General features: G+C 55.1%; 103 protein-coding genes, 1 tRNA gene, 6 pseudogenes and 1 other annotated feature (1 of these 111 cut by a window edge). Of the genes and pseudogenes, 75 read left to right on the forward strand and 35 right to left on the reverse strand.

The window, feature by feature from the left end:
* The 12 genes from dnaA to AC07P6_RS00060 all read left to right on the forward strand — a co-directional run bounded on the left by dnaA (position 1) and on the right by AC07P6_RS00060 (position 14,352).
* On the forward strand, positions 1-1,401 hold the full coding sequence (gene dnaA / locus AC07P6_RS00005) for a chromosomal replication initiator protein DnaA (protein WP_110276012.1): 1,401 nt from the start codon (positions 1-3) through the stop codon (positions 1,399-1,401).
* Between the two features lie 4 nt (positions 1,402-1,405).
* Positions 1,406-2,506 carry a DNA polymerase III subunit beta gene (gene dnaN, locus AC07P6_RS00010; RefSeq protein ID WP_181484326.1) on the forward strand — a complete coding sequence of 367 codons (1,101 nt, stop codon included), beginning with the start codon at positions 1,406-1,408 and terminating at the stop codon, positions 2,504-2,506.
* A gap of 138 nt (positions 2,507-2,644) precedes the next feature.
* On the forward strand, positions 2,645-3,718 hold the full coding sequence (recF, locus tag AC07P6_RS00015; protein WP_478315377.1) for a DNA replication/repair protein RecF: 1,074 nt from the start codon (positions 2,645-2,647) through the stop codon (positions 3,716-3,718).
* 28 nt (positions 3,719-3,746) lie between these two features.
* Positions 3,747-6,161 carry a DNA topoisomerase (ATP-hydrolyzing) subunit B gene (gene gyrB / locus AC07P6_RS00020; RefSeq protein WP_110276009.1) on the forward strand — a complete coding sequence of 805 codons (2,415 nt, stop codon included), beginning with the start codon at positions 3,747-3,749 and terminating at the stop codon, positions 6,159-6,161.
* Positions 6,162-6,333: 172 nt separating this feature from the next.
* Complete coding sequence (gene yidA, locus AC07P6_RS00025; RefSeq protein ID WP_434661021.1) at positions 6,334-7,146, forward strand: sugar-phosphatase; 813 nt, start codon at positions 6,334-6,336, stop codon at positions 7,144-7,146.
* A gap of 245 nt (positions 7,147-7,391) precedes the next feature.
* Positions 7,392-8,081, forward strand: coding sequence for a D-galactonate utilization transcriptional regulator DgoR (gene dgoR, locus AC07P6_RS00030; RefSeq protein WP_182235411.1), 690 nt, complete (start codon positions 7,392-7,394; stop codon positions 8,079-8,081).
* Positions 8,078-8,956 carry a 2-dehydro-3-deoxygalactonokinase gene (locus AC07P6_RS00035; protein ID WP_478315378.1) on the forward strand — a complete coding sequence of 293 codons (879 nt, stop codon included), beginning with the start codon at positions 8,078-8,080 and terminating at the stop codon, positions 8,954-8,956. The genes dgoR and AC07P6_RS00035 overlap by 4 nt, the downstream gene beginning before the upstream one ends.
* Positions 8,940-9,557 (forward strand): 2-dehydro-3-deoxy-6-phosphogalactonate aldolase, encoded by a 618-nt coding sequence (locus AC07P6_RS00040; RefSeq protein ID WP_478315379.1) that lies wholly within the window; start codon positions 8,940-8,942, stop codon positions 9,555-9,557. The genes AC07P6_RS00035 and AC07P6_RS00040 overlap by 17 nt, the downstream gene beginning before the upstream one ends.
* The gene (gene dgoD / locus AC07P6_RS00045) at positions 9,554-10,702 is read left to right on the forward strand and encodes a galactonate dehydratase (protein WP_434661025.1); all 1,149 of its coding nucleotides are present in this window, start codon (positions 9,554-9,556) and stop codon (positions 10,700-10,702) included. Before AC07P6_RS00040 ends, dgoD begins: the two co-directional genes overlap by 4 nt.
* Before the next feature lie 93 nt (positions 10,703-10,795).
* On the forward strand, positions 10,796-12,106 hold the full coding sequence (locus AC07P6_RS00050; protein WP_434661026.1) for an MFS transporter: 1,311 nt from the start codon (positions 10,796-10,798) through the stop codon (positions 12,104-12,106).
* A 14-nt stretch (positions 12,107-12,120) separates the two neighbouring features.
* Positions 12,121-13,065: a 2-hydroxyacid dehydrogenase gene (locus tag AC07P6_RS00055; RefSeq protein ID WP_478315380.1), complete on the forward strand. Its 945-nt coding sequence runs from the start codon at positions 12,121-12,123 to the stop codon at positions 13,063-13,065.
* 60 nt (positions 13,066-13,125) lie between these two features.
* Positions 13,126-14,352, forward strand: coding sequence for a YidR family protein (locus AC07P6_RS00060; RefSeq protein ID WP_478315381.1), 1,227 nt, complete (start codon positions 13,126-13,128; stop codon positions 14,350-14,352).
* A gap of 1 nt (position 14,353) precedes the next feature.
* Here AC07P6_RS00060 and AC07P6_RS00065 read toward each other — a convergent pair whose 3' ends face one another.
* The gene (locus AC07P6_RS00065) at positions 14,354-14,686 is read right to left on the reverse strand and encodes a YceK/YidQ family lipoprotein (protein ID WP_110275999.1); all 333 of its coding nucleotides are present in this window, start codon (positions 14,684-14,686) and stop codon (positions 14,354-14,356) included.
* A 240-nt stretch (positions 14,687-14,926) separates the two neighbouring features.
* Positions 14,927-15,002: a sequence feature (ROSE (Repression Of Heat Shock gene Expression) occurs in the 5'-region of heat shock genes and acts as an RNA thermometer to modulate expression.), on the forward strand.
* On the opposite strand from AC07P6_RS00065, the gene ibpA reads away from it, so the two are divergent.
* The 4 genes and pseudogenes from ibpA (at position 14,996) to AC07P6_RS00085 (ending at position 18,287) form a co-directional block, all read left to right on the forward strand.
* Positions 14,996-15,409, forward strand: coding sequence for a small heat shock chaperone IbpA (gene ibpA / locus AC07P6_RS00070; protein ID WP_181484335.1), 414 nt, complete (start codon positions 14,996-14,998; stop codon positions 15,407-15,409). Its footprint overlaps the feature before it by 7 nt.
* Positions 15,410-15,528: 119 nt before the next feature.
* Positions 15,529-15,957, forward strand: a complete 429-nt coding sequence (ibpB, locus tag AC07P6_RS00075) for a small heat shock chaperone IbpB (protein ID WP_182235406.1) — start codon at positions 15,529-15,531, stop codon at positions 15,955-15,957.
* Positions 15,958-16,094: 137 nt separating this feature from the next.
* Positions 16,095-16,524: pseudogene (locus AC07P6_RS00080) on the forward strand (BRO family protein).
* A gap of 101 nt (positions 16,525-16,625) precedes the next feature.
* Positions 16,626-18,287, forward strand: coding sequence for a putative transporter (locus tag AC07P6_RS00085; RefSeq protein WP_478315382.1), 1,662 nt, complete (start codon positions 16,626-16,628; stop codon positions 18,285-18,287).
* Here the strand turns inward: AC07P6_RS00085 and AC07P6_RS00090 are convergent.
* Entirely contained in the window at positions 18,255-19,001 is a 747-nt protein-coding gene (locus AC07P6_RS00090) for a GntR family transcriptional regulator (protein WP_304254432.1), read from the reverse strand. The genes AC07P6_RS00085 and AC07P6_RS00090 overlap by 33 nt on opposite strands.
* Positions 19,002-19,342: 341 nt before the next feature.
* Between AC07P6_RS00090 and AC07P6_RS00095 the strand changes: the two genes are divergently transcribed.
* Together AC07P6_RS00095 and AC07P6_RS00100 are read left to right on the forward strand one after the other, a co-directional pair.
* A complete protein-coding gene (locus AC07P6_RS00095; RefSeq protein WP_182235402.1) occupies positions 19,343-20,965 on the forward strand; it encodes an alpha-glucoside-specific PTS transporter subunit IIBC in 1,623 nt (540 codons plus the stop codon).
* Positions 20,962-22,284 (forward strand): 6-phospho-alpha-glucosidase, encoded by a 1,323-nt coding sequence (locus tag AC07P6_RS00100; RefSeq protein ID WP_182235401.1) that lies wholly within the window; start codon positions 20,962-20,964, stop codon positions 22,282-22,284. Before AC07P6_RS00095 ends, AC07P6_RS00100 begins: the two co-directional genes overlap by 4 nt.
* On the opposite strand, the gene AC07P6_RS00105 is transcribed toward AC07P6_RS00100, so the two are convergent.
* Entirely contained in the window at positions 22,281-23,174 is an 894-nt protein-coding gene (locus AC07P6_RS00105) for an AraC family transcriptional regulator (protein ID WP_434661029.1), read from the reverse strand. The genes AC07P6_RS00100 and AC07P6_RS00105 overlap by 4 nt on opposite strands.
* A gap of 167 nt (positions 23,175-23,341) precedes the next feature.
* Between AC07P6_RS00105 and AC07P6_RS00110 the strand changes: the two genes are divergently transcribed.
* The 5 genes from AC07P6_RS00110 to AC07P6_RS00130 all read left to right on the forward strand — a co-directional run bounded on the left by AC07P6_RS00110 (position 23,342) and on the right by AC07P6_RS00130 (position 27,935).
* Positions 23,342-25,057 carry a solute:sodium symporter family transporter gene (locus tag AC07P6_RS00110; RefSeq protein WP_182235399.1) on the forward strand — a complete coding sequence of 572 codons (1,716 nt, stop codon included), beginning with the start codon at positions 23,342-23,344 and terminating at the stop codon, positions 25,055-25,057.
* The gene (locus AC07P6_RS00115; protein ID WP_434661030.1) at positions 25,054-26,547 is read left to right on the forward strand and encodes a sulfatase-like hydrolase/transferase; all 1,494 of its coding nucleotides are present in this window, start codon (positions 25,054-25,056) and stop codon (positions 26,545-26,547) included. Before AC07P6_RS00110 ends, AC07P6_RS00115 begins: the two co-directional genes overlap by 4 nt.
* A gap of 161 nt (positions 26,548-26,708) precedes the next feature.
* Positions 26,709-27,056, forward strand: coding sequence for a YidH family protein (locus AC07P6_RS00120; RefSeq protein WP_004107145.1), 348 nt, complete (start codon positions 26,709-26,711; stop codon positions 27,054-27,056).
* Positions 27,046-27,408 carry a DUF202 domain-containing protein gene (locus AC07P6_RS00125; protein WP_478315383.1) on the forward strand — a complete coding sequence of 121 codons (363 nt, stop codon included), beginning with the start codon at positions 27,046-27,048 and terminating at the stop codon, positions 27,406-27,408. The genes AC07P6_RS00120 and AC07P6_RS00125 overlap by 11 nt, the downstream gene beginning before the upstream one ends.
* On the forward strand, positions 27,405-27,935 hold the full coding sequence (locus AC07P6_RS00130; RefSeq protein ID WP_182235396.1) for a radical SAM protein: 531 nt from the start codon (positions 27,405-27,407) through the stop codon (positions 27,933-27,935). The genes AC07P6_RS00125 and AC07P6_RS00130 overlap by 4 nt, the downstream gene beginning before the upstream one ends.
* Positions 27,936-27,990: 55 nt before the next feature.
* Here AC07P6_RS00130 and dsdA read toward each other — a convergent pair whose 3' ends face one another.
* Positions 27,991-29,319: a D-serine ammonia-lyase gene (gene dsdA, locus AC07P6_RS00135; protein ID WP_478315384.1), complete on the reverse strand. Its 1,329-nt coding sequence runs from the start codon at positions 29,317-29,319 to the stop codon at positions 27,991-27,993.
* A gap of 16 nt (positions 29,320-29,335) precedes the next feature.
* Complete coding sequence (gene dsdX / locus AC07P6_RS00140) at positions 29,336-30,673, reverse strand: D-serine transporter DsdX (protein ID WP_478315385.1); 1,338 nt, start codon at positions 30,671-30,673, stop codon at positions 29,336-29,338.
* 223 nt (positions 30,674-30,896) lie between these two features.
* On the opposite strand from dsdX, the gene dsdC reads away from it, so the two are divergent.
* Positions 30,897-31,826: a DNA-binding transcriptional regulator DsdC gene (gene dsdC / locus AC07P6_RS00145; RefSeq protein WP_434661034.1), complete on the forward strand. Its 930-nt coding sequence runs from the start codon at positions 30,897-30,899 to the stop codon at positions 31,824-31,826.
* A gap of 113 nt (positions 31,827-31,939) precedes the next feature.
* Here dsdC and AC07P6_RS00150 read toward each other — a convergent pair whose 3' ends face one another.
* The gene (locus tag AC07P6_RS00150; RefSeq protein ID WP_478315386.1) at positions 31,940-32,356 is read right to left on the reverse strand and encodes a GNAT family N-acetyltransferase; all 417 of its coding nucleotides are present in this window, start codon (positions 32,354-32,356) and stop codon (positions 31,940-31,942) included.
* Between the two features lie 453 nt (positions 32,357-32,809).
* On the opposite strand from AC07P6_RS00150, the gene AC07P6_RS00155 reads away from it, so the two are divergent.
* The 9 genes from AC07P6_RS00155 to AC07P6_RS00195 all read left to right on the forward strand — a co-directional run bounded on the left by AC07P6_RS00155 (position 32,810) and on the right by AC07P6_RS00195 (position 43,866).
* Entirely contained in the window at positions 32,810-33,937 is a 1,128-nt protein-coding gene (locus AC07P6_RS00155; protein WP_478315387.1) for an efflux RND transporter periplasmic adaptor subunit, read from the forward strand.
* A complete protein-coding gene (gene eefB, locus AC07P6_RS00160; protein ID WP_478315388.1) occupies positions 33,937-37,044 on the forward strand; it encodes a multidrug efflux RND transporter permease subunit EefB in 3,108 nt (1,035 codons plus the stop codon). The genes AC07P6_RS00155 and eefB overlap by 1 nt, the downstream gene beginning before the upstream one ends.
* A 3-nt stretch (positions 37,045-37,047) precedes the next feature.
* Positions 37,048-38,412, forward strand: a complete 1,365-nt coding sequence (locus AC07P6_RS00165) for an efflux transporter outer membrane subunit (RefSeq protein WP_478315389.1) — start codon at positions 37,048-37,050, stop codon at positions 38,410-38,412.
* Between the two features lie 50 nt (positions 38,413-38,462).
* On the forward strand, positions 38,463-39,629 hold the full coding sequence (locus AC07P6_RS00170) for a multidrug effflux MFS transporter (protein WP_478315390.1): 1,167 nt from the start codon (positions 38,463-38,465) through the stop codon (positions 39,627-39,629).
* 161 nt (positions 39,630-39,790) lie between these two features.
* Complete coding sequence (murQ, locus tag AC07P6_RS00175; RefSeq protein ID WP_478315391.1) at positions 39,791-40,693, forward strand: N-acetylmuramic acid 6-phosphate etherase; 903 nt, start codon at positions 39,791-39,793, stop codon at positions 40,691-40,693.
* 24 nt (positions 40,694-40,717) lie between these two features.
* Positions 40,718-42,151 carry a PTS N-acetylmuramic acid transporter subunit IIBC gene (murP, locus tag AC07P6_RS00180; RefSeq protein ID WP_182235386.1) on the forward strand — a complete coding sequence of 478 codons (1,434 nt, stop codon included), beginning with the start codon at positions 40,718-40,720 and terminating at the stop codon, positions 42,149-42,151.
* 104 nt (positions 42,152-42,255) lie between these two features.
* Positions 42,256-42,492, forward strand: a complete 237-nt coding sequence (locus AC07P6_RS00185; RefSeq protein WP_139538429.1) for a type II toxin-antitoxin system CcdA family antitoxin — start codon at positions 42,256-42,258, stop codon at positions 42,490-42,492.
* Positions 42,493-42,494: 2 nt separating this feature from the next.
* Entirely contained in the window at positions 42,495-42,803 is a 309-nt protein-coding gene (locus AC07P6_RS00190) for a CcdB family protein (RefSeq protein WP_139538430.1), read from the forward strand.
* Between the two features lie 160 nt (positions 42,804-42,963).
* Complete coding sequence (locus AC07P6_RS00195) at positions 42,964-43,866, forward strand: carboxylate/amino acid/amine transporter (protein WP_181484352.1); 903 nt, start codon at positions 42,964-42,966, stop codon at positions 43,864-43,866.
* A gap of 3 nt (positions 43,867-43,869) precedes the next feature.
* Here AC07P6_RS00195 and AC07P6_RS00200 read toward each other — a convergent pair whose 3' ends face one another.
* The gene (locus tag AC07P6_RS00200) at positions 43,870-44,127 is read right to left on the reverse strand and encodes a hypothetical protein (protein WP_478315392.1); all 258 of its coding nucleotides are present in this window, start codon (positions 44,125-44,127) and stop codon (positions 43,870-43,872) included.
* Complete coding sequence (locus AC07P6_RS00205) at positions 44,127-45,077, reverse strand: Rpn family recombination-promoting nuclease/putative transposase (RefSeq protein WP_478317116.1); 951 nt, start codon at positions 45,075-45,077, stop codon at positions 44,127-44,129. The genes AC07P6_RS00200 and AC07P6_RS00205 overlap by 1 nt, the downstream gene beginning before the upstream one ends.
* A gap of 213 nt (positions 45,078-45,290) precedes the next feature.
* Between AC07P6_RS00205 and AC07P6_RS00210 the strand changes: the two genes are divergently transcribed.
* Positions 45,291-45,584, forward strand: coding sequence for a YicS family protein (locus tag AC07P6_RS00210; RefSeq protein ID WP_478315393.1), 294 nt, complete (start codon positions 45,291-45,293; stop codon positions 45,582-45,584).
* 22 nt (positions 45,585-45,606) lie between these two features.
* Here AC07P6_RS00210 and AC07P6_RS00215 read toward each other — a convergent pair whose 3' ends face one another.
* Positions 45,607-46,548 carry a LacI family DNA-binding transcriptional regulator gene (locus tag AC07P6_RS00215; RefSeq protein ID WP_182240580.1) on the reverse strand — a complete coding sequence of 314 codons (942 nt, stop codon included), beginning with the start codon at positions 46,546-46,548 and terminating at the stop codon, positions 45,607-45,609.
* Positions 46,549-46,842: 294 nt separating this feature from the next.
* On the opposite strand from AC07P6_RS00215, the gene AC07P6_RS00220 reads away from it, so the two are divergent.
* From AC07P6_RS00220 to AC07P6_RS00235, 4 genes are all read left to right on the forward strand, one after another.
* Positions 46,843-47,157, forward strand: coding sequence for a PTS sugar transporter subunit IIB (locus tag AC07P6_RS00220; RefSeq protein ID WP_085045337.1), 315 nt, complete (start codon positions 46,843-46,845; stop codon positions 47,155-47,157).
* 11 nt (positions 47,158-47,168) lie between these two features.
* Positions 47,169-48,491, forward strand: a complete 1,323-nt coding sequence (locus tag AC07P6_RS00225; protein ID WP_110275974.1) for a PTS sugar transporter subunit IIC — start codon at positions 47,169-47,171, stop codon at positions 48,489-48,491.
* A 102-nt stretch (positions 48,492-48,593) separates the two neighbouring features.
* On the forward strand, positions 48,594-48,896 hold the full coding sequence (locus AC07P6_RS00230; RefSeq protein WP_478315394.1) for a PTS lactose/cellobiose transporter subunit IIA: 303 nt from the start codon (positions 48,594-48,596) through the stop codon (positions 48,894-48,896).
* A 231-nt stretch (positions 48,897-49,127) separates the two neighbouring features.
* The gene (locus tag AC07P6_RS00235; RefSeq protein ID WP_478315395.1) at positions 49,128-50,513 is read left to right on the forward strand and encodes a carbohydrate porin; all 1,386 of its coding nucleotides are present in this window, start codon (positions 49,128-49,130) and stop codon (positions 50,511-50,513) included.
* A 284-nt stretch (positions 50,514-50,797) separates the two neighbouring features.
* Here the strand turns inward: AC07P6_RS00235 and AC07P6_RS00240 are convergent, their stop codons facing one another.
* Positions 50,798-51,160 carry a YibL family ribosome-associated protein gene (locus AC07P6_RS00240; RefSeq protein ID WP_181484356.1) on the reverse strand — a complete coding sequence of 121 codons (363 nt, stop codon included), beginning with the start codon at positions 51,158-51,160 and terminating at the stop codon, positions 50,798-50,800.
* 275 nt (positions 51,161-51,435) lie between these two features.
* Here AC07P6_RS00240 and AC07P6_RS00245 point away from each other — a divergent pair, with 275 nt between their 5' ends.
* The gene (locus AC07P6_RS00245; RefSeq protein WP_478315396.1) at positions 51,436-51,660 is read left to right on the forward strand and encodes a hypothetical protein; all 225 of its coding nucleotides are present in this window, start codon (positions 51,436-51,438) and stop codon (positions 51,658-51,660) included.
* Here the strand turns inward: AC07P6_RS00245 and mtlR are convergent.
* From mtlR to AC07P6_RS00260, 3 genes are all read right to left on the reverse strand, one after another.
* Complete coding sequence (gene mtlR, locus AC07P6_RS00250) at positions 51,649-52,248, reverse strand: mannitol operon repressor MtlR (protein ID WP_181484358.1); 600 nt, start codon at positions 52,246-52,248, stop codon at positions 51,649-51,651. The genes AC07P6_RS00245 and mtlR overlap by 12 nt on opposite strands.
* Positions 52,245-53,393, reverse strand: a complete 1,149-nt coding sequence (gene mtlD / locus AC07P6_RS00255; protein WP_182235378.1) for a mannitol-1-phosphate 5-dehydrogenase — start codon at positions 53,391-53,393, stop codon at positions 52,245-52,247. The genes mtlR and mtlD overlap by 4 nt, the downstream gene beginning before the upstream one ends.
* A gap of 140 nt (positions 53,394-53,533) precedes the next feature.
* Complete coding sequence (locus tag AC07P6_RS00260) at positions 53,534-55,444, reverse strand: PTS mannitol transporter subunit IICBA (RefSeq protein WP_434661047.1); 1,911 nt, start codon at positions 55,442-55,444, stop codon at positions 53,534-53,536.
* Between the two features lie 534 nt (positions 55,445-55,978).
* On the opposite strand from AC07P6_RS00260, the gene AC07P6_RS00265 reads away from it, so the two are divergent.
* The 10 genes from AC07P6_RS00265 to selB all read left to right on the forward strand — a co-directional run bounded on the left by AC07P6_RS00265 (position 55,979) and on the right by selB (position 69,812).
* Entirely contained in the window at positions 55,979-56,350 is a 372-nt protein-coding gene (locus tag AC07P6_RS00265) for a DUF3302 domain-containing protein (protein ID WP_182235376.1), read from the forward strand.
* A gap of 3 nt (positions 56,351-56,353) precedes the next feature.
* Positions 56,354-57,490: an HlyD family secretion protein gene (locus AC07P6_RS00270; RefSeq protein WP_478315397.1), complete on the forward strand. Its 1,137-nt coding sequence runs from the start codon at positions 56,354-56,356 to the stop codon at positions 57,488-57,490.
* A 398-nt stretch (positions 57,491-57,888) separates the two neighbouring features.
* On the forward strand, positions 57,889-59,427 hold the full coding sequence (locus AC07P6_RS00275; protein ID WP_304254369.1) for a PTS transporter subunit EIIC: 1,539 nt from the start codon (positions 57,889-57,891) through the stop codon (positions 59,425-59,427).
* 13 nt (positions 59,428-59,440) lie between these two features.
* Positions 59,441-61,168 (forward strand): sulfatase, encoded by a 1,728-nt coding sequence (locus AC07P6_RS00280; RefSeq protein ID WP_478315398.1) that lies wholly within the window; start codon positions 59,441-59,443, stop codon positions 61,166-61,168.
* A 9-nt stretch (positions 61,169-61,177) separates the two neighbouring features.
* Positions 61,178-62,050, forward strand: a complete 873-nt coding sequence (locus tag AC07P6_RS00285; protein WP_478315399.1) for an aldose epimerase family protein — start codon at positions 61,178-61,180, stop codon at positions 62,048-62,050.
* 36 nt (positions 62,051-62,086) lie between these two features.
* Positions 62,087-62,968 (forward strand): MurR/RpiR family transcriptional regulator, encoded by an 882-nt coding sequence (locus AC07P6_RS00290; protein WP_110275961.1) that lies wholly within the window; start codon positions 62,087-62,089, stop codon positions 62,966-62,968.
* 261 nt (positions 62,969-63,229) lie between these two features.
* Positions 63,230-65,317 (forward strand): TonB-dependent receptor domain-containing protein, encoded by a 2,088-nt coding sequence (locus AC07P6_RS00295; RefSeq protein WP_478315400.1) that lies wholly within the window; start codon positions 63,230-63,232, stop codon positions 65,315-65,317.
* Between the two features lie 553 nt (positions 65,318-65,870).
* Complete coding sequence (locus AC07P6_RS00300; RefSeq protein WP_304254356.1) at positions 65,871-66,479, forward strand: glutathione S-transferase; 609 nt, start codon at positions 65,871-65,873, stop codon at positions 66,477-66,479.
* Positions 66,480-66,585: 106 nt separating this feature from the next.
* On the forward strand, positions 66,586-67,974 hold the full coding sequence (gene selA / locus AC07P6_RS00305; protein WP_478315401.1) for an L-seryl-tRNA(Sec) selenium transferase: 1,389 nt from the start codon (positions 66,586-66,588) through the stop codon (positions 67,972-67,974).
* A complete protein-coding gene (gene selB / locus AC07P6_RS00310) occupies positions 67,971-69,812 on the forward strand; it encodes a selenocysteine-specific translation elongation factor (RefSeq protein WP_478315402.1) in 1,842 nt (613 codons plus the stop codon). Before selA ends, selB begins: the two co-directional genes overlap by 4 nt.
* A gap of 110 nt (positions 69,813-69,922) precedes the next feature.
* Here selB and phnV read toward each other — a convergent pair whose 3' ends face one another.
* From phnV to phnR, 5 genes and pseudogenes are all read right to left on the reverse strand, one after another.
* A complete protein-coding gene (gene phnV / locus AC07P6_RS00315; RefSeq protein ID WP_478315403.1) occupies positions 69,923-70,720 on the reverse strand; it encodes a 2-aminoethylphosphonate ABC transport system, membrane component PhnV in 798 nt (265 codons plus the stop codon).
* A 2-nt stretch (positions 70,721-70,722) separates the two neighbouring features.
* Complete coding sequence (gene phnU / locus AC07P6_RS00320; protein ID WP_475700937.1) at positions 70,723-71,583, reverse strand: 2-aminoethylphosphonate ABC transporter permease subunit; 861 nt, start codon at positions 71,581-71,583, stop codon at positions 70,723-70,725.
* Between the two features lie 2 nt (positions 71,584-71,585).
* Positions 71,586-72,694, reverse strand: a pseudogene (gene phnT / locus AC07P6_RS00325) (2-aminoethylphosphonate ABC transport system ATP-binding subunit PhnT).
* A gap of 5 nt (positions 72,695-72,699) precedes the next feature.
* Positions 72,700-73,713: a 2-aminoethylphosphonate ABC transporter substrate-binding protein gene (phnS, locus tag AC07P6_RS00330; RefSeq protein ID WP_478315404.1), complete on the reverse strand. Its 1,014-nt coding sequence runs from the start codon at positions 73,711-73,713 to the stop codon at positions 72,700-72,702.
* A 496-nt stretch (positions 73,714-74,209) separates the two neighbouring features.
* The gene (gene phnR, locus AC07P6_RS00335) at positions 74,210-74,929 is read right to left on the reverse strand and encodes a phosphonate utilization transcriptional regulator PhnR (protein WP_478315405.1); all 720 of its coding nucleotides are present in this window, start codon (positions 74,927-74,929) and stop codon (positions 74,210-74,212) included.
* A 139-nt stretch (positions 74,930-75,068) separates the two neighbouring features.
* Here phnR and phnW point away from each other — a divergent pair.
* The 4 genes and pseudogenes from phnW to araC all read left to right on the forward strand — a co-directional run bounded on the left by phnW (position 75,069) and on the right by araC (position 79,984).
* Positions 75,069-76,172, forward strand: a pseudogene (phnW, locus tag AC07P6_RS00340) (2-aminoethylphosphonate--pyruvate transaminase).
* A gap of 9 nt (positions 76,173-76,181) precedes the next feature.
* The gene (gene phnX / locus AC07P6_RS00345; protein ID WP_478315406.1) at positions 76,182-76,991 is read left to right on the forward strand and encodes a phosphonoacetaldehyde hydrolase; all 810 of its coding nucleotides are present in this window, start codon (positions 76,182-76,184) and stop codon (positions 76,989-76,991) included.
* A gap of 270 nt (positions 76,992-77,261) precedes the next feature.
* The gene (locus tag AC07P6_RS00350) at positions 77,262-79,301 is read left to right on the forward strand and encodes a beta-galactosidase (RefSeq protein ID WP_478315407.1); all 2,040 of its coding nucleotides are present in this window, start codon (positions 77,262-77,264) and stop codon (positions 79,299-79,301) included.
* A gap of 17 nt (positions 79,302-79,318) precedes the next feature.
* Positions 79,319-79,984 carry an arabinose operon transcriptional regulator AraC gene (gene araC / locus AC07P6_RS00355; protein ID WP_478315408.1) on the forward strand — a complete coding sequence of 222 codons (666 nt, stop codon included), beginning with the start codon at positions 79,319-79,321 and terminating at the stop codon, positions 79,982-79,984.
* On the opposite strand, the gene AC07P6_RS00360 is transcribed toward araC, so the two are convergent.
* A protein-coding gene (locus AC07P6_RS00360) for an IS1-like element IS1N family transposase (RefSeq protein ID WP_087786203.1) occupies positions 79,959-80,653 on the reverse strand; the annotation gives its coding sequence in 2 pieces (ribosomal slippage) (positions 79,959-80,407 and positions 80,407-80,653; 696 coding nt in all). The two genes, araC and AC07P6_RS00360, sit on opposite strands and share 26 nt — an antisense overlap.
* On the opposite strand from AC07P6_RS00360, the gene AC07P6_RS00365 reads away from it, so the two are divergent.
* Both AC07P6_RS00365 and AC07P6_RS00370 read left to right on the forward strand, forming a co-directional pair.
* Positions 80,633-80,950, forward strand: a complete 318-nt coding sequence (locus AC07P6_RS00365) for a helix-turn-helix domain-containing protein (RefSeq protein WP_478315410.1) — start codon at positions 80,633-80,635, stop codon at positions 80,948-80,950. The genes AC07P6_RS00360 and AC07P6_RS00365 overlap by 21 nt on opposite strands.
* 42 nt (positions 80,951-80,992) lie before the next feature.
* Positions 80,993-82,309, forward strand: a complete 1,317-nt coding sequence (locus AC07P6_RS00370; protein WP_478315411.1) for an MFS transporter — start codon at positions 80,993-80,995, stop codon at positions 82,307-82,309.
* A 43-nt stretch (positions 82,310-82,352) separates the two neighbouring features.
* Here the strand turns inward: AC07P6_RS00370 and nepI are convergent, their stop codons facing one another.
* Positions 82,353-83,540, reverse strand: a complete 1,188-nt coding sequence (gene nepI / locus AC07P6_RS00375; RefSeq protein WP_478315412.1) for a purine ribonucleoside efflux pump NepI — start codon at positions 83,538-83,540, stop codon at positions 82,353-82,355.
* Between the two features lie 213 nt (positions 83,541-83,753).
* On the opposite strand from nepI, the gene AC07P6_RS00380 reads away from it, so the two are divergent.
* Entirely contained in the window at positions 83,754-84,113 is a 360-nt protein-coding gene (locus AC07P6_RS00380) for a type II toxin-antitoxin system RelE/ParE family toxin (protein WP_181484380.1), read from the forward strand.
* Positions 84,097-84,420, forward strand: coding sequence for a helix-turn-helix domain-containing protein (locus AC07P6_RS00385; RefSeq protein ID WP_478315413.1), 324 nt, complete (start codon positions 84,097-84,099; stop codon positions 84,418-84,420). The genes AC07P6_RS00380 and AC07P6_RS00385 overlap by 17 nt, the downstream gene beginning before the upstream one ends.
* Before the next feature lie 24 nt (positions 84,421-84,444).
* Here the strand turns inward: AC07P6_RS00385 and AC07P6_RS00390 are convergent, their stop codons facing one another.
* Together AC07P6_RS00390 and AC07P6_RS00395 are read right to left on the reverse strand one after the other, a co-directional pair.
* Positions 84,445-84,972 carry an SRPBCC family protein gene (locus tag AC07P6_RS00390; protein WP_304254323.1) on the reverse strand — a complete coding sequence of 176 codons (528 nt, stop codon included), beginning with the start codon at positions 84,970-84,972 and terminating at the stop codon, positions 84,445-84,447.
* 102 nt (positions 84,973-85,074) lie between these two features.
* Positions 85,075-85,527 (reverse strand): DUF1198 domain-containing protein, encoded by a 453-nt coding sequence (locus AC07P6_RS00395; protein WP_112216093.1) that lies wholly within the window; start codon positions 85,525-85,527, stop codon positions 85,075-85,077.
* Between the two features lie 105 nt (positions 85,528-85,632).
* Here AC07P6_RS00395 and AC07P6_RS00400 point away from each other — a divergent pair, with 105 nt between their 5' ends.
* The gene (locus AC07P6_RS00400) at positions 85,633-86,538 is read left to right on the forward strand and encodes a LysR family transcriptional regulator (protein ID WP_434661067.1); all 906 of its coding nucleotides are present in this window, start codon (positions 85,633-85,635) and stop codon (positions 86,536-86,538) included.
* 46 nt (positions 86,539-86,584) lie between these two features.
* Here the strand turns inward: AC07P6_RS00400 and uhpT are convergent, their stop codons facing one another.
* From uhpT to ivbL, 7 genes are all read right to left on the reverse strand, one after another.
* Positions 86,585-87,976, reverse strand: coding sequence for a hexose-6-phosphate:phosphate antiporter (uhpT, locus tag AC07P6_RS00405; RefSeq protein ID WP_110275942.1), 1,392 nt, complete (start codon positions 87,974-87,976; stop codon positions 86,585-86,587).
* Positions 87,977-88,118: 142 nt separating this feature from the next.
* On the reverse strand, positions 88,119-89,438 hold the full coding sequence (gene uhpC, locus AC07P6_RS00410; protein WP_434661068.1) for an MFS transporter: 1,320 nt from the start codon (positions 89,436-89,438) through the stop codon (positions 88,119-88,121).
* A 9-nt stretch (positions 89,439-89,447) separates the two neighbouring features.
* On the reverse strand, positions 89,448-90,929 hold the full coding sequence (gene uhpB, locus AC07P6_RS00415; protein WP_304261159.1) for a signal transduction histidine-protein kinase/phosphatase UhpB: 1,482 nt from the start codon (positions 90,927-90,929) through the stop codon (positions 89,448-89,450).
* A 17-nt stretch (positions 90,930-90,946) separates the two neighbouring features.
* Positions 90,947-91,540 carry a response regulator transcription factor UhpA gene (gene uhpA, locus AC07P6_RS00420; protein ID WP_478315414.1) on the reverse strand — a complete coding sequence of 198 codons (594 nt, stop codon included), beginning with the start codon at positions 91,538-91,540 and terminating at the stop codon, positions 90,947-90,949.
* A 71-nt stretch (positions 91,541-91,611) separates the two neighbouring features.
* Positions 91,612-91,902 carry an acetolactate synthase small subunit gene (gene ilvN, locus AC07P6_RS00425; RefSeq protein WP_110275937.1) on the reverse strand — a complete coding sequence of 97 codons (291 nt, stop codon included), beginning with the start codon at positions 91,900-91,902 and terminating at the stop codon, positions 91,612-91,614.
* Between the two features lie 3 nt (positions 91,903-91,905).
* A complete protein-coding gene (gene ilvB / locus AC07P6_RS00430) occupies positions 91,906-93,594 on the reverse strand; it encodes an acetolactate synthase large subunit (protein WP_478315415.1) in 1,689 nt (562 codons plus the stop codon).
* Positions 93,595-93,822: 228 nt separating this feature from the next.
* Positions 93,823-93,918 (reverse strand): ilvB operon leader peptide IvbL, encoded by a 96-nt coding sequence (gene ivbL, locus AC07P6_RS00435; protein WP_112216085.1) that lies wholly within the window; start codon positions 93,916-93,918, stop codon positions 93,823-93,825.
* A gap of 583 nt (positions 93,919-94,501) precedes the next feature.
* On the opposite strand from ivbL, the gene tisB reads away from it, so the two are divergent.
* The 4 genes and pseudogenes from tisB to emrD all read left to right on the forward strand — a co-directional run bounded on the left by tisB (position 94,502) and on the right by emrD (position 97,373).
* On the forward strand, positions 94,502-94,591 hold the full coding sequence (tisB, locus tag AC07P6_RS00440; RefSeq protein ID WP_004107126.1) for a type I toxin-antitoxin system toxin TisB: 90 nt from the start codon (positions 94,502-94,504) through the stop codon (positions 94,589-94,591).
* A 70-nt stretch (positions 94,592-94,661) separates the two neighbouring features.
* Positions 94,662-95,107: pseudogene (locus AC07P6_RS00445) on the forward strand (GNAT family N-acetyltransferase).
* Between the two features lie 70 nt (positions 95,108-95,177).
* Positions 95,178-96,011: an EamA family transporter gene (locus AC07P6_RS00450; RefSeq protein WP_478315416.1), complete on the forward strand. Its 834-nt coding sequence runs from the start codon at positions 95,178-95,180 to the stop codon at positions 96,009-96,011.
* A 177-nt stretch (positions 96,012-96,188) separates the two neighbouring features.
* Positions 96,189-97,373 carry a multidrug efflux MFS transporter EmrD gene (emrD, locus tag AC07P6_RS00455; RefSeq protein WP_182235355.1) on the forward strand — a complete coding sequence of 395 codons (1,185 nt, stop codon included), beginning with the start codon at positions 96,189-96,191 and terminating at the stop codon, positions 97,371-97,373.
* 62 nt (positions 97,374-97,435) lie between these two features.
* Here the strand turns inward: emrD and AC07P6_RS00460 are convergent, their stop codons facing one another.
* The gene (locus AC07P6_RS00460) at positions 97,436-98,083 is read right to left on the reverse strand and encodes a TetR/AcrR family transcriptional regulator (protein ID WP_182235354.1); all 648 of its coding nucleotides are present in this window, start codon (positions 98,081-98,083) and stop codon (positions 97,436-97,438) included.
* A gap of 80 nt (positions 98,084-98,163) precedes the next feature.
* Between AC07P6_RS00460 and AC07P6_RS00465 the strand changes: the two genes are divergently transcribed.
* Complete coding sequence (locus tag AC07P6_RS00465; RefSeq protein ID WP_182235353.1) at positions 98,164-99,660, forward strand: MDR family MFS transporter; 1,497 nt, start codon at positions 98,164-98,166, stop codon at positions 99,658-99,660.
* Here AC07P6_RS00465 and AC07P6_RS00470 read toward each other — a convergent pair.
* Positions 99,657-100,571, reverse strand: coding sequence for a LysR family transcriptional regulator (locus AC07P6_RS00470; protein WP_434661079.1), 915 nt, complete (start codon positions 100,569-100,571; stop codon positions 99,657-99,659). The genes AC07P6_RS00465 and AC07P6_RS00470 overlap by 4 nt on opposite strands.
* Before the next feature lie 102 nt (positions 100,572-100,673).
* On the opposite strand from AC07P6_RS00470, the gene AC07P6_RS00475 reads away from it, so the two are divergent.
* The 4 genes from AC07P6_RS00475 to AC07P6_RS00490 all read left to right on the forward strand — a co-directional run bounded on the left by AC07P6_RS00475 (position 100,674) and on the right by AC07P6_RS00490 (position 103,705).
* Positions 100,674-101,300 carry a pyridoxamine 5'-phosphate oxidase family protein gene (locus AC07P6_RS00475; RefSeq protein WP_434661081.1) on the forward strand — a complete coding sequence of 209 codons (627 nt, stop codon included), beginning with the start codon at positions 100,674-100,676 and terminating at the stop codon, positions 101,298-101,300.
* Entirely contained in the window at positions 101,300-101,770 is a 471-nt protein-coding gene (locus AC07P6_RS00480; RefSeq protein WP_110275929.1) for a nuclear transport factor 2 family protein, read from the forward strand. The genes AC07P6_RS00475 and AC07P6_RS00480 overlap by 1 nt, the downstream gene beginning before the upstream one ends.
* A gap of 240 nt (positions 101,771-102,010) precedes the next feature.
* Positions 102,011-102,820, forward strand: a complete 810-nt coding sequence (gene nlpA / locus AC07P6_RS00485) for a lipoprotein NlpA (RefSeq protein ID WP_478315417.1) — start codon at positions 102,011-102,013, stop codon at positions 102,818-102,820.
* Between the two features lie 24 nt (positions 102,821-102,844).
* On the forward strand, positions 102,845-103,705 hold the full coding sequence (locus AC07P6_RS00490) for a DMT family transporter (RefSeq protein ID WP_478315418.1): 861 nt from the start codon (positions 102,845-102,847) through the stop codon (positions 103,703-103,705).
* Here AC07P6_RS00490 and AC07P6_RS00495 read toward each other — a convergent pair.
* Positions 103,697-104,251 (reverse strand): annotated as a pseudogene (locus AC07P6_RS00495) (NUDIX hydrolase). The gene AC07P6_RS00490 and the pseudogene AC07P6_RS00495 sit on opposite strands and share 9 nt — an antisense overlap.
* A 169-nt stretch (positions 104,252-104,420) precedes the next feature.
* On the opposite strand from AC07P6_RS00495, the gene AC07P6_RS00500 reads away from it, so the two are divergent.
* Together AC07P6_RS00500 and AC07P6_RS00505 are read left to right on the forward strand one after the other, a co-directional pair.
* Positions 104,421-105,200: an MBL fold metallo-hydrolase gene (locus AC07P6_RS00500; protein WP_478315419.1), complete on the forward strand. Its 780-nt coding sequence runs from the start codon at positions 104,421-104,423 to the stop codon at positions 105,198-105,200.
* A gap of 14 nt (positions 105,201-105,214) precedes the next feature.
* Positions 105,215-106,168, forward strand: coding sequence for a GlxA family transcriptional regulator (locus tag AC07P6_RS00505; RefSeq protein ID WP_181484398.1), 954 nt, complete (start codon positions 105,215-105,217; stop codon positions 106,166-106,168).
* Here AC07P6_RS00505 and AC07P6_RS00510 read toward each other — a convergent pair.
* Entirely contained in the window at positions 106,165-107,214 is a 1,050-nt protein-coding gene (locus AC07P6_RS00510; RefSeq protein WP_478315420.1) for an NAD(P)-dependent alcohol dehydrogenase, read from the reverse strand. The two genes, AC07P6_RS00505 and AC07P6_RS00510, sit on opposite strands and share 4 nt — an antisense overlap.
* Positions 107,215-107,989: 775 nt before the next feature.
* On the opposite strand from AC07P6_RS00510, the gene AC07P6_RS00515 reads away from it, so the two are divergent.
* From AC07P6_RS00515 to AC07P6_RS00525, 3 genes are all read left to right on the forward strand, one after another.
* Complete coding sequence (locus tag AC07P6_RS00515; protein WP_478315421.1) at positions 107,990-108,895, forward strand: glycosyltransferase family 2 protein; 906 nt, start codon at positions 107,990-107,992, stop codon at positions 108,893-108,895.
* A complete protein-coding gene (locus AC07P6_RS00520) occupies positions 108,883-110,124 on the forward strand; it encodes an O-antigen ligase family protein (RefSeq protein WP_478315422.1) in 1,242 nt (413 codons plus the stop codon). The genes AC07P6_RS00515 and AC07P6_RS00520 overlap by 13 nt, the downstream gene beginning before the upstream one ends.
* A gap of 83 nt (positions 110,125-110,207) precedes the next feature.
* Positions 110,208-110,789: a shikimate kinase gene (locus AC07P6_RS00525; protein WP_478315423.1), complete on the forward strand. Its 582-nt coding sequence runs from the start codon at positions 110,208-110,210 to the stop codon at positions 110,787-110,789.
* 45 nt (positions 110,790-110,834) lie between these two features.
* On the opposite strand, the pseudogene AC07P6_RS00530 reads toward AC07P6_RS00525, so the two are convergent.
* Positions 110,835-111,305: pseudogene (locus AC07P6_RS00530) on the reverse strand (virulence RhuM family protein); the annotation flags it as partial.
* Positions 111,306-111,554: 249 nt separating this feature from the next.
* Between AC07P6_RS00530 and AC07P6_RS00535 the strand changes: the two are divergent.
* Entirely contained in the window at positions 111,555-111,686 is a 132-nt protein-coding gene (locus AC07P6_RS00535) for a hypothetical protein (RefSeq protein ID WP_478315424.1), read from the forward strand.
* A 37-nt stretch (positions 111,687-111,723) separates the two neighbouring features.
* On the opposite strand, the gene AC07P6_RS00540 is transcribed toward AC07P6_RS00535, so the two are convergent.
* A tRNA-Sec gene (locus tag AC07P6_RS00540) sits at positions 111,724-111,818 on the reverse strand.
* 294 nt (positions 111,819-112,112) lie between these two features.
* Here AC07P6_RS00540 and AC07P6_RS00545 point away from each other — a divergent pair.
* Positions 112,113-113,507 (forward strand): glycoside-pentoside-hexuronide family transporter, encoded by a 1,395-nt coding sequence (locus tag AC07P6_RS00545; protein WP_434661096.1) that lies wholly within the window; start codon positions 112,113-112,115, stop codon positions 113,505-113,507.
* 13 nt (positions 113,508-113,520) lie between these two features.
* Positions 113,521-114,667, forward strand: the start of a protein-coding gene (gene yicI, locus AC07P6_RS00550; protein ID WP_478315425.1) for an alpha-xylosidase. Its footprint extends 1,172 nt past the window's final position; only the first 1,147 of its 2,319 coding nucleotides appear in the window; it begins with the start codon at positions 113,521-113,523; its stop codon lies off the right edge, out of view.

The raw sequence follows: 114,667 nt of genomic DNA on the forward strand, positions 1-114,667 counted from the left end.
GTGTCACTTTCGCTTTGGCAGCAGTGTCTTGCCCGATTGCAGGATGAGTTACCAGCCACAGAATTCAGTATGTGGATACGCCCTTTGCAGGCGGAATTGAGCGATAACACGCTGGCACTGTATGCGCCAAACCGTTTTGTGCTCGATTGGGTAAGGGATAAATACCTTAATAATATCAATGGCCTCCTCAATGAGTTTTGCGGTGTTGATGCCCCACAGCTGCGTTTTGAAGTTGGCACTAAGCCTGCGGTTCAGCCGCACAGAAGCACAGTAAGCGTTGCGGCCACCGCGCCTGCGGCTCAGGTTCAGACGGCGCGCGTTGCGCCGACAATTGTGCGTCCGGGCTGGGACAACGTCCCGGCACCCGCAGAGCCGACTTATCGCTCCAACGTTAACATTAAGCACACGTTTGATAACTTCGTTGAAGGTAAATCTAACCAGCTGGCTCGCGCGGCGGCGCGCCAGGTTGCTGATAACCCTGGCGGAGCCTACAACCCACTATTCCTTTATGGCGGCACCGGTCTGGGTAAAACCCACCTTTTGCATGCGGTTGGTAACGGCATTGTAGCGCGCAAACCGAACGCGAAAGTGGTTTACATGCACTCCGAACGTTTTGTGCAGGACATGGTAAAAGCCCTGCAAAACAACGCCATTGAAGAGTTTAAACGTTACTACCGTTCCGTTGATGCCCTGCTGATCGATGATATCCAGTTCTTTGCGAATAAAGAGCGCTCGCAGGAGGAGTTTTTCCACACCTTCAATGCCCTGCTGGAAGGCAATCAGCAGATCATCCTGACGTCGGATCGCTATCCGAAAGAGATCAACGGGGTTGAGGATCGTCTGAAATCACGCTTCGGTTGGGGACTGACGGTAGCGATCGAGCCGCCAGAGCTGGAAACTCGCGTGGCGATCCTGATGAAAAAAGCCGATGAAAATGATATTCGCCTGCCGGGTGAAGTGGCGTTCTTTATCGCTAAGCGTCTGCGTTCCAACGTACGTGAGCTGGAAGGCGCACTGAATCGCGTTATCGCCAACGCCAACTTTACTGGCCGAGCGATCACTATCGATTTCGTGCGCGAAGCGCTGCGCGATCTGCTCGCGCTACAGGAAAAACTGGTCACCATCGACAACATTCAGAAGACGGTGGCGGAGTATTACAAGATTAAGGTAGCGGACCTGCTGTCTAAACGCCGCTCCCGTTCGGTGGCGCGTCCTCGTCAAATGGCGATGGCGCTGGCAAAAGAGCTGACCAACCACAGTCTGCCGGAAATCGGCGATGCGTTTGGCGGTCGTGACCATACCACTGTCCTGCACGCCTGCCGTAAAATTGAGCAACTGCGTGAAGAAAGCCACGACATCAAAGAAGATTTTTCCAATTTAATCAGAACATTATCCTCGTGACGCTATGAAATTTACCGTAGAACGTGAACATTTATTAAAACCGCTGCAACAGGTGAGCGGTCCGTTAGGTGGTCGTCCGACGCTGCCGATTCTCGGCAACCTGCTCCTGCAGGTTACCGATGGCGCGCTGTCGCTGACCGGTACCGATCTGGAAATGGAAATGGTCGCGCGCGTGGCGCTGATTCAACCGCACGAAGCGGGAGCAACGACCGTTCCAGCGCGTAAATTTTTTGATATCTGCCGCGGCCTGCCTGAAGGTGCGGAGATCGTGGTACAGCTGGAAGGCGACCGCATGCTGGTACGCTCCGGGCGCAGCCGTTTCTCGCTGTCGACCTTGCCCGCCGCAGATTTCCCGAACCTTGACGACTGGCAGAGTGAAGTCGAATTCACCCTGCCGCAGGCGACGATGAAGCGCCTGATCGAAGCCACTCAGTTTTCGATGGCTCACCAGGATGTTCGCTACTACTTAAACGGCATGCTGTTTGAAACCGAAGGTAGCGAACTGCGTACAGTAGCGACCGATGGCCACCGCCTGGCAGTTTGCTCTATGCCGCTGGAAGAATCGTTGCCGAACCATTCGGTGATCGTGCCGCGTAAAGGGGTGATTGAGCTGATGCGTATGCTCGACGGCGGCGAGACGCCGCTGCGCGTGCAGATTGGCAGCAACAACATCCGAGCCCACGTTGGTGACTTTATCTTCACATCGAAGCTTGTTGATGGCCGTTTCCCTGATTATCGCCGCGTATTGCCGAAAAATCCGGATAAACACCTGGATGCCGGCTGCGATATTCTCAAGCAGGCATTTGCCCGCGCGGCGATTCTCTCGAACGAGAAATTCCGCGGCGTGCGCCTGTACGTCAGTGAAAATCAGCTGAAAATCACCGCTAATAACCCGGAGCAGGAAGAAGCAGAAGAAATTCTGGATGTCACCTATGCCGGGACAGAGATGGAAATCGGTTTTAACGTTAGCTACGTGCTGGATGTGCTTAATGCGCTGAAGTGCGAGAACGTGCGTATTTTGCTGACCGATTCCGTATCGAGCGTGCAGATTGAGGATGCGGCTTCTCAATCCGCAGCCTATGTTGTTATGCCAATGCGGTTGTAGAAAATATCGGGCTATCTTGCTTGTTATTCTGGCTCCGGGCAGTGCTCGCAATCCTCACGTACTTTAGTACGCTCCGGTTGCTGCGCGCTGGCCGAAACCAGACTAACTGCGCCGATAACGCCCTGGCTATGAGCTGATATGTCGCTATCCCGACTTCTAATCAAAGACTTCCGCAATATTGAAAATGCGGATCTCGCTTTATCCCCCGGCTTTAACTTCCTGGTTGGCGCCAACGGCAGCGGTAAAACCAGCGTGCTGGAAGCTATTTATACGCTCGGTCACGGTCGGGCGTTTCGCAGTTTGCAGATTGGTCGCGTGATCCGTCACGAGCAGGAATCGTTTGTTCTGCACGGGCGCCTGCAAGGTGAAGAGCGCGAAATTTCTATCGGCCTGACCAAAGATAAGCAGGGCGACAGCAAGGTTCGTATCGACGGCACCGACGGCCATAAAGTGGCTGAGTTGGCGCATCTGATACCGATGCAGTTGATCACACCCGAGGGCTTTACTTTACTCAACGGCGGCCCCAAATACAGAAGAGCCTTCCTTGACTGGGGATGCTTTCACAACGAAGCCGGATTCTTTACCGCCTGGAGCAACCTGAAGCGCCTGGTGAAGCAGCGCAACGCCGCGCTGCGTCAGGTCAGCCGCTATGCCCAACTGCGACCATGGGATCTGGAATTGATCCCGCTGGCGGAACAAATCAGCCGCTGGCGTGCCGAATACAGCGCCGCTATCGTCGAAGATATGGCGGATACCTGTCGGCAGTTTTTACCGGAATTCGCTCTCACCTTTTCTTTCCAGCGCGGCTGGGAGAAAGAAACGGATTATGCCGAGGTGTTGGAGAGAAGTTTCGAGCGCGATCGCATGTTGACCTACACTGCCCACGGCCCGCACAAGGCGGATTTCCGCATTCGTGCCGACGGTGCGCCGGTGGAGGACACCTTATCGCGCGGGCAGCTTAAGCTGCTGATGTGCGCCCTACGACTGGCGCAAGGCGAGTTTCTGACCCGCGAGAGCGGTCGGCGCTGCCTTTACTTGATAGATGATTTTGCCTCGGAACTTGATGACGCGCGGCGCGGGCTGCTTGCCAGCCGTTTAAAAGCGACGCAGTCGCAGGTTTTCGTCAGCGCCATCAGCGCTGAACACGTTATAGACATGTCGGACGAAAATTCGAAGATGTTTACCGTGGAAAAGGGTAAAATAGCGGATTAACCTAAGATTAAATGAGCGAGAAACGTTGATGTCGAATTCTTATGACTCCTCCAGTATCAAAGTCCTGAAAGGGCTGGATGCGGTGCGTAAGCGCCCTGGTATGTATATCGGCGACACGGATGACGGCACCGGTCTGCACCACATGGTATTCGAGGTTGTGGATAACGCTATCGACGAAGCGCTCGCAGGTTACTGTAAAGACATCGTTGTCACCATCCACAGCGACAACTCCGTCTCCGTACAGGATGATGGCCGTGGTATTCCGACCGGGATCCACCCGGAAGAGGGCGTATCGGCGGCAGAAGTTATCATGACCGTGCTGCACGCAGGCGGCAAATTTGATGATAACTCCTATAAAGTTTCCGGCGGCCTGCACGGCGTAGGCGTTTCCGTGGTTAACGCCCTGTCGCAGAAACTGGAGCTGGTGATTCAGCGCGACAATAAAATTCACCGTCAGATTTACGCGCACGGCGTGCCGCAGGCCCCGCTGGCCGTAACCGGCGATACCGAAAAAACCGGTACTATGGTGCGTTTCTGGCCGAGCTATGAAACCTTCACCAACGTTATTGAATTTGAATATGAAATCCTGGCAAAACGCCTGCGTGAGCTGTCGTTCCTGAACTCCGGGGTTTCTATTCGCCTGCGCGATAAGCGCGATGGCAAAGAAGACCATTTCCACTACGAAGGCGGCATCAAGGCGTTTGTTGAGTATCTCAACAAAAACAAAACGCCGATCCACCCGAATATCTTCTATTTCTCCACCGAAAAAGACGGTATCGGCGTTGAAGTGGCGCTGCAATGGAACGATGGCTTCCAGGAAAACATCTACTGCTTTACCAACAACATTCCGCAGCGTGATGGCGGTACTCACCTTGCAGGCTTCCGTGCGGCGATGACCCGTACCCTGAACGCCTACATGGATAAAGAAGGCTACAGCAAAAAAGCGAAGGTCAGCGCCACCGGTGACGATGCCCGTGAAGGCCTGATTGCGGTTGTTTCGGTCAAGGTACCGGATCCGAAATTCTCCTCGCAGACCAAAGATAAGCTGGTTTCTTCCGAGGTGAAAACGGCAGTAGAACAGCAGATGAACGAACTGCTGAACGAATACCTTCTGGAAAATCCGTCTGATGCTAAAATCGTGGTCGGCAAAATTATCGATGCTGCGCGCGCGCGCGAAGCAGCTCGTCGCGCACGTGAAATGACTCGCCGTAAAGGCGCGCTGGATCTGGCTGGTCTGCCGGGCAAACTGGCGGATTGTCAGGAACGCGACCCGGCCCACTCTGAACTGTACCTGGTGGAAGGGGACTCAGCGGGCGGCTCTGCAAAACAGGGGCGTAACCGTAAGAACCAGGCGATCCTGCCGCTGAAAGGTAAAATCCTCAACGTTGAAAAAGCGCGCTTTGACAAAATGCTCGCCTCTCAGGAAGTGGCAACGCTGATTACCGCGCTGGGCTGCGGCATTGGTCGTGACGAGTACAACCCGGACAAACTGCGCTATCACAGCATTATTATCATGACCGATGCGGACGTCGATGGCTCGCACATCCGTACGCTGCTGCTGACCTTCTTCTATCGTCAGATGCCGGAAATCGTTGAGCGCGGCCACGTCTACATTGCGCAGCCACCGCTGTATAAAGTGAAGAAAGGCAAGCAGGAACAGTACATCAAAGATGATGAGGCGATGGATCAGTATCAGCTCACCATTGCTCTGGATGGCGCGACTCTGCATACCACTGAAGGTGCGCCGGCCCTGTCGGGCGAAGCGCTGGAAAAACTGGTGTCTGAGTACAACGCTACGCAGAAAATGATTGGCCGCATGGAGCGTCGCTTCCCGAAATCGCTGCTGAAAGAGCTTATCTATCAGCCAACGCTCGCAGAGGCCGATCTGGGCAACGAGCAGGCGGTAACTCGCTGGATTAACACCCTGGTGAGCGAGCTGAATGAGAAAGAGCAGCACGGTAGCCAGTGGAAATTCGATATTCGTGAGAACGCCGAGCTGCAGCAGTTTGAACCGATTGTTCGTGTGCGTACCCACGGCGTGGATACCGATTATCCGCTGGACCACGAGTTTGTGACCGGGCCGGAATATAATCGCATCTGCACCCTCGGCGAGAAGCTGCGTGGCCTGATCGAAGACGATGCATTCATCGAACGTGGTGAGCGCCGCCAGCCGGTTGCCAGCTTCGAACAGGCGCTGGAATGGCTGGTGAAAGAGTCCCGCCGTGGCCTTTCTATCCAGCGTTATAAAGGTCTGGGCGAGATGAACCCGGATCAGCTGTGGGAAACCACCATGGATCCGGACAGCCGCCGTATGCTGCGCGTGACCGTGAAGGATGCAATTGCCGCCGATCAGCTGTTTACTACTCTGATGGGCGACGCCGTTGAACCGCGCCGCGCCTTTATCGAAGAGAACGCCCTGAAAGCGGCGAACATCGATATCTAATCGTAGTTGCGTAAAATCAGCCCGGTAGTGTCTTGCGCAACCGGGCGTTTTTTTGTCCGCAAAAGAGGAATCCCTCCTCTCAATTCTATCCTCCTTTATCCCGATTTCTATTGCTGTTTTTTGAGCGGAATCGCGTTAGCATGAGTAAGGACTCATCTTACCCGGGGATTTCATGGCTATTAAACTGATTGCAATTGATATGGACGGCACGCTGCTGCTGCCAGACCATACCATTTCACCTGCGGTGAAAACCGCGATTGCCGCAGCCCGCGAACGCGGCGTCAATGTGGTGCTGACCACCGGTCGCCCTTATGCTGGCGTGCACAGTTATCTGAAAGAACTGCATATGGAGCAGCCGGGAGATTACTGCATCACCTATAACGGTGCCCTGGTACAGAAGGCGAGCGACGGCAGTACCGTTGCGCAAACCGCGCTGAGCTACGATGACTATCGCTATCTGGAACAGCTTTCCCGCGAAGTCGGTTCCCATTTCCATGCGCTCGATCGTAATACCCTGTACACCGCTAACCGCGATGTGAGCTATTACACGGTGCATGAATCCTACGTGGCGACGATCCCGCTGGTGTTCTGCGAAGCGGAAAATATGGATCCGAACATCCAGCTGTTGAAAGTGATGATGATCGACGAACCGGCGATTCTGGACCAGGCCATTGCCCGCATCCCGGCGGAAGTGAAAGAGAAATATACCGTGCTGAAAAGCGCGCCGTACTTCCTTGAAATTCTTGATAAACGCGTGACTAAAGGCACCGGTGTGAAATCGCTGGCCGATACGCTGGGCATCAAACCGGAAGAAGTGATGGCGATTGGCGATCAGGAAAATGACATTGCGATGATTGAATACGCTGGCGTCGGCGTGGCGATGGATAACGCCATTCCGGCGGTGAAGGAAGCGGCAAACTTTATCACCAAATCTAACCTGGAAGATGGTGTCGCGTATGCCATTGAAAAATACGTACTAAATTAAATCATCTCGCATATGAACAACCCGCGTCGATCGCGGGTTTTTTTATGCCCCCAGTTTACCACTCAAGAAAATCCTTACACTCAATTGTCGTTTTTGTGATCTAAATTGTAGTACAACATGATTGTGTTGTACTACATTAGGCTCGTAGCGAGAAAGAATGCTATTACGGTAGTACTACAAAGTTGCGGTGAAATGCGCCGATCGCGGTAAAGTAGGGAAGTACATACAGAGCACAAGGACTCTCCATGACTCTCAACAAAACCGATCGCATCGTCATTACGCTGGGCAAGCAGATTGTTAGCGGTAAATACGTTCCCGGCTCTGCGCTGCCAGCGGAAGCCGACCTGTGTGAGGAGTTTGAAACCTCGCGCAATATCATTCGCGAAGTCTTCCGCTCGTTGATGGCCAAGCGACTGATTGAAATGAAGCGTTATCGCGGCGCGTTTGTCGCCTCGCGTAACCAGTGGAATTATCTCGATACAGACGTCTTACAGTGGGTGCTGGAGAACGATTATGACCCACGGTTGATTGGTGCGATGAGCGAAGTGCGTAACCTGGTGGAACCGGCAATCGCCCGCTGGGCGGCAGAACGCGCGACATCGAGCGATCTGGCGCAAATCGAAGAGGCGCTCAACGACATGATCGCCAATAACCAGGACAGAGACGCGTTTAACGAAGCGGATATTCGCTATCACGAGGCGGTGCTGCAATCGGTACATAACCCGGTTTTGCAACAGCTCAGCGTTGCGATCAGCTCGCTACAGCGAGCCGTATTTGAAAGGACCTGGATGGGCGATGAGGCCAACATGCCGAAAACGCTCCAGGAACATAAGGCACTGTTTGACGCCATCCGGCATCAGGACAGCGAAGCGGCTGAGCAGGCGGCGCTCACCATGATTGCCAGCTCGACACGAAGGTTAAAGGAAATCACATGACATCTCGCTACATCGCAATTGACTGGGGATCGACCAATCTGCGCGCCTGGCTTTATCAGGGCGACCAGTGCCTGGAGAGCAGGCAATCAGAAGCAGGCGTCACGCGCCTGAACGGAAAATCTCCCGCAGCGGTGTTTAGCGAGATAACCCAAAACTGGCGCGACAGCGCTACCCCGGTAGTGATGGCGGGAATGGTTGGCAGCAACGTGGGCTGGAAGATTGCGCCCTACCTGCCGGTTCCCGTTCATTTCTCTGCTATTGGTCAACAGTTGACGTCCGTTAGCGACAACGTCTGGATTATTCCCGGGCTCTGCGTTTCTCGTGACGATAACCATAATGTGATGCGCGGCGAAGAGACTCAGCTCCTTGGCGCGCAGGCGATTGCCCCTTCTTCTGTCTATGTGATGCCCGGCACCCACTGCAAATGGGTGCAGGCTGACCGCCAACAAATCCATGATTTTCGTACGGTGATGACCGGCGAATTGCATCACCTGCTGTTGCGTTACTCGCTGGTGGGCGCGGGTCTGCCAGAGCAGGAATCCTCAATGGAAGCTTTCAGCGCCGGACTCGAACGTGGTCTTAATTCGCCAGCCGTACTGCCGCAGCTTTTTGAGGTTCGCGCTTCGCATGTGCTGGGCTCGCTGCCGCGCGAGCAGGTTAGCGAGTTTTTATCAGGCCTGTTGATTGGCGCGGAAGTTGCCACCCTGAGTGAACAGTTCTCCGGGCAGCAGTCCATCACGCTTGTTGCGGGGTCATCACTCACGTCGCGCTACTTTCAGGCTTTTCACGCTATCGGGCGTGAAGTCTGTGCGGTGGATGGCGATACGGCATTTCAGACAGGAATAAGGAGCATCGCTCATGCAGTGGCAAACTAATCTACCCCTTATCGCTATCTTGCGCGGCATTACGCCGGAAGATGCGCTGGCGCACGTGGGCGCCGTGATTGAGGCCGGGTTCGACGCAGTCGAAATCCCGCTTAACTCACCGCAGTGGGAAAAAAGCATTCCCGCCGTGGTGGATGCTTACGGCGATAAAGCGCTGATTGGCGCAGGCACCGTTCTTAAGGCTGAGCAGGTTGACCAGCTTGCCGAAATGGGCTGCAAGCTTATCGTCACGCCAAATATTCAGCCTGAGGTGATTCGCCGTGCGGTGAGCTACGGCATGACGGTTTGCCCTGGATGTGCGACGGCAACCGAGGCTTTCACAGCGCTGGCTGCCGGTGCTCAGGCGCTGAAAGTGTTCCCTTCCTCGGCGTTTGGCCCTGACTATATCAAGGCGCTGAAAGCCGTTTTACCGTCGGATGTTCCCGTTTTCGCCGTGGGCGGCGTCACGCCGGAAAATCTGGTCCAGTGGATAAAAGCGGGCTGTATTGGTGCCGGATTAGGCAGCGATCTCTATCGCGCCGGGCAGTCCGTAGAACGTACCGCACAGCAGGCGGCAGCATTTGTTAAAGCGTATCGAGAGGCAGTGCAATGAAAATAACCAAAATCACCACGTATCGTTTACCCCCTCGCTGGATGTTTTTGAAGATTGAAACCGACGAAGGCGTGGTCGGCTGGGGCGAACCCGTTATCGAAGGGCGTGCGCGAACCGTAGAAGCGGCAGTGCATGAACTTGGTGACTATCTGATAGGTCAGGACCCGGCGCGTATCAACGACCTGTGGCAGGTGATGTACCGCGCGGGCTTTTATCGCGGCGGCCCGATCCTAATGAGCGCCATCGCCGGTATCGACCAGGCTTTGTGGGATATTAAAGGCAAAGTGCTGAATGCGCCGGTCTGGCAGCTGATGGGCGGCCTGGTACGAGACAAAATCAAAGCCTACAGCTGGGTCGGCGGCGATCGTCCGGCAGAAGTGATTGATGGTATCAAGAAACTGCGCGGGATCGGTTTTGATACCTTTAAATTAAATGGCTGTGAAGAGCTGGGGCTTATCGATAACTCACGTGCGGTAGATGCGGCGGTGAACACCGTAGCGCAAATTCGCGAGGCTTTTGGCACTGAAATTGAATTCGGTCTCGATTTCCACGGTCGCGTTAGCGCGCCAATGGCAAAAGTATTAATTAAAGAACTGGAACAGTATCGCCCATTATTTATTGAAGAACCGGTTCTGGCGGAACAAGCGGAATATTACCCACGGCTGGCAGCACAAACCTCAATTCCTATTGCCGCAGGCGAACGCATGTTCTCGCGTTTTGAATTTAAACGCGTGCTGGAAGCGGGCGGTCTGGCCATTTTGCAGCCTGATCTGTCCCATGCCGGTGGTATCACCGAATGCTACAAAATCGCTGGTATGGCAGAGGCTTATGATGTGGCATTGGCACCGCACTGCCCGCTGGGGCCTATCGCGCTGGCCGCCTGCCTGCACATTGACTTTGTTTCCTATAACGCCGTATTCCAGGAGCAAAGCATGGGCATTCACTATAACAAAGGCGCGGAATTACTCGACTTTGTGAAGAATAAAGAAGATTTCAATATGGAAGGCGGCTTCTTTAAACCGCTAATGAAGCCGGGGCTTGGCGTAGAAATCGATGAAGCAAGGGTTATAGAGTTAAGTAAAAATGCGCCGGACTGGCGTAATCCGTTGTGGCGCCTGGAAGATGGTGTTGTTGCTGAGTGGTAATATTCTAATCAGTTTATTAGTTTCTCTATATCAAACTTTGCCTTCTGACGATAGTTTTTTATTCTTGAAGGCAAGGTGGTGAGGTAATAATACATGAGCATTGAACTCTATACATCTACATTAAAAAAACTTAACATCAAAATAATACCTTTTGTCATTATTTGTTATTTTGTCGCGAACTTAGATAAAACTAATATATCTATCGCGGCCTTACAAATGAATGCCGATTTAGGGTTGACAGCCAGTATGTATGGGCTTGGTGTGGGGATGTTCTATATCTCCTATATCATTTTTGAAATTCCCAGCAATATTATTATGACCCGAGTAGGTGCTCGTATCTGGATTGCGAGGATAATGATTACCTGGGGAGTTGTAAGCGCCGGGATGTCACTGGTACATACGCCAACGCAGCTCTACGTGATGCGCTTTCTATTGGGAATGGCTGAGGCTGGATTTACTCCAGGTATTATTTACTATATTTCCTGCTGGTTTCCTAAAAGTAATAGAGCTCGGGCTATGTCCTTTTTTTATATGGGGTCAGTTCTTGCATCGATAATTGGGTTGCCGGTCTCAGGATTTATTTTAAATATGCATGGTATTGCAGATATCGCGGGTTGGCGCTGGTTATTTGCGATTGAGGGGATACCGGCAATTATTCTTGGTATTATGGTTTTATGGCTGCTGCCATCGAGTCCTGAAAAGGCTCATTGGCTATCGGGTTCAGAAAAAGAATGGTTGGTATCACAGTTAGCTGAAGATAACCGAAGTGTCATGGTTAACAAAAACCACTCATGGCTAAGTGCATTGAAAAATAAAGTTGTCTTATTGTTAAGCTTAGTATGGTTTTTGCAGGCTTTCGGGTCTATCGGTATTACTTTGTTCTTACCTTTGATTATAAAAAGTATTGCCAGCGAGCAGAGTAATTTTGTTATTAGTTTACTAGCTGCTGTGCCATTCATTTTCGCATGTTTATTTATGTATCTTAATGGGCGTCATTCTGATCTGACGAAAGAACGATCATTACATATGGGATTGCCATTGATTTTGGCCGGGATATCTCTAGGGATTGCTATTTATTCAGGTAATCTGCTGGTCTCCTATATTCTTCTGGTACTTACGGTTGGATTTAACTTTGCCTTGACTCCAGTTTTTTGGGCTGTCACCACTGAAAAGCTTGCCGGTGTTGCTGCTGCTGCATCTATTGCTTTTATTAATACTATCGCAAATTTTGTTGGGTTGGGTCTGCCTCCAATTTTAGGCAAGATTAAAGATCTGACAAATAGCTATCACTACGGTCTGCTTATTGTTGCCATCGCTCTGATATTAGGAGGGATTGTCGGCATAGCTGTTTCCCGACCCGGTAAAAGCACGTCAATAAAGCAGTCAGTCCATTCTTCATTATAAGTGAATAAATAAGCATGAAATTGAAAATATTAAAACAAGCATCATTACCTGAACAACTGACAGCAGAACTAGAACGATTGTACGAAGTTTATGAATATGAGTCACTTACAGTCGACGAGTTAGATATTTTGGCGGAACAATTCACTATTATGATTACGAATGGTGAGGCTATCGTAACACGTCAACTTATTTCCAGCCTACCGTCTCTGGAACTGATCGCTGTTTTTGGCGTGGGTTACGATGGCGTAGATGTTCGTGCCGCAGCCGATCATCATGTTGCCGTCAGCCATACGCCAGGGGTATTAACTGATGATGTTGCTGATTTAGCCATGGGGTTGATGTTGGCGACGTCGCGGCAAATCGTTGCTGCACAGAAGTTTATTGAAGAAGGGGGCTGGCGTCAGGGTGGTTTTCCATGGACACACAAGGTTTCGGGTTCGCGAGTTGGGATTGTTGGAATGGGGAGAATTGGGCAGGCAATCGCGCGACGGTGCGAAGGGTTTGCGATGCAGGTTTCCTATAGCGACCGTAAAGCAATACCCGGGTTGGATTATACTTGGGTTGAGGATATTTCTATTCTGGCGTCACACAGCGACTTTTTGATGGTATGTACACCAGGTTGCGCAGAAAACCTGGCACTTATTGATGACCGGGTGCTAACAGCTCTGGGAGCGAGCGGTATTTTAATTAACATTTCTCGCGGTAGTGTAGTGGATGAACCTGCACTGGTTAAAGCCCTGGAAGTAGGAATCATTGCTGGAGCAGGGCTGGATGTTTTTAGTCACGAACCTGAAGTTCCGCAGGGACTGTTGCACCGTGCGAATGTTGTGGTGACTCCGCATATGGCAAGCGCGACCTGGAGTACCCGGGAGGCTATGTCTCGATTAGTCCTTGATAATGTGTCGGGTTGGGTAAGAGATAAGACTTTAGTTACTCCTGTTCCTGCGCTTGAACCATAGTCATCTTTTGGCAGATCAACTACTCTGAAGCGCTAATTAGGCTTCAGAGTTTATCCGTCTATGAAACAAGTCACCTTTGCTCCACGTAATCATCAGCTTACCAATACACGCACTTGGACGGCGGATAGCCAGTGGCTGGTTTTTGACGTCCGTCCGTCCGGGTCGTCGTTTACCGGCGAAACCATTGAACGCGTCAATATTGAAAGCGGCGATGTTGAAGTGATCTATCGTGCGACAAACAATGCGCACGTTGGCGTGGTGACCGTTCATCCTTCGGCAGACCAGTACGTTTTTATCCACGGCCCGGAAAACCCGGATGAGTACTGGCATTACGATTTCCACCATCGTCGCGGCGTGGTGACATATCGGGGGGAAACGCACAATCTTGATGCGATGGATATCACCGCCCCGTATACGCCAGGGGCGCTGCGCGGTGGCAGCCATGTGCATGTCTTCAGCCCAAACGGTGAATTTGTCAGCTTTACCTATAACGACCATGTGCTGCACGAGCGCGATCCATTACTCGATCTGCGCAACGTTGGCGTGGCGGTGCCCTATGGCCCGGTCACGCCGCGTGGGCAGCATCCGCGAGAATATGGCGGCAGCCACTGGTGCGTACTGGTCAGTCGGACAACGCCGACACCCACCCCGGGTAGCGACGACATCAACCGGGCCTACGAAGAGGGCTGGGTTGGCAGCCATGCGCTGGCGTTTATCGGCGATACGCAGTCGATGAATGGCGATAAAGTACCGGAGCTTTTTATTGTCGAGTTGCCGAAGACTGAAAAGGGTTGGAAACTGCCGGGCGATGCGCCTCTGGCAGGTACAGAAACAACGATGCCCACACCTCCGGCTGGCGTTGTTCAGCGTCGCTTAACGTTTACTCATGAACGTCGTTACCCTGGGCTTGCGAATACGCCGCGCCACTGGGTGCGGACCAACCCGCAGGCCACGGAGATTGCTTTTCTGATGCGTGATGATACCGGCGTCGTTCAGCTATGGCTTATTTCGCCACAAGGCGGCGAACCGCGGCAGCTAACCCACAATAGCGCAGATATTCAATCGGCGTTTAACTGGCATCCATCAGGAAAATGGCTGGGCTTCGTACTGGAGAGTCGAATCGCACTCTGCGATGCGCAGAGTGGGGAGATCACCTTTTTAACTGCCGGACACGAAAATCCGCCTTCAGCCGATGCGATCGTCTTTTCGCCAGACGGCAAACAGGTTGCCTGGATGGAAGAGGTGGACGGTTATCGCCAGCTTTGGATAACCGCAACGGCACGCTAAATTACGGGTTAGGCATTGGCGCTGGCGGGATCACGGAGTTGGTGGCCAGCGTCTCTTTCTCGCTCTTTTCCACGCGCGATTTGACCGAGCTATCGGTACGGAACATATCCCACGGCAGCAGCAGTGTGTCCATCACGGCGGTGAGCGGCATATCCAGAGCGACCAGAGATTTGACTCCCCAGTTAGTATCGTCATCACCCAGCGTTTGCGCGCTGGAGCGGGTCCCCGGGTAGGTTCCTTCTTTGCCGCCGGTATGTGACATGACGCTGGAGCACCCGCTTGAAATTATTATCCCGCTGAACAGGATTAGCTTTAACAGACCGCTTTTCATCATTCTTCCGTCATTGTTACGGGCGTTGATAGAACCTTCTATCGGTTATATCGAGCCATTCCATGGATGCATAGTGTTATTGCGCTGCACTGTGGCAGGCGTCGCACTTTGCCTTTTGTGCTGTGACTCCAGTCTAAGCAATAGACAACAAACTGCAAAAAAAATTGCCCTTTTCATCTTGAAAATAACGTTATTAAACCCATTTTAGGAATGTGTCCCGCTGAGAATACGCCGAATGGGTATTCTGGGTAATAACGGCCTGTCCATGATGGAAGGTCAGATAATTCTCGCTGATTTCAGGAGCTATTTATTATGCGTAATTTCGATCTCTCCCCGCTGTATCGTTCTGCTATTGGTTTCGACCGCCTTTTCAATCTGTTAGAAAATAATCAAAGCCAGAGTAATGGCGGCTACCCTCCGTACAACGTTGAGTTAGTAGACGAGAACAACTACCGCATCGCGATTGCGGTTGCGGGTTTTGCAGAGAGTGAACTGGAGATTACCACTCAGGACAACCTGTTGATTGTTAAAGGTTCCCATACGGCCGAGCAGAAAGAGCGTACCTATCTGTACCAGGGTATCGCCGAGCGTAACTTTGAGCGTAAATTCCAGCTCGCGGAAAATATTCATATCCGCGGTGCTAACCTGGTCAACGGTTTGCTGTATATCGACCTGGAGCGAGTTATTCCTGAAGCGAATAAACCGCGCCGCATCGAAATCAACTAATTACGTGGGTCGCGAATGCGGCCCGATATAAAACTAAAAATCTGCCTGCCGTCAGGAGGCAAATGTAAATCCACAGGATTTGCAGATATCAACTCGCTTCTTAGAAGGAGAAACATACTATGCGTAACTACGATTTATCCCCACTGCTGCGTCAATGGATCGGTTTTGACAAACTGGCCAATGCCCTGCAAACCGCCGGTGAAAGTCAGACCTTCCCACCCTATAACATCGAAAAAAGCGACGATAACCACTATCGCATAACTCTTGCGCTGGCCGGTTTCCGTCAGGAAGATTTGGATGTCCAGTTGGAAGGTACGCGCCTGACGGTAAAAGGTACGCCGCAGCAGCCGGAAAAAGAGACCAAATGGCTGCATCAGGGGTTGGTGAGCCAGGCATTTAGCCTGAGCTTTACGCTCGCCGAAAATATGGAAGTCTCCGGGGCAACCTTTACCAATGGCCTGCTGCATATCGATTTGACTCGTAACGAGCCGGAACAGATAGCTCCGCAGCGTATCGCCATCAGCGATCGTCCCGCCTTGAATAGCTAATTAAGTGAACACCTATAAAGCCCCGATTTTCGGGGCTTTTTTGTGCGCTGGTGCTCATAAAATGCCCTTGCTGCAACAGATGTTTCAGTTTAAAAAATAATCAGATTTTATAGGCTTACTGAAACAAAGGATATGTGATGAACGAACAGCAGCCATTTGAAGCGATTAAAAATAGAGATGAGGCGGGAAGAGAGTATTGGTCTGCCCGAAACCTTGGATCTTTACTGGACTATAGAGTGGAGAAATTTTCAAAAGGTTATTTCTAAAGCGATAATTTCATGTGAAGCGAGCGGTCAGCAATCCGGCGACCATTTTGTTGAGTCCAACAAAATGGTTGAATTGGGTTCCGGTGCTAGCAGGAATCTTGAAGATGTTCATCTATCCCGCTACGCCTGCTATCTGGTTGTGCAAAATGGCGATCCGTCAACAAACCCATTATGAAGTGGGGCAAAAGTGCGTCAGACGATTAAAGATCTTGGCGGCACGATGCCGGAAGCGCTGCCTTCTCCAGATAAAAGCATTCAGCAGCTGAAAATTGCGGTGAAAAGTAAAGACGCGCCGGAATAGCGAACCTGATGCCGTGATTATTGTGCGCCAGGCGGCATACAGTCTATTGAGCGCCAGTCATAATCCTCTTTGTTGATAATGTTATTCACAGGGAAGAGACGATGAGTGATATAGCATTGACCGTTAGCGTATTGGCGCTGGTTGCGGTAGTTGGATTGTGGATCGGCAATGTAAAAGTGCGCGGTGTCGGCTTTGGTATTGGAGGCGTGCTGTTTGGCGGAATCATCGTCGGCCACTTCGTGGACCAGGCGGGCATTACGCTCAGCAGCCCAATGCTGCACTTTATTCAGGAATTTGGCCTGATTCTCTTCGTGTATACCATCGGTATCCAGGTGGGACCGGGCTTCTTCGCCTCGCTGCGCGTCTCCGGCCTGCGGCTTAATCTCTTCGCGATTCTTATCGTGATCCTCGGCGGTCTGGTCACCGCAGTCCTGCATAAACTGTTCGATATCCCTCTTCCTGTGGTGCTTGGCATCTTCTCCGGGGCCGTTACTAACACGCCAGCACTGGGGGCCGGGCAGCAGATCCTGCGCGACCTTGGCGTGCCGTTTGATACCGTCGACCAGATGGGGATGAGCTATGCCATGGCCTATCCGTTCGGTATTTGCGGCATTCTGCTGACGATGTGGCTGGTTCGGCTGTTTTTCCGCATTAATGTCGAAAAAGAGGCCCAGCAGTTTGATGAGAACAGCGGCAACGGTCATTCTCATCTGCAAACCATCAACGTTCGCGTGGAAAACCCCAACCTGAATAATATGGCGATTCAGGATGTGCCAATGCTTAACAGCGATAAGCTGATTTGCTCGCGTCTCAAGCGTGAGGAGATGCTGATGGTGCCTGCGCCGAATACCCTGATTCAGCTTGGCGACCTGCTGCATCTGGTTGGGCGGCCAGAGGATTTACATAACGCTCAACTGGTGATTGGCAAAGAAGTCTCTACCTCACTTTCCACTCGCGGTACCGACCTGAAAGTTGAACGCGTGGTGGTCACCAACGAGAAGGTATTGGGTAAAAGAATTCGCGATCTGCACTTTAAACAGCGCTATGACGTGGTTATCTCACGCCTCAATCGTGCCGGGGTTGAGCTGGTCGCCAGCAGCCATGCCAGCCTGCAGTTCGGCGATATCCTGAATCTGGTGGGCCGCCCGGAAGCGATTGACGCGGTTGCCGCCGAGCTTGGCAACGCGCAGCAAAAACTCCAGCAGGTGCAGATGCTGCCGGTGTTTATCGGCATTGGTCTGGGCGTTCTACTGGGCTCTATACCGCTGTTTATTCCTGGATTCCCGGCGGCGCTGAAGCTGGGTCTGGCCGGCGGGCCGCTGATTATGGCGCTAATCCTCGGGCGTATCGGCAGTATCGGTAAGCTGTACTGGTTTATGCCGCCCAGCGCCAACCTCGCGCTGCGCGAGTTGGGTATTGTGCTGTTCCTGGCGGTAGTCGGGCTAAAATCCGGCGGCGACTTTGTGGCGACGCTGATTGAAGGCGACGGTATGAGCTGGATTGTCTACGGCATCTTTATCACCGGTATACCGCTACTGACAGTCGGGATTCTGGCGCGTATGTTTACGAAGATGAACTACCTGACCCTATGCGGCATGCTGGCCGGTTCAATGACCGACCCCCCGGCACTGGCTTTTGCCAACAACCTGCACGCCACCAGCGGCGCGGCGGCGCTCTCTTACGCCACCGTTTATCCGCTGGTCATGTTCCTACGTATCATCACTCCGCAGCTACTGGCGGTGCTGTTCTGGGGAATGGGTTAACGGATTTTCCGCGTGGACGCGCCGCAGATGGTAGTCCACCTGATACACGCTGGCGTTACGGAACATCACCGAGTAGTTAAGAAACTCGCCGCTGTCGCTGTAGGAAAGGGAGGTAATGCGCAGCAGCGGCGTTTGTTCTGGTACGTTCATCGACTGCGCCAGCTGCTTGTCCGCCAGCACTGGCGACAGCGTTTCATAGTTACCGCTGATGGTTATTCCGCACTCCTTCTCGATATAATCGAACTTCGACCCCTCCAGATGCACCAACGATAGATTACGAAACAACTTCACCGGCATATAGCTGTCTTCCAGCATTAGCGGCTTGCCATCGACATAGCGCACCCGGCGCGAGAAGTAGATACGTTCATCAATTTGTATCCGCAGCAGGCTGGCGATAGCCGGAGGCGCGGGCATCACCTCGAAAACCAGTACCCGGCTCATCACCTCTTTGCCATGCTTGCGTAGTACCTCGGCCAGCCCGGTCAGATTGGTGGTTTCATGATGTAAGTCTTTGCGGGCGACATAGGTACCGGAACCGTGCCGACGCACCACCAGTCCCCACGCGACTAACAGATCGATGGCTTTACGGATGGTCATGCGCGCGACGCCGAACTCTTCCGCCAGCTTTTTTTCGCCTGGAAGCGGGCTGCCGATATCGAAATCGGAGGAATTCAGCCGCAGACGCAATCTGTCGGCGATGGATTTGTAGATCACCAGTAGACCTCTATTCACTATGTTGAAAACGATGATGAATGGACGATTATCTATAAAAATTAAATGAATACATAAAGATAAAAACTATTCGTCATGGTGATTTCATAAGCCGAATTCATCATGTCTATTTTTTTATAAAAAAGTAGACAACATTGACGTAATTAAAACCATGAAAGCGATCACGAATCGCAACGGCGCCGCATGTTGCCGCTCGGGCAAATTTCTATCCTCGTTTCAGGCCAGTACAAATAGTTACCCTGAATAATTCACCGCTGTACGTGGAGTATGACGGGTATGAATAAGGCCACTCACCCTACGAGTTGTTACATGAGGATTTTCAAATGCTCAGTCAAATACAACGCTTTGGCGGCGCCATGTTTACCCCGGTTTTACTCTTTCCTTTCGCCGGGATCGTGGTGGGTATCGCCATTATGCTGCGTAACCCGATGTTCGTCGGCGAAGCGCTCACAGCACCCGATAGTTTATTTGCTCAGATCGTTCACATCATTGAAGAGGGCGGCTGGACCGTCTTTCGTAATATGCCGCTGATTTTCGCCGTCGGTCTGCCGATCGGCCTGGCGAAACAGGCTCAGGGCCGGGCCTGTCTGGCGGTACTGGTGAGTTTTCTCACCTGGAACTATTTTATCAACGCCATGGGGATGACCTGGGGCCATTTCTTCGGCGTCGACTTTTCCGTTGAACCGACCGCAGGCAGCGGCCTGACGATGATGGCCGGGATTAAAACGCTCGATACCAGCATTATCGGCGCGATCGTTATTTCCGGGCTGGTGACCGCCCTGCATAACCGCTATTTCGATAAACCGCTGCCGGTATTCCTCGGCATCTTTCAGGGCTCCTCGTTTGTGGTGATTGTCGCTTTCCTGGCGATGATCCCCTGCGCCTGGCTCACCCTGCTCGGCTGGCCAAAAGTGCAGATGGGCATTGAGTCGCTACAGGCCTTTTTACGCTCCGCCGGGGCGCTGGGCGTCTGGGTATACATCTTCCTCGAACGCATTCTGATCCCGACCGGTCTGCACCACTTCGTCTACGGCCCATTTATCTTCGGTCCTGCGGTGGTAGAAGGCGGCATTCAGGTCTACTGGGCGCAGCATTTACAGGAGTTCAGCCAAAGCACCGAAGCGCTGAAAACCCTGTTCCCGGAAGGCGGATTTGCGCTGCACGGTAACTCGAAGGTCTTTGGTTCGGTAGGCATTGCGCTGGCGCTTTACTTCACCGCCGCGCCGGAAAACCGCGTCAAGGTTGCCGGGTTGCTGATTCCTGCCACTTTGACCGCCATGCTGGTGGGGATAACCGAACCCCTGGAATTCACCTTCCTGTTCATCTCGCCGCTGCTGTTTGCCGTCCATGCGGTACTGGCGGCGACCATGGCGACGGTGATGTATATCTGCGGCGTGGTGGGCAACTTTGGCGGCGGCCTGCTTGACCAGTTCCTGCCGCAAAACTGGATCCCCATGTTCCACAACCACGCGTCGATGATGTTTATCCAGATAGGCGTTGGCGTGTGCTTCACCGCGCTCTATTTCGTCATTTTCCGTGCGCTGATTCTGCGCCTGAACCTGAAAACGCCGGGCCGTGAAGAGAGCGAAATCAAACTCTACAGCAAAGCCGATTACCAGGCCGCGCGCGGCAAAACCAGCGTCGCAGGGGCAACGGATACCAAACTGGGTCAGGCCGCAGGCTTCCTGCAGGCGCTGGGCGGGGCGGGCAATATCGAGAGTATTAATAACTGCGCCACCCGGCTGCGTATTGCGCTGGTCGACATGGCGAAAACGCAAAGTGATGACGTGTTTAAAGCGCTGGGCGCCCACGGCGTTGTGCGCCGCGGTAACGGGATTCAGGTCATCGTTGGCCTGCATGTTCCCCAGGTCCGCGACCAGCTTGAAACCCTAATGAAAGATTCTCTACAGACCGAACAAACCACCATGACGGAGGCAGTATCATGAAAAAATTCTCAGTTGTTATCGCAGGCGGCGGCAGTACCTTTACCCCGGGCATCGTACTGATGTTGTTAGCAAACCAGGATCGCTTCCCGCTACGGGCGCTGAAATTTTACGACAACGACGGCGCGCGTCAGGAGACCATCGCCGAGGCGTGCAAAGTAATTCTCAAAGAGCAGGCACCGGAGATTGAATTCAGCTACACCACCGACCCGCAGGCGGCCTTTACTGACGTTGATTTCGTAATGGCGCACATCCGCGTGGGCAAATATCCGATGCGTGAAAAAGACGAAAAAATCCCGCTGCGCCACGGCGTGTTGGGCCAGGAAACCTGCGGTCCAGGCGGTATTGCCTATGGTATGCGTTCTATCGGCGGCGTACTCGAGCTGGTGGATTATATGGAAAAATATTCACCGAATGCCTGGATGCTCAACTACTCCAACCCGGCGGCGATTGTGGCGGAAGCAACCCGCCGCCTGCGTCCGAACGCTAAAATTCTCAACATTTGCGATATGCCGATCGGCATTGAAGGGCGGATGGCGCAAATCGTCGGTCTCAAGGATCGCAAGCAGATGCGCGTGCGCTACTACGGCCTTAACCACTTTGGCTGGTGGACCTCGATTGAGGATCTGCAGGGTAACGATCTGATGCCGAAGCTGCGCGAACATGTGGCGAAATATGGCTATGTTCCGCCATCGAACGACCCGCACACCGAAGCGAGTTGGAACGATACCTTCGCCAAAGCGAAAGACGTGCAGGCGCTGGATCCGGATACGATGCCGAATACTTACCTCAAGTATTATCTGTTCCCGGACTATGTGGTGGCGCACTCTAATCCGGAACGCACCCGCGCGAACGAAGTGATGGATCATCGTGAGAAAAACGTCTTCAGCGCCTGTCGGGCGATTATTGAAGCGGGTAACTCTTCGGCAGGCGATCTGGAAATCGACGAACATGCTTCCTATATCGTCGATCTGGCGGCGGCTATTGCCTTTAATACCCAGGAACGCATGTTGCTGATTGTGCCGAACAACGGCGCGATTCATAACTTTGATGCCGATGCGATGGTGGAAATTCCGTGCCTGGTCGGCCACAACGGACCGGAGCCGTTAACGGTCGGTGATATTCCTCACTTCCAGAAAGGGATGATGAGCCAGCAGGTGGCGGTGGAAAAACTGGTGGTGGATGCCTGGGAACACCGCTCTTACCACAAGCTGTGGCAGGCCATTGCGCTGTCGAAAACCGTACCGAGCGCCTCCGTTGCTAAAGCGATTCTCGACGACCTGATTGCGGCCAACAAAGAGTACTGGCCAGAACTGCGCTAACCTTGTCGACCGGCATCCAATGGGTGCCGGTCTGCATGTTTCAGGACCGATGATGGCGCGTAGCCAAACTTATGCTTAAACGCTTTGCTGAAATGAAATGAGTCAAAGAAGTTAAGCATATCCGCCACCTGACCCACCGAATTCCCCTCTTGTCTTAATAGCGAAAGCGCCAGTTCCAGCCGGGCATCCAGGTAGTATTCCTTCGGCGTTTTACCGGTATAGCGTAAGAACAAACGGCGCAGCCATGCCTCGCTGCAGGGGATGGTGGCAGCCATATCCGCGACGCTCCAGCGCCGTTGCAGGCTGCCATGCAGTGCTGCTATCAGTTTTTCAACTTGTATCCGCTGAGGGTCTTTTTTACCTTCAGCATAAATAAGGCAAATCCACTGATATATTATTTTGGTAAGAAAGGCAACCGCCAGATTATTTTTCATTGAATCAGGAGATGTAATTAAACGTGAAACCTCCGCCAGTTCCTGATTATAATTTTCGCCATTATAAATAACGCTTTGTTGCCGAAGCGGAATATCCATAATGCTGGTTGGAGTAAATTCCATCCAATACTGTTCCCAGACTAAACCTTCGCAGTGATAGGACTGAATATCCGTTGGTTTTAAAAAAATAATACAGTTTCCGGTTAATGTGATTTTCTCGCCATCCTTTAGCAGAATTTTCCCACAGCCCTGAACGGTATAGACCGCTACCCATGAGTTGGCGATGAGGGGTTTTTTCTTATCGCGAGGCCAAATTACCCGATAATGTTCATCGGCGTAGGTATGCCATAGTGAGATCAAAGAAATTCCGCTTGAGATCACATTTTCGTTAATCAACAGGGGAATATTGTACGTAGTTTCGTTTTTTACATGCGAATTTTGCAAGTTTCCATTCATTTTATTTCCCCGTCGGAGAATTATGCCCACAACCTGAACATAACAGAAAAAATTCGTTCAGGGATATGACGTTTGTATTTTAAGAAATCTGACTGCCTGACCCGGTGAGCAATACCTCATGTTGGCTCTACAGCTGCCGGGACATAATGAAAAACAAGGGCTATGAGATGAATACGCTTCAAATTCTGAGCTTTGTGGGTTTTACGCTACTGGTGGCGGTAATCACCTGGTGGAAGTTGCGAAAGGCGGATACCGGTTCGCAACAGGGATATTTTCTGGCAGGACGTTCGTTAAAAGCGCCGGTGATTGCCGCATCGCTGATGCTAACCAATCTCTCGACGGAACAGCTGGTGGGATTGACCGGCCAGGCCTATCGTAGCGGGATGTCGGTGATGGCGTGGGAAGTGATCTCCGCGATTCCACTGATTTTTCTGGCGCTGATTTTTTTGCCGCGCTATTTACAACGCGGCATTGCGACCATTCCGGATTTTATTGAAGAACGCTATGACAAAACCACCCGTATCATTATCGACTGCTGCTTTTTGATTGCGACAGGGATCTGTTTTCTGCCCATCATCCTGTACTCTGGCGCACTTGCCTTTAACAGTATGTTCCATGTCACTGAAACATTTGGGATTTCGCAACACACCGCCATTTGGTTGATGGCTGTCGTGCTGGGGTTCTGCGGCATCCTATATGCCGTCGTCGGCGGAATGCGCGCGATTGCGATTGCCGATGTGATCAACGGTATTGGCCTGGTGATTGGTGGCTTGATGGTGCCGTTATTCGGCCTGATGGCAATGGGCAAAGGTAGCCTGAGTGAAGGCATTACGCGCTTAACCGAGGACCACAGCCAGATGCTGAACTCCATCGGCGGCAGTAACGACCCGGTACCGATTGGCGCGGCGCTGACCGGGCTCATCCTGGTGAATACCTTCTACTGGTGTACTAACCAGGGGATTGTTCAGCGTACCCTGGCATCAAAAAGCTTGTCGGAAGGGCAAAAAGGGGCGCTCTTGACGGCGGTGCTGAAGATGCTGGATCCGCTGATTCTGGTTCTGCCCGGGGTTATTGCCTTCCACCTCTTCCAGGATTTGCCGAGTGCGGATATGGCCTATCCGGCGCTGGTGAACAAAGTGATGCCGTTGCCGCTGATCGGCTTTTTTAGCGCGGTGTTATTCGGCGCGATTATCAGCGCGTTCTGCGGCTTTCTCAACAGCGCCTCGACGCTGTTTAGCCTGGGAATTTATCGCCGTTTGATTAATGAGCAAGCCAGCCCTGACAAACTGGTTAGTGTAGGTCGTCGCTTTGGTTTCATCGTGGCGGTGGTTTCCGTGCTGGTTGCGCCGTGGATTGCCTATGCGCCGCAGGGACTTTACAGCTGGATGAAACAGCTCAATGGCATATACAACGTCCCGCTGGTTACCATCGTCATTATGGGCTTCTTCTTCCCGCGCATTCCAGCGCTGGCAGCAAAGGTTGCGATGGGGCTCGGCATCGTCAGCTATATCACTATCAACTATCTGGTGAAGTTCGATTTCCACTTCCTCTACGTACTGGCCTGTACTTTCTGCATCAACGTAGTGGTGATGCTGATTATCGGCCTCATTAAGCCGCGCGCAACGCCGTTTAAATTCCATGATGCCTTTGCGGTAGATATGAAACCGTGGAAAAACGTGAAGATCGCCTCAATTGGTGTCCTTTTCGCAATGATTGGCGTCTATTCCGGTCTGGCGCAGTTTGGTGGTTACAACTCTCAGTGGTTGACGGTTCTTAGCTACGCCATCGCCGCCGCGGTCGTGATCTATTTGATCTACAGCAGCTGGCAAACAGGCCGCACAACCAATGTGAACGGTGTTTCTGACGTTAAGGAAAAATCATGAGTCGCCCCAATTTCCTGTTTATTATGACCGATACCCAGGCCACCAATATGGTGGGCTGTTACAGCGGTAAGCCGCTGAATACCAATAATATTGATAATCTGGCCGCTGAAGGTATCCGCTTCAATTCCGCCTACACCTGCTCGCCGGTATGCACCCCGGCGCGCGCCGGGCTGTTTACCGGGATTTACGCCAACCAGTCCGGCCCATGGACTAATAACGTCGCGCCGGGGAAAAACATCTCCACCATGGGACGTTACTTCAAAGATGCGGGCTACCACACTTGCTATATCGGCAAGTGGCATCTCGACGGCCACGACTATTTCGGCACCGGCGAGTGCCCTTCTGAGTGGGATGCTGACTACTGGTTTGATGGCGCGAATTACCTCGCGGAACTGACCGAGGAAGAGATCAGCCTGTGGCGCAACGGCCTGAACTCGGTTGAAGATTTACAGCGACACGGTATCGACGAAACCTTTACCTGGGCGCACCGCATCAGCAATCGGGCGGTAGACTTCCTGCATCAACCCACGCGCGCCGACGAGCCGTTCCTGATGGTGGTGTCCTATGACGAGCCGCACCATCCGTTTACCTGCCCGGTGGAGTATCTGGAGAAGTATCAGGACTTTTATTACGACCTCGGGCCGAAGGCTCATGACTCGCTGGCGAACAAACCCGAGCACCATCGGCTATGGTCCGAGGCTATGCCGTCCCCGCTGGGCGAAGACGGGCGCTATCACCATCCGCTCTATTTTGCCTGCAACGACTTTGTTGATGACCAGATTGGTCGGGTGATCGATGCCTTAACCCCGGAACAGCGGGAGAATACCTGGGTGATTTACACCTCCGATCACGGCGAGATGATGGGCGCGCATAAGCTCATCAGCAAAGGCGCGGCGATGTATGACGACATCACCCGTATCCCGCTGATAATGCGCCCGCCGCAGGGGGAATCCATGCAGATCGATACGCCGGTCAGCCATATCGACCTGCTGCCGACGATGATGGCGCTGGCGGGCATCGATAAGCCGGATATCCTGCCGGGGGAAAACATCCTGCAAGCCGAAACGCCGCGCGGTGTGATGGTGGAATTCAACCGTTATGAGATTGAGCATGACAGCTTTGGCGGTTTTATCCCGGTGCGCTGCTGGGTGACCGATGAGTACAAACTGGTGCTCAATCTGTTTACCAGTGATGAACTGTATGATCGGAAAAATGACCAGGATGAGCTACATAACCTGATCGATGTCCATGAATTCGCCGACGTTCGCTGCCGAATGCACGATGCGCTGCTGGATTATATGGATAAAATCCGCGACCCGTTCCGCACCTATCAGTGGAGCCTGCGCCCGTGGCGGCCTGAGGCCCAGCCGCGCTGGATGGGCGCTTTCCGCCCGCGTCCGCAGGACGGCTATTCCCCGGTAGTACGTGACTACGACACCGGCCTGCCGACCCAGGGCGTGAAGGTTGAGGAGAAAAAGCAGAAGTTCTGACGAACTGCACCACTGCCGACAATCAGCCTGATAGCCCGACCCTAACGGGTTATCAGGCCTGAACTTTCTCTGAAATGGGGCGATTATTAATGCCTTCCGCTTTGCCTCTCAGGTAGAATCGCCGGTATTTTACGCACCCGGGTACCCATCAAGGAGTCATGATGAAAATATCCCGCCTTGGCGAAGCGCCGGACTACCGTTTCTCGCTGGCCAACGAACGTACCTTTCTGGCGTGGATCCGCACTTCGCTCGGTTTCCTCGCGGGGGGCGTTGGCCTGGACCAGCTGGCGCCGGATTTTGCCACGCCGCTGATTCGCGAAATCCTCGCTCTGCTGTTGTGCCTGTTTGCCGGTGGTCTGGCGATCTACGGCTATTTGCGCTGGCTGAGCAACGAAAAGGCGATGCGGCTTAAGCAGGACCTTCCCTACACCCGCACTTTGCTGCTGATCAGTATTCTGCTGACGATTGTTATCGTGGTGGTCATGGCGTTAGTGCTCTATGCCGGATAATCGCCGGGCGCGTCGCGAGAGCGACCCGGGCCTGCAGCCGGAGCGTACGTCGCTGGCCTGGTTCCGCACGCTTTTAGGCTATGGCGCGCTGCTGGCGCTGGCGATTAAACACCACTGGCATCAGGCGGGGCTACCGTTCTGGATCTCGCTGTGCATATTGCCGTTCGTCGCCATCATCCTCTGGCGTTATACCCGCAACCGCAATTTGATGGATGTTGAGCAAAGCGATTTTGTTCAGCGGCAGGCGGTTCGTGACAAATTTTTGATCGCATTCGCAGTACTTTCTCTGTCATTGCTGTTTGCTATAACGCACATACGACAGGTGATTTTGTTTATTAAGGATGTGATATGACAGGATGTCAGGCCGATTATGGTGACGATCAGCACTGCGGCAACTGCAAATCTCTGGTGAGCGATATTCCGGTGCAGGAAGTGGTTATCCACCGTCAGGAGTGTGAAAACCCCGAGCGTGTCTACCTTCAACTGAGCGCGAAGGGGGCCGTGGCTATCAAGTTTATTCCCCATCTGCAGCCCACCGATGCCCGGCTTTGGGGGGATTTTCTCTGCGCGGTGTTTGCTATTTGGGTCAAGGAAGACGCGAACCGCATTGTGGTGCCGCTGTTTGAGGCCACGCTACGTGCCTGGCGCGGTGAGGCGGTGCGTTATGCTAACAATCCACCGGGGCCGGCCTGCGCGGGCTGCCCCTGGCTAAGATTATGCGGCGGCGGCTGCCCGCAGTTGCGTCTGGAAGATGGCTCCAATGCGCTATGCGAGGGATACCGGCAGTTTTACAGCTGGAGCGCCCCCTATATGCGCGTCCTGCGTGATTTACTCAATCAGCACCGCTCGCCGGTTGAACTGATGCATCTGCTGCGCTAAAAAAATGGCGACGAAAGCACCTCTTCGTCGCCATTTTGTTTACCCGTCGACTGGCTTAACGCCCCTTCGCCAGATACTGCGCCATCTCCTCTTCCGGCACCATACCGCCGCCGGTCGCCCACACCAGATGGGTGGCGTTCTGCATCTGCTCAGCGGTGAAACCGTGCATCTGCTGATACGCCTGGCTGGCGCACACCCGCTGCGGCCCGGCCATTCCCGCCAGAGCGGACGGCTCCAGACGCAGGTTTTCTTCCTGCGCCAGCCAGCCCAGCATGTCGTACATGGTCTGGTCATCTAGAGAATAGAACCCATCCAGCAGGCGCTCCATCGCCCGGCCAACGAAGCCCGACGCGCGGCCTACGGCCAGACCGTCGGCGGCAGTCAGATTATCAATCCCCAGATCCTGAACCGAAATCTCATCATGCAGGCCGGTATAGACCCCCAGCAGCATACAAGGCGAGTGGGTCGGCTCGGCGAAGAAGCAGTGCACGTTGTCACCGAAAGCCAGCTTCAGGCCAAATGCCACTCCGCCGGGGCCGCCGCCAACGCCGCACGGCAGGTAAACAAATAGCGGATGATCGGCATCCACCACGCGTCCTGCGCGAGAAAACTGCGCTTTTAGCCGCTCACCGGCCACGGCGTAGCCGAGGAACAGGGTGCGCGAGTTCTCATCATCAATAAAGAAGCAGTTCGGGTCCGATTCGGCGGCTTTACGCCCCTGCTCGACCGCCACGCCGTAATCCTCTTCGTACTCCACCACGGTAACGCCGTGGCTGCGCAGTTTGGCTTTTTTCCACGCACGGGCGTCGGCGGACATATGTACCGTCACCTTAAAGCCGATACGCGCGCTCATAATGCCAATCGACATCCCGAGGTTGCCGGTGGATCCAACGGCGATGCTGTACTGGCTAAAGAACTGCCTGAATTCCGGGGTCAGCAGCTTGCGGTAGTCATCGGAAGTTTTTAACAAGCCTGCGTTGATAGCCAACTTCTCCGCATGGGTCAGCACCTCGTAAATGCCGCCGCGGGCCTTAATCGAGCCGGAAATCGGCAGGTGGCTGTCTTTTTTCAGCAACAGATCGCCGCTAATCGGCTGGCTGAAGGCTTTTTCCAGCCGGGCTTTCATTGCCGGGATAGCGACCAGTTCCGACTCGATAATACCGCCGGTGGCGGCGGTTTCCGGGAAGGCTTGCGCCAGATACGGCGCAAAGCGATCGAGCCTGGCGTGGGCGTCCTGAACGTCTTCAGTCGTTAAACCAACATAGGGTAAACCTTCCGCCAGCGATGTTGTTGACGGGTTAAACCAGGTGGTTTCTTTCAGGGCAATCAGCTCCTCCAGCAGAGGAAACTGTGCGATTAAAGTGGTCATGTCAGCGTTTTTCATATTACGTCCTTCGCGCTCAGATGATGAAAGAAAGCAGGAATGTACCGGCCAGTGCAAGTAACGAGGCGATAAAGGTCGCCGTTGTATAGTACTTGAACGTTTCGTTGAGGCTTGCGCCGCAGTACTGTTTAACCAGCCAGAACAGGGAATCCGTTACGATAGTGCAGCCAATCGCGCCTGAGCCGATGGCGATAGCAATGATTTCCGGGCTCACGCCGGGATAGAGCGGCAGCATTGGTGCGACGATAGCTGTTGCGCCCATCATCGCCACGGTAGCGGAACCGACAGCGGCGTGCAGAATCAGTGCCACCAGCCAGGCTAGCAGAATTGGGTGCATGTCGAGGTTTGACAAAATCACCGCCAGCGTATCGGCCAGGCCGCTGGTTTTCAGAATGGCGTTGAAGGCCCCGCCAGCGCCGATAATCAGCAGAATATTGGCAATCGAACCGAAGCAGTTTTCCGTATGCGTCAGCAGGGTGCTCATCCCCATATCCTGGCGAATGCCCAGCACGTAGTACGCCACGAAGACGGCGATAAACATCGCGGTGATTGGGTTACCGATAAACTCCAACAGCATGTACAGCGTGCCGCCTTTGGCCATATTCAGTTCGGCAACGGTTTTTACCAGCATCAGACCGATTGGCAGCAGCACCGTAAATAGTGTGGCGCCGAGCGACGGTAGCGTCTCTTCTTTGCGCACTTCCAGGTTGGAAAACTCAGCCGGAACCGATTTAAACGGCAGACGGTTGCCGAGCAGACGCAGGAACAAGGGGCCGCCGACCAGAGACGCCAGCAGGCCCACCAGCAGACCATAGACGATCACCGTGCCGATATCCGCGCCCAGCTTGTTGGCAACGAACAGCGCCGCCGGATGCGGAGGCACCACGCAGTGCACTGCCATCAGCGCCGTACACAGCGGGATTGCCAGCTTGAGTAGCGACGTGTTGGTCTTTTTGGCAATGGAAAACGCCAGTGGGATAAGCAGAACGACGCCCACTTCAACGAATAGCGTAATCCCGCAAATCAGGCCCACCAGCACCATAATCACATCCGCCGACAGCCAGCGGCAGCGCTGGAGCGTCAGGCCGATGCGTTCCGCCGCGCCGGAAACCTCCATCATCTTGCCGAGAATGGTTCCCAGCCCAATGACCGCCGCCAGGAAGCCCAGCGTGCCGCCAATCCCGCTCTCAATGGCGTTAACCATATCCAGCGGGCTCATCCCCATCATTGCGCCAACGAAAAAACTCGCCAGCAGCAGCGCCAGGAATGGGTGAAACTTCAGTTTGACGATAGTTATCACAATCAACACGATGCTGATAAGCAACGTGCTCACAACCCAGATCTGAGATTCCATACCCCACCTCGCCTGTGAATAATCTGTGGTTATTGAACAGAAAAACAGCATGCGCTGACAAACGATATAAACGACGCTTAAGGTGAATCAGATTGAATCAAAAAGGTGATTTGGCTCTAAAATAGTCTGTTTATTGTGTTATGAATCACTTTTATTCATCTTTAAAGTGCGGTCAGGGCGAAAATTTTCTTACAATCGACGCTGAAAAGCGAAGGAGCAAGAAATGGAAACGCTAAAAGATCTGGGTAACCGGCTGCTTAACGGCTGGCAGTTGTCGAAGCTCTATACCTTTGAAGTCGCTGCCCGGCATGAGTCGTTTGCGCTGGCGGCGGAAGAGCTATCGCTGACGCCGAGCGCGGTCAGTCACCGAATAAACCAGCTTGAAGAGGAGCTGGGGATCCAGCTGTTTGTGCGATCGCATCGCAAGGTGGAACTGACGCATGAAGGCAAGCGGGTGTTCTGGGCGCTGAAATCCTCGCTGGACAGCCTCAATCAGGAGATTCTGGATATAAAAAACCAGGAGCTGTCGGGCACGTTAACCGTCTATTCGCGCCCGTCCATCGCCCAGTGCTGGCTGGTTCCGGCGCTGGGTGATTTTACCCGTCGCTACCCGTCGATCTCGCTCACCGTGCTGACCGGCAACGATAACGTCAATATGCAGCGTGCGGGGATCGACCTGGCGATTTACTTTGATGATGCGCCCTCATCGCAGCTCAGCCATCATTTTCTGATGGATGAGTCCATCGTGCCGGTTTGTACGGCGGATTACGCACGCCAGCATCAGCTTCAGCAGAGTCCCGATAACCTTCGTCACTGTACGCTATTGCATGACCGTCAGGCCTGGAGCAACGATTCCGGTACCGATGAGTGGTTTAGCTGGGCGCAACAATTTGCGATTAATTTGCCGCAATCGTCGGGAATTGGCTTCGATCGTTCCGATTTAGCGGTGATTGCGGCGATGAACCACGTTGGTGTGGCAATGGGGCGTAAACGGCTTGTGCAAAAGCGCCTCGATAGCGGGGAGCTGATCGCGCCGTTCGGCGACATGATGCTGAAATGCCACCAGCACTATTATGTGACGACACTGCCGGGCCGTCAGTGGCCGAAAATCGACGCGTTTATCAATTGGTTGCAGAGTCAGGCGCAATTATGATGACCGGATTGTTTTGCTAGCCCTGGCAGGCGCTGACTGGGCTACGGGTTCACTGCCCCTGCGATCGGGTACCCGGACAGGTGCACAGCACCGCCTCCGGGAAAAGAGCAGGCTTATAATACCTTCAATAAATAATGGCGCTCCATACCCACATGCGGGAAATCCGGCAGCGACATCTGCAGCTGATAACCCAACTTCTGATAAAACGGCAGCGCCTGAAAGCTGAACGTATCCACCAGCACGTGGCTACAACCGCGCTCCCGCGCCTGGTTTTCCGCTGCTTGCATCAGTTCTCTGACTAACCCGCTACCGCGCGAAGCTTCACTGACCCACAGATACTCAATACACAGCCAGCTGCCTTTGCGTTTGGCTATCAACCCCCCACGCATCACGCCAGCATCATCGCGTGAATAAACCCCCAGCTCACCAAACTGCGCCGGGTCCAGAAAACGTAAATTGTATTCCCGCAGCCCTGTCAGCAGCTCCTCCTGGTCGGCGGGATTAATGCTATCTGTTATTATTAATGCCATTAATTATCTCCATTTTTTATTTTTCACAGACCATTCACCACTCTACTTTCACAAAATATTCTTATTTTCTCCATTATTTCCTGACTAAATTTCACCCACTAAATGTTGTGTAAAAAACCTTCCCATCATTCGGCATAGACGTATAATGGACAAAAATGAGAATGATCATTCTCAAAATCATAACGTATGGAGAAACCCATGAGTCATACCCTGTAGCAGGCATAACTGCTCGGGTCAGAGTCTGTAACCGCCGTCTGACACCGTACTCGCCGTTCGGGGGAACTCTCGGAAAAACCGTTTAATTCATAGCGGTAATAACCGAGTCATTTACTGCAAACAGGAATATTTATTTTCCATTTGTTATTTGTGCTTGCCCGGAGATGCATCATCGCCCGGCCCATCACCCCGCCAATAAATTTGCGGGGCGGACGTCGTTCATCCTGAGAAAATATAATGAAATACACCATCACACCCATCGCAGCAGCTGCATTATTTCTCCTTAGTGGATGCGATAACGCGCAAACTTCCGCCCCACAGCAGATGACCCCGGAAGTCGGTGTTGTCACCTTGCAAGGCCAGCCTCTTCCGGTGGTGAGCAGCCTTACGGGCCGCACTACCGCCTCGCTAAGCGCCGAGGTCCGCCCGCAGGTCGGCGGTATCGTACAAAAACGCCTGTTTACCGAGGGCGATATGGTCAAAGCTGGACAAGCGCTGTACCAAATCGACCCGTCCAGCTATCGGGCAACATTTAACGAAGCTGCCGCGTCGCTGAAACAGGCTCAGGCGCTGGTCACCGCCGACTGCCAAAAAGCCCAGCGCTACGCGGTGCTGGTGAAAGATAACGGTGTCTCCCGCCAGGACGCCGACGACGCGCTGTCGACCTGTAATCAGGATAAAGCCAGCGTTGAGTCGAAAAAGGCGGCGTTGGAGAGCGCGCGCATTAACCTGAACTGGACCACCGTCACCGCGCCGATTGCCGGGCGTATCGGTATCTCCTCCGTGACGCCGGGTGCGCTGGTTTCCGCCGATCAGGATACCGCGCTGGCGACGATCTGCGGGCTGGACACCATGTACGTCGATCTCACCCGATCCAGCGTCGATCTGCTGCGCTTGCGCAAGCAAAGTCTGGCGAGCAACAGCGATACCCTTAACGTCACGCTGACCCTTGAAGACGGCAGCACCTACAGCGAAAAAGGCCGCCTGGCGCTGACCGAAGTGGCGGTGGATGAATCTACCGGCTCGGTCACGCTGCGCGCGGTCTTCCCTAATCCGCAGCACGTGCTGCTGCCGGGAATGTTCGTTCGCGCCCGCGTCGACGAAGGCATTATGGATGATGCAATCCTTGCCCCGCAGCAGGGTATCACCCGCGATGCTAAAGGCGATGCGACCGCGCTGGTGGTCAACGCCAGCAGCAAAGTTGAGCAGCGTAGCGTGGAAACAGGCGACACCTACGGTGACAAATGGCTGATCGTCAACGGCCTGAAGCGCGGCGATAAGCTGATTGTTGAAGGCACCAGCAAAGTCGCGCCGGGCCAGCAGGTGAAAGCCGTCGACGTTAAAAACGACGGAGGCAACGCCTGATGTTCTCTCGTTTCTTTGTGCGACGCCCGGTTTTCGCCTGGGTTATCGCCATTCTGATTATGCTCGCCGGGATTCTGGCGATCCGCACCCTGCCGGTCGCCCAGTATCCTGACGTCGCACCGCCGGCGGTAAAAATCTCCGCCACCTATACCGGGGCCTCTGCGGAAACCCTGGAAAACAGCGTCACCCAGGTTATCGAACAGCAGCTTACCGGCCTGGATAACCTGCTCTACTTTACGTCTACCAGCAGCTCCGACGGCTCGGTCAGCATTACCGTGACCTTCGAGCAGGGCACCGACCCGGATACCGCGCAGGTTCAGGTACAGAATAAAGTGCAGCAGGCGGAATCACGCCTGCCGAGCGAAGTTCAACAATCCGGCGTGACGGTAGAAAAATCGCAGAGCAGCTTCCTGCTGATCCTCGCGGTGTATGACAAAAACAACAAAGCCACCAGCTCCGATATCTCCGACTGGCTGGTGAGCAACATGCAAGACCCACTGGCGCGTATTGAAGGCGTCGGTAGCCTGCAGGTGTTCGGCGCGGAGTACGCCATGCGCATCTGGATGGACCCGACCAAACTAGCCTCTTATTCGCTGATGCCTTCCGATGTGCAATCGGCGATTGAAGCGCAGAACGTGCAGGTTTCCGCCGGTAAAATCGGTGCGCTGCCCGCTTCTAACGCTCAGCAGCTGACCGCCACCGTGCGCGCCCAGTCGCGCCTGCAAACCGCCGCCCAGTTCAAAGAGATTATCGTTAAGAGTAAAACCGACGGCTCGGTGGTACGCCTGAGCGATGTCGCCCGCGTCGAAATGGGCAGCGAAGATTACACCGCCTCCGCCAACCTCAACGGTCACCCGGCCGCCGGGATCGCGGTGATGATGGCCCCCGGCGCCAACGCACTGAACACAGCGACGCTGGTGAAAAGTAAGATTGCCGAATTCCAGCGTCAGATGCCGCAGGGCTACGATATCGCCTACCCGAAAGACAGCACCGAGTTCATCAAAATCTCGGTTGAGGACGTGATTCAGACGCTTTTCGAGGCCATCATCCTCGTGGTCTGCGTGATGTATCTGTTCCTGCAAAACTTCCGCGCCACGCTGATCCCGGCGGTGGCGGTTCCGGTCGTGCTGCTGGGTACATTCGGCGTGCTAGCGCTGTTCGGCTACTCCATCAACACCCTGACGCTGTTTGCGATGGTGCTGGCGATAGGCTTGCTGGTGGATGATGCCATCGTGGTGGTGGAAAACGTCGAGCGTATTATGCGCGACGAAGGGCTGCCCGCCCGCGAAGCCACTGAAAAATCGATGGGTGAAATCTCCGGCGCACTGATCGCCATTGCGCTGGTGCTCTCGGCGGTATTCCTGCCGATGGCCTTCTTCGGCGGTTCCACCGGGGTTATTTACCGCCAGTTCTCGGTGACCATTATCTCGGCGATGATGCTCTCCGTGGTGGTCGCGCTAACCTTAACCCCGGCGCTGTGCGGCGCGCTGCTCAGCCATTCTAAACCTCACACCAAGGGCTTCTTCGGCGGCTTTAACCGCCTGTGGGGACGCACCGAGCAGGGCTATCAGCATCGTGTTGTCGGCGGCCTGCGCCGCTCGGCGATGATGATGGGCGCTTTTGTCCTGATTTGCGGCGGCATGGCGCTGGCGATGTGGAAACTGCCGGGCAGCTTCCTGCCGACCGAGGATCAGGGAGAAATCATGGTCCAGTACACGCTGCCTGCCGGGGCAACGGCGGTGCGCACCGCTGAGGTTCGCCGTCAGGTCACCGACTGGTTCCTCACCAAAGAGAAAGCCAATACCGACGTGATCTTTACCGTTGACGGCTTTAGCTTTAGCGGCAGCGGACAGAACGCCGGGATGGCCTTCGTGTCGCTGAAAAACTGGTCCGAACGTAAAGGCGAAGCCAATACCGCTCAGGCTATCGCCCTGCGCGCCACCAAAGAGCTGGGCAGCATTCGCGATGCCACCCTGTTCGCCATGACCCCGCCGTCGGTGGATGGTCTGGGGCAGAGCAACGGTTTCACCTTCGAGCTGATGGCCAGCGGCGGCACCGATCGCGATAGCCTGATGAAAATGCGCAGCCAACTGCTGGCGGCGGCCAATCAAAGTTCTGAACTGCAATCGGTGCGCGCCAACGATCTGCCGCAGATGCCGCAGCTGCAGGTGGATATCGATAACAACAAAGCCGTGTCGCTCGGGCTGTCTTTGAGCGATGTCACCGATACCCTCTCCAGCGCCTGGGGCGGTACCTACGTCAACGACTTTATCGATCGTGGTCGCGTGAAAAAGGTCTATATCCAGGGCGAAAGCGATGCCCGTGCTGTGCCGTCCGACCTCGGTAAATGGTTCGTGCGCGGCAGCGACGACAGCATGACGCCATTCTCCGCCTTCGCCACCACCCGTTGGCAATACGGCCCGGAAAGCCTGGTACGCTACAACGGCTCCGCCGCCTTTGAAATCCAGGGCGAGAACGCCAGCGGCTTTAGCTCCGGCGCGGCAATGGACAAGATGGAAGCCTTAGCCAATAACCTGCCCGCCGGTACCACCTGGGCATGGAGCGGCATGTCGCTGCAGGAAAAACTGGCTAGCGGCCAGGCGATGAGCCTTTACGCCATCTCAATTCTGGTGGTCTTCCTGTGCCTGGCAGCGCTGTATGAGAGCTGGTCGGTACCGTTCTCGGTCATCATGGTTATCCCGCTCGGGCTGCTCGGCGCGGCGCTGGCGGCATGGATGCGCGGTCTGAACAACGACGTTTACTTCCAGGTGGCGCTGCTGACCACCATCGGCCTGTCGTCGAAGAACGCCATTCTGATCGTCGAATTCGCAGAATCGGCAGTGGAAGAGGGGTATTCGCTATCACGAGCCGCGATGCGCGCCGCGCAGACCAGACTGCGACCCATTGTGATGACTTCGCTGGCGTTTATCGCCGGGGTTCTGCCGCTGGCGATCGCTACCGGAGCCGGGGCTAACAGCCGCGTGGCGATCGGTACCGGGATTATCGGCGGGACCCTGACGGCAACGCTGCTGGCGGTGTTCTTCGTGCCGCTGTTTTTTGTGCTGGTGAAACGCTTCTTCACCCGCCATCGCTCTTCTCAGGAGTAAGTTATGTTTCGTTTCACCTTGGTTTTTGTCGCGCTCCTGACGGCGGGCTGTGTTTCCCTCGACCCGAACTATGAGCGCCCGGCAGCCCCCATTCCGGCCACCCTGCCGGGCATCCACGGCGAGGCCACCGCGGTGGTCAGCGACTGGCAGCAGGTGGTGAATGACGCCCGCCTTAAAAAAGTGGTCAGCATCGCGCTGACCAGCAACCGCGATGTGCAGAAAGCGCTGGCCGATATCGAAGCCGCGCGCGCCCAGCTTGGCGAAACGCGCGCCGCGCTGTTTCCGACTCTCGACGCCGAGCTAAGCCACACCCGTAGCAAAACGGTCGCCAGCGGCCTCACGTCGTCATCGGAAGCCGACGGCGCGGTCTCCAGCTTCGAGCTGGATCTGTTTGGTAAGAATCAAAGCCTGACGCGCGCGGCGAGAGAAACCTGGCTTGCCAGCGAATTCACCGCCCAGAATACACGTCTGACGATGATTGCCGACCTGACCACCGCCTGGGTAACGCTTGCGGCGGATAACAGCAACCTGGCGCTGGCTCAGGACACCATGGCCAGCGCGGAGAACTCGCGCAAAATTGTCACTCGCCAGATGGAGGTCGGCACCGCCTCGGCAAGCGACCTGAGCGATGCCGAAAGCGTTTACCAGCAGGCGCGCGCCAGCGTCGCCAGCTACCGCACGCTGGTAGCGCAGGATAAAAACGCCCTCAATCTGCTGGCCGGGGAAACCGTGCCGGATAGCCTGCTGCCCGGCACCCTGGAAAGCCTCGGCGATCGCAGTATCACCCTGGTTCCGGCGGGCGTCTCTTCATCGGTCCTGCTGCGTCGTCCGGATATCCAGGAAGCAGAGCATAATCTGAAAAGCGCTAACGCTGATATTGGCGCGGCACGGGCCAACTTCTTCCCGTCTATCTCGCTGACCGCCAGCGCCGGGGTCGGCAGCGATTCGCTCTCTTCGCTGTTCAGTCACGGCATGCAGGTGTGGTCATTCGCGCCGTCCATCAGCCTGCCGCTGTTTACCGGCGGCAGTAATCTGGCGCAACTGCGTTATGCTGAAGCGGAGAAAAAGGGGCTCATTGCCACCTATGAGAAGACGATTCAGAGCGCCTTCAAGGATGTCGCCGACGCGCTGGCGCGGCGGGAAACGCTTAGTGAGCAGCTGGATGCGCAGAATAAATATGTCGCGGCGGAGCAGAAATCGTTGAATATTGCGATGAAGAGCTATCAGGCCGGGGTAGGGGATTATCTGTCGGTGCTAACCGCTCAGCGCACGCTGTGGTCGGCGCAGACTACGCTTATCTCCCTCCAGCAAACGGACCTGGAAAACCGCATTACTCTCTGGCAGTCGCTGGGAGGCGGCGCCAGCTAATGTTTTTTCCGGGCGGCAACGCCCGGCATTCTGACAAGGAGCCTGTTTGTATGTCCCGAATTTCTCTTTCCTGGGTAGTGGTTCTCGGTTTACTCAGCGCCATTGGGCCCCTGTGTACCGACTTCTATCTGCCCGCGCTGCCGGAAATCACCCAGCAGCTTAGCGCCACCGGCACGCAGACCCAGCTGTCGCTGACCGCAGCGCTGATTGGCCTCGGCCTCGGTCAGCTGTTTTTTGGCCCGCTGAGCGACCGCATTGGCCGTAAAAAGCCGCTGGCGTTCTCGCTGCTACTGTTTATCTTCTCCTCGGCAATGTGTGCGATAACCTACGACATTCACATGCTGATCGCCTGGCGATTTCTGCAAGGTTTCGCCGGAGCAGGTGGCTCGGTGCTGTCACGTTCCATCGCCCGCGACCGCTATCAGGGCACCCTGCTGACCCAGTTTTTCGCCCTGCTGATGACCGTTAACGGTATTGCGCCGGTACTTTCGCCGGTGCTCGGCGGCTGGATCATCACCGCCTTTGACTGGCGTATCCTGTTCTGGGCGATGGCGGCGATCGGCGTGGTATTACTGTTGCTCAGCCTGACTGTGCTGCACGAAACGCTGCCGGCAAAAAGCACCGCCTCGGTTACCCAGCCGCAGGACGATACCCCGGTGCTGAAAAACCGCCGCTTTATGCGCTACTGCCTGATTCAGGCCTTTATGATGGCCGGTTTGTTCTCGTATATCGGTTCATCCTCGTTCGTCATTCAGAGTGAATACGCCATGAGTGCGATGCAGTTCAGCCTGTTGTTCGGCCTTAACGGCATTGGGCTGATTATCGCGGCGCTGATCTTTTCCCGCCTGGCGCAGCGATTTAGCGCAGAAGGCCTGCTGCGTGGCGGCCAGCTGCTGGCGGTGACCTTTGCGGCAGTCACTCTGCTGTTTGCCTGGCTACAGCTGCCGACGTTGGCGCTGGTCGGCCTGTTCTTTACCGTCTCGATGATGAGCGGCATCAGCACCGTCGCCGGCGCGGAAGCGATGAATGCGATTAGCGCCCGCCAGTCCGGCACTGCATCGGCGCTGATGGGCACGCTGATGTTTGTGTTCGGCGGTATTGCCGCGCCGCTGTCTGGTTTAGGTGGTGAAACAATGCTGAAAATGAGCCTCGCGATGACCCTTTGCTATCTGGCCGCCCTGCTGATTGGTCTGAAAAAACCGCGCACTATTGAGTAAACTCTCCTGGCGGTAATAAAAAATTCCACTTTTATTACCGCCATATTTCCCGCTACGACTGAAATCTCTTATTATTCATTCAACATCAATCGTGATAGCCTTCACATGAAAGGAATAATTAATTCCTTATACTGCCTGCCACTGTGAATAATGAGGTTCCTATGACTATCGACCTGAGCAAACTGCTGACCGAGCGCCGCAACGCCAATAGCGCCAACATTGATACCCTCTCCACCGAAGAGATGCTGACGGTGATTAACCAGGAAGACCAGCAGGTGGCTCACGCTATCACCCCTTATCTGGCGCAGATTGCCCAGGTGGTGGATAAAGTCGCAGCGGCGCTACAGGCTGGCGGACGGCTGATTTATATCGGAGCGGGGACCTCCGGTCGTCTGGGGATCCTTGATGCCAGCGAATGTCCGCCGACCTTCGGCACTCGTCCAGAGCAGGTTGTCGGTATTATCGCTGGCGGCCATAAAGCGATTCTGAGCGCCGTGGAGAACGTCGAAGATAACAAAGCGCAAGGCGCGATGGACCTGCAGAACCTTAACTTTAGCAGCCGCGATGTACTGGTCGGCCTGGCCGCCAGCGGGCGCACCCCGTACGTGATTGGCGCGATGGAATATGCCCGCAGCCAGAGCGCTTTTGTCGCTATCGTTAGCTGCAACCCACATGGCGAAATGGCTCAACTGGCGGATGTTGCCATTACGCCGGTGGTCGGCCCGGAAGTTGTCACCGGTTCAAGCCGTCTGAAGGCCGGTACCGCGCAGAAGCTGGTACTGAATATGATTTCCACCGGGGCAATGATCCGCATCGGCAAGGTCTACAGCAATTTGATGGTGGACGTTGAAGCCACCAACGCCAAGCTGATTGAGCGCCAGGTTTCTATCGTCATGGAGGCCACCGAATGTGACCGTGCGACGGCGCAAAGCGCGCTGGATGCCTGCGGTCGCCACTGTAAAACGGCGATTGTGATGGTGCTGGCTGGTTTAAGCGCCACGCAAGCCCAGGCGCTGCTGGCCAAAAACGACGGCTATATCCGCAAGGCGCTGAGCCACTCCTGACCGCTGACCAACAGGTAATCTGCAATGGCAAAAATAAATAAAGAGATGATAGTGCGGATCCTCAATCACGTTGGCGGAGCCGGAAACATAGCGCAAGCGGGAAACTGTATGACCCGACTGCGCCTGACCCTGCGCGATGAGTCGCGGGCCGATAGCGCCGCCATCCGTCAAATTGAGGGCGTGATGGGTGTTATCGTTAGCGATGAGCAGTTCCAGGTGGTGCTTGGCCCTGGCAAGGCGCAAACCGCAGCGGAAATGATGAATGCGTTACTGGAAGAGGCTCCGGCGGACGCGCCGTCTCTGGCCGATGTGGCAGCAGAGAAAAAGCAAGCGCTGAAGAGTAAGCAAACCAGCGGTGTTCAGAAGTTTCTCGCCAAATTTGCCACCATTTTTACTCCGCTGATCCCCGGCTTTATTGCCGTTGGGTTGCTGCTGGGCTTTGCCACTCTGGCAGAACAGATGTTTGTGCTGGAAAACGCCCATCCGAACGCCACGGTGGTGGCGCTGATTGGCTACATGAAGGTGTTCAGCAAGGGAATGTTTACCTTCCTGAGCATCCTGATCGGCTATAACGCCCAGAAGGCGTTCGGCGGGTCCGGCGTTAACGGCGCGATTATCGCTGCGCTGTTTGTTCTCGGCTATAACCCCGAGGCCACCAGCGGATTCTATTCCGGGATCACCACCTTCTTCGGCCACGGTATCGATCCGCGTGGCAATATTATCGGCGTACTGATTGCCTCAATTATTGGCGCATGGGTGGAAAGACAAGTGCGCCGGGTGATGCCCGCAAACCTCGATATGATCCTCACCTCAGCCGTAACGCTGCTGATTATGGGCGCGGTAACCTTTATCGTGATTATGCCTATCGGCGGCTGGCTGTTTACCGGAATGTCGTGGTTGTTCCTGCACCTTAACGGCAACCCGTTCGGCTCTGCGGTGCTGGCCGGTTTGTTCCTGCTGGCGGTGATGTTCGGCGTGCATCAGGGCTTTGTGCCGGTCTATTTCGCCCTGGTGGATGCGCAAGGGTTTAACTCGCTGTTCCCGATTCTGGCGATGGCCGGAGCCGGGCAGGTGGGCGCAGCGCTGGCGCTGTTCTGGCGGGCGAAACACGGCTCTTTGCTGCGTACCCAGATTAAAGGGGCGATTATTCCCGGCTTCCTCGGTATTGGCGAACCGCTGATTTACGGTGTGACGCTGCCGCGCATGAAGCCGTTTATCACTGCATGCCTCGGCGGCGCCTGCGGCGGTTTCTTCCTCGGCCTGATTGCATGGCTGGGTCTGCCGGTTGGCCTCAATACCGTGTTCGGTCCTTCCGGTCTGGTGGCGCTGCCGCTGATGACCTCCGGCAGCGGAATTTACGCCGGAATGGCGGTATATGCTGCCGGGTTGGCGGTCTCTTATCTTTGTGGATTTGCCCTGACCTGGCTGTTCGGCAGTAAAAACGTTGATTTGAGCTAAGACGCACGTCTGATGTATAAAGCTTGAACATTTTTTAACCCGCCGAATGGCGGGTTAATTTATTTACGTGTAATCTACACGTGTATACTACACAGGAGATTCCTATGCCAACCGCAAAACGCAATAAACAGAACGTCAGCGTGACGCTGGACCCTGTCCTGGTCAAACAGGCCCGTGAGGTCGGCATTAATCTTTCTCTAACGTTGACTAACGCCCTAAAAAGCGAAATTCACAGCCTTGAATTAGCCCGCTGGCAAAAAGAAAATGCCCAGGCAATCGACTACCTCAATGATTTAACAGAGGAAAACGGACTTCTTTCTGACGAATACAGGACGTTCTGAATATGCAGTATTACGTTTATAAAAATACAGGTCGAATTGCTGCGTATCCTTACCTCCTTGATGTACAAAGTGACATTATCGGTAAGCGTAATACTCGGGTCGTGATCCCACTGTTTCCACTGATAAATTATAAAGGTCCGCGTGCCGATCGTTTAACACCGGTTGTCACCGTAGAAGGGGAAGAGTACGTCGTGATGACCCACGAACTCGCCAGTATCCCGCATCGTGTTCTGGGTGAAGAAGTCTGTAATCTGAATCACCAGCGTGAGGTCGTTAAAGCATCAATGGATTTTCTTTTCGACGGGATCTAACTCGCTTCAAGATTACGCGGCGCATAGCCAAACCTTGGGTTCTTTCGCCGCGATGGCAGCGAACCAGCATACCAAATACTCCAACTACCATTTCCTGCCCCGCCGCCCGGACGCGCTCATGTTATGATGCCGCTTTTGCGATATTTCACTTGAGGGAAAGATGGGCTCCAGCAAAAAAGGGATGCTGAACGTACTAATAGCCGCCGTGCTGTGGGGCAGTTCCGGCGTCTGTGCGCAATATATTATGCAGCAAAGTCAGATGTCATCGCCGTTTCTGACCATGACGCGCCTGCTGTTCGCGGGTCTGATTCTTCTGATGCTCTCGTTCGTTCATGGCGACAAAATATTTCGCGTTCTGCAAAACCGCAAAGATGCGATTAGCCTGCTGATCTTCTCGCTGTTCGGTGCGCTCACCGTGCAGTACACCTTCCTGATGACTATCGAGAAATCCAACGCCGCCACCGCGACGGTACTGCAGTTCCTGTCGCCGACGATTATCGTCGCCTGGTTTGCTATCGCCCGAAAAACACGCCCCAGTCCGCTGGTGCTGGCGGCTATCGGTACCTCGCTGGCGGGTACTTTCCTGCTGGTCACCCATGGCAACCCGACAACGCTGTCGATTTCCCCCGCCGCGTTATTCTGGGGTATCGCCTCGGCGTTTGCTGCCGCCTTCTACACCACTTATCCTTCAACGCTGATTGCCCGCTACGGCACGCTGCCGATCGTCGGCTGGAGCATGCTGCTCGGCGGCGCGATGTTGTTGCCGTTCTACGCCGGCCAGGACAACCATTTTGTGGTTAACGGCAGCCTGCTGCTGGCATTTTTCTATCTGGTGGTTATCGGCACGTCGCTGACCTTCAGCCTCTACCTGAACGGCGCGCAGAAGATTGGCGGCGCAAAGGCGGGTATTCTTAGCTGCGCGGAGCCGCTGAGCAGCGCCTTGCTCTCTTTGCTGCTGCTCGGCATTACGTTTACCCTCCCGGACTGGCTGGGCACTCTGTTGATTCTCTCTTCGGTGGTGCTGATCGCCATGGATTCGCGGCGTAGGGTTAAAACGGCCTGACGATTATCTGGCTGAGGATGCTGTGGCCTGAGTTTGCAGCATCTTCATATCGTCATCTGATAGCTGGCAAACAACCCTTACCAGCTCGCGCTCAAACCCCTGCTCCAGACATGAACGAGCAATACGTAACGCCTCTTCTCGTTTACCTTCCTGAAATCCTTCATAAAAATTCAGGTAAAATTCCAACAGATATCCCAGCAAATACTCTTGTTGTAACTCCTGTGGTATCTCTTCCAGCCGTAGCCTCTCTACAATCGTCATTAATTTTCCCCCATCTTGAGGGATGCGTCCTGGAATGCATTCAGATCGTCATCCGAGAGCCCGATAGTCATCCGTACCAGCTCGCGCTCAAACCCCTGCTCCAGAAATAAACAGGCAATACGTAACGCTTCTTCTTGTCTACCTTCTTGTTTACCTTCTAACTTGCCCTCCAACTTGCCCTCTTGTCTCCCTTCCTGCCGTAGTCTTTCCGCAATGGTCATCAGTGTCTCCTTATGTTGAGGAACGCGCCGTGCGGCCTCGTGAAGAAACTCATCAAAACGAGGCGCATCTCCACACTGCAGCATGTAATTAAACAGCGCTTTCATCTGGCTGTCATTAGCGCAACCTTTAACCAACAGCACCGCTAACTTTTCCACCAGGCCAAGTAAATCACGCTGGCGGATATGCTTTTGGATCAGTTCCAGCAGCGCTATGCGACGGTGCTGCATGATTTCGTCATCCGGCACCACGGTGATATCCACCAGCGGGAAAGCGGCGGCATAGAGCTGACGCGCGGCAATTGCATCGGCAAACTCATCCAGCCAGCACAGCGAGAAGGGGTAAGGGCTTTTAGCGCCGTGATAGAACAGCATCGGCACCACCAGCGGCAGCGTTTTGTGCCCGGCGTCCAGATGGCGCTGCATGGCGGCTAGCGCATAGCGCATCAGCCTGAACGCCATATGGGCATCCGGTGTGCTCTGATGTTCAATCACTACGTAGATATAGCCATCGCCATCGCTGGTTTTCAGCGACCACAGCACATCGGAATAGCTGGCGCGTAAATCGGCTTCAATAAAGCTACCGGACTCCAGCCTGAGCGTTTGCAGATCGCACAACTGGCGCAGCGAAGCGGGCAGGTGGATCTCGATAAAGTCCCTGGCGCAATCGGGATGAGATAAAAATTGTTTAAAAACCGCATCATGCGGTGTTGAGGTCGTCCCTTTTTTCATCATGGTTCGCCATCCTGGAAGCGTAATGCCGGGAATGTACCCGCTCGAATGACGGCGGGCACCCGGGATTTATCCGCTTTGCTTGCCGCTACGGAAGATAAATTTCACCTGTTGAAACGGCTTCATTTTTGCGGAAAGCCGCACGCAAAATGGCTCACTCAGGAATGCGTCTATAGTTAGAGGAACGCTTTAATAAAAATAAGGATATCCGTGATGAAAAGAATGAGTATTGCGCTGTCGTTGGCTATCTGCCTGGCGCTACCTGGTGTGGCAACAGCCGCACCGCTCTCCGGACTGAAGTTTGAGCAACAAAAGCAGCAGATAGTGAAGGATGTGAGGAAAAACTGCCCTGCCAGCAGCGGCATGGCGGATACGATATTTGCCAATCGCGTGCTGGAGTCACCAGAAAATAAAGTCGCCGTGCAAAGCGCAGCGCGAGCGTTGGATAAAAACAACGATGCCGCCTATCAGAAAGCGATCGGCGGCATTCAGTGCCCGACGCAGTAGCGCCCGCGGCGAAGCGTTGTAATTAGCGGTTTGGAATAATCAAATCCCCGCGCAGCGGGCTGCTGCCGAGCATTTGCGTTTTTTCGGTCAGCCAGCTGACGATTCGACTCGCCATTGCGTCCATTGAATATTCAATCGCCGGAATGGTCGGAATACCGGGTAGCTGTAACGAGCCCGCAAGGCTAAACACCATCACTTTTTCTGGCACCGCGCGATTGAATGCCTGGAGCTGCGGGACCACCAGCTGCGCCTGCTGCTCGTTTGCCACCAGCAATGCATTGAAATTCAGCGTGGTTGCGTTGTTTACCAACTCCTGCACCGCCACGGAAGGCGAATGGCTGTCGAGAAAGATCAGGTTGCGATTAAACGGCAGGAAACTCTTTTCCAGAGCGTGCTTGTAGCCAAGCAGCACCTGATCGGCAAAACCGCTGCCCTGCGGATGGATCAGCGCAATCTGTCGCCGCCCCTGACTTATCAAATAGTTACAGGCTGTTTCCGCCGCAAAGGCGTGGTCAAAATGAATGCTGTTCACACCTTCGCTTTCCAGGCAGTCAATCAGCACCACGTCAGGCCGGTCGATATTTAGTGGAAACCGTGCGCCAATAATCAATACATCATCGCAAAGGCCGCAGGTCAGCTCTTCCAGTGAATGCATCACCCTGCCGCGGGAATTTGCGAAACGCAGCAGTAGATGTTTCTGGTGCTGGCTGAGCTGTTTTTCCAGGGCATAGAGGTAGCTGGTGGTTTGATTAATATTGTCCTGAGCGCAAATCACGCCAATGCAGCCGGTGGTTTGACTAAGCAAAGATTGCGCAATCATATTTGGCCGATAGTTAAGTTCTTCCGCCGCTTGTAACACCGCCTGTCGGCTGGCTTCCTTCACCCCGCGCGAACCACTCAACACCCGAGAGACTGTGGCTTTCGATACCCCAGCTAAGCGTGATACATCATTGATTGTAGACATCATTTTCCCCTGACAGGGCCAGTCCGATCCCTGTAAATCCCTGGACCTGAATCGCTTCAATAATAACCAGCTGCAGTATATCCGTTTCCGTTTTTATTTGGAAACCGATTCTCCGTTTCATGGAAAAACGTAGCAAAAACCACAGGAATATGTGAGCCAAATCTAATTAATCAGCCCTATAGCTGACAGATCTTGACGGTTATCACAGTTCTGTTTTTTATAAATGGAAACCGGTTTCCGTCTGATATCAAATCATCCACGCAATAACTTTTTACATTTTGAGGATGGTCGTCGATGTACAAGATTATGCTGTGCTGCTCTGCCGGGATGTCCACCAGTATGCTGGTCAGAAAGATGGTCGATGTCGCAAAGGAACGTAACCTGCCGGTGCAGATTGATGCTTATGGTGTTTCCGAATTTGACATGCAGTTTCCACAGTACCAGGTGGTGCTTCTTGGCCCCCAGGTGAAATACATGCTGAAAACTTTATCTGAGAAAGCCGCTTCCCTGAATATTCCGGTCCAGCCAATCAATACCATGGACTACGGGATGCAGCGGGGAGATAACGTCCTGGATTATGCTCTGTCGCTGATAGAAGCGGCGCATTAAGAGGTGTGCAAATGAGTTCTCTGTATCAGTCCATGATTGCCGTGATCGAGCAATCAATTACACCGCTGGCAGGACGCCTTGGGCAGCAGAAATACGTTATCGCCATTCGCGATGGCTTCACTGCCGCATTGCCGTTTATGATCATCGGCTCTTTCATGCTGGTATTTATCTTCCCTCCTTTTTCGCCAGATACTACCAACGGTTTCGCCCGCGGCTGGCTGGATTTCTCCCAACAGTATCGCGAACAGCTGATGCTGCCGTTTAACCTTAGCATGGGCGTGATGACGTTCTTTATCTCTGTCGGTATTGGCGCCAGCCTGGGACGCCAGTTCCAGCTCGACCCGGTGATGTCCGGTCTGCTGGCGTTTATGGCCTTTTTACTGGTTGCCGCGCCGTATGCGGATGGCAAAATCTCCACCCAGTACCTCTCCGGCCAGGGCATTTTTACCGCCTTGATCACCGCGATTTATTCCACCCGCGTTTACGCCTGGCTGAAGCAGAACAACATTACCATTCGTCTGCCGAAAGAGGTGCCGACCGGCGTTGCGCGCTCGTTTGAAATCCTTATCCCGGTGCTGGTGGTGATAGCGACGCTGCATCCGCTGAACCTGTTTATTGAAGCGCAGACCGGGATGATCCTGCCGCAGGCGATTATGCATCTGCTGGAGCCGCTGGTTTCCGCCTCTGACTCACTGCCGGCGATTCTGCTTTCCGTCCTGATGTGCCAGATTTTCTGGTTTGCCGGGATCCACGGTTCGCTGATTGTCACCGGGATTATGAACCCGTTCTGGATGGCCAACCTGTCGGCAAACCAGGCGGCGCTGGCGGCTGGTGCAGCTCTGCCCCACGTCTATCTGCAAGGTTTCTGGGACCACTACCTGCTAATCGGCGGTGTCGGTTCCACGCTCCCGCTGGCGTTCCTGCTGCTGCGTAGCCGCGTGGCGCACCTGCGTACCATTGGCAAAATGGGCGTCGTACCCAGCTTCTTTAATATCAACGAGCCGATTCTGTTCGGTGCGCCGATTATTATGAACCCGATGATGTTTATCCCGTTTGTCTTCGTGCCGATGATCAACGCCGTGCTGGCTTACGGCGCGACGCGTCTCGGCTGGCTGAGCCAGGTCGTTTCCCTGACCCCATGGACAACGCCAGCTCCCATTGGCGCATCGTGGGCTGCCAACTGGACCTTAAGCCCGGTGGTCATGTGCGTGATTTGTATGGTGATGTCGGCGGTTATCTATCTGCCATTCCTGCGCGCTTACGAACGCTCCTTAATGAAAACTGAAGTCGAAAAAGCAAAAAACGCGGCACCGGTTGCTGAAACCGTTAGCTAATAATTAAACGAATATATTTTTAAGATGACAGCGTAAATAATGCAGAAAAAGGACTTTCACCACATTATTTAAATAATAAAGTTAATGATCTCAGGACATAACATGATTGAATTAGAAGATGCGGTAATGGAAATTATCGTCAACGCGGGACAGTCACGCTCATTATGTTTTGAAGCGCTTCATTGTGCCCGTAACGGTAATATAGATGAAGCGCGGTTGCTCCTTAATGAGGCCGATGGTTATGCCCGCAGGGCGCACCAGATGCAGACCCAGCTTATCGAGCAGGACGAGGGGGAAGGGCGTCAGCCGATGACGCTGATTATGGTGCACGCCCAGGACCATCTGATGAATTCTCTACTGGCTCGCGAATTTTCAGAAGAGATTATTCATCTGTATCAACGTTAAATATACCCGTCATACTTCAAGTTGCATGTGCGTTGGCTACGTTCGCTCACCCCAGTCACTTACTTAAGTAAGCTCCCGGGGATTCACTTACTTGCCTCCTTCCTGCAACCCGAATTATTTAGGGTATAGTAAATAAGTTAATAAGATCACTGACAATCAACTTGCTCTGGATATTAACAAGAGCGGGATGGCTATTATCTGAATATATGAATTATTAAAAGCGAGATAATTATGAAAACTGTAAAAATGCTGCCATTAGCTATGGCGGTCGTCGCCGCGCTGTGCCCAATTTCCGTATTAGCACAAGATTTTACTCAGGAACAAATTGACGCCATTGTGGCTAAAGCCGTCGATAAAGCGCTGGCCGACCGTCAGGCTAAGATGGACGCCGCCGCCGCGAAAAAGGTGGATCTGGAGACCAACCCGCAAACCGCCGCACAGACACCGGATATGGCGGTTCCGTTCGGGCTGAAGTTTAGCGGCTACGCCCGCTACGGCGCGCAATTCCAGACCGGCGATCAGAAATTTGTTGGCGTGGATGGCTCCTATAACGGCGCGTCGGCAATCGGTCGTCTGGGTAACGAAGGCAACGGCGGCGAATTCCAGATAACTAAAGCCTTTAAGAGCAGCAAAGGCGCTATCTGGGATATCAACGTGATGTTCGACCACTGGAGCGATGAAGTTAACCTGAAAAAAGCCTACGTCGGCGTCACCAACGTGCTGGAGTCCAACCCTAACGCCTATATCTGGGCGGGTCGCGATTTCCATCAACGTCCGCAACAGGGGATCAACGACTACTTCTGGATGAACCACGACGGTCAGGGCGCCGGGGTGAAAAACTTCGATATCGGTGGCGTACAGTTTGACGTGGCGGCGGTCTCGCAGGTGGAGTCCTGTAGCCCGGAAGTGATGGCCGATGAGGCTAACCCATCGCGTATCACCTGTACTGGTGGCTCCGGCACTGGCGATGATGGTCACTATGCGCTGACCACCAAAACTCACAATATCAAAGCGGGCCCGATCGACGTTGAGGTCTACGCCAACTACGGCTTTGATTCAAAAGCGGTGGATAACGACGAGCAGCTCGATGCCTGGCAGGGCGGCCTGCTGTTAAGCCACACCAACAGCGATGACAGCGGCGTGAATAAGGTTATCCTGCGCTACTCCGATAACTCGGATAACAGCGTTTACAATAAAACGGACGGGTTGACCGCTATCTATGCCAGCTTCGAAGGCAACTATAAGTTTACCCAGCAGGCGCAGATCGAATATCTGCTGGCCTTCCACGACTATGACAACAGCAAGGATGACACCGACAACCGTAAAAACTACGGCGCGATTGTCCGTCCAATGTACTTCTGGAACGATGTGCATTCGACCTGGCTGGAAGCAGGCTATCAGCGCGTTGATTACGATCAGGGCGGAGACAACCATGGCTGGAAGCTGACGCTGTCGCAGAACATTGCGATCGGTATGGGGCCAGAGTTCCGCCCAATGCTGCGTTTCTACGTGACCGGCGGTCAGGTGGATAATAAGCGCACTGCGAAGGTCAACGGCACCAAAGACGATCAGCTGGATTCGCTGAACGTTGGCGGCATGTTTGAAGCGTGGTTCTAAGCGAGTGAAGCAGTCCCGGGTCATGGCATGAATGCCTGACCCGGCGACTTATTCCCGGAGGCGATGCTACGCATCTGTCCGGGCTACCAAACCGCTGACGGCTGTGAACTTGTAGCCCGGTCAGCGCAGCGCCACCGGGAAGCATGGCGCAGAGGATTTCAATACGAAGGCCGATCCCGGAGGCGGCGCTGACGCATCTGTCCGGGCTACCAAACCAGCAGACTGCTCGATCCCGTAGCCCGATCAAACAGCAGTGCTACGGGGGGATTTTCGCAGCGAAAAGATCAGAACGCGGTTTTTGAGAAGCCGGTCATCTCTTTGAGGCCCATTTCGCGACCCAGAGCGGTCATCGGATGGACAAGAACCAGCCCGCGCACGCTTTTTTTGAGTTTGCCAATATCGGCCTGCTCTTTTTTGGTGATGGCGCGACGGTGCGGCAGGCTCATCAGTTTCTGCGCTTCTTTGCTCAGTTTTTGACCCTGAACTTCGCGCAGGCGAACAAGCTCCGCCTCAATGGTGGTTTTTTCTTTTTCCAGCTCGGCGTACTTGTCTGCGGCTTCAACCAGCGACAGGTCGGCCTGCTGGTGACGGATGGCGTCGAGACGGTCGCTCAGACGCTTAATTTCACTTTTTTCGACTTCTTTCATGGTGGTTTAATCTATTAAGAAATGGGCGTTATCAGACTATAGTATGTGCTGTCGCTTCCGTTGTGGGTAGCTATTTATCAAAACGTCACGACTTTCCCCGCAATAACAATCGGCGTGAGTAATTATAATAATTTGAATATTATACGGATTTCCCACCAGAGTGGGTGAATGTTCATTTCTGTGAAGCCTGTCAGCCATTAAGCACGTTTTCCTCATCTAAATCCCTTCTTTTGGCTAATTCTTAACAAGATGATCCCCGAGCAGAGGAGAGCGTGATGGCGAAAATCGGCGACGGTGTACCGCGTATTATTGATATGGCCGTAGATTTTATGGCTTCAAGCCAGGCTTTTATGGAATATCTAAAAAAGTCCCCGCGTTTGCAGCATATACCGCAAGACATTCCGGCGGACAAAGAGGAGCTGTTTCTGCGTCGTCTGGAGTATTATCGGCAGCTTTATCAGCCGACGTGTGACCAGCAAGAGACCGAATCAGAGCGTTGATTTTTGAAAGGCTTTTTTTAAGCTGATTTTAGAAATCAGCTCGGTCAGAGACAGCATCATTGTTGAACGTACAACCTGCTGGTAGCGCAGTTTCTGCATTGCCAGCAGCTCCGCATCGCTATCGTCGAATAGCGGCATCGGCGGCAGCGCAGCGACGCAGTGCAGCTCGCCAAACGGCCCGAGAATCTCATCGTCGGTAAAGCTGTACTCATTACCATCGTGGTTCAACTCTTCGCGCAGGGCCATTAGCAGCTCGGCGTCTTCGTATTCGGCGCGACTGATCACCCCGAGGCCATAAATCAGCTTCAGGCGTACAGAAAGGTCACCCAGCGGCCCCTCGCCGTCTAGCAAGGGCTCCACTGCGTATTTCACCGCATAGTCGTCTTTACGGAACACCTGAAGCACCAGGATATTGACCGCTTCCGTCAGCAGTTCAACGGTAGCGATCAGGAAGCTTCTTACGGTTTTGCCAGCATTCAGACGCTCAAGCACACGGTTTTCAAATGCCTGTGTTTCTTCCATTATTGCCTGCATATCTGACAGGAGTAGTAATGGGCGCGGTTCGGACCGCGCCAGATCTTGCCTCATTTGGTGGCGTTATAGTCGTTAACAGCTTCCGCCACCACATCGCTTGCCGCGTCCAGACCTGAAATCTGCGCCAGCGCGGCCTGAGGGCCTTTTTCTGCAATCAGCGTCGCCAGCTCTTGCGCCTGCGGATCTTCTTCGCTGCGGAAGTGCATCGCCGCAGCGATCCCTTTCACCAGGTTCAGATGCGGCAGGCCGTATTCCAGCGTACCAAGTAGCGGCTTAATTAAACGATCGCCCGCACTCAGTTTGCGCAGCGGCTGACGGCCAACGCGCTCAACGTCATCTTTCAAATACGGGTTCTCGAAACGACCAATAATCTTCTGGATATAGGCTGCGTGTTTCTGTGCATCAAAGGCATAACGCTTGATCAGCACCGCGCCGCTCTCTTCCATGGCCCCTTTAACTACCGCGCGGATTTTCTCATCGAGAATCGCATCGCGAATCGTCTGGTGACCCGCCAGTTTTCCGAGGTAGGCGGTTATAGCATGTCCGGTGTTTAAGGTGAATAGCTTACGCTCGACAAATGCCATCAGGTTATCGGTTAATTCCATTCCTGGGATATTCGGCAGCTCGCCTTTAAACTGGGTCTTGTCGACAATCCACTCGCTAAAGGTTTCCACGGTCACTTCCAGCGGGTCGTGAGTGGCGGAAGCGGATGGCGGAACGATGCGGTCAACGGCGGAATCTACGAAGCCGACGTTGGCTTCAACCCAGGCTTTATCTTCTTCAGCCAGAGCGTTAAAAACGTGGCCTTTGAGCTGAGTCGTGCCGCGGACCATGTTTTCGCAGGCGATAATATTCAGCGGGGCTGTAATGCCCTGCGCTTTGCGTTTAGCCAGACCTTTAGCAATGGCCGGAGCAATGCGTTCCAGCACAACCGGACCGACGGCAGTAGTGACCAGGTCAACGCTGGCAATCAGCTCAACGACTTCATCACCGATGCTGCTGACGGCATCGACGCCGGAAACGGTATCAACCTGCTCATTTTCGCCGACCACGTGAACCTGATAGCTATGACGGGCATTCAGGGCATCAAGCACAACCTGATTTACATCCGCAAACGTCAGCTTTATCCCCGCGTCTGCCAGCAGTTTGCCGATAAAGCCACGTCCGATATTACCTGCGCCAAAATGTAATGCTTTCATAGTATTAACCTTCAATTAATGTTTTTACCTGAGAGGGCTGGGGTGAGGCTTTTCCCTCACCCTAACCCTCTCCCCATGCATGAGGAGAGAGTGGGCGTTTCCCGGAGGCGGCGCTTGACGCGCCTTGTCCGGGCTACAGGTTACGCTTTCAGCAGCGTCAGAACTTCTTCAACGCTGGTGGTTTTGGTCAGACGCTCAATCACTGACTCATCGTCCAGCGCGTTGGTCAGGCTGGTAATCACCTGAATGTGCTCGTTATTGCGAGCAGCGATACCGATGACCAGACGAGCGACCTCATCCTCTTCTTCACCAAAGCGCACGCCTTCCGGATACTGACAGAACACGATGCCGGTTTTCAGTACGCGATCTTTAGCTTCGATGGTGCCGTGCGGTACCGCGATGGACTCACCCAGGTAGGTCGAAGTCAGTTTTTCGCGGTCCAGCATCGCCTGGACATATTCCGGCTCAACGTAGCCGCCTTTCACCAATTGCTCACCGGCAAACACAATCGCTTCTTCCTTGGTGGCCGCTTTACGACCGAGGAAGATATTCTCTGCACCGAGTTTGAACAGGTTAGTATCAGCCGCATCAAAGCTGTCTTTTAGACTGTCCCGGACTTTCTCTTCGTTATCAGTATGGCGCTGCGCCGCAACCAGACGTTCGGTCAGGCTGGAGTACAGACCGCTGTCGAGGAAGTTGGTCAGAGAAATATGCTGCGCCTGCGGTACCTGACGCATCGCACGCTCGGTCAGGTCGCGGTGGGTGATGACCAGGTCAACATCCGGCGGCAGGTTGTTAATCGCACAGTTAGTGACGGAGATGTTGCTCAGACCGGCATCCTGTACTTTCTTACGCAGCACGCCTGCACCCATAGCACTGGAACCCATACCGGCGTCGCAAGCCACGATGATTTTACGCACGTGGCTCAGGTCGTTAGCGACATCGCCGGCGGCCAGCGGAGTGGCTGCGCCTTTGGACTGCGCTTTCATATCCTGCATGCGACGGGTCGCTGCATCGATATCGTCTTCTTCTTTAACCTTGCTGGTTTTCAGCAGAACGGCTGAAACTACGAAGGAAACGGCCATCGCAGCCACAATCGCGGCGATGTTAGCGAAGTAGGCACCTTTTGGCGTCATCGCCAGCACGGCCAGGATAGAACCCGGAGAGGCCGGAGAAACCAGACCGCCGTTAAGGATAGTTAGGGTGAATACGCCGGTCATACCGCCGAGGATAACGGCCAGAATCAGGCGCGGGTTCATCAGCACGTACGGGAAGTAGATTTCGTGAATACCGCCGAGGAAGTGGATGATTGCCGCACCGCCCGCAGACTGTTTAGCGCTACCGCGACCAAAGAACATGTATGCCAGCAGAACGCCCATACCCGGACCCGGGTTAGCTTCAATCAGGAAGAAGATCGATTTGCCAAGGTCATGCGACTGCTGAATACCCAGCGGCGAGAAGATACCGTGGTTGATGGCGTTGTTGAGGAACAGGATTTTCGCTGGTTCAACAAAGATGGACGCCAGCGGCAGCATGTCGTGGACAACCATGAAGTTAACGCCCGCCGCCAGAATTTTGGACAGGACTTCAACTGCAGGACCAATGCCGAGGAACGCCAGGATGGCGAGGATCATCCCGATGATGCCGGCAGAGAAGTTGTTCACCAGCATTTCGAAGCCGGATTTGATTTTGCCATCAACCCAGACGTCAAAACGTTTAATCGCCCAGCCGCCTAGCGGACCGGCAATCATTGCACCGAGGAACATCGGCATATCTGCACCGACGATCACGCCCATGGTGGTAATTGCGCCGACCACGCCGCCGCGCTCGCCGCCAATCAGCTTACCGCCGGTATAACCGATCAGCAGCGGCAGCAGATAGGTGATCATCGGACCAACCAGCTTCGCCAGCGTTTCGTTCGGTAACCATCCTGTCGGAATGAATAATGCGGTGATAATACCCCACGCGATAAACGCGCCGATATTTGGCATCACCATGTTGCTGAGGAAACGACCAAAGCTTTGCACTTTGATCTTGATATCGGATGACATAAAACACCCCTTCTTCTGTTTTTGCTATCGGCAGGCTGAAAGCCCGAGGCTCGTTGTTAATGTGGCGGCAGAGGTAGCCGGACCCTGTTTGATAGTGCGAAATCTGGCACTGAATCGTTAAGCTGTCCAGTCGCTGGACTTTTGTGTGATACAGATCACATGAATATAGGTGACTGGTAGGTGTATGTAGTGATCGTTGTCACAAAATGTATGTGTAAAAAAACAACAACTGGGCATTTTCGAGGCAATTAAGGGGTTTTGTGTGATGTGCATCGCATATTATCTTTGAGTGTTTGTTATTTATTTGTGATGTTAATCACAAAATATTTTGATCTGGATTTCTCCTGGTGTGATCTCCGGCAGGTTATGCCGCATTCAGCGCGAGAGCGTGTAACTGAGTAACTCGATCCGCTAAAGAACATTTTAGTCGCCAATGGCGAAAATGAAATCGGTGAATTATGCTCAATCTGTCGGCCGTTTTTTATCTGCCACAAAACAAATCCTATTAATAATTAGCGTAAATCCGAGGAAAGTATGTTTCTCAATTATTTTGCGCTCGGCGTTCTGATCTTCGTTTTTCTGGTGATTTTTTATGGAATCATCATTCTCCATGACATCCCTTATTTGATTGCGAAGAAACGCAACCACCCGCACTCGGATGCGATTCACGTTGCGGGCTGGGTGAGTCTGTTTACTTTGCACGTCATTTGGCCGTTCTTATGGATCTGGGCCACGCTTTATCAACCGGAACGCGGTTGGGGGATGCAGCACCGGCGGGATGGCGTGCCGCCTGAAGCGACAGAAGAAGAGGGTGAAATTAGCGAACTTCGCCAGCGCGTCAGCGCACTCGAACAGCGAATAACCGGTCTTCAACCGTCAGCCCAACCCCCTTCGGTGGAGAAATAACTCATGGATCTGCTGATTATTTTAACCTACGTGGCGATTGCCTGGTCGATATTTAAAATATTCAAGATCCCGGTAAATAAATGGACGGTTCCCACTGCGGCGCTGGGCGGGGTATTTATTGTTAGCGCGCTTATTTTATTAATGAACTACAACCATCCTTACACCTTTACCGCGCAAAAAGCGGTTATTTCTATTCCGATTACCCCGCAGGTGACCGGGGTGGTTAGCAGCGTCACGGATAAAGCAAATCAACGGGTTAAAAAGGGTGAAGTGCTATTTACCATCGACCCGGTACGCTATCAGGCGCGGGTCGACAGGCTCCAGGCCGACCTCGTCACCGCACTTCACGGCATCAACACGCTGAAAGCCCAGCTTTCTGAGGCCCAGGCAAACACCACGCGCGTCTCGGCGGAGCGCGATCGGCTCTATAAAGACTATCAGCGTTATCTGAAGGGCAGCCAGGCGCGGGTAAACCCGTTTTCGGAAAGTGATATCGATAACGCCCGGCAAAACTACCTGGCCCAGGATGCGATGGTGAAAGGATCGGTCGCGGAGCAGGCGCAAATCCAGAGTCAGCTCGACAGCATGGTTAACGGCGAGCAGTCGCAGGTGGTGAGCCTGCGCGCGCAGCTGGCGGAGGCGAAATATAACCTCGACCAGACCACCGTGCGTGCGCCTAGCGACGGCTATATCACCCAGGTTTTGATTCGCCCTGGAACCTATGCGGCCTCGCTGCCGCTGCGCCCGGTGATGGTGTTTATCCCACAGCAAAAACGGCTGATTGTGGCGCAGTTCCGGCAAAATTCGTTGCTCAGACTTGAGGCGGGCGACGATGCTGAAGCGGTGTTCAACGCGCTGCCGGGACAGGTCTTCCACGGCAAGCTGGTCAGTATTTTGCCGGTGGTGCCGGGGGGAACGTATCAGGCACAGGGCACGCTGCAAGCGTTGACGGTCACGCCGGGTACCGACGGCGTGCTGGCAACCATCGAACTCGATCCCAATGCCGCCGTGGACGCGCTACCTGACGGCATTTACGCCCAGGTGGCGGTTTATTCCGACCACTTCACCCACGTTTCGGTGATGCGCAAAGTGCTACTGCGGATGACCAGCTGGATGCGCTATCTCTATCTGGACCATTAAACCGAGATTGATGACAAACCTGTTTTAGATATTGTATTCGCATTTCTGCCGGATGGCGGCTAGCGCCTTATCCGGCCTACAAGTCGCGGGCTTAATGACATTTGCGTATCCCGTAGGCCCGGTAAGGCGCTAGCCGCCACCGGGCAATTCCAGACGAGCAATCTGCTAAAACCCCTTCCCGTTTTGACATCGCGTGCCTGGTCATCCCTGTATCGTATGGATGACCAGGCTTCGCGTTGCTTATGATTCCCTTCCGTCGCAGACGAAAATTTTTGGTGATGCCTGTCACTATTTCAGCGTCCTGCGTTGACAAATTGCGCAAATGATCGGAACAATAGTTTCATTAAATCACTATAAACATGAAACTAAAACTTCATTTGCCAATATCAGGGATTCGTATGAGCAGATTATTTGCTGGAGCACAGAATCTGGGTAAGTCGTTTATGCTGCCGATAGCCATTCTCCCCGCCGCGGGGTTGTTACTGGGCTTTGGCGGCGTGTTCACAAACCCGGTGACCCTATCAACCTACCCGTTTCTTAATGGCGAGGTTGTACAGGCGATTTTTACCGTTATGCGCCTATGCGGCAGCGTGGTGTTCGACAACCTGGCGCTGCTTTTTTCCGTCGGCATTGCCGTTGGGCTAGCGCGTAGCGACAAAGGCACTGCCGGGCTGGCGGCGGTACTCAGTTTTCTGGTGATGAACAAGGCCATCAGCGCGTTGTTGCTGCTGAACGGCACGCTGGCCAGCGAGAACCTGGCCGCCGCCGGGCAGGCAAGCGTACTGGGGATTACCACGCTGCAAACCGGCGTGCTGGGCGGGGTGATGTGCGGCCTGCTGACCTCCTGGGTACATAGTCGCTACGGTAAAACGCAGCTGCCTGACATGCTGGCGTTTTTTAGCGGTTCGCGCTTTGTGCCGATCATGACTTCTTTCTTCGCCATCTTTCTTGGCGTCGCGCTGTTCTGGGTGTGGCCACATGTGCAAGCCGGGATTTCGCATCTGGGGATCCTCGTTGAGAAGACCGGGTATGTCGGTACATTGATTTACGGCATGATCCTCAAGTGCCTCATCCCCCTCGGTTTGCACCATATTTTCTATATGCCGTTCTGGTTAACCAGCGTCGGCGGTGAAGCGATGGTCAACGGGCACATGGTTGAGGGAACGCAGAAAATCTTCTTTGCCCAGTTGGCCGACCCTTCCGTTACCCAGTACTACATCGGCGTGTCACGCTTTATGGCGGGACGCTTTGCCGACTTTATGTTTGGCCTGCCGGGCGCGGCGCTGGCTATCTATCACTGTGCGAAGCCGGAAAACAAAAAGAAAGTCGCCAGCCTGATGCTCTCTGCTGCCCTGACCGCATTCGTCACCGGGATCACCGAGCCGCTGGAGTTCGCCTTTATGTTCTGCGCGCCGCTGCTCTACGCGGTGCATATCGTCCTGACCGGCTTTGCGTTTATGTTCTCCCATATGCTGGAAATTACCGTTGGTCAGACGTTCTCCGGCGGACTGGTGGATTTCCTGCTCTTCGGCGTGCTGCAAGGCAATGCCAAAACTAACTGGATCTACATCTTCCCGCTGGGCGCGGTGATGTTCTGCACCTACTACTTCTCGTTCCGCTTCCTCATTCAATGGCGTCAGTTGAAAACGCCGGGCCGTGAAGATGAAAGCGAAGAGACGTCGACGGTCAGTGTTGAAAGCGACAATCGCGCCGCCGGTATCGTTGAGGCGCTGGGTGGTCGGGGCAACATCGTTGATGTGGACTGCTGCGCGACCCGCTTGCGGATCACCGTCAACGATGCGGAAAAGGTCAAGCTGGATGATTTCAAACAGTTCGGCAGTAAAGGCGCATTTATTCGCGGCCAGGGCGTACAGGTGGTTTATGGCCCACATGTGACGCTGATTAAAAACGAAGTCGAAGAATTTATCGGTTCATAAAGAGAGCAGTCTTATGAAAGCAGTTATGTTGATGTTTGACACCCTGACCCGCAATCACCTTGCGCCCTACGGCGGGGATGCGATAACGCCGAACTTCACGCGCCTGGCGCAGGAATCCGCGCAGTTTGACAACTTCTACGTCGGCAGCATGCCCTGTATGCCTGCGCGTCGCGAGCTGCATACCGGGCGCTACAACTTTCTGCACCGTAGCTGGGGGCCGCTGGAGCCGTTCGACTTCTCTGCGATGCAGGCCCTGCGCCAGCACGGTGTCCACACGCACATGGTGACCGACCATAAACACTACTGGCGCGACGGCGGCGCCACCTACCATACCCGCTACTCGACGTTCGAATTTATTCGCGGTCAGGAGGGAGACTGCTGGAAAGGCCAGGTGGAGAAGCCGCTGATCCAGTGGCAGGGCAATGAAGATGAAGAGACCCGCCGCCGCCGCGCAGGGCGCATGACCCAGGACTTAATCAACCGCACGGCGATGCCGACGCAAGAGGAGCACTTTACCCATCGCACCATCAGCGCCGGGATGGAGTTCCTTGAAACCAACCGGGACCAGGAAAACTGGTTCCTGCAAATTGAGTGTTTCGACCCGCATGAACCGTTCTTCGTCCCGGAAAAATACCTCGCGCAGTATGGCTGCAAACCGGGTGACTTTGACGGCTGGGTGCCTTACTACTGCGGCGCGCCGGGCGGTGAAGACGACGACAAGGTGCGCAAGTTCTACCAGGCGCTGATCACCATGTGCGACGACTATCTCGGTCAGGTGATGGATAAGCTCAAGGCGCTGGACCTGTGGGACGATACGCTGTTTATCGTCTGCACCGATCACGGCTTCCTGCTGGGCGAACATCAGTGGTGGGGCAAAAATATCATGCCGGTGTATAACGAAATCGCCAATACGCCGTTCTTTATTCGCGACCCGCGCTGCCAGGCTGAAGGCGTGCGGCGCCAGGCGCTGGCCCAGACCATTGATATCCCGGCGACGCTGCTGGAGTACTTTGACGTCCCGCGCCCGGCAACCATGACCGGGCAGCCGCTGCGCCCGGCGGTTGAGCGCGATGAAGCCATTCGCGACTACGCGTTGTTCGGCTATTTTGGCGGGCATATCAATATCACCGACGGCGATTACGTCTATATGCGCTGCCCGCGCGAGCAGGATAAAGCGCATTTGTACGAATACACGCTGATGCCAACGCGCATCGACAGCCCGTTTAAAATCGACGAGCTGAAAGATATTCGTATTCACCCCGGCTTTGATTTCACCCAGGGCGTGCAGGTGATGCAGATCCCTGCCACCTTCGGCTATCTCAACCCGTGGCGCTTTGGCGACAAGCTGTTCGATGTCAAAAACGATCCGCGGCAATTGCACCCCGTCACCGATAGCGCGCTATCTCAGCATTATGCCAGCGCGATAATCCCAGTGATGCGCCAGCATGATGCGCCGCCGGATCTGTATACGCGTTTCGACCTGGGATCTCTGTCGCCCGAACGCGACCAGCAGTTCGTTGTGTGCCAGCAGGAATCAACGGCGGGTTATACCTGCGGGCATCCGGGCGTCGCGGAAGCGCTGGCGTTCCTCATGCGCAACAGCGATTCACAGACGCTGGACCTTGCTGAGGATAAAGTGATTGATGAGGCTGATATCTTCACGCTGATTGACCGCCTGTTTACCGGCGACAAGCATCGGGCGATGGTCTATCAGACGCGGCTGCTGCTGCGCACGGCTTAGGAGAATCACATGGAGTGGCGTCTGGAAAATGCGCGTTTCCGTATGGTGGTGCAGGCTGTTGGCGCGGAGCTAAGCGAGCTGTGGGATAACCATCGCCAGCGCAGCTGGATATGGCAACCGCAGGCGGGAGTATGGAACAACTCGGCGACGCAGCTGTTTCCTGTTGTGGGGCAGCTCATCCACAATGGCTTATGGCAGGGCGAGCGTTTTTTTCCACTTACCGCGCACGGATTTCTGCGCCACCAGACGTTCACCTGCGTGTCGCAGGACGCCACTCATCTGATCCTTGAGGCCTCCGACACCGCTGAAACGCGCGAGGTCTGGCCGTTTGCGTGGCGCATACGCCTGACGTGGCGGCTAAATGACGATGGCATCAGCGTAGACTGGGCGGTGATTAACGAGGACAGCCAGCCCTGGGGCTACTCGCTGGGCTGGCATCCCGGCTTCGCGCTGCCGATTGCCCGCGAGCCGGGCTGGCAGGTGCGTTTCGATCGCGTCTGTGCGGGTCCCTTTGCGACGGTGCGGCGCACGCTGGCGATCCCCGACGACGCGCCGGACGTCTCGGCGTTTATCTTGTCGCCGGATAGCTTTGCCGGAGGCGCGGTCTATTTTGCGCTGGGAGAGGGTAATCGCTGGGCGGTCTGCTCCCCGGATGGCTGGGAACAAATCGCCTTTTCCGGCAGCCAGAAATGGCTGGCGCTATGGGGCGTTCCTGGTGCGGATCTGCTGTGCGTGGAGCCGCTCAACGGCACCACCGACGATCCCCATTTTGATGGGCAAATAATCCATAAGCGCGGCATTGAGTGGCTGGCGGCGGGGGAAACGCACCACCATCAGCTCTCACTAAGCTTCCCGGCAGACAGCGAACGGCAAGCGGGCTAAACTACCTGACTTAACGCGCGGTCAGGAGAGCCCACAGTGAGTGTGAATAAAAAAAACGTACGCGTCTACCTCGCCAATATTCTCAGTAACCTCGGGGAAACGGACGGCAAAATAGCGGGTTATATCCTGCAACAGCCGGCGCAGGTGGTGCAGCTACCGGTGAAAAAGCTGGCGCTGGAAATTGGCGTAAGCGAAGCCACCATCATCCGTTTTTGCAAGAAAATTGGTTACGCCGGGCTATTGAACCTGAAAGCGGATCTGAAGCGCGAGCTGCTGGACGATAGCGATTTATCGCTGCCTTCGTCGCCGGATATTTTCCTTGATGATTCGCGCAACGACGTGGCGCAAAAAATCGCGCTCACCATTGAAACCTCAACCCGGGAAACCATCGGCCTGCTGGAGATGAAAATCGTCAAACCGGTGGTCGAGCGCTTTTTAAGCGCGCGACGGGTGATGTTTGTCGGTTTTGGCGCATCGGGGCTGGCGGCGCTGGAAGCGCGGGATAAGATGAACCGCTTAGGGATTGATTCCGAAGCCTTTACCGATCGCTTCACCATGACCTTAAAGCTGGCAAACCTGAAGGCCGATGATCTGGTGGTGGCCTTTTCGCACTCCGGGGAAACGCCGGAGGTGGTTAACGCCTTCCGTCTTGCGCAAAAGAAGGGAGCCTGGACGCTGGCAATTACTCATAGCCCTCATTCTCCGCTCACTGAGCTGGCGAACACCTTCTGGCTGACCAGCGGCGAAGCGGGGCCGATGCAGGGTGATTCCATCTCAACGCGTATTGCTCAGCTGTTTATCATTGAATTCCTGTGCACCGAAATTACCCGCCACAACTTACGCGATAGCGGCGTTACCGGTTTGTCGATTAAAGAACTATTGATAAAAGAGCGTATTAAGCGCGAATCTTCAGAGTAAGCATATTGTTTAAAACCCGCAGGCAAAAATAATCCGGCGGGTAATCCTATGATTCTCCTTGTTTGTTATTTACTGACAGCGTATTAATCTTCTTGCTTAAATATTCCTTGCGTGAATAATTAATTAAAAAATATATTAATTAATTATTTGTTCATGGCGAATATATTGGCTTAATCAGTAAAGTTTTGTAAGTAAGATTAACTTATTGCAATTAATAATGAAAATGATTCTCACTTTTATTCACATTGTGAGGGATCGAGTATGTCCACATATGGACGTGAGAAATTATTAATTGGCGCAACCGTGCTGTTATGCGCGCCGGTATTTGCCGAAACGGATAATAAAATTGAGGATGCTGAGACGATTAAAGTTGTGGCATCGGTTAAAAGCACACCAAAAGAAACCAGCGTTTACGCGAATAAAATCGCCGCCCGTCAGCCGGAGCTAATCAAAGATATTCTGCGTGATATTCCTGGCGTTGACGTTGGGGGCACCAACGGATTCAATCAGCAAATCTATATGCGCGGCGTGAGTGATAAAGGCATTAACGTCACCATTGATGGTGCGCGCCAGATGGGCGACCTTTTTCACCATGGCGGTAATTTATTAATTGACCCGGCGTTATTAAAGCAGGTTGACGTTTCAGTGGGTGCGAACTCTGTGGTCAATGGTTCTGGAGCACTGGGCGGCGCGGTGAAATTCACCACTGTTGATGCATCTGATTTATTGCGGCCGGGCGAAAGCTTTGGCGCTCGGGTAAAAACCGGCTATGACACCAATAACGACGAATGGTCTAATTCGCTGACGCTATTTGGGCGGGTAGCGGATCGCGTTGACCTGCTGGGCTATATTAGCCGCAGCGATTACGACTACGGTGAGAGCGGCAACGGCACGCGTATCGGCGCAGATGGCAAAGATAAGAGCTATTTATTCAAGGCTGGCGTTGATCTTTTTGAAGGGCAGAAAATAAAGGCCTCGGCTGAGCGCGTAAAATCGGATGGCGAATATCCGTTCCGCGCAGAATTCTCTTATCGCCCGACGACCACCGCGAATTTCCAGGACTACACGGCACAAAACTTCATCCGCGAAACCCAAACCCTCGCTTATGAAGCGGTTGATGGTAGCGGCTGGATCGATCTGAAAGTCGCTGGCTATCACACCAAAAATGAACTCGATCGCAGCCAGCCGCATAAAAATATGGCCGCAGCGATTCGTTCCGGCGAAGCGAGCGCCAGCGTTAAAAAGCGTTGGAATAGTCTGGATAGCGGTTGGGTGAACAATGTGGAAACCTGGGGCGTTAACGTTGATAACCGCTCAGAATTCCAGACCGGCGCTTTTGGCCACACGCTACGCGTAGGCTACGAATGGTTCCAGACCAAAAACCACCGTGATGATTACCAGTATTCCAGCGGCCGAAAAACTGCCTCCTGGGACGGCGAAAAGGGGACCAGCAACTCCGGGTATCTGGAAAATGCCGTGCAGTTTGGCGGGCTGACGCTCACGCCGGGGATCCGCTACGATCATTACCAGGCCGATATGCTGGGCGATCAGGATCAGACGTTCACTGAGTTCTCCAAAGCCTTTGGCGCCGAGTATCGTTTTGAATCCGGTTTTGGCTTATTTGCTAACTATACGGAGCTGTTTCGTGCGCCGGATACCACGGAGTCAATCCGCGTGAATTCCAGCGAGTTTAACCAGAAAAACCAGCTCGATCCGGAAACGGGTGATAACAAAGAGGTCGGGATTTTCTTCGACCATCGCGGCCTCATTGCGCAAGACGACTCACTCAGTATTGTCGGCAAATATTTCCGCACGCATTACGACAATCTTATCGTCCAGACGGCGGTTCCCGGCGTTTCTGAACTCACGGAGCGTTTCAATGCCGGTAATGCGGTTGTCGATGGTTATGAAGCGTCGGTAAATTATGCGGTAAACGATATTATTACCCGTTTCAGCTATTCCCATATCAGCACCGATTATAAGTCACCATTGATGGTCAAAGGCGTCGCGAAATATGGCGATATTCTGGGGCGTGATACCGGTGATAAATATACCGTTGGTTTGACGTATCTGCTGCCGAAATATGATGTTGCTATGCACTGGAATTCGCTGTTCTACACACGTTATAAAGATGCGGAAACGAAAAAGCCCGGCTATGGCGTGAACGATCTGGCGGTTGAATGGGCGCCGACTTCCGGTACGCTGGATGGCCTGACCTTAAGCCTGGGGTTATACAATATCTTTGATAAAAACTATGTATCCCACACCTCGCGCAACAGCTATGGCGTACTGGGCGCGGACTACGAACCGGGGCGGAGCTTCCGCGCCAGCGTGGCTTATCAGTTCTAACCGTAAACAAGTCGGGGCTACAGGTTTCCAGCCGTCTGTGGACCCGTAGCCCGGACAAGGCGCGTCAAGCGCCGCCTCCGGGAAATGCGCCGGGGCTGATGCATTGGCGCCGCTTGGTCCCGGTGGCGCTGCGCTGACCGGGCTACAAGTTCACAACCGTCTGAGGGCCGGTAGCCCGGACAAGGCGCGTCAAGCGCCGCCTCCGGGAAATGCGCCGGGGCTGATGCATCGGCGCGGCTTGGTCCCGGTGGCGCTGCGCTGACCGGGCTACCTAGTTCACAACCGTCTGAGGGCCGGTAGCCCGGACAGGCGCGTCGAGCGCCGCCTCCGGGAAATGTCCCGAGGCTGATGCATTGGCGCTGTTTCGTCCCGGTGGCGCTGCGCTGACCGGGCTACCTAGTTCACAACCGTCTGCGGACCCGTAGCCCGGACAAGGCGCGTCAAGCGCCGCCTCCGGGAAATGCGCCGGGGCTCGCGGAATTTCCTTTTGCTTCGCGGTTTTTTACCGCAGCCTGCACCATACTTACCTTTTTGTTGGCGAAAGGAGCAGGCAATGAAACTGATCGGCAGCTATACAAGTCCCTTTGTGCGCAAAATTTCCGTCATTCTGCTGGAAAAAGATATTCCCTTCGAGTTCGTCAACGAATTCCCTTACAACGACGTCAATGGCGTAGCACAGTATAACCCGTTGGGGAAAGTGCCCGCGCTGGTCACCGACGATGGTGAATGCTGGTACGATTCGCAGATTATCGCGCAATACCTGGAGCAGCTCGGCGTCGCGCCGAATATGCTGCCAGCGGAGCCACAAGCCGCGTTGAAAATGCGTCAACTTGAGGCGCTGGCTGATGGCGTTATGGAAGCCGCACTGGCTCTGGTGCGAGAGAAAACGCGCCCGGCAGCGCAGCAGTCTGAAAGCGAACTGCTACGCCAACGGGAAAAGGTCGCGCGCGGTCTGGATGCGCTGGAAGGCTATGCGAGTGACGGGACTTTACGCTCGGATGAAGTCAACCTGGCGACCATTTCGGCGGCCTGCGCTATCGCTTACCTTAACTTTCGCCGCGTCGCGCCGGGCTGGTGCGCCACCCGCCCTAAGCTGGTCAGGCTGGTGGATTCGCTCTTTCAGCGCGCCAGCTTTGCGCGCACCGAACCGCCGAGGAGTTGACCCAGGCAGGTAACAGTTTCTGCCCGGAGGCGTTACAATCACCGCTTATTTGTTGACTCCCTCTCCCGTCGGGAGGGGGGAAAATAACTTACCGCCAGGCCCATTCATGACTACCGAGATTCGTGCGCTTTACACCCGGCTTCCGGCCATCGATCGCCTACTTCGCGAACCCGCATTTTCCACGCTGCTGACGCAATATGGTCACTCCCAGACGGTGACGCTGCTGCGCCAGATGCTGGAAGAAGCAAGAGAGCACATCCGCCAGAGCCAGGCGCTACCCGGCTGGAGCGATGACTGGTTGCAGGAAACCACGCGGCGATTAACGCAGACGCAGCAGAGCGCGCTGCGCCCGGTTTTCAATCTGACGGGTACCGTATTGCACACCAATCTGGGCCGCGCCATTCAAGCGGAGGCGGCGGTTGAGGCGGTTGCTCAGGCGATGCGTGCGCCGGTCACGCTGGAATACGATCTCGACGATGCCGGACGCGGTCACCGCGACCGGGCGCTGGCTGAGCTGCTTTGCCGGATAACCGGCGCGGAAGATGCCTGTATCGTCAACAACAACGCGGCTGCGGTGTTGCTGATGCTGGCGGCGACCGCTAGCGGCTGCGAGGTGGTGGTATCGCGCGGCGAGCTGGTGGAAATCGGCGGTGCGTTCCGCATTCCCGACGTGATGCGCCAGGCGGGCTGTATCCTGCATGAAGTGGGGACCACCAACCGCACCCATGCCAAAGATTATCGTCAGGCGGTCAATGAAAATACCGGCCTGTTAATGAAGGTGCACACCAGCAACTACAGCATCGAGGGCTTCACGAAAGCCGTCGATGAAACCGAGCTGGCCGAGATAGGCCGCGAGCTGAAAATCCCGGTGGTGGTTGACCTTGGCAGCGGATCGCTGGTCGATTTAAGTCACTACGGCCTGCCGAAAGAGCCGATGCCACAAGAGCTGATCGCCGCAGGCGTCAGCCTGGTGAGCTTCTCCGGCGATAAACTGCTGGGTGGCCCGCAGGCAGGGATTATTGTCGGCAAAAAGGCGCTGATTGCGCAATTGCAAAGCCATCCGCTGAAACGTGCTCTGCGGGCGGATAAAATGACCCTCGCGGCGCTGGAAGCCACGCTGCGCCTCTATCTACACCCGGAAAAACTGGCCGCCGAGCTGCCGACGTTGCGCCTGCTGACCCGCCCGGCGGATGAGATTCGCCAGCAGGGCGAGCGCGTACTGTCCGTACTGGCGGCGCATTATGCTGATTTTGACCTACGGGTTGAGCCGTGCCTGTCGCAAATTGGTAGCGGGTCGCTGCCGGTGGACCGTTTACCCAGCGCGGCGCTAACCTTTACCCCGCGCGATGGTCGCGGCAGCCAACTGGAGGCTCTGGCGGCCCGCTGGCGTCTGTTGCCCGTGCCGGTGATCGGTAGGGTTTATGACGGTCGCCTGTGGCTGGACCTGCGCTGTCTTGAGGAAGAAACCCGGTTTATGGAGATGTTATTGAGATGATTATTGCCACCGCCGGACACGTTGACCACGGCAAAACCACGCTGCTACAGGCGATTACCGGAATCAACGCCGACCGCCTGCCGGAAGAGAAAGCGCGCGGGATGACTATCGATCTGGGCTACGCCTATTGGCCGCAACCTGACGGACGGGTGCTGGGATTTATCGACGTTCCCGGCCACGAAAAGTTTTTGTCCAACATGCTGGCCGGCGTTGGCGGCATCGATCACGCGCTGCTGGTGGTGGCCTGCGACGATGGCGTGATGGCACAGACGCGCGAGCATCTGGCAATCCTCCAGCTTACGGGAAAGCCGACGCTAACCGTTGCGCTAACCAAAGCGGATCGCGTTGAGGCGGCGCGGGTAGAGGAAGTACGGGCGGAAATCGATGCAGTGCTGGCGGAATTTGGCTTTACCGATGCTACTTTGTTTGCCACAGCGGCCACGGAAAACCGGGGCATTGCCGAGCTGCGCGAGCATTTACTTCAGCTCAGTGCGCGGGCGCATCCGCAGCATCAGCGTTTTCGTCTGGCTCTCGACCGCGCGTTTACCGTCAAAGGTGCGGGGCTAGTGGTCACCGGGACAGCGCTTTCCGGCGAGGTTAACATCGGCGATACGCTGTGGTTGACCGGTGTAGATAAACCGATGCGCGTGCGCGGCCTGCACGCGCAGAATCAGCCGGTCGAACAAGCGTGGGCCGGTCAACGCATCGCTCTGAATATCGCTGGCGATGCGCAAAAAGAGGCGCTGAATCGCGGCGACTGGCTGCTCTCTGTGCAGCCGCCGGAAGCCTCTGAACGAGTGATTGTCGAACTTCAGTGCCACACGCCGCTGAGCCAGTGGCAGCCGCTGCATATCCATCATGCCGCCAGCCATATTACCGGGCGCGTGTCGCTGCTGGAGGGCGATTTGGCGGAGCTGGTGCTGGATACGCCGCTGCGTCTGGCGGATAACGACCGTCTGGTGCTGCGCGATATTTCCGCTCGCCTGACGCTAGCCGGTGCGCGAGTGGTGGCGCTGAATCCACCGCGCCGGGGCAAGCGTAAGCCGGAATATTTACAGTGGCTGCATGCGCTAGCAGCCGCGCAGGACGATGACGTTCAGGCGCTGGATATTCATCTGCAGCGCGATGCGGTTCGCCTTGATGATTTCGCCTGGGCGCGTCAGCTCAGCGACGAGGGCCTGAATGCGCTGATTAGCCGTCCTGACTATCTCCAGGCGGGGAACAGTCTGCTTAGCGCTCCGCTGGCGGCACGCTGGCAGCGGAAGCTGCTCGACGCCCTGGCGCGTTATCACGATCAGCATCGCGATGAGCCGGGTCCGGGCCGCGAACGTCTGCGGCGTATTGCGCTGCCGATGGAAGATGAAGCGCTGGTGCTGCTGCTGATTGAGCAGATGCGCGAAAGCGGTATTGTTCACAGCCATCACGGCTGGCTGCATCTGCCGGAGCATAAAGCGGGCTTTACCGACGAGCAGCAGGCCATCTGGCAGCGGGTCGCCGGGCTGTTTGCCGATGAGCCATGGTGGGTGCGCGATCTGGCGCGGGAAGCCAACGTCGAGGAGTCACTGATGCGCGCAGTATTACGCCAGGCAGCGCAGCAGGGGATGATTACTGCGATCGTTAAAGATCGCTACTACCGCAACGATCGGATTGTCGAATTCGCCAAAATGATCCGCGAACTGGATCTGGCAAAGGGTTCCACCTGTGCGGCAGATTTCCGCGATACGCTGAACGTCGGGCGCAAGCTGGCAATTCAGATCCTGGAATATTTCGACCGCATCGGCTTTACCCGCCGTCGCGGCAACGATCATATTCTGCGCGATAAGGCTTTGTTTCTTTAAGCATCTTCAGGTGAATCCCGGGTCACGGCGTAAACGCCTTACCCGGGCTACCAGATCGTAAACGGCTGTAACCTGTAGCCCGGTCGGCGCAGCGCCACCGAGAAATAGCGCTAACGCTGGCTCATCCGGCGAGCGATGCGCTCAAGCTTAATCATCAGCAGTAGCGTCACCCCCACCAGCACAATAGTCAGCGCCGAGCCGTCGGCGATATTGCCGCGGTCGGTCAGGCTGAAAATGGTGACCGGCAGCGTCGTCCATCCCGGCGGGTAGATCATCACCGTCGCGCCCAGCTCCCCCATCGATAGCGACAGGCTCAGCGCCAGCGCGGAGATCATCCACGGCGTCATCAGCGGCAGCGTAACGTAGCGCAGGCGATACCACGGCGATGCACCAAGACTGGAGGCGACGTTTTCGATATCGGCGGAAATCCGCGCCAGGCCGGTGGAAACGTTGCTGAAGGTAAAGGCGGAAATCAGCACGAAGTGCGCCGCCAGCACAATCCAGAAGGTGCCGTTCATCTGTAGAGGCCCCTGGCTGAAGGCCACCAGAATACCTAAACCCACGGATACCGATGGAATGGCGCTCGGCAAATAGAACATCAGCCCGAGGTATTTTTGCAGCTTCGTGCTGTACTGGTGCAGGGCCAGCGCTGCCCACATGCCGCACAGCAGGGCGAACAGGCTGGCGCAGAAACCGACCATCAGGCTGGAAAAGAGCGAATCCCACGCCGCGCCGCGAAACGCATTAACGAAGTGCCCGAGGGTAAAGCCGGACGGCAGCAGGCCGTTCCACTGCTGGCTCAGGCTGGACATTAAAATCACCGCCAGCGGCAGAAAAAAGAACCCGGCAAACAGCGTTACCGCCAACGCACCCGCTGCCGAACGGCCTTTACGCGACCAAATCAACATCGTTAGCTCCTTGCGCCGGTACGCGCGGCGGCCAGCCGGTAGAGCATAAACAGCCCCAGCGACAGCAGAATATTTATTAGCGCAATCATGCAGGCCACGCCGTAATCCGATTCGAGAATGGCTTTGCTGTAGACCATCATCGGCAGGGTATTGACCCCTTTCGCGCCGATAAACAGCACAATGCCGAATTCATTGGTGGTCAGCAGCAGGCACAGGCTGCCGCCTGCCATCAGCGCCGGGAGCGCCGCCGGGAATATCACCTGCGCGATGACCCGCAGCGGATGGGCGCCAAGAATGCTCGCCGCTTCGAGCTGGCTTTTATCAATCTGCCGCAGTCCGGCCATCAGCGGGCGCATCACCAGCGGAGTGAAAACGGTGATTTCCGCCAGAATCACCCCCTGAATCGAATAGAGAAAATCGACTGGCGGCAGTTCGAAAGCAAACAGCGACATCAGCGTACCGTTCAGCAAGCCCGCCGAGCCGTAGATAAAGGTGAATGCGAGAGTGATGAGGAAAGTCGGCAGGGCGATAAAGGTATCAATGACCCGGCCGATCAACTGGCTGCCGGGAAACGGAATAAATACCAGAATCAGCGCCAGCACGCTGCCGAGCAGCAGGCAGCCCAGCGTGGCAAAGACCGCGATTTGCAGCGTATTGAGCAATGCGTTAATAAAACGGCGGGATTCCACCACCTGCCAGAAAGTCCCGAGGCTCAGGTGACCGCTGGCATCGCGCAGCGCCTGCTCAGCAATCAGCAGCAGCGGATAGAAAAATAGCGTTGCCAGCACCAGCAGCGGTAGCAGTAGCCACAGAAAGGGCCGCAGATTCAGGGCCGGGCGCGAGAGGGTTAAGGTTTGCGACATCATTACACCTCAATCAGGACCGCATCGTTGGGTTCAAAATAGAGCGCCAGCTTGTCGCCCGCATGCGGCAGCGGGTTCACATGAGTCATCACAATGCGCACGGTTTCCCCCGCCACATCGCACAGCAGATGGGTCAGATCGCCCTGCCAGTGCACCGACGTCAGGGTGGCGTTAAGCCGGTTACTGGTGGCTGTTCGCGGTGCGAGGCTCATATGCTGCGGACGTATGCACAACAGCTTGTTGTTGCCGTGCTGGCCGCCGTGGCTGAAAGCGTTAATCAATCCGCCGCCGCAGCTAACGCTGACCAGCCCTGGCCCCACGGTATCTTTCAGCGCCGTCGCCCGTAGGATATTGGCGCGCCCGAGAAACTCAGCGGCAAAACGATTGGGTGGATAGTGGTAAAGCTGATGGGTTTCGCCGTGAGCAATTAGCGAACCGTCTTTCATGATGCCAATCTTGTCCGCCAGGGTCAGGGCTTCGGTCTGATCGTGGGTGACGTAGAGAATCGTCAGCTCCGGCAGTTCGCGGTGCAGGCGGGCGATTTCCTCCACCATGTTATGGCGGATTTGCGCATCCAGCGCGGAAAGCGGTTCATCGAGCAACAGTACTCGTGGGCGCACGGCGATAGCGCGGGCAATGGCGACGCGCTGCTGCTGGCCGCCTGAGAGCTGATGCGGATAGCGGCTGGCGTAATCCGCCATACCGACGATTTTCAGCGCTTCTTTGACCCGCTCGGCGATCAAGGCTTTCGGCTGTTTCTGCGCCCGCAGGCCAAAAGCAACGTTATCTTCCACCTTCATATGCGGGAAAAGGGCGTAGTTTTGCACCACCATCCCGAGGCCGCGTTTATACGGCGGCAGATGAGTGACGTCGGTGTCGCCAATCAAAATTCGACCACCCGCAGGCTGCACAAATCCGGCTATCGCCCGCAGCACCGTGGTTTCCCGGAGCCGGAGGGGCCAATCAGCGCCAGCACTTCACCCGGTTCAATGGTTAATGACAGCGGCTTTAGCACCACGTTGCCGTGATAAGAAACGCGCAGCGAGTCGAGAGTAATCCCGGTGGTTCCCGCCAATAATGGGGTGTGAGGGGCAGTCGTTTTCATCAACATCACGCTTACTCGCTGTCCGTCACTTGGTGCCAGCGGGCAATATCCGCCGACAGTGAAACCGCCACATCGTCCCAGTTCGGTTCCCAGCTTTTCACGCCGCTAATCGCCGCTTTTGCTGCTTTGAAGTTGGCATCTTCCGGCGCGATATCGCTACGCACCGGCAGCCCCCAGGAGAGCGCGCTGACGCTGGTCTGAGCCGGTTTATCGAGCAGGAAGTTAATCAACTTTTTGCCGTTTTCGCTGTTCGGACCGTTCTGTACCAGGCCGACGGTGTAGGGCAGCGCCAGCGCGCTGCGTTCGCCTTTGGCATCCGCCGGCCAGAAGATTTGTACGTTCGGGTTACGCGCCATCTGCGACAGGTTCATTTGCAGGTCGCCGTTAGCGATATACAGCTCGCCTTTATTGACCAGCGCGGTCAGCTTGCCGGTCGAAGCCGACGGGCCAACGTTGTTCGCCTGAAGTTTGCCGAGATAGTCGAAACCCGCGTCTTTGCTACCCAGGCTGTGGAATGCCTGCAGCATCACGGCGGTGCCGTCGCCCGCCTGGCCAGGCGTGGAGTATTGAAGCTTGTTTTTGAAGCGGCTATCGAGCAGATCTTGCCAGCTGGCCGGGGCGGCTTTCAGCAGCTTGCTGTTGTAGATAAAGGTCAGGTAGTTGTTAACCAGCGGCGAGTAGCGGTCGTGGACGCCGGGGATTTGTTCACTGCTCTGCGGCTTAAATTCGGCTAACAGCTGCTCTTTGGCAGCGCGCTGAATGAACGGCGGGACCGTCACCAGCACGTCAGCCTGCGGGTTGGTGCGCTCTTTCGCCAGACGCTCGACAATCGCCCCGGAGCCGCCTTCCACATACTGTACTTTAATGCCCGTCGCTTTGGTGAAGGCATCGAACTGATTTTTGTACCAGCTGTTGTCGCCATCGTGCAGGCCGTCAGCGGAATAGACGGTAACCACGCCATCAGCCCAAACCGGGGCGCTGGCGAGGGCGATAGCGGATAGCAGAGCGAGTCGGGAGAGTTTCATCGTGTCAGCCTTTTCGGGTGAGTGAATTGAATGGTCTATACCAGATTGGTTTTCACGCTACCGGGGGTTTATGACAAAACGATGAATGAAGTGTGTCGAAAGAGTTAAAAACAGCAGTGCGTTGCTTTTCCCGGAGGCGGCGCTGACGCACCTGTCCGGGCTACCAAACCAGCAGGCTGCTGTGAATCTGTAGCCCGATCAACGCAGCGCCACCGGGAAGCATGGTGCAGAGGATTTCAATGTGAAGGCCGATCCCGGAGGCGGCGCTTGACGCGCCTGTCCGGGCTACCAAACCAGCAGGCTGCTCGATCCCGTAGCCCGGTCAGCGCAGCGCCACCGGGAAGCATGATGCAGAGGATTTCAATGCGGAGGCCGATCCCGGAGGCGGCGCTTGACGCGCCTGTCCGGGCTACGCGATCGTAGACGGCGGTGAACCCGTAGCCCGGGTAAGGCGTAGCCGCGACCCGGGGAAAACCTACGAGCGGAGCCAATAAAATCAATGAGTATCGACTTCAATACGCAGGCTATCGTGACGCCAGTATTCGATGTCGTAATCGAGAATTCGACCGTGCTGATCGTAGTTGAGGCGGCGCAGCAGCAGCGCCGGACGCCCTTCCATCACTCCCAGTGCTTCGGCGGCCTGCGGCGGCATCGAGGTCGGCCAGAACGACAAATGCATACTGGTATATATCAGATCATAATGAGTCTGATAAATCTCGGTCAGGCTGCCGTTAAGGTCGTGGCGTAGCAGTTCCGGAACCCTGGCGGGCAGACAGTGGTTTTCGCAGTAGCAAATTGCCCGCCCGTCGGCGTGGCGCAGGCGGGTAAGCAGGTAAACCTGGTCGAACGGCTGCAATGCCAGCGGGGCCATGACATCCAGCGGTACCGCAGTTAAACGCCCATCCAGCAGCACCGTTTTCGGCTCCCGCCCCTGCTCCAGGCACAGCTTATGGAAGTTGGTATTCTGCGTCGGATCCAGCCACAGACGCTCCGGCGTCACGAACCAGCCACGGCGATCGGCGCGGTAGATAACGCCGCTGGCCTCCAGCTGCGCAAGGCTCTCGCGCACCGTGATGCGCGTGGTATTGAACAGTGCACACAGCTCGCGTTCGGACGGCAGTTTGTCGCCGCTCTTCAGCGCGCCGTTTTGAATACGCGCCTGAAGCTGCGCTTTGATCAGCAGGTACTGCGGGGTTTCGCCAGAGGGTGATTTCATGTTCGCTCGCGACCAAATTTGATGCGGCCATTATACATAATCAGATGAATTTTTTGTTGCAGCGCCACTTTTCCTTTGACCTTTGCAGGCTACGATCGTCATCATAAAAAACATCTGGTATAGACCAATGGTGATAAAAATGACTGCGAGCAATTACCTGCTGCTGACCCCCGGCCCGCTGACCACTTCCCGTACGGTGAAAGAGGCGATGCTGTCCGATAGTTGTACCTGGGACGACGACTACAATCTCGGCGTGGTCCAGTTCATCCGCCAGCAGCTGGTTGAGCTGGCGACGCCAGCCGACGGCTACACCTCGGTGCTGCTGCAAGGCAGCGGCAGCTACGCGGTCGAAGCGGTGCTCGGCAGCGCTATCGGCCCTCAGGACAAGGTGCTGATTATCAGCAACGGGGCCTACGGCGCACGGATGATCGAGATGGCGGAGCTGATGGGCATTGCTTATCACCCGTACGACTGTGGAGAAGTCTCTCGCCCGGACGTGGTGGCGATCGAGCAGATCCTGCAAACTGACCCGGCGATCGCTTATATCGCCATGGTACACAGCGAAACCACCACCGGGATGCTTAACCCCATCGAAGAAGTCGCGGTCCTCGCCCAGCGTTACGACAAACGCTATATCGTCGATGCGATGAGCAGCTTCGGTGGTATCCCGATGGATATTGCTAAACTGAATATCGATTACCTGATCAGCTCCGCCAACAAATGCATCCAGGGGGTGCCGGGATTTGCGTTCGTCATCGCCCGGGAAGCTGAACTGGCAACCTGCAAAGGCCGTTCGCGCTCGCTGTCGCTGGACCTTTACGCCCAGTGGCGCTGCATGGAGGATAATCACGGCAAGTGGCGTTTTACCTCGCCGACCCATACCGTGCTGGCCTTCGCCCAGGCGCTGAAGTAGCTGGCGGAAGAAGGCGGCGTGAGCGCGCGCCACCAGCGTTACAGCACGAATCAGCGGCGTCTGGTGGCGGGAATGCGCGAGTTAGGTTTCCAGCCGCTGCTCGATGACAGCCTGCATTCGCCGATTATTACCGCTTTTTACTCCCCGAGAGCCCCGCAGTATCGCTTTAAGGATTTCTATCAGCGGCTCAAAGAGCAGGGATTCGTTATCTATCCGGGCAAAGTATCGCAGAGCGACTGCTTCCGCATCGGCAACATCGGTGAAGTGTACGACGCCGACATTACCGCCCTGCTGGCGGCCATCAAAAACGCCATGTACTGGCAACATTAAGGAACCGCCATGAACCGTATTAACGCCGTGATTCTTGACTGGGCAGGCACTACCGTCGATTTTGGCTCCTTTGCGCCAACGCAGATTTTCGTTGAAGCCTTCCGCCAGGCTTTTGATGTGGAAATTACCCTTGAAGAAGCTCGGGTGCCAATGGGCCTCGGCAAATGGCAGCACATTGAAGCGTTGGGGAAACTGCCTTCTGTGGATACTCGTTGGCAGGCGAAGTTTGGTCGCGCGATGACCGCCGCCGATATCGATGCAATTTACGCCGCCTTTATGCCGCTGCAAATCGCCAAAGTCGTCGATTTTTCCGCGCCGATCGCCGGGGTTATCGACACGATTGCCGTGCTTCGGGCTGATGGCGTGAAGATTGGTTCCTGCTCCGGCTACCCGCGTCCGGTGATGGAAAAACTGGTTCCCGCAGCCGCCGCGCAGGGCTATGCGCCAGACTATTGGGTGGCGACTGATGACCTCGCCGCCGGAGGGCGTCCCGGTCCGTGGATGGCGTTACAGAACGTGATTGCTTTAGGGATCGATGCGGTTGCCCACTGCGTCAAGGTCGATGATTCCGCGCCGGGAATTACCGAGGGATTAAACGCCGGGATGTGGAGCGTGGGCCTGGCGGTTTCCGGCAACGAGTTCGGTGCCACCTGGGAGGAGTATCAGCAGATGACTGCCGAAGAGATCGCCACTCGCCGCGAGCATGCCGTCGGGAAGCTGTACGCTGCCGGAGCGCACTATGTGGTGGATACGCTGGCGGATTTGCCTGGCGTGATTGCCGCCATCAACGCCCGTCTGGCAAACGGCGAACGTCCGTAGACTTCACCATCTTTCCCCGGGCGGCATAAACGCGTCGCCCGGCGATATCTTGTCACCCTTGCGATAACTCCCCGCTGTTTTCATACCGAAATCCGGCTCTTTTTAGCAAATATGGCCATCCTGTAATGCCGATCACACTTTACTGCTGGCAACGGATTTGTTCAGGAAAGACAGCCGGATCATTAAGCTTTTTTCTCCACGCCCGGAATATATTAACGCTATTCCAGTCACCAGCATTGGCGAATAACGAAACCACGGAGAAAGCTAAATATGGCAGGTCTTTATTATGGTGTGGCCTATTACGATGAGTACATTCGTGAGGAGCGCCTGGAAAAAGATATCGAGATGATGGTTGCCGCTGGCATTAACGTTGTCAGAATTGCGGAATCCACCTGGAGCACGCTGGAGCCTGAAGAGAATAGGTTTAATTTCTACCATATCGATCGCGTGCTCGACGCCATGCACCGCGCGGGCATCTCCGTTATTATCGGCACGCCAACCTACGCCATCCCGGGCTGGCTGGCGCGCAAGCACCCGGATGCGCTGGTCACCACGCCAGGCGGTCATGAAAAATATGGCCGTCGGCAGATTATGGATATCGTTAACCCGCATTTTCTTCAGCATGCCGAAAAGGTTATTCGCGCTCTGCTTAATCATGTTCGCCATCATCCGGCTATTATTGGCTATCAGGTTGATAATGAAACAAAGCATTATGACAATATCGGCGAATATATAGAGACGGCGTTTAAGGCATCATTGAAAAAACAGTTCCCGGATATCCGCCAGATGAACGATGCCTTTGGGCTTGAGTACTGGAGCAATCGCATTGATTGCTGGGAAGATTTTCCCCCTGTCGCTAGCACCATCAACGCCAGCCTCGGCTGCGCTTTTGCCCGCTTTCGTCGGGAGAAGGTCGCTGAGTATCTGGCCTGGCAGGCCGATATCGTGCGGGAATACGCGCGGCCAGAGCAGTTTGTTACGCAAAACTTCGATTTTGAATGGCGCGGTTATTCGTTTGGGCTTCAGCCGCAGGTCGATCATTTCTCTGCCGCGCAGGCAATGAGCGTTGTCAGCGTTGACGTTTATCACCCAGGTCAGGATCATCTTAGCGGACGGGAAATAGCTTTCAGCGGCGATGTGGCGAGAAACCTGAAAAACGGGCGCAATTATTATGTTATGGAGACGCAGGCCCAGGGTTTTGCCAAATGGACGCCGTGGCCCGGTCAATTGCGCTTGCAGGCATTCAGCCATATCGCCAGCGGCGCCAGCATGGTTTCTTACTGGCACTGGCATTCCATCCACAACTCCTATGAAACCTACTGGAAAGGGCTTATCAGCCATGATTTCGCCCCGGGCCCTACTTACCAGGAGGCGATGACTATCGGTCAGGAGATGGCTCAGTTGTCCGGCGTTCTTAACGAACTGCGCGTGGAAAACGATGTGGCGATTCTGGTCAGCAATGATGCCATGGAAGCCATGAACTGGTTTAAACCCGATACGCCGCAGCCCGGGCTGAACAACCACGGTCATTACGTTTACAACGATATCCTGCGACGGTTCTGGGATGCGCTTTATGACAATAATGTCGCGGTGGATATCATCAACACCCTTGACCCGCAGAACAGTCAATACAAGGTCGTGGTTATCCCGGCGCTCTACTGTGCAACCGATGAACAGCTTGAGCGTATCAACCAGTTTGTTGAAAACGGCGGCAAAGTGCTGATTGGCTTTAAGTCCGGATTTTGTGATGAGAATGTCAGGGTGCGCGCTGAAACCCAGCCTGCAATACTGAATAAATGCTGCGGCGTCAGCTACAGCCAGTTCGTCATTCCGGAAAACGTGGGGCTTCGGGCCGAAGCAGAGACATTGATTTGCGCCCCTGATGAACGCCCGGAAATGTGGATGGAACTGCTGACGCCGAACACTGAAAAGACCGCCGTTCTGCTGCGTTATGACCACCCGGTCTGGGGAAAATATGCCGCTGCCACGCTGTCGAATTACGGCAAAGGGCAAGCGCTCTATGTTGGCTGTTTGCCCTCCAGCAAGGTGATATTTGACCTGTTTAGCGCGCTCTCATCAGATACGCCGCTGGCCTCCTCTACGCCAGAGTATCAGTGGCCGCTGGTTGTTCGCCGCGCCGTAAACAGCCAGGGCGAGGCGGTGCAATTTGTTTTCAATTATTGCGCCACGCCTGCAACAATCAGTACTGAGGCCGAAGTGACGGAACCACTGAGCGGGAAACGGTATCATCAGGGAGAACGCGTTGAGATTGATGCCTGGGGCATGCGGTTGTTTGTGAAATCACGGTAATTTTCGCGAGGTGGTGTATGTGTTTTACCTTTGATGCGTATCTGGTGGCTGGATTCACACCGGTTATCCGCAGCGGTCCTCTCGATACCCCGATAGACCGTCCGGACGGAATGGAAGGGTATATTATTAATATTACCGTGAGGGGAAAAGCGTGGGTAAAAACCAAAGAAGACACATACATTACCTGCGAAAAAAATGACTTACTCATTTTTCCACCCGGCGTACCGCATCATTATGGACGAGATGAAAGCAGCGATTGCTGGGATCACTTTTGGATTTACTTTATTCCCCGTCCTTATTGGCATAATTGGCTCACCTGGCAAGGTAGCGAGGGTGAACCAGGCAAACTTACGTTAAAAAGTGAGCACGATGGTGAATTAATGAAGACGCTGTTCAGCGAGGCGATTACCTTCTTTTCTGAAGGCGACGCGCTGTCAGAGGCGATATCAATGAACGTCCTTGAACGTATCATCCTGAATTGTTATCGACTACAGGAAGATACACAAAAGAAAACGCGCGATGCTAGGGTGGAAGAGATCTGTCTCTATCTGAACCGGCATATCACCGAGGATTTGAGCATCGCCGACCTCGCCGCGCAGGTCTGCTTGTCGCCGTCTCGTCTGTCTCATCTGTTCCGCGAAGAGGTGATGCTTCCAATTAGTAGAACATGTGTTTTTCAATAAACGTCCCGATGACTTTTTCGTGGATCTCTACTGAACGCGAGAAGCAGATTGTTTTACGAGCCAAGCGCTTAATGCGGGTGCGCAGCGTCAGGTTATTGCGCTCAATCCGTTGGGTGAATATTTTTCCGGTCAGATGCTTATCCTTCGGCACCTCCCGGCCATAGCTGCCCCAGTCGTCGCTGGTGATCATGCCGATGTTGAATGGCGTAAGCAGTGCCAGTAGTTCCCGGCAGGTTTCATCGGTACGGGGACCAAAAGTGTAGGCCAGTACACCCCCTGTTTTGGTGTTATACGCGTACCAGAGCCAGTGTTGCCGGGCTTTACTGCCAACGAAACTCCATTGCTCATCAAGTTCGCAGATAAGCGCCACATCAGCATGAGCAACGGGCGAAGACGTTATTCGCTTTGGCGTGAGTTTTTTAAAGTCCGGATGACGGTGTTAATGCCAATTTTCAGTGTTCTGGCGGTATCGCGAACCCCGGCGCCATTGAAGGCCATTTCAGTGATCAGCTCTTTAATGCCCGGCTTACGGGCCTCATAAGTGTAAGTGAGCTGAAAAACGCGGTGGCAGTCACGGCAGCGAAATCTGTCATGGCCTTTAGGGTTCTGACCATGGCGGTAGACCTGTGCAGACTGACAACGAGGACAATGAATGTTAACGCTGGCCATGAAAGAACCTCAAAAGCCCGCATTATACATCAGATTCAACTAATTAGAGGCATCACCCGCGAAGAGACCGGGCAGACCATTAATGAATGGAAAGAAGAACAGCGGATATATCGCGCTAAAAATATGCTGCAAAATACCGTGCTGTCTATCTCTGATATTGCACAATTAAGCGGATATAACGATGCCTTTTATTTCTCAAGAATTTTTCGTCGCCACTGCGGGGTCTCCCCTCGGCGATACAGAAATAATTATATTAAGCTTATTCCGGATAAAAGCAGCAACTCCAGTGGCACTTGAATTTTAATAAACACTACCTTTAAAAATAAAAGGTTTACTCTAATGAACACGAATAGCACCGATAAAACCATTAATTTGGGTGGGTGGTCTGCGTCAGTCAGTAATGAAAAACAGCCGAAACCTCCTGTACTTTTAGGTCTTGCCGTCGGAATCGGCGCGCTGCTGTGGCTGGCCCCGTTTATGGGACTCAATTCCGTTTTGAATCCGGCCAAGCTCAGTCGAATTATCGGCGGGGGGTCAGAGGTTAATAATTTTCTTGCTCTGCTGGGTACTCTCGGCGCGGTCACCTCAACGATTACCACCATTATTATCGGCGCGCTGTCTGACCTCACGCGCTCCCGCTGGGGCCGCCGGACGCCGTGGATTTTATCCGGTTCGGTTCTGACCGCCCTGGTGATGTTGGGTCTGGGAATGATTGAAACCAAAGAGCAGCTGTGGATTTTTATCCTTCTCTGGTGCTTATTACAGACCTTTATAAACTTTGTTGTTGCACCGCTGATTGCCGTCATTGCTGACCGCATTGCGCCAAAACACCGGGGGTTAATTTCCTCCATTTATGCGGCAGGTTTTATCATCGGTCAGTACGGCGGCCCGGTGGTCGGCGGGTTCTTTCTTAGCGATAGCCATCCAGAGCTGGTCAATACCGGTTATTACGTTCTGGCGGTGGCGATGCTGCTCTCCGGCCCGATTGCGGCAGTCATCATCAAAGAACCGTCCAGCCTCGGCATGCCGCGGCAAAAAATCGACCGCAGCAACTTTGCTCAGTACTTTATTTTTCCGGTACGCAATGCGCGCGACTTTTACCTGGCGCTGTTTGGCAAGATGCTGATTGCCATCACCATTACCGCTTTTAGCGTTTATCAGCTCTTTTTCCTGACCAGCGGAATGGGGCTCAATAGCGCCGATGCCGGGAAGTATATTTCCCTGGCGGGGGTCGCCACGATGATAACCGCGCTGATCTTTGCGCCTATTTCCGGCCCGATTTCTGACAAACTGCGCACTCGCAAAAAGCCGGTGTTTCTCGCCGCCGTGCTGATTGCCGCCGGGACGGTGATCCCGTTTATTTACGGGCAGCCCGCCGCGATGATCTGGTACGGAGTTATTGCGGGTATTGGTTCGGGGATTTTCTTTTCGGTCGATCAGGCACTGAATCTGGAGGTGCTGCCTAATCCCGAAAACTCGGCAAAAGACCTCGGCATCCTGAATTTTGCTAATACCGGTGCGCAAATTCTTGGGCCCGTATTAGGCGCGATTCTGTTTAGCGTGGTGGGTAACCAGTACCTGCCCATCCTGCCTATTCTGGCCGTTATCGCGCTGGCAGGTGGGGGACTGATTATGATGATAAAACAGGTAGATTGAACATTATCCCCCGGCGAGCACTGCGCCGTCGGGGGGCGAATATTTATGATGAAATCCGCACTTTCGTCGCCACCAGCAGGCCGGTGAGCAGCATCAAAGTACCGGAAATCACCAGCGGCGACAGCAGGCCGAGATGGTCCAGCGCCACGCCGCCGACCGCCGCGCCGCAGGTATTGGCTAACTGGATCACCGCCACCTGAATCGACCCGGCTTTCTCTGCCTGATCGGAAAGGGAGCGGGTGATCCACGTTGACCAGCCTACCGGCACCAGTGCGAAGGCAAAGCCCCAGATAACCGCCACCGTCGAGGCGACGATTTTACTTTCACCCCATAGCACCAGCACCGCAGCGCTGATAGCCAGCACCACTGGCGCAACTGCCAGCGCCGTTTTTACCGAGCGCTTGAGCAGCATGGAAGAGAGCGAGGTGCCAACAAAGCTGGCGATACCGAAGCTCAGCAGCACCAGCGTCAGGCCATCAACGTCAAAGCCCGCGAGGGTCATATATACCGGGCGAATATAGGTAAAGAAGGCGAACTGACCGGCGAAGGCCATAAAGATGGCGCACATCCCGGCCATCACACCGGGACGCTTCAGCAGGCCGAGCATATTTTGCTGCTGCGACGACGACTCGCCCGGCAGCGAAGGCAGCGCCTTCAGCACCCAAATTATACAGACCACGCCCATGACCGCCGCGGCGTTAAAAACGTTACGCCAGCCGATAATCCCGCCAAGGAAGCTGCCCAACGGCGCGGCGATCACTAATGCTATCGACACTGCACCAAAAATTACCGATAGCGCTTTGGGCACCACGCGCATCGGCACCAGCCGCATGGTCAACGACGCCGACATCGCCCAAAAGCCGCCCAGCGCCAGGCCAAGGCAGGCGCGTCCCACCAGCAGTAACGCAAAGCTGTTGGCAAAGGAGACCAGCAGACAGGAGACAGTCAGCAAGACTGAAAACAGAATCACTACATAGCGGCGGTCAGTGCTGCGAATAATCGAAGTGATAAACAGGCTGGCAAACATCGCCACGAACGCGGTGGTGGTGACCGATTGCCCGGCGACGCCTTCAGAAATACCCAAATCCTGCGCCATCGGCGTGAGCAGGCTCACCGGCAGGAATTCAACGGTAATCAGGCAGGCAACGCAGAAGGCCACCGCGAAGACCGCCGACCAGTTTGGCCGCGCTGTTGGGCTAGCGTGTGGCGTGGATGCATTCGAAGGAGTCATAAGTTACCTGCAGGGGTTGAATACGGAGAAGCCGCGCAGTGTAACATTTTAAATGTGACGAATTTAACGTTTTGACAACTTTTCAGGCTTTTCAAAGCGCTTGCGTGGCTGCTCGCATAATCAGAAAAACGTGTTTTTAGGTATTTAAGAAGAATAAGAGGAAGAAATATTATAGCACCTGGTGCTATATTTAAGGTTACAGGATGTCAGCCGATGCGTGTTTTCAAAACTAAATGGTTTACCAGGGAAGCCCGAACCCATGCGATTGATGATGATGAATTATGTACAGCGATTGAGGCAACCATTCAGGGAAAAGCAGATAACCTTGGTGGCGGGGTTTACAAAAAACGCCTCAATAAGAATCGCGATCGCGCAATTATCCTGGCAAAGGGGGCTGAGCATTGGTTTTACACGTTTTTATACGCCAAACAGGATATCGCCAATATCGATAATCGAGAGCTAGCGGCATTCCGTGAGTTAGCCAGGCATTATTCCCTTCTCAGCGAGGAGAAAATGGCCGCATTGGTTAAGCGAAAAGAATTGGTGGAGATTTGTCATGATTGCAAGAACTAAATTCAAAAGCCCAGCTTTTGAAGCTATCCATAGCGCCGCTGCGGGTTTGTACAGTGTTGATGCCATTCCACAGGAGACAATGCGCAGCTTCGATGAAACCTGTCTCAGCAACGTGAGCGATCTTCAACCTGATGAAATTAAGGCTCTGCGGGAGCATTTCAACGTCAGTCAGCCCGTTTTTGCGCGCTATCTGAACACCAGCGTTTCCACGATCCAAAAATGGGAAAGCGGGGCAAAACGCCCCGGTGGGCTGGCGCTGAAATTACTCAACATCGTGCAAAAACATGGGCTAGAGGTGCTGGCGTAATAGATTACTCCGGGCCACTATCGATTATTTAGCCTTATGCGCCGCCGTCGCCAGACCGCAAATCCACTCCTGATGGCCGTTTATCATCGGATTGGGTACGGTTCGCGCCAGCTCCTGCGCCGGTACGCCCTTCTGTGACTCCTGGGTCAAAATACGCACCCGGTTACCGGGTAAATCCTCAAACAGCCAGGCGTGGATCACGTCGAGGCGCGTAGTCTCATCGCCTTCCGCCCAGCCGTGCCAGGCCACGCGCGCTGCTTGTCCGGCGACCGGTGGAACGTACTCGGTGACCTGTGCTTCAATCGGGAAGCCGAAAGTGGAGAAACGAAAGCGGGCGTTGGCGCTCAGCTTCGGGCCGCTGCCGTCGTGAAAACGGATATCGGCGACGTTGCTGTAGTAGCCCGGCCACAGGGTAGTATCGTCAAGCTGTGCCCAGATTTGTGCCGCCGTCAGGCCGCTAACGATGATTTCGTTGGAAGCGAAGTTATCGGTGGTGCCCGGCAGGTAATCTTGCGGCCAGATGATGGCGCTTTGTTGCGATGGCTGTTGCATGGTGGACCTCGTCAGTGTGTGTTTTAACGAGGTCAACTATGCGCCGGAGAGTGATATAAATCGAATCACCATCTTTTATAAACATCATTACAGATAGTGATATCAGTGCAGCCAGTGGACGCCATCTTCCGGTAAAAACAGCGTGTTATAGCGTTCTTGTAGAGCATGCAGCTCGCTGATTTCCGGCTCCAGCTCGCGAAGGAAACCTTGCGCGAGGCGGATTTGCGCTTCGGTAATCGGTGCCGCAAGGCGGGCCTTTTGCATCAACCGATACCAGTAGTGCAGGTTCTGCTCGCTGCCATCAACGATCCCCACCTGCCAGATAAGCAGCACCTGAGCGGCATTTTGCAAATGCGCTTCATTAGGCCGCTCAAGGTAGCGCAGATACTCGTGACCGGCGGTTTTTCCCAGCTGATCGATCATCGACTCCAGCGGCACCGGCGTAATCCCTAATCGTTCGCTCAGACGGCGAATTGCACGGCGTGAATCAGAGGTAAGCACCCGAAATCCCACAACAAATACCACTATCAGCGTGGCCAGTCCTAACCAGATCATGCATCCTCTCACTTAATCGCAACCCCAGTATCATAATGGGAATTTGCCTGCTGTCGACTGCCGGACGTACCATAATGTGACTTATCGCGGCTGCGGATAGCTATCATGAAATCTGATATCAGAAACCTCGATCTTAACCTGCTGAAAACGCTGGACGCGCTGCTCGATGAACGCAGCGTCACCCGAGCGGCGACGCGGCTTTCGCTCACCCAACCGGCGGTGAGCGGTATGCTGACCCGGCTGCGCGAAGCCTTTAACGACCCGCTGTTTATTCGCGCCCCGCACGGGATGGTGCCGACCCTGCGCGCTCAGGCGCTGGCCTCACCGGTCAAACAGCTGCTGACCGATGCCGAAGCCCTGCTGCAGCCCGCCGTTTTCGAACCGCTCAATGCCGATTTCACCTGGACTATCGCCGCCACCGACTATGCGCTGAAAGCGGTGATCGTGCCGTTTATCGCGGCTCTGAAGCCGCTGGCTCCGGGCATCCGCGTGCGCATTATTCCGGAATCGCCTACCACGCTGTTCGCCCAGACTGAGCGCGGCGAAGTGGATATCGCGCTGCTGACTCCGCACTCTACGCCGCCGGATCTGCACAGCCGGGCGCTGTATCAGGAAGAGTACGTGTGCCTGATGCGCGCGGATCACCCGCAGGCTGCCGCGCCGCTGACCCTGGATTTATTCTGCGAGCTGGAACATGTGCTGGTCTCCTGGCAGGGCGATAGTTTTCGCGGCGTCACCGATGATGCGCTGGCGACGCTGGGTTGTTCCCGGCGAGTTGGGCTGTCGGTGAGCAGTTTTCTGGTCCTGCCGGAGGTGCTGGCGGTCAGCGATATGATAGCCGTGGTGCCGCGTCGGCTGGCGAAGATGGCATCAGGGATGAAAATCTCGCCGCCGCCGCTGCCTGTTCCAGGTTTTACCAAAAGCATGGCCTGGCACGAACGCAGCCATCGCGACCCGGCGCAGCAGTGGCTGCGGGAGCTGTTGCACCAGACGGCCCAGCAGGAAGCATAAAAAAGCCCGGCGCAAAGGCCGGGCAAAGTGACTCACACCCAATGACTCAGGCAGTCTGCAAAGTTTGTGTCTTTTTCTGGCGGCGGATTTTACGTTCTTCAAAGACCGCGACGATAGCCATCAGGCAGATACAAGCAATCGCCGCCGCATCCAGAGCGGCAAAGGTGCCCGCCCAGCCGGTGAGGCCGAAAATCGGCGTACCGTCGGCAATCATCCCGAGGCCCAGTTTGGCAAAGCTGTCGCCGATCAGATAGGCGAAGGTGCCTTTAATCCCATCGGCAGCGCCAATGGCTTTTTTCGGCACAAAGCCCACGGCGGCAACGCCGATCAGTAGCTGCGGGCCAAACACCAGGAAGCCAAGCGCAAACAGCGATGCCAGGTAGACGTACTGGTTGCTGGCGTGCTGATAAACGCCAAGCGTGGCGATAATCAGCGCCAGCGCGACGCAGGCCACCAGCGCGCGACGTCCGTTCGCCAGATCCGACAACCAACCCCACAGCAGCGTGCCGACCAGTGCGCCCACCTCAAACAGGGTAAAGCCCTGAATCGCCACTTCTTTAGAAAGCTTCAGCTCCTGGAAAGCGTAGACGGTAGACCACTGGTCAATACCGATGCGCACCACGTACAGGAAGATATTGGAGAAGCACAGTAGCCAGATGACTTTGTTCTTCAGCACGTACTCGACGAAGATCTGCCACTTGGTCATGGCGTTTTCTTCCGTCTCTTTATCTTCTTCGCTGATCTCTTCGCCAAACAGCTCTTCGGCGTTGCCGAGGCCGTAAGATTCCGGGGAGTCGCTACCGAAGCGCAGACCGATAAAGCCAACAATCAGCGCGATAATCGACGGGAAGATAAACATACCGATGACGTGACCGTCGAACAGATAGTTAGCGCCAAACAACGCCACGCCCGCCGCGCCCGCGCCGCCGAGGTTGTGGGAGATATTCCAGAAGCCGAGGAAGGTGCCGCGCTTACGCCGAGGCGTCCACTTGGTGATGGTCGAATAGCTGCACGAGCCGCCGGTACTCTGGAAGAAGCCGCTCAGGGCGTAGAAAGCAATCATCAGGAACAGGCTGGTCGACCCCGCGCCCATGCTGGCGCTGAAGCCAAGCATACAAATGGCGGAGAGGATCAGCATAAACGGCAGGAACTGCTTGGTGTTCTTGCCGTCGGCGTAGTAGGAGACCAGCGTTTTACCCACGCCGTAGGTGATGGAGAAGCCGAGGCCAATCATCCCCAACTGCGTCATGCTCAACCCGTAGGTGGAGATCATGTCGTTCTGCGCGATGTTAAAGTTCTTACGGATCAGGTACATGGTCAGGTAGCCGATGAAAACCACCAGGTACGACTGCATGAACGGTTTGAACCACATTTTGCGCCGCGCTTCGAGCGGCAGATCCAGGGTCGGCTTGCGCACCTGGTTTAGAAAGGCCAGCATTTGACACTCCCGAGCTAATTTTTATACCTGCGAATGGCAGGCATTGTAAAAATCAGCCAAGAGACACGCCTGAGACAGCGTCCAGGCGAAACCGGGAAAATTTCTTAGTTTTACGCCATTCGACTGAGAAAGGTGAAGTCGGTCACGCTTCGCGCGGTGCCTGGGCGTTTAAAAACGGCAGCAACAGCAGGGCAGAAATACCTGCCGCAATGGCAATCACCACAAAGAATCCGGTCCAGTGCCAGATCTCCATCACCTGCGCCAGCGGCCAGCCGGAGAGCGATGCCCCCAGATAGGCAAACAGACCAACAAAGCCGGTTGCCGCCCCCGCCGCCTCTTTGTGCGAGCACTCCGCTGCCGCCATGCCGATCAGCATCTGCGGGCCAAAAACGAAGAAGCCGGTAGTAAAGAAGCAGGCTGCCTGCATTACGTAACTGGCAAATGGCATCAGCCACAGACCGCCGACGGAGAGTAAAATTCCGGCGGCGAAAATCAGGTTCATCGGCCCGCGATTGCCGTTAAACAGCTTATCTGAGCCCCAGCCAGCCACCAGCGCGCCGATAAATCCCCCCAACTCGAACATGGTCACCGCTGAGTTGGCAGTCACCAGATCGACGCCGAGGGTCTCCGACATATACAGGTTGCCCCAGTCGTTAATCGCCGCCCGCACCACGTACACCAGCACGTAGCACAGGGAGAGCAGCCAGATATAGGGGTTCAGCAGCACGTATTTGGTGAGGATCTCCTTGCGGGTCAGCCCCGCGCCTTCCTGCTGCTGGGCAATCTCCAGCTCATCGTGCCGCCAGTCGCCCACCGCGGGTAGCCCTACTGCCTGCGGCCGATCGCGCAGCCGCCAGCAGAGGAACAGTCCGGCGAAGATCGCCAGCATCCCGGCAATCATCATCCCCGTTCGCCAGCCGTAGTGCAGCGCCGCCGCGCCAACCACCATCGGGATCAGCGCTCCGCCAACGTTATGCGCCGTATTCCACAGCGCCCACCAGCCGCCGCGTTCGGTGCGCGAATACCATGCCGTCAACAGGCGGGCGCAGACCGGCGATCCCCAGCCCTGAAAAAAGGCGTTCAGCGCCCACAGCAGCGCGAAGGCCCACAGTGAAGTGGAAAACCCAAACAGGATATTCACGGCGCCGGTGGCGACCAGGCCGATGCCCATAAAATAGCGAGCGTTAGAGCGGTCGCTGACGATACCGGAGAAAAATTTCGACAAGCCGTAGGTGATGTAAAACAGCGTTGCCAGCAGGCCGATGTCGCTGCGCGTCAGCACGTTGCTGGCGAGGATTTCCGGTACGGCGGCGTTAAAGCTTTTACGGGTGAAGTAAAACAGCGCGTAGCCCAGCCAGATGGTCAGCAAAATATGCCGACGCCAGTAGCGATAGCGCTCGTCCAGCGCCTGTTTATCGGCTATCGGTTGAGCGTCCGGCGGGGATTTTAAAAAGGCAAACATCATCATTCCTTAGGCGTAACGCAACGGCAGGCTAACGCAGACGCGGGTGCCGTGGGTGCAGGAGATGGTTAAGCTACCGCCCAGCGCCGTCACGCGCTCGCGCATGCCGGTAAGGCCGAAGCCCTGCTGGCCGGAGCCTGGGGGCAGGCCGCAGCCGTCATCCTCCAGAACCAGCATCAGTCGCTGCTCCTGCTGCCAGCCCTGTAACGTGACGGCGCTGGCGCAAGCATGCTTGACGATATTATTCAGCCCCTCCTGACAGACGCGGAACAGGGTGACGCGCTGGTTTTCACTCAGTAGCGATTCATCAATGCGCCACTCCAGGTGGCTGACCATACCGCGATCCTCCAGCTCCATTTCACGCATCAGCGAACGTACCGCCTGTTCAAGAGTGAGGTCATCCAGCTGACGAGGACGCAGGCGGCCCAGCAGGCGGCGCACCGAGTCGTAGACGCCGAGCGAAAGTTGCTCAATCAGCTGGCCGCTCTGCCGAACGCTGGCGTTGTTGGGAGCAAGACGCTGAACGATCCCTGCCTGGGTGCGAATCGCGGTGATGGTCTGGCCGATATCATCGTGCAGCTCGCGGGCCACCTCGCGGCGCACGCTCTCTTCGGTTTCCAGCAGGCGCTCTGCCAGACGCTGGTTGCGCACCAGCTCACTTTGCAGAGATTGATTCAACTCGCGTAGCCGCTGAATTCCGGCCCCCAATAGCAGCCCCATCAGGCTTTGCGCCAGCAGCGAAAGCAGTAAATCAACCGGATGATCGTGCCAGGTCTGGCTGGCAATCAGCGCGATGGCGTTCATCAATGTCGCAATCAGCGCGCCCTGCCAGCCGTAGTGCCAGGCGAGAGCGATGATCGGCAGTGCCAGGCAGAAGGGGGTAAAACGCGAGAGTTCGGCAGGCAGCCCGAGCTGTAACCAGAGGCTGATGGTAAACAGCAGCAGATACCAGATAAGGTGCCGCCCGCGCCAGTTCACCGGCTGCGAAACCAGCGATGGCCCCAGCGGCCGCCAGACTGTACTGGTGAGATAGTGCCAGATAACCAGGCAGGTCGGGGCCAGCGTCAGGCCGCCGGTCAGGGTCAGCAGCAGCGCATTCAGCCCCTCTTTGCCTTCCGCCAGCCACGGCAGCGATTGCAGCAGCGCGGCGGCGATAAGCGCTGCGCCCTGGCGCAACAAGGTCAGCCAGTCACGCTGGTGGCGATAGCGCGAGATCAGCGCCACCGGCAGCAGGGTCAGCAGGCTTCCGGTCATCAATATTATCGGGTGCGCCAGTTCCACTTCCTGCGCCAGCCAGAAGAGAAGCAGCCACTCCGCGCCCAGCAATACCGGCCAGTAGCCGCGCGGGCATTGCAGCATCAGGCCAAGACGCAGGCCGAAGGGAAATAGCAATACCGCAAGGTCGGGACGCTCCACCAGATGCAGGCTGATGCTCCACAGGCAGAACCAGGCGGCGGAGAAGATAAAGAAACAGCCGATTACCGAGAGCAGTTGGGAGAGAATCGCTTTCATTGCCAGCTATCGAACATCCGGCGCGCCAGCTCAACGTCGTTGCTGACGCCGAGTTTTTCCAGCAGATTAGCGCGATGGACGTGAACGGTTTTCGGCGACAGCCCCAGTTCAGCAGCAATCTCTTTTACCGCCATCCCCTGCGCCAGCTTTTCCGCCACTTCGCGTTCGCGTTTGGTGAGCGGGTCCCGACGCCCGGCCGCCAGCTTTATGGCGATATCCGGCGTCAGGTAGCAGCCGCCTGTCGCCACCGTGCGTACGGCGGCGATCAGTTCATCCGGACTGCATCGCTTGGAGAGAAAACCGCGCGCTCCGGAGTTCAGCGCCTGTTCCACCAGCGCCGGGCTGTCGTGGACCGACAGCATGACGACAGCCATCCCTTTCGGTAATTGGCTCAGCAGCTCAAGCCCGGAGATATCCGGCATCGAGATATCGCAGATGCAGACCTGCACCCCGCGACCGGGCAGCCCCGCCAGCGCCTCTCGACCGGAACCAAATTCGGCGACGACCTGAAAATCGGCTTCCAGCCCCAGCAGTTGGGCAAAGCCGGAGCGGACGATAAGGTGATCGTCGATAAGGGCGATAGTGGTCATGGCGTTTCCTGGCGGGTTAAAAAACGCGCTTACCTTAACGGCAAGCGCGTTGCTGTTCAAGTCTCGAACGATTATTCGAAGAACACCGCAATTTTGCTGAACATGGATGGGTCGGACTGGTTGCGCACTACTTTCTCAACGTCTTCCAGCTTTTCGATCTGGCTAATCATCTGCCCGAGGCGCTGATCGTCGTTGACCAGTAGCCAGATGCGGCTCTGATTGCTGTCCTGAATCGGCAGGCAAAGAATGCCTTCCACGTTGAAGGCGCGGCGGGCGAACAGGCCGCAAACGTGGGTCATCACGCCAGGATGGTTGCGCACGGTGAGCTGTAGAATAACGTTTTCATGAGTCGGTTGTTGCATGGCTTATTCCCCCACCATTTCAGTATTGGCCGCACCCGGCGGTACCATTGGATACACTTTTTCTTCGGCATCGATACGCACGTGGATCAGCGCCGGGCCTGGGCGGTCGATAATCGCCTGCAGCGCCGCCTGCGGGTCGGCTTCGTTATTTAAATCACAGGTTTGCAGGCCGAAACCGGCGGCGATCTGCATAAAGTTGATCATTCCCGGGTAGGTGGCGGCAAACACGCCCTGCTTATAGAACATGCTCTGCTGCTGATGCACCAGCCCCAGCGCTTCGTTATTCATCAGGATGATTTTCACATCCAGCTGATTTTCCGCCGCCGTCGCCATCTCCTGGATATTCATCATCAGGCTGCCATCGCCAGAGAAGCAGATAACCTTGCGCTGAGGATTCGCCAGCGCCGCGCCAACCGCCGCGGGCAGACCAAAGCCCATCGTACCCAACCCGCCGGAGGTCAGCCACTGGCGCGGACGGTTCAGCGGATAAGCCTGAGCGGTCCACATTTGATGCTGGCCCACATCAGTGGTCACGATCGCTTCATCGTCAACGCAGGCGGCCACGGCGTTAATCAAACCATAATGGCTGAGCGGGTCTTTCTCCTGCGGGATGTTGCAGGGGAATTCACGCTGCAAATCCGCCACCAGCTGCAGCCATTCGCTGCGCGGCTGCGCCTCGACTTGTGGGATCAACTGAGCCAGCACCTCGGCAACGTCGCCCTGGATCGCCACGTGCGGCTGCTTGATTTTACCCAGCTCTGAGCGGTCGATATCAACATGAATAATCTTCGCGTTCGGGCAGAACTGCTCGGTTTTACCAATCGCCCGGTCATCAAAACGCGCACCTAAAACAATCAGTAAATCAGCCTCTTGAAGAATAAAGTTGGTACTGCGCGCGCCGTGCATCCCCAGCATGCCCAGCGACAGCGGGTGCGCTTTCGGCAGCATCCCCAGCGCCATTAAGGTCAGGGTGGTCGGCAGGTTGGCTTTCTCCGCCAGCTGGCGAATCTGCTCAGGAGCGTTGATGACCCCGCCGCCCAGATAGAGTACCGGACGCTGTGCGGCGTTAATCATCGCCGCCGCTTCGCGCACGCTGGTGCTGTCGAACTCCGGGGCCGCCATGCGGGTTCCCGGTTCCGGCAGGACGTCCAGCTCAATGGTCGCCGACTGAACATCCTTAGGAATATCTATCCACACCGGCCCCGGTCGCCCGGACTGCGCGATGCGAAACGCGTCGCTCATCACCTGCGGCAGTTCAGCGATATTGCGCACCAGGTAGTTGTGCTTAGTGATGGGGATAGAAATACCGTAGGTGTCGACTTCCTGGAAGGCGTCGGTGCCGATCATCGAAGCCGGAACCTGGCCGGTAATGCAAACCAGCGGAATCGAATCCAGGCGGGCGTCGGCGATAGCGGTGATCAGGTTGGTGGCTCCCGGGCCGCTACAGGCCATACATACCGCCGGTTTACCCTCGGTACGCGCCATGCCCTGGGCGATAAACCCCGCACCCTGCTCGTGACGCGCCAGGATATGGCGAATCTGCGTGCTTTGGCTTAACGCATCGTAAATGGGAAGAATGGAGCCGCCCGGAATGCCGCTGACCGTAGTGATCCCCTGACGCTCCAGTAAATGAACGACTAACTGTGCGCCAGTGAAGCGCATTTTTTGTGATGTTGTGCCCGAACTTGCCATGCTCCAGTCCTTTTATTCTGGGCCGACTTTACGCGTCGTACTTCACGTTGCTGGTGCGTTGGCTGCGCTTGGTCACCCCAGTCACGTACCTATGTACGCTCCTGGGGATTCGCTCACTTGCCGCCTTCCTGCAACCCGAATTACTTAGCGTATCCGGGCGGGGCTCTTAAACGAAAAACCCCGCTCGGTTTGCGCCGGCGGGGTTTGGAATTCGTGTTGTTCCGGACCCTACGGCGCGTTGCCGACGACGACCACCACAGACACGACGACCACCGCGGCAGGCGCGGTTAGTAGTAGAGTCGAAGTCAGGATGGATGCGTTCATTAGGGACCTGTTGTCTTAAAAAAGTGAATGAATTTATACAAACACAGCTTTTGCCATTTCACAACGGATTTATTTTCAACCACGAGAAACTGCGTGAAGGATCACATTAATTTGCGGAGGGATAAAACAAAAAACCCCGCGCACGGCGAGGTCTTTTGAATGGTGTCTTTGCGGTTGGTAGCCGCGAATACACTGTATTACGTCAACGAAAAAAGTATACGCGATCGACGAAGACGGCGCAATTTCACGACGGTTTTTGCTGATCTAGAGTATGGATCGCACTCGCAGATTTGTCCAAAATATACTGTTCATTTATACAGTAATCATTCTATACTGATGGGGTACGCAGAGTGACATCTGGGGGCCGCACTTTTACCGGCGCAATGAAGTCCTGGCTGAAACGGGTGGTGCCGTCAGTGCCTTAACCCCAGAAGAGCACACTGTGTTACGTCAACAAATACCCTGAATAACTTGGGCTGTAGCCGACAGGCCGCGCCTGAAATATGACGGGTATACCCTGGCTGGCAACAGGCGGCGGAAAGGTACGCCAGCCGGTCGTGCTCCTGAACCAGAGGAGACGCGTATGGGCGGAGTGGATATCGTTGTTCTGATCCTGAAACTCATGGTTGCTGTGTTGCAACTGCTTGATGCAGTCCTGAAGCAGTTCCGCTGATTCAGGTTCAAGTCGCACCTGGGAGGGGCGGGAAACCGCCCCTCTACAGGCTAACCCGATGGAGAAAACCATGGCACCGCTGTTGATTGCCGCAGTAACCCCAGATGACCCGGGTTTTACGGCGTTGCGCGCCGAAAGCCTGGCGCAAAATCTGAATATGCTTCGCCGCCTGGCGGAGAACTGGCAGAGTGGGAAAAACCGCTTTGACGCACCTGGAGAAAAGCTGCTGGGGCCTTTGCGCATGGGCAGCTGGTCGGCGTTTGCGGACTGAATATCGACCCTTTTAGCCAGCAGATGCGGGCCGGACGCATCCGCCATTTATACATTGGTGAGAGCCACCGCCGGCAGGGGATCGGGCATCAGCTACTGGTCTCGGTTATTACCCACTCAGGCACCAGCTTTGATTTCCTCAACACCCATGCGTCGTCAACGGCCTGGTCGTTTTATGAAAATCTGGGATTTCGCCCGGTATACGATGAGCCTCAGGTCACGCATCGCCTGTTCTGCTCACTTTAGCCATCGCTGGCTGCCGGGGAATGTGCATGTTACAGTCCAGTGACGATTTATTCCCCATATCCGGGCCGTAATGACCATCACCCTATTCTGTATTTTGCTGTTCGCTGCTCTGCTTCACGCCAGCTGGAACGCTATCGTTAAAGCGAGCGGCGATAAGATGTATGCGGCAATCGGCATTAGCGGTTCAGCCGCATTAATCGCCCTGGTTTTACTCCCCTTTGCCCCACAACCCACACTCGCCAGCGTGCCGTTTCTTGCCGTCTCCTGTGCGTTACAGGTGGTATACACCGTCCTGGTGGCGAAAACCTACCAGATCTCGGATATGAGCCAGACCTATCCGCTGATGCGCGGTACCGCGCCGCTGCTGGTGGCGATAATCAGCGTTATTTTCCTTGGCGACCATCTCTCGCCGCTGGCGTGGCTGGGGATTGGCGTAATCTGCCTGGCGATTCTGGCGATGGCCTTTAACGGTCGATCCAGTTCAAGTACCGGCATCGTACTGGCGCTGATTAACGCTTGTTTTATTGCCGGTTACACGCTGGTGGACGGAACCGGGGTGCGGCTTTCAGAAACCGCGCTGGGCTATACGCTGTGGACTTTTTTTATGAACGGTTTTTGTCTGCTGAGCTGGGCGATGATCGCCCGGCGCCAGCAGGCCAGCCGCTATCTGCGCCAGAACTGGAAGAAAGGCATGATCGGTGGCGTCGGCACCATGGGCTCTTATGGTCTGGCGCTGTGGGCGATGACCCAGGCACCGCTGGCGGTCGTCGCCGCGCTACGTGAGACGTCGATTCTGTTCGGCGCAGTTATCGCTTTTATCCTGTTGAAAGAAAAGGTCGTTCCACTGCGCATTGTTGCAGCTTGCGGTATCGCCGCCGGGGCGATTCTGCTACGGCTGTCTTAATCTGGATATGGCAACATTAGTTGCCGATTTTTGTTTACAAAACCTGCCTGAAATACCCCGATAATCCCTCCGCTCAGGGTTGTTCTGTCATTTTTATGTGGTAGATTCCTCCATCGTTTTGCGGGTGTGTTAGTCACATATTCTTTATCTTCCATATTTCACAAAGTATTCATCGACATGAAACGGCATAAGAACTTCAATTTGTTGTTGATGCTGGTACTGCTGGTGGCCGTCGGCCAGATGGCGCAGACCATATATATCCCGGCGATTGCTGATATGGCGGTATCGCTCAACGTCCGTGAGGGCGCGGTGCAGAGCGTGATGGCCGCTTATCTGCTGACCTACGGCGTATCGCAGCTCTTCTACGGCCCGCTATCGGATCGCGTTGGTCGTCGCCCGGTGATCCTCGTGGGAATGTCTATTTTTATGCTGGCGACGCTGGTTGCCATCACTACCCATAGCCTGCCGGTGCTGATCGCCGCCAGCGCAATGCAGGGGATGGGCACCGGGGTCGGCGGCGTGATGGCGCGAACTCTGCCGCGCGATCTGTATGAAGGCGCACAGCTCAGGCACGCTAACAGTCTGTTGAATATGGGCATTCTGGTCAGTCCGCTGCTCGCGCCGCTGATCGGCGGCATTCTCGATACCCTGTGGAACTGGCGGGCCTGCTACGTCTTCCTGCTGGTGCTTTGTGCTGGCGTGACCTTCAGCATGGCGCGCTGGATGCCGGAAACCCGACCAACCGGCGCACCGCGTACCCGGCTTATCACCAATTACAAAACGCTGTTCGGCACCAGCGCGTTTAACTGCTATCTGCTGATGCTAATCGGCGGCCTGGCGGGTATTGCTGTGTTCGAAGCCTGTTCCGGCGTGCTGATGGGCGCGGTGCTGGGCTTGAGCAGCCTGTCGGTGAGCATTCTGTTTATTCTGCCAATTCCGGCGGCGTTCTTTGGTGCGTGGTTTGCCGGACGCCCGAATAAACGCTTCCCGACGTTGATGTGGCAATCGGTGATTTGCTGCCTGCTGGCGGGGGTGATGATGTGGATCCCGGGCTTGCTGGGCATAATGACCGTCTGGACCCTGCTGGCACCTGCCGCGCTGTTCTTTTTTGGCGCGGGGATGCTGTTCCCACTGGCGACCAGCGGCGCGATGGAGCCATTTCCGTTCCTCGCCGGAACCGCCGGGGCGCTGGTGGGCGGGCTGCAAAACATTGGCTCCGGCGTGCTGGCGTGGTTGTCGGCGATGATGCCGCAGACCGGTCAGGGCAGCCTGGGCCTGTTAATGATGCTGATGGGCTTGCTGATTCTGCTGTGCTGGCTGCCGCTGGCATCGCGGTTTAGCCGCCACCAGCAGCCGGTTTAAAGCTTCGCCGGTTCGCGACGCGGGCTACCGGCCCGCAGATGGCGGTGAACCTGTAGGGGGAATCAGCCGCCAATTCCGTGGCTAATCAGTGCCAGCGCGTGGCTGACAATCATCTGCTTGTTCACTGATTGCAACCGCACATCGGTATGGGTACGGGAAAACGGCACCAGTACCAGGCTTATTAAGGTGGTAAACAGCAGCTCCGGCGACAGCGCCGGGTTGAGTTTGCCCTCCTGCTGCCAGCGGCGCACCGTCGCCAGCATTTTGTGGTATTTCTCATCGCCAAAACGCGCGTGCATATGCTGACGCAGTACCGGCATCTCGCCGATGATCTCCTGCATCCACAGCGGTGCGAACCATGCATTTTTCTCCGCCATCGCCGCCAGGGTTTCAATAAGCAGGGTAAAAGCGGTCACCGGCTCATCGCTATGTTCTACAAAAATTAGGCCGATGTCGTTGCGCAGCGGCATAAAGCGCTCTTCAACCAGCTTTTCCACCAGCGCCTCCCGCGAACTGAAATAGTAGTGCAGCATCGCGGGCGTCACCCCCGCTTCTTTGGCGATGGCGTTCAGTGAAATTCGCGCGATCCCGTGGCGGGCAAACAGCGCCAGGGCAATATCCATCAACTGTTCGCGGTTGGCGGAGCCGGATTTCTGCCCGCGCGGGCGACCGGGGCGACGTGGGGCTTCATTGTCTTTTTGTGCTGACATCGTATGGCGATCCCTTGACCTGATTCATCATTTCCCTAAATATTAATTATGTATTTAATTAATTTCAAGCGAGTGATGCTATGACATCTGAAGTCGCGAGCCAACCGGCGGTACCCTCAATCCGCCTGCTCTTCAGCGCTCTACTGCTGGTCATGCTGCTATCAGCGCTGGACCAGACTATTGTCTCAACCGCGCTGCCGACCATCGTCGGCGAACTCGGCGGGCTGGATAAACTCTCGTGGGTAGTGACCGCCTATATCCTCAGTTCGACCATCGCGGTGCCGCTGTACGGCAAATTTGGCGACCTGTTCGGGCGGAAAATCGTCCTGCAGGTGGCGATCGTGCTGTTCCTTGCCGGTTCCGCCCTGTGCGGGCTGGCGCAGAACATGACCCAACTGGTGCTGATGCGCGCCCTGCAAGGGTTGGGCGGCGGTGGCCTGATGGTGATCAGCATGGCGGCAGTGGCCGATGTGATCCCGCCTGCTAATCGCGGTCGCTATCAGGGGTTATTCGGTGGTGTTTTTGGCCTGGCGACGGTGATTGGGCCGTTAATCGGCGGCTTCCTGGTGCAGCACGCCTCCTGGCGCTGGATTTTCTACATCAACCTGCCGCTGGGCCTGTTCGCGCTGCTGGTGATCGGCGCGGTTTTTCACAGCAGCAACAAGCGCAGCCAGCACCAGATCGACTGGCTGGGGGCAATTTACCTCAGCATGGCGCTGCTGTGCATCATCTTGTTTACCTCCGAGGGTGGCAGCGTTCGCGCGTGGAGCGACCCGCAGCTGTGGTGCATTCTGGCCTTTGGCGTGGTGGGGATTATCGGTTTTATTCATGAAGAACGACTGGCCGCAGAGCCGATTATTCCGCTCTCATTGTTCCGCAACCGCAGCTTTCTGCTTTGCAGCCTGATTGGCTTTGTTGTTGGGATGTCGTTGTTTGGTTCGGTGACCTTCCTGCCGCTCTATTTGCAGGTGGTAAAAGCGGCGACGCCGACCGAGGCGGGGCTACAGCTAATCCCGCTGATGGGTGGTCTGCTGCTGACCTCGATCATCAGCGGACGCGTTATCAGCCATACCGGTAAGTACCGGGTGTTTCCGATTATCGGCACCCTGCTGGGCGTGGTGGGAATGGTGCTGCTGACGCGCATAACCATCCACTCGCCGATGTGGCAGCTGTATCTTTTCACCAGCGTGCTGGGAGCGGGTCTGGGACTGGTGATGCAGGTGCTAATACTGGCAGTGCAGAACGCGATGCCTGCGCAAATGTACGGCGTGGCAACCTCCGGCGTGACGCTGTTCCGCTCGATTGGCGGCTCTATCGGCGTGGCGCTGTTTGGCGCGGTATTCACTCATGTATTGCAAAATAACCTGCAACACCTGCTGCCGGAAGGTGCGCAGCTGCCGCGGGCGCTGAATCCGGCGGCGGTACAGAATTTGCCTGCGGAGATTCGTCTGGATTACCTCGATTCCTTCGGGGCCGCTATCCACGCGGCGTTCCTGATGGCGGCCTGCATTATGGCGGTGGCGTTTGTGCTCTCCTGGCTACTGAAAGAAGCACCGCTGAAAACGACCGCCCGCTAGGCGGTGGCGGCAATACGCAGCAGCGCCCGACGCAGGGCGGGCGCGGCGAAATCGATAAATTTACGCAGCTTGAGCGGGGCCAGGTCCCGGGCGTTAGAGAGCAGATGCACCGGCGCGGGTTCCGGCTCCATCGTTTGAAAAATTAGCTTCAGTTCGCCGCACACCAGGCCATCGATAGCCTGGTAATGCAGCAGGCGCGCCACGCCAGCCCCCAGTCGGGCGGCATCGGCGGCGCTCTCCGGGGTGGTCACCGAAAGCATCGGAGCGAGCGCGACCAGCCGGTCTTGCGCTTCTGTGGTATTAAATCGCCAGCCGCTGTAGGGCATCGGCGACTCAATGTGAATCATCGGCAGCATGGTCAGATCGCGCGGGCGTTCTGGCGTGCCGTGTTTTTCCAGCAAGCCCGGATGCGCACAGGTGACGATGCGCATCTCACCAAGGCGGGTCGCCACCATCCCGCTATCCGGCAAGGCACCGATACGTACCGCTAAATCAACATGCTCGTCCACCAGGTTGGCGTTGCGATCGCTAAGCAGTAAACGGACGCGAATCTGCGGGTAACGGGCAAGAAATTCCGTGATTACCGGTAAAACGTGCAAACGACCAAACATGATAGGCGCGGAGATCGTCAGCTCGCCTTTTGGTTCCTGATATTCGCCCACCGCCTGGCGCTCGGCGTTCTCCACCTCTTCGAGGATCCGTCGCGCGGCGGCGACATAATCGGCTCCGGCGTCGGTCAGCGTTAGCTTGCGGGTCGTACGGATGAGCAGGCGCACGCCGAGCGCATTTTCCAGCTCGGCAATATTGCGGCTGACGGTGGTCAGCGGCGTATTTAGCGCCCGCGCCGCTGCCGACATACTGCCGAGTTCAGTCACTTTCACCAGCAGCGCCATGGCGCTGAGTCGGTCCATAATTATCCCGTTTTTCGGAAATATGATTGCCAGATCCCCACTATTATCTTTTTTGTCGACACAGTCCATGATGAGTCATGCCACATCGCCTTCGGAGAAATTATGTCAGTAGACTTTCTTGATATCGCCATGACCCCTAACGTGATGGATGTTCAGCATGAGATGGGCAGCGATGGGATGTGGCAGTCGCCGCATCGCCCGCGTAGAGGAGAGCGCTTCAGCGACAGCGAAGAGGGGATGATCGTCACCCGCGATAGCTTCTACCTGGCGACGATTTCGCAAACCGGCTGGCCCTATATTCAGCATCGCGGCGGCCCGGTGGGTTTCCTGCATCTGCTGGATGAGACCACTCTGGCGATGGCGGATTTCTCTGGAAATCGCCAGTACATCACCACCGGCAACCTGCGCGGTAGCGACCGGGCGTGTCTGTTTTTGATGGATTACCCGCGCCGTGCCAGGCTGAAAATCTACGCCACCGTAGAAGTCGTGGCGGCGGAGAGCGACCCGGAATTATTGGCGCGGGTCACGCCGGAGAACTATCGGGCCAGAATCGAGCGCATTTTTCGCTTTCATTTACAGGCTTTTGACTGGAACTGCCCTCAGCATATTACCCCGCGCTACACCGCCCAGCAGGTGGCGGAGTATAGCCAGACGCTGCAACAGCGTATTGACGATCTGGAGCGGGAAAACCAGCGCCTGCAACAGCTTATTCATACAGGAGAACAATGATGACCGAACAACGCCCACCGCTGCCGCCGTTTACCCGCGAGAGCGCCGCGCAAAAAGTGCGGGCCGCCGAAGATGGCTGGAACAGCCGTGATGCCGGAAAGGTCGCGCTGGCCTACACCGTCGATAGCGAATGGCGTAATCGCAGCGAGTTTGTGCACGGAAGGACGCAAATTATCGACTTTTTACAGCGAAAATGGCGTAAAGAGCAGGAATACCGTCTGATTAAGGAACTGTGGGCGTGGAGCGACAATCGTATTGCGGTGCGCTTCGCCTATGAGTGGCACGATGACAGCGGCAACTGGTTTCGCTCCTACGGCAATGAGAACTGGGAGTTTGATGAACGCGGCCTGATGCACACGCGCTACGCCTGCATCAACGACCTGCCGATTGCCGAGAGCGAGCGCCTGTTCCACTGGCCCCAGGGCCGTCGCCCGGACGATCACCCGGGATTGAGTGAACTGGGGCTGTAAGGTGCGTCCCCCGCTCTAGAGATCCCCGGAGGCGGCGCTGCGCACCTGTCCGGGCTACTCGATCGCAGCCGACGGTGAACCCGTAGCCCGGGCAGGCGCATCGCGCTGCCCCCGGGAGAAAGGGGGAAGATGATTTTATTTCCAGTTGCCGTTTTTGCGTTTAAAACCTCACCCCAAAGTCGTTATAGTTTCAGACGAAAAAATAATAACGATTCTCTATGGACTGACGGGGTAATAACAATGAAATTGCGTTTACGGACAGCCGCCGCCGTGGTGCTGGCGGGCCTGCTGCTGGTGGGCTGCGACCAGAAGGGCAGCGATGCCAAACACATTAAAGTTGGCGTGATTAACGGCGCGGAACAGGATGTAGCAGAAGTGGCGAAGAAAGTAGCCAAAGAGAAATATGGCCTCGACGTTGAGCTGGTGGGCTTTAGCGGCTCGCTGCTGCCCAACGAATCCACTAACGCCGGGGATCTGGACGCGAACGTCTTCCAGCACCGTCCGTTCCTCGCCCAGGATAACAAAGCCCACAACTATCGCCTGGTGGCGGTCGGCAATACCTTCGTCTTCCCGATGGCGGGCTATTCGCGCAAAGTTAAATCCGTCGCCGAGCTGAAAGACGGCGCGACCATCGCCATTCCTAACGACCCGACCAACCTGGGCCGTGCGCTGCTTCTGCTCCAGCAGGAGAAGCTGATTACGCTCAAGGCGGGCACCGGCCTGCTGCCGACGGCGGTCGATATCACCGACAACCCGCATAACCTGAAAATCATGGAGCTGGAAGGTGCGCAGCTACCGCGCGTGATTGACGACCCGCAAGTCGATGTGGCGATCATCAGCACGACTTACCTCCAACAGACCGGGTTAACGCCGGTGCGCGACGGCATCTTTATCGAAGACAAAAACTCACCGTATGTGAACATCATCGTGACCCGCGAAGACAACAAAGACGCGGAAAACGTGAAAGAGTTTATGCAGTCCTACCAGTCGCCGGAAGTGGCGAAGGCGGCAGAGACCATCTTCAACGGCGGTGCGGTTCCCGGCTGGTAATCATTCACACAAGGAGGAGTGGCGATGACCCGGCAACGCCAGGCAGATTTGCTGCTAATAGCCGCGACGGTTATCGCCGCCTGCGGATGGATTTTTTCCCGTGAAGCGATTGCCGGCATGCCGGTTTTCGCCTTCCTCGGCCTGCGCTTTTTCTTCGCCGCGCTGCTGTTGCTGCCGTTCTGTCGCGGGTTTCGCGTCGACAAGCAGCACTGGCCGCGCATTATTATCAGCGGCCTGTGGTTTGCGTTAAACCTGTGCCTGTGGATCTACTCGGTATCGACAACTCCGTCACTGGGCGAAGGGGCGTTTATTATGAGCCTGTCGATGCTGTTCGTGCCGCTTACCGCGTGGGCGATGATGAAGGCGCGTCCGGCGCGGGCCTACTGGGAGTGCCTGCCGATTGCCATTGTCGGCCTCGGTTTGCTCAGCCTGCATATGCCGATTGAGTTTCACCCCAGTCAGGGCTGGTTTCTGCTGACCGCGCTGGTGCAATCAATCTGGTTTTGCTACACCAGCAACTGCGCCCGCGAGGTGCCGCTGATCCCGCTAACTACCGTGCAGCTAGGCATCACCGGGATTGTCGGACTGGGGATTTCCGCCGCCGTCGAGACCTGGGATCAGCCGTTTACCCTGACGACCTTCGGCTGGCTGCTCGCCAGCATTGTCATCGCGACCAGCCTGCGCTTCGGCCTGCAAATGAAGGGGCAGAAGTACGCAGCGGTTGCCAGCGCGGCAATTATTATGGTGCTTGAGCCGCTGTTGACGGTGATTGCCGCCGCGCTGTGGTACGGCGAACAGCTGCCGTTGCAGAAGATTATCGGCGGCGTGCTGATCCTCGTCGCCCAGCTGTGGTTTCGCTGGCGGATGCTGAAACCGCTACGCTAAACCGGTCCGCCGCTGCGCCATCAGATGCAGCAGCGGCACCAGCGATAGCCCGTCCGGCATCTCGCCGCGGGCTATCAGCTGGCCAATCTCTTCGAGGGTAAACTAGCCGGTTTCCATCACCTCATCCTGATCTTCATCCATCCCCACCCAGGTTAAATCACTGGCAAGCCAGGTGATAAACAGCTGGTCACTGCTGCCATAGGAAGGGTTATAGCGGATGATTTCTTCGGCATTTTTCGCCTGCCAGCCGGTCTCTTCCCGTAGTTCACGCAGGGCCGCCTCGCGCGGATCTTCCCCTTCATCAACGCCGCCCGAAGGAACGGCCCACACCACCTGGTCTATTAGATAACGGTAGTGGCGGATTAGCAGCACTTTGTCATCCTGCATCGCCACAATCCCCACAGCGGGTCGCGGGTAGTGGATGGAGTAAAAATCCCGCCGATCGCCGGGGGCCATATCAATGCCGACCTTGCGCATGCTGAACCACGGGGTGTCCGCCATAACCTCGGCGTCGTGCATATCGGCGGCGGTTAACTTCTTCTTCATCGTAGCCACTCTTCCTGAAAATTGAGCGTTCAGCACACCATAGCCGGGAGCGGATGGCAACCACTGTAGATTGGCCCAATCCCATCGATCATTGCCCAAACGCCCATATTGCGCCAGGCTTGTGGCACGTACGATGTTCGCCAGATAACCGCGAAGAGGAATGAGCATCATGAAAATAACCCACATCCGTAATGCCACGCAGATTATTGAATATGCTGGTAAAAAATTTCTTATTGACCCCATGCTTTCTGACAAAGGTGCCTGGGCAGGCTTCGCCGGAACCGCGCGCAGCGAGCTGCGCAACCCGCTGGTGGCGCTACCTTTCTCTGTTGAAAAGATTGTTGATGTTGATGCCGTTATCGTCACCCACACCCATGAAGATCACTGGGACGAGGCGGCGATCGCCGCGATCCCCAAAACGCTGCCGATCTATATTCAGCATGAGGCCGATGCTCAGTTGCTGCGCGGACAAGGGTTCAGTGATATTCGTCTGCTCTCTGAGGACAGCGCGTTTGCCGATGTTGCCCTGGTGAAAACCACTTCTGGGCAGCACGGTAGCGACCGCACTTATGCGGTTGCGGCGATGGCCGAACGCCTGGGCGAAGCCTGCGGCGTGGTGCTGCGTCATCCACAGGAGAAAACCCTGTGGCTGGTGGGGGATACCATCTGGCGCGATGAAGTAGAAGCCGATATGGTCAGACTACAGCCGGACGTAGTGGTGCTGAATGCCGGATATGCTCACGTTATCGGTTTTGGGCCGATCATTATGGGCAAAGAAGATGTGCTGAAGGTGCATTTCACCCTGCCGGAAGCCAAAATTGTTGCAAGTCATATGGAAGCGGTAAACCACTGCCTGCTGAGCCGCGATGAGCTGCGTCAGTACGTGGTCGACAATCAGATTGCCGATGCGGTCAGCATCCCGCAGGATGGGGAAACGTTGGTCTTTTAATGCCGGAGCGGGCGATGAAACTCACGGAAGTGGCGATTGTGGCGGTGGACGGGTTTAGCCCATTCCACTACTCGGTGCCCTGTATGCTGTTTGGCGATACGGTCTCGGAAACCAAACGCTTTAACCTGCATATTTGCGCCGAACGACCGGGGCTATTGACCGCTCGCGACGGCTTTGCGCTGAACGCCAGCGGCGACTTTGCGACCCTTGAACAGGCAGATATTGTGGTGGTGCCTTACTGGGGTGCGGTGAACCAACGACCTGTGCAGTCGCTGCTCGACAGCCTTGTGCGAGCGCGTAATAACGGCGCTGAAATCGTCGGCCTGTGCCTCGGGGCATTTGTGCTGGGCTACGCCGGTCTGCTGGACGGCAAGCGGGCAGCGACCCACTGGGAGTTCGAGCAAGATTTTCAGCGCCTGTTTCCGCAGGTGCAACTGGATATCAATGCACTGTACGTCGATGACCAGCGTATTATTACCTCGGCGGGCACCGCGGCTGCGCTCGACTGCTGTCTGTATATCATCCGCCAGCGTTTCGGCAGCCTTGCCGCCAATCAGATTGCCCGGCGGATGATCGTCCCGCCGCACCGCGAGGGCGGGCAGGCGCAGTTTATTGCTCAGCCAGTGCCGAAAAACACCCGCGACGCGCGGATTAACGGCCTGCTTGAGTATCTCCAGCAGCATATCCGCGAGCCACATAATCTTGATTCGCTGGCGCAGGTGGCGGCAATGAGCCGCCGCACCCTGACCCGCCATTTCGCCAAAGCGACCGGTATGAGTATCGCCGACTGGCTTTCCGCCGAACGCCTGCGACGCAGCCAGCTTCTGTTGGAGGCCGGGGATTTACCTATCGAACAGGTGGCAGAGGAAGTGGGCTATCTCTCCGCCGTGACTTATCGCCAGCAGTTTAAATCGCGTTTTGGCGTCAGCCCGGCGGAGTGGCGGCGTACCTTTCGCCGTGGCGCTTAGCCCCCGAGAGTGGCGCTGTCGATCACGAAGCGGTATTTCACGTCGCCTTTGACCATTCTCTCCCAGGCTTCGTTGATCTGATCGCCGCGAATCAGCTCAATATCGGCGACGATACCGTGCTCGGCGCAAAAGTCGAGCATCTCCTGGGTTTCAGGAATGCCGCCGATCATCGACCCGGCAATCGACCGGCGACGGAAGATCAGGTTAAACACTTCCGGAGATGGATGCGGCGTGGCGGGCGCGCCCACCAGGGTTAGCGTACCGTCGCGTTTAAGCAGCGTGGTAAAGGCATCGAGATTGTGCGGTGCCGCCACGGTGTTGAGAATAAAGTCGAAGCTTTTCACATGCGCCGCCATCTCGTCCTCGTTGCGCGACACTACGACCTCATCTGCGCCCAGCTCTCGCGCCGCATCACGCTTGGATTCTGAGGTGGTGAATGCCACCACGTGGGCGCCCATGGCGTGGGCCAACTTGATCCCCATATGCCCCAGCCCGCCGATCCCGACAACGCCCACTTTTTTGCCCGGTCCGACTTTCCAGTGGCGCAGCGGCGAGTAGGTGGTGATACCCGCGCACAGCAGCGGCGCGACGGCGGCCAGTTGCTCTTTAGGATGGCGCACGCGCAGTACGTAGCGCTGATGGACGACGATTTGCTGGGAGTAACCCCCCAGGGTGTGGCCGGGGTCATCCTGCGTTGGGCCGTTGTAGGTGAGCACCATGTGGTCACAGTAGTTTTCCAGCCCGTCCTGGCACTCCTCGCACGCTTTACAGCTATCGACCATGCAGCCGACGCCCACCAGATCGCCAACGGCATAGCCGGAGACCCGGTTGCCCACGGCGGTCACCCGGCCAACGATTTCATGGCCCGGCACGCAGGGGTAGAGCGTTCCGGCCCATTCGGAGCGCGCCTGGTGTAAATCGGAGTGGCAGACGCCGCAATAATCAATGGCGATCTGCACATCATCCGGCCCCGTTTCACGGCGGGTGATGGCCATAGCGCCCAGCGGCTGGCTGGCGGAGTTCGTACCAATAGCGTTGATCTGCATAGCAAAACCTCTTCTGTGTAACGGAGTTGAATAAAACGGAGGGGGAGAACGTTTTTTGCGCGGTAGCGTTAAGCGTAGCCTGGTTGAAGCGGGATGGGAGGGGGAAAGCTCAAAGGGTTAAAGAGCTGCTGCGGTGAGAGGGTATTTCGTTAGTTATTAATATATATCCGTCATACTTCAAGTTGCATGTGCGTTGGCTTTCCTCGCTCGCCCCAGTCACTTACTTCAGTAAGCTCCTGGGGACTCACTGCGTCGCCGCCTTCCTGCCACTCGAATTATTTAGGGTATAGTACGGGCTGATTTTTAAACTTAATCAGATCTGCAATAAGTAACGAATCGTGTCTTTTGGTAAAGAGTTTCGTTACTGATAAAAAGAAATAATTATCATTATTCCAAGTGAGAAAATACGCAAGACCTGTTTTCCTGAAGGCTTGTGGACTTTTTTATTGCCCATAAATAGAAGTGGTGTAGCGCTTAATCAATATTTTAAAAAACGCTTTTACAGTATAACAAATTGTTGAGCCTGATTGATTTTTATTTATTGATTTGTGGTGTGAATGTATTGGTTTGTTATGTTGTTGTATATTCAAGCTTTTATAATTTGTTATGAATGATTGTTGTTTTCTCGCGGTTTTTTATCCTTCTTTTTACGCTTTGTTACTCCTTTCTGCGTTGAATCATTGGTAGTAAGAATAGAATCGGTCGCTTATTTCTAAGCTATATTTCTCCGCTTCCCTCAAAAACGATAAAGCCAGACTATTCAACGGGAGTGCCCATGCCCTTTTTGAGCATTATCATTACAGCGCATAATTGTGAGCTAACGCTTGCTGAGACGCTAGAAAGTGTGAAAAAGGCCATTGATTTTGAAAAGGATGTTGAAGTCATTGTGCTTAATGACAGCTCTTATGACAAGACGCAGCAGATTATTGAGCGTTATGCAGAGACGTTTTCTTCGGTTCAGATAAGAGAAGTTCAACTGAAAAATGTCGGTAGAGTCAGAAATATTGCGGTGCAGATGGCCCGTGGTGAATATATCACCATGGTTGATGGTGACGATCTGCTCAAGCCGCGAAGCTTGCGCGATGCGGTGGTATTTCTTAAACAGCATCGGCCCGATTTGCTGCTGACGCACCTGATTGAAACCCGCAACCTCAGCGCCATCAATAGCAACTGGGCGGGCTTTTCGCCGGTTAAGCTACCGCAGAATGAGGCCGTGCGTCGTTTTCTGATCCATAAAGACTTTCAGGCGCATTTAATCGGTCAGTTTATTCGCAAGGATATCTATCTTTGTGCGCCGATTCCATCAATGACCTGCTATGAAGACTTTGCCGTTTTTCCTGCTTTTCTGATGCATTCGCAGAATATCTGGTTCCAGAAAGAGGGGCATTATCACTACGTCAAACGGGCGAATAGCCTCTCCAGCGTGCTGGATAAAACAAAAATCCGCCATTTAATTAACTGTACAAAAAGAATGGAGAGAGTGTTTCCCTCTTCATTTCATTGGCTGGTATGTTGCCATTGGTTGGATATTTATCTGAAACATGCTCAGTTGTTAACTCATGAACAAATCAGCATTGTTGAAGAAAAAATAAAATCAACCTTATCTCCGGTTTTTTTTATGTCTCCTGACGTGAGATTAAGTTATAAGAAAAAGGCTATTCAGGCATTATGGAAAAGATAAACCGCAATATCTATACGCTAACGATAATACTGGCGGCGACATCGCTATTATTCCTGCTGCTGGACTCTACCCAGCAGCGAGTGTTTTTCTATCTGGCGATATATGCCAGTGTAATGGGACTATTTCTGGAGAGGAAAAACCTTGGCGAAATACGCCTGAAGGTCGCCTTTCTACCGCTGATCGTTGGGGCGATGGAGATGCTGTGGTTTCTCTTTTACGAGGTGAAGCACGGCCATATCAATCACTATAACGATCACTTTCTCGGTGGTAAAAAGCTGCTGCTTGGCAGCATCCTGGTACTGTATCTGGATAGCTTTAAACATCATCTTCACCGCAACGCCCTGAAGAAAATTTTCCTTATCGTTGTGGGTATTAGCCTGTTGCTGGCAACCGTATATGGCTTTATCCAGGAGTGGCAGGGTATTTCGCGGGTTGAGATGGCGATTAATCGGCCTACGGTTGCCGCCTATATCTATTCAACGCTGTCGCTGGCGTTTATCTATGCGTTATTTCAACTGCGCAAAAGACCGGCCTATATACTGGCTGTTGCGGTGATGCTTATCTCGTACCTGAACATTATCTTCACCGGTACGCGGGCGGCGATGGGGCTGTATCCAGTGCTGATCTTCCTGCTCACGCTGTTTAATTTCAAAAAGATTCAGCTCAAGCCGATGCTGGGCGTAGCGGTGGTCGTTCTCTGTATTGTGGGTATCAACTTCAACGCTCATATCAAACCGAAAATCACCCAGACGGTACATGAAATCTCGACTTACCAGACCGGTAATGACGATACGTCACTGGGCGCGCGCTTCTCAATGTGGACAGTAGGTATTTATAACGGCGTTCATAAACCGTTGGGGCAATCAATGGAGAGCCGCGAACGCTTGAGCGCCGATTATGTGCAGGATCATCCGGAGAATAAAACCGCGATGATGTACATTAACGTCCATCTGCATAACGAGATAATCGATACCTTCTCGCTACAGGGTGTGATTGGGCTGGCGCTGATTTTGGGGTTTTATATCGGCGGCGCGCTGCTTGCCGTGCGGCGTAATAATCTGCTGCTGCTTTTTATTATGCTGTCGATGTTCGTTTATGGCTTGACGGACGTATTGTTGATCAGCGCTGAATTTGTCGCTTTCTTTATTATCCTGGTGGCGTTCAGTACCGTTATCACAGAGGACAATACTGCTCCGGCCTGCGTGGGGCAGTCGGGGAAGCGTGTCTGAAGAGATGGGCTTGCGCAGAAAAACGGCTACTATCGCCGTATTCTGGTGAAATAACAATGTCACAAGGACGCGAGAAACCAAAGATGAATACGCTATTTCTGATTGGCCCCGGCGGGGTGGGAAAAAGCACTGTTGGGGCGCTGCTGGCACAGGCGCTGGGTTATCGGCTTATCGATCTTGATAGTCAGTTTTGCGAGCAGATTTTAAATATCCGCGAATATATTCAGCGTGATGGGTACGAAAGCTATGTGCGTGAGAACGCCGCACTATGCGCTCGCCTGTTAGCGGAGGATTCGGATGTAAAACGAGTAGTGGTGCTGTCTTCGGGATTTCTTGCTACTGACGTCTGCTCGGAGATTGTTGCCAGTAATCGGCAGCTTGTGCGACAGGCTGGGTATTCCATACTGCTGCTGCCTTCAGAAGATATCGATATCGCTACGCGCATTGTGGTTGAACGCCAGCTGGCGCGCGGTTTTGGCCTGGTCAGAGAAAAAGAAGAGGCGAAGTTCCGCCAGCGTTTTAAGGAGTATTGTGGATTAGCCGATTGCTGGGTGATTTCGTCTGAGGAGCCGAAGAGGGTCGCGGAGCGGGTGGGAGAGAAAGTGGTTGCGGATTGCTCAGGCCTACAGATAATCTCAGATCGCGTAGGCCGGGCAAGGCGCTAGCCGCCGCCCGGCAGAAATGCGAGCACAATAGTTTGTGAGGATCGGAATCCTCAGGGCTACTTCATCGAAATAGTCGGGTACAGCCGATGAACCAACGGACGGATTTTTCAGCCGCTCATCGTCCATCACAAAACCTTTGATCAGATATTCCTGGAGCGTCTGGGTGGCCCACTGACGGAACTGCGTGCCGCGAGGGGAACGAACGCGATAGCCAACGGCGAGTATTGCTTCGAGATTATAGTGCTCTATCTCCCTGGAAACCTGGCGCTTTCCTTCCTGGCGAACCATCCGGAATTTCCGGATGGTTGAGTTTTGAGCAAGCTCACCTTCAGAAAAAATGTTGATTAAATGCTCATTAATTGTCCGCACATCTTTAGCGTACAGATCAGCCATTGATGCTTGGGATAACCAGATTGTGTCCGACTCGAAGCGGCATTCAACTCGTACTTTCCCATCACCACTGGCAAATATAACGAACTCACCTGCTGGGGATGACGTTAAGTGTTCATTTGCCATATAGCCTCCGGGTTAACCTGCTTTGGCTCGCATAGTATGTCAGAAGAGCACAAATTTCATTAGACGGACGATTAACCTGGAGTCATTTGGGAGCTGCCATCCAGAAAGTGAAGATTTCCGGGCGTCAGACGAGTTGAAGCGTACTGTTAACGCTTTTAATGACCAATACAAAGAACTTTTAGGTGACCTCATGTCAATCATATCGCGCGAAAAAAACCAAAGGGCGGCGGTCAGTCTCCGCAGTTCAAAATGCGCATTGATCCGGCATTGAAGGAACAGTTGGATGCTGTGGCAGCGGAAGAAGGAGTGAGTCTTGCAAGCTGGCCTAAAGACCTGGCAAGAAGCGCGCTAAAAGCTAAAGGAATTGAACCGAAGGGCTGATTTTCTGGATAAGTTCACATGGTTAGAAATGCTGAACTGGCGGAAGATCACAGGAGTTGAACCTGCCCGGGACCGCTGGCGGCCCCAACTGGATTTGAAGTCCAGCCACCTCACCGGAGATGACGATCTTCCGCGCCTCGATTGCTACATGGAGGCGGGGCGCATTATAGCTACTTTCCTGCATTAACCACATACCCCAACGCACTTTTTTACTGTTAAAACTGGACTTTACAGAACCTTCTTAAACAAATCCTTGCAAAATCCGTGGCTTACACTTTTATACACTCTTTCAGGCTACCGAGATCACATAAAACAAGAAACGTAATTTGATTATGAGATATCGCAATTCATCTTACTGCGCAGATAGTTTACAAATTCTGTAACCGGTACCAACAAGCGGTATCGCTGAGAGATGAGTGTGTTGTTATGAAAAATCATATTTTGTCCGTCAAAGAGAAGATTGGCTACGGCATGGGCGATGCCGCCAGCCACATCATTTTTGATAACGTCATGTTGTATATGATGTTTTTTTATACCGATATTTTTGGTATTCCTGCCGGCTACGTCGGCACCATGTTCCTGCTGGCCCGCGCGCTGGATGCGATATCCGACCCGTGCATGGGATTGCTGGCCGACCGCACCCGCAGCCGCTGGGGGAAATTCCGCCCGTGGATACTGTTTGGCGCGATCCCGTTCGGCCTCGTCTGCGTGCTGGCCTACAGCACGCCGGACCTGAGTCATAACGGCAAGCTGATTTACGCCGCGGTTACCTACACCCTGCTGACCCTGCTCTATACCGTGGTCAATATTCCGTACTGCGCTCTGGGCGGCGTCATTACCGACAACCCGACGCAGCGCATCTCCCTGCAGTCCTGGCGCTTTGTGCTGGCGACGGCGGGCGGCATGCTCTCGACCGTCCTGATGATGCCGTTGGTGAACTTTATCGGCGGCGAAGACAAGGCGTTTGGCTTTCAGGGCGGCATCGCAGTGCTCTCGGTGATTGCTTTTCTGATGCTTGCCTTCTGCTTCTTCACCACCAAAGAACGCGTCGAAGCGCCGCCAAGCTCCACCTCAATGCGTGAAGACCTGCGCGATATCTGGCGCAACGATCAGTGGCGCGTGGTTGGCTTGCTGACCATTCTGAACATTCTCGCGGTCTGCGTTCGCGGCGGCGCGATGATGTATTACACCACCTGGATCATGGGGTCCGCTGCGCTGTTTACTGTGTTCCTGACCACCTACTGCGTCGGCAACCTGATCGGCTCGGCGCTGGCGAAGCCGCTCACCGACTGGAAATGCAAAGTCAGCGTCTTTTGGTGGACCAACGCCATCCTGGCAGTGCTGAGCGTGGCGATGTTCTTCGTACCGATGGACGCCGAAATCACCATGTTCGCCTTTATCTTCGTGATTGGCGTGCTGCACCAACTGGTGACGCCGATTCAGTGGGTGATGATGTCCGACACCGTTGACTACGGCGAATGGTGCAACGGCAAACGCCTGACCGGCATCAGCTTCGCGGGCACCCTGTTCGTGCTCAAGCTGGGCCTGGCGCTGGGCGGCGCGCTGATTGGCTGGATGCTGGCCGGTGGCGGTTACGACGCCGCAGCCAAAACCCAGAACAGCGCCACCATCACCATCATCATCTCATTGTTTACCCTCGCTCCGGCGGCTTGTTACCTGCTGAGCGCGGTTATCGCTAAACGCTACTACACCCTGAAAACGCCGTTCCTGAAAAAGATGATGGCGGAACTGGCTCAGGGCGCGCGTCGCAACGAACACGACTTCACTTCAGCGCCGACAGGCAAAGAATTGCAAAACTAAGAGGAAGCTATTGATGAAAATCAGTGATGGAAACTGGCTTATCCAACCAGGGCTCAATCTGATCCAACCCGTGCAGGTGTACGAGGTTGAGCAGCAGGGTAACGAAATGGTGGTCTATGTCGCGTCGCGCGAGGTCCGTGAGCGTGCCGCTCAACTGGATACCCCGCTGTTTACCGTGCGCTTCTTCTCCCCGCAGGAAGGGGTGATTGGCGTGCGCATGGAGCACTTCCAGGGTGCGCTGAACAACGGCCCGCACTATCCGCTGAACGTCCTGAAAGACGTGAAGGTAGAGATTCAGAACGGCGCTGAAGTTGCCGAGCTGAAGAGCGGTAACCTGACTGCCCGCGTGACCAAAGGTGACTTCTGGTCGCTGGATTTCCTGCGTGACGGCGTGCGTATCACCGGCAGCCAGCTGAAAAACGACGGCTATGTGCAGGATACGAACACTAATCGCAACTACATGTTCGAGCGCCTGGATCTTGGCGTCGGCGACACGGTTTACGGCCTCGGCGAGCGCTTTACCGCACTGGTGCGCAACGGTCAGACGGTCGATACCTGGAACGAAGATGGCGGTACCAGTACCGAACGGTCGTACAAAAATATCCCGTTCTATCTGACTAACCGCGGCTACGGCGTGCTGGTTAATCATCCTGAGCGCGTCTCTTTCGAAATCGGCTCCGAGAAAGTCTCTAAGGTGCAGTTCAGCGTCGAAGGCGAGCATCTGGAATACTTCGTGATCGACGGCCCGACCCCGAAAGAGGTGCTGAACCGCTATACCCAGTTCACCGGACGTCCGGCGCTGCCGCCAGCCTGGTCTTTCGGTCTGTGGCTGACCACCTCGTTCACCACCAACTACGACGAAGCGACGGTTAACAGCTTTATTGACGGTATGGCGGAGCGCGATCTGCCGCTGCACGTGTTCCACTTCGACTGCTTCTGGATGAAAGCCTTCCAGTGGTGCGATTTTGAGTGGGATCCGGTCACGTTCCCTGACCCGGAAGGCATGATTAAGCGTCTGAAAGATAAAGGTCTGAAAGTCTGCGTGTGGATCAACCCGTATATCGGCCAGCGTTCGCCGGTATTTAAAGAGCTGCACGAGAAAGGCTACCTGCTGAAACGTCCGGACGGTTCGCTGTGGCAGTGGGATAAATGGCAGCCGG

The sequence above is a fragment of the Klebsiella sp. GFKo11 genome, from assembly GCF_056490265.1.

Bases quoted from the DNA above. Each gene is read 5' to 3' on its own strand.
- dnaN (WP_181484326.1), top strand. From the start codon at position 1,406: ATGAAATTTACCGTAGAACGTGAACATTTATTAAAACCGCTGCAACAG.
- recF (WP_478315377.1), top strand. From the start codon at position 2,645: ATGTCGCTATCCCGACTTCTAATCAAAGACTTCCGCAATATTGAAAAT.
- gyrB (WP_110276009.1), top strand. From the start codon at position 3,747: ATGTCGAATTCTTATGACTCCTCCAGTATCAAAGTCCTGAAAGGGCTG.
- yidA (WP_434661021.1), top strand. From the start codon at position 6,334: ATGGCTATTAAACTGATTGCAATTGATATGGACGGCACGCTGCTGCTG.
- dgoR (WP_182235411.1), top strand. From the start codon at position 7,392: ATGACTCTCAACAAAACCGATCGCATCGTCATTACGCTGGGCAAGCAG.
- AC07P6_RS00035 (WP_478315378.1), top strand. From the start codon at position 8,078: ATGACATCTCGCTACATCGCAATTGACTGGGGATCGACCAATCTGCGC.
- AC07P6_RS00040 (WP_478315379.1), top strand. From the start codon at position 8,940: ATGCAGTGGCAAACTAATCTACCCCTTATCGCTATCTTGCGCGGCATT.
- dgoD (WP_434661025.1), top strand. From the start codon at position 9,554: ATGAAAATAACCAAAATCACCACGTATCGTTTACCCCCTCGCTGGATG.
- AC07P6_RS00050 (WP_434661026.1), top strand. From the start codon at position 10,796: ATGAGCATTGAACTCTATACATCTACATTAAAAAAACTTAACATCAAA.
- AC07P6_RS00055 (WP_478315380.1), top strand. From the start codon at position 12,121: ATGAAATTGAAAATATTAAAACAAGCATCATTACCTGAACAACTGACA.
- AC07P6_RS00060 (WP_478315381.1), top strand. From the start codon at position 13,126: ATGAAACAAGTCACCTTTGCTCCACGTAATCATCAGCTTACCAATACA.
- AC07P6_RS00065 (WP_110275999.1), bottom strand. From the start codon at position 14,686: ATGATGAAAAGCGGTCTGTTAAAGCTAATCCTGTTCAGCGGGATAATA.
- ibpA (WP_181484335.1), top strand. From the start codon at position 14,996: ATGCGTAATTTCGATCTCTCCCCGCTGTATCGTTCTGCTATTGGTTTC.
- ibpB (WP_182235406.1), top strand. From the start codon at position 15,529: ATGCGTAACTACGATTTATCCCCACTGCTGCGTCAATGGATCGGTTTT.
- AC07P6_RS00085 (WP_478315382.1), top strand. From the start codon at position 16,626: ATGAGTGATATAGCATTGACCGTTAGCGTATTGGCGCTGGTTGCGGTA.
- AC07P6_RS00095 (WP_182235402.1), top strand. From the start codon at position 19,343: ATGCTCAGTCAAATACAACGCTTTGGCGGCGCCATGTTTACCCCGGTT.
- AC07P6_RS00100 (WP_182235401.1), top strand. From the start codon at position 20,962: ATGAAAAAATTCTCAGTTGTTATCGCAGGCGGCGGCAGTACCTTTACC.
- AC07P6_RS00105 (WP_434661029.1), bottom strand. From the start codon at position 23,174: ATGAATGGAAACTTGCAAAATTCGCATGTAAAAAACGAAACTACGTAC.
- AC07P6_RS00110 (WP_182235399.1), top strand. From the start codon at position 23,342: ATGAATACGCTTCAAATTCTGAGCTTTGTGGGTTTTACGCTACTGGTG.
- AC07P6_RS00115 (WP_434661030.1), top strand. From the start codon at position 25,054: ATGAGTCGCCCCAATTTCCTGTTTATTATGACCGATACCCAGGCCACC.
- AC07P6_RS00120 (WP_004107145.1), top strand. From the start codon at position 26,709: ATGAAAATATCCCGCCTTGGCGAAGCGCCGGACTACCGTTTCTCGCTG.
- AC07P6_RS00125 (WP_478315383.1), top strand. From the start codon at position 27,046: ATGCCGGATAATCGCCGGGCGCGTCGCGAGAGCGACCCGGGCCTGCAG.
- AC07P6_RS00130 (WP_182235396.1), top strand. From the start codon at position 27,405: ATGACAGGATGTCAGGCCGATTATGGTGACGATCAGCACTGCGGCAAC.
- dsdA (WP_478315384.1), bottom strand. From the start codon at position 29,319: ATGAAAAACGCTGACATGACCACTTTAATCGCACAGTTTCCTCTGCTG.
- dsdX (WP_478315385.1), bottom strand. From the start codon at position 30,673: ATGGAATCTCAGATCTGGGTTGTGAGCACGTTGCTTATCAGCATCGTG.
- dsdC (WP_434661034.1), top strand. From the start codon at position 30,897: ATGGAAACGCTAAAAGATCTGGGTAACCGGCTGCTTAACGGCTGGCAG.
- AC07P6_RS00150 (WP_478315386.1), bottom strand. From the start codon at position 32,356: ATGGCATTAATAATAACAGATAGCATTAATCCCGCCGACCAGGAGGAG.
- AC07P6_RS00155 (WP_478315387.1), top strand. From the start codon at position 32,810: ATGAAATACACCATCACACCCATCGCAGCAGCTGCATTATTTCTCCTT.
- eefB (WP_478315388.1), top strand. From the start codon at position 33,937: ATGTTCTCTCGTTTCTTTGTGCGACGCCCGGTTTTCGCCTGGGTTATC.
- AC07P6_RS00165 (WP_478315389.1), top strand. From the start codon at position 37,048: ATGTTTCGTTTCACCTTGGTTTTTGTCGCGCTCCTGACGGCGGGCTGT.
- AC07P6_RS00170 (WP_478315390.1), top strand. From the start codon at position 38,463: ATGTCCCGAATTTCTCTTTCCTGGGTAGTGGTTCTCGGTTTACTCAGC.
- murQ (WP_478315391.1), top strand. From the start codon at position 39,791: ATGACTATCGACCTGAGCAAACTGCTGACCGAGCGCCGCAACGCCAAT.
- murP (WP_182235386.1), top strand. From the start codon at position 40,718: ATGGCAAAAATAAATAAAGAGATGATAGTGCGGATCCTCAATCACGTT.
- AC07P6_RS00185 (WP_139538429.1), top strand. From the start codon at position 42,256: ATGCCAACCGCAAAACGCAATAAACAGAACGTCAGCGTGACGCTGGAC.
- AC07P6_RS00190 (WP_139538430.1), top strand. From the start codon at position 42,495: ATGCAGTATTACGTTTATAAAAATACAGGTCGAATTGCTGCGTATCCT.
- AC07P6_RS00195 (WP_181484352.1), top strand. From the start codon at position 42,964: ATGGGCTCCAGCAAAAAAGGGATGCTGAACGTACTAATAGCCGCCGTG.
- AC07P6_RS00200 (WP_478315392.1), bottom strand. From the start codon at position 44,127: ATGACGATTGTAGAGAGGCTACGGCTGGAAGAGATACCACAGGAGTTA.
- AC07P6_RS00205 (WP_478317116.1), bottom strand. From the start codon at position 45,077: ATGAAAAAAGGGACGACCTCAACACCGCATGATGCGGTTTTTAAACAA.
- AC07P6_RS00210 (WP_478315393.1), top strand. From the start codon at position 45,291: ATGAAAAGAATGAGTATTGCGCTGTCGTTGGCTATCTGCCTGGCGCTA.
- AC07P6_RS00215 (WP_182240580.1), bottom strand. From the start codon at position 46,548: ATGTCTACAATCAATGATGTATCACGCTTAGCTGGGGTATCGAAAGCC.
- AC07P6_RS00220 (WP_085045337.1), top strand. From the start codon at position 46,843: ATGTACAAGATTATGCTGTGCTGCTCTGCCGGGATGTCCACCAGTATG.
- AC07P6_RS00225 (WP_110275974.1), top strand. From the start codon at position 47,169: ATGAGTTCTCTGTATCAGTCCATGATTGCCGTGATCGAGCAATCAATT.
- AC07P6_RS00230 (WP_478315394.1), top strand. From the start codon at position 48,594: ATGATTGAATTAGAAGATGCGGTAATGGAAATTATCGTCAACGCGGGA.
- AC07P6_RS00235 (WP_478315395.1), top strand. From the start codon at position 49,128: ATGAAAACTGTAAAAATGCTGCCATTAGCTATGGCGGTCGTCGCCGCG.
- AC07P6_RS00240 (WP_181484356.1), bottom strand. From the start codon at position 51,160: ATGAAAGAAGTCGAAAAAAGTGAAATTAAGCGTCTGAGCGACCGTCTC.
- AC07P6_RS00245 (WP_478315396.1), top strand. From the start codon at position 51,436: ATGGCGAAAATCGGCGACGGTGTACCGCGTATTATTGATATGGCCGTA.
- mtlR (WP_181484358.1), bottom strand. From the start codon at position 52,248: ATGAGGCAAGATCTGGCGCGGTCCGAACCGCGCCCATTACTACTCCTG.
- mtlD (WP_182235378.1), bottom strand. From the start codon at position 53,393: ATGAAAGCATTACATTTTGGCGCAGGTAATATCGGACGTGGCTTTATC.
- AC07P6_RS00260 (WP_434661047.1), bottom strand. From the start codon at position 55,444: ATGTCATCCGATATCAAGATCAAAGTGCAAAGCTTTGGTCGTTTCCTC.
- AC07P6_RS00265 (WP_182235376.1), top strand. From the start codon at position 55,979: ATGTTTCTCAATTATTTTGCGCTCGGCGTTCTGATCTTCGTTTTTCTG.
- AC07P6_RS00270 (WP_478315397.1), top strand. From the start codon at position 56,354: ATGGATCTGCTGATTATTTTAACCTACGTGGCGATTGCCTGGTCGATA.
- AC07P6_RS00275 (WP_304254369.1), top strand. From the start codon at position 57,889: ATGAGCAGATTATTTGCTGGAGCACAGAATCTGGGTAAGTCGTTTATG.
- AC07P6_RS00280 (WP_478315398.1), top strand. From the start codon at position 59,441: ATGAAAGCAGTTATGTTGATGTTTGACACCCTGACCCGCAATCACCTT.
- AC07P6_RS00285 (WP_478315399.1), top strand. From the start codon at position 61,178: ATGGAGTGGCGTCTGGAAAATGCGCGTTTCCGTATGGTGGTGCAGGCT.
- AC07P6_RS00295 (WP_478315400.1), top strand. From the start codon at position 63,230: ATGTCCACATATGGACGTGAGAAATTATTAATTGGCGCAACCGTGCTG.
- AC07P6_RS00300 (WP_304254356.1), top strand. From the start codon at position 65,871: ATGAAACTGATCGGCAGCTATACAAGTCCCTTTGTGCGCAAAATTTCC.
- selA (WP_478315401.1), top strand. From the start codon at position 66,586: ATGACTACCGAGATTCGTGCGCTTTACACCCGGCTTCCGGCCATCGAT.
- selB (WP_478315402.1), top strand. From the start codon at position 67,971: ATGATTATTGCCACCGCCGGACACGTTGACCACGGCAAAACCACGCTG.
- phnV (WP_478315403.1), bottom strand. From the start codon at position 70,720: ATGTTGATTTGGTCGCGTAAAGGCCGTTCGGCAGCGGGTGCGTTGGCG.
- phnU (WP_475700937.1), bottom strand. From the start codon at position 71,583: ATGTCGCAAACCTTAACCCTCTCGCGCCCGGCCCTGAATCTGCGGCCC.
- phnS (WP_478315404.1), bottom strand. From the start codon at position 73,713: ATGAAACTCTCCCGACTCGCTCTGCTATCCGCTATCGCCCTCGCCAGC.
- phnR (WP_478315405.1), bottom strand. From the start codon at position 74,929: ATGAAATCACCCTCTGGCGAAACCCCGCAGTACCTGCTGATCAAAGCG.
- phnX (WP_478315406.1), top strand. From the start codon at position 76,182: ATGAACCGTATTAACGCCGTGATTCTTGACTGGGCAGGCACTACCGTC.
- AC07P6_RS00350 (WP_478315407.1), top strand. From the start codon at position 77,262: ATGGCAGGTCTTTATTATGGTGTGGCCTATTACGATGAGTACATTCGT.
- araC (WP_478315408.1), top strand. From the start codon at position 79,319: ATGTGTTTTACCTTTGATGCGTATCTGGTGGCTGGATTCACACCGGTT.
- AC07P6_RS00365 (WP_478315410.1), top strand. From the start codon at position 80,633: ATGAATGTTAACGCTGGCCATGAAAGAACCTCAAAAGCCCGCATTATA.
- AC07P6_RS00370 (WP_478315411.1), top strand. From the start codon at position 80,993: ATGAACACGAATAGCACCGATAAAACCATTAATTTGGGTGGGTGGTCT.
- nepI (WP_478315412.1), bottom strand. From the start codon at position 83,540: ATGACTCCTTCGAATGCATCCACGCCACACGCTAGCCCAACAGCGCGG.
- AC07P6_RS00380 (WP_181484380.1), top strand. From the start codon at position 83,754: ATGCGTGTTTTCAAAACTAAATGGTTTACCAGGGAAGCCCGAACCCAT.
- AC07P6_RS00385 (WP_478315413.1), top strand. From the start codon at position 84,097: ATGATTGCAAGAACTAAATTCAAAAGCCCAGCTTTTGAAGCTATCCAT.
- AC07P6_RS00390 (WP_304254323.1), bottom strand. From the start codon at position 84,972: ATGCAACAGCCATCGCAACAAAGCGCCATCATCTGGCCGCAAGATTAC.
- AC07P6_RS00395 (WP_112216093.1), bottom strand. From the start codon at position 85,527: ATGATCTGGTTAGGACTGGCCACGCTGATAGTGGTATTTGTTGTGGGA.
- AC07P6_RS00400 (WP_434661067.1), top strand. From the start codon at position 85,633: ATGAAATCTGATATCAGAAACCTCGATCTTAACCTGCTGAAAACGCTG.
- uhpT (WP_110275942.1), bottom strand. From the start codon at position 87,976: ATGCTGGCCTTTCTAAACCAGGTGCGCAAGCCGACCCTGGATCTGCCG.
- uhpC (WP_434661068.1), bottom strand. From the start codon at position 89,438: ATGTTTGCCTTTTTAAAATCCCCGCCGGACGCTCAACCGATAGCCGAT.
- uhpA (WP_478315414.1), bottom strand. From the start codon at position 91,540: ATGACCACTATCGCCCTTATCGACGATCACCTTATCGTCCGCTCCGGC.
- ilvN (WP_110275937.1), bottom strand. From the start codon at position 91,902: ATGCAACAACCGACTCATGAAAACGTTATTCTACAGCTCACCGTGCGC.
- ilvB (WP_478315415.1), bottom strand. From the start codon at position 93,594: ATGGCAAGTTCGGGCACAACATCACAAAAAATGCGCTTCACTGGCGCA.
- ivbL (WP_112216085.1), bottom strand. From the start codon at position 93,918: ATGAACGCATCCATCCTGACTTCGACTCTACTACTAACCGCGCCTGCC.
- tisB (WP_004107126.1), top strand. From the start codon at position 94,502: ATGGGCGGAGTGGATATCGTTGTTCTGATCCTGAAACTCATGGTTGCT.
- AC07P6_RS00450 (WP_478315416.1), top strand. From the start codon at position 95,178: ATGACCATCACCCTATTCTGTATTTTGCTGTTCGCTGCTCTGCTTCAC.
- emrD (WP_182235355.1), top strand. From the start codon at position 96,189: ATGAAACGGCATAAGAACTTCAATTTGTTGTTGATGCTGGTACTGCTG.
- AC07P6_RS00460 (WP_182235354.1), bottom strand. From the start codon at position 98,083: ATGTCAGCACAAAAAGACAATGAAGCCCCACGTCGCCCCGGTCGCCCG.
- AC07P6_RS00465 (WP_182235353.1), top strand. From the start codon at position 98,164: ATGACATCTGAAGTCGCGAGCCAACCGGCGGTACCCTCAATCCGCCTG.
- AC07P6_RS00470 (WP_434661079.1), bottom strand. From the start codon at position 100,571: ATGGACCGACTCAGCGCCATGGCGCTGCTGGTGAAAGTGACTGAACTC.
- AC07P6_RS00475 (WP_434661081.1), top strand. From the start codon at position 100,674: ATGTCAGTAGACTTTCTTGATATCGCCATGACCCCTAACGTGATGGAT.
- AC07P6_RS00480 (WP_110275929.1), top strand. From the start codon at position 101,300: ATGACCGAACAACGCCCACCGCTGCCGCCGTTTACCCGCGAGAGCGCC.
- nlpA (WP_478315417.1), top strand. From the start codon at position 102,011: ATGAAATTGCGTTTACGGACAGCCGCCGCCGTGGTGCTGGCGGGCCTG.
- AC07P6_RS00490 (WP_478315418.1), top strand. From the start codon at position 102,845: ATGACCCGGCAACGCCAGGCAGATTTGCTGCTAATAGCCGCGACGGTT.
- AC07P6_RS00500 (WP_478315419.1), top strand. From the start codon at position 104,421: ATGAAAATAACCCACATCCGTAATGCCACGCAGATTATTGAATATGCT.
- AC07P6_RS00505 (WP_181484398.1), top strand. From the start codon at position 105,215: ATGAAACTCACGGAAGTGGCGATTGTGGCGGTGGACGGGTTTAGCCCA.
- AC07P6_RS00510 (WP_478315420.1), bottom strand. From the start codon at position 107,214: ATGCAGATCAACGCTATTGGTACGAACTCCGCCAGCCAGCCGCTGGGC.
- AC07P6_RS00515 (WP_478315421.1), top strand. From the start codon at position 107,990: ATGCCCTTTTTGAGCATTATCATTACAGCGCATAATTGTGAGCTAACG.
- AC07P6_RS00520 (WP_478315422.1), top strand. From the start codon at position 108,883: ATGGAAAAGATAAACCGCAATATCTATACGCTAACGATAATACTGGCG.
- AC07P6_RS00525 (WP_478315423.1), top strand. From the start codon at position 110,208: ATGAATACGCTATTTCTGATTGGCCCCGGCGGGGTGGGAAAAAGCACT.
- AC07P6_RS00535 (WP_478315424.1), top strand. From the start codon at position 111,555: ATGCGCATTGATCCGGCATTGAAGGAACAGTTGGATGCTGTGGCAGCG.
- AC07P6_RS00545 (WP_434661096.1), top strand. From the start codon at position 112,113: ATGAAAAATCATATTTTGTCCGTCAAAGAGAAGATTGGCTACGGCATG.